Source organism: Leptospira kanakyensis (assembly GCF_004769235.1).
GTDB classification, from domain to species: Bacteria; Spirochaetota; Leptospiria; order Leptospirales; family Leptospiraceae; genus Leptospira_A; species Leptospira_A kanakyensis.
The window spans coordinates 1-115,343 of sequence record NZ_RQFG01000005.1 but is presented as its reverse complement, the minus strand read 5'-3'; the positions used below and the strand labels follow the sequence as shown (position 1 = coordinate 115,343).

The window sequence follows — 115,343 nt, the reverse complement described above, 5'->3', positions numbered from 1 at the left end:
GGATTGGTAAAAGTCGACTATAGATAGTTTGGCTCTCTTCATTGTTTTTTACGGAATTGAGGTGAGAGATTTCTGTGACTAGGTCTCCTAGCTCTGTTTGGATTCTTTGGTAGGGTTTGACAAAGTTTTGAAATGTTGGTTTTTCTATTTGTAATAGAGTTTTGATAAATTCTTTGTTGGACTCCATTTTTTCTAAAATGGCAGATTCTTTTTTAGGAAGATTTTCAGAATGAAATTCAGGAAACATAATGGCCTCTAATGATTTAGACTCGATTTCAATTGGTTCTTCACCAATATGGTGGTAGAGGGAAAGGATGCCACCGGAAAAAAGTAAAATTGTTTTCTTTGATGGGGTTTGTCATTTGTGTATGGGTTCCGTTCAGTTTCTTCTGAAAAGGAACCGAAAAGAAAATCTATATTTTTCGGCAATTGGTTCTGAGGTTTTTTGTTCTCTCATCCCCAAGGATATGGTTCCAAAACTTCCCGATAGCATTCTCTATTGGAAAGAAGGCAAATTGTATATGGAATCTGATGCCATTTTGCAATTGATTCGTGAGTTAAAGTTTCCCTGGTTTTTACTATTTGGATTGATTCTGATCCCTCGTTTTTTACGAAATTTCGTTTATCGATGGATCGCCAAACATCGATATTCCTGGTTTGGGAAAGCTGAGGTTTGTATGATGCCAACACCAAACCTCAGGAAACGTTTTTTAGATTAAGGTGTCCTTGCCTTGATTAGTCTTAGGTTTAAATATTTATTTCTGTCATAGGCATAAACAGACAACAAATCGCTGGCACTTTCCCAACCAAAACCCATTCCTTTCCAAATTTGAAAATCCGATTCGGAGATAAGAATATATCCTTCTGTTTTGGGGAGGTCTTCCCAAGTGATTTCTTTGATTGGTCTATGATAGTAAAAAGCAAAACTAGGAATCCCGTGAGCACCAAAGGAATGTAAGGTTACATTTTCTGGTACGATTGATTGAACCTGATTTGCAATTTTTTTTGTATCCATACGAATCTCTGAAAATTTTGGGAAAATAACAAAAGATAAAACGGCAATCATTAACAAAGCCACTGTGATGTAGATTCGATACATATAAATTTGATTATGTTTTCTTGATAGTTGGTCACCGAGAAGGATGGAAAGAATTGGATAAGCCGAAAGTGGATAGGAGGGAAGTTTACTTGCTAATCCTTCATAAAAGATCCAAGAAAAAAAAAGTCCGAGTAACAAAAAACGTTTTGAAGTAAAGGAATAATCTTCTTTCTTCCAATTCCATAGGAAAAGATGTTTTGAGATTCCTATGCCGCTTGTTTTGAGTAAGGCAATCAGTTTCCACCCATTTTCGTAAAGAAAGGAAAGATAAATTCGAGTCCACGGAAAAATGGTCACTACAAATAACATGAGATAGGTGCCTGGTGGGCCTGATTGTCCAAAAACTGGGTCAGTTGCCCTACGAAAAATATACCAGTCCAACATCCACCTGATGAGTTCCCCTTTGTCTTTTTGCCAAGATAAATAACCCCAAACAAAAAGTGGGAGTAATGCGACCGGTAACCATAAAAACGGATTCAGTTTCCAAACTTGTGATCTGATTTGGTTTATGCTAAGAAGTAATACGCAGGTGCCGCCAAGAAAGATTAGGATAGGTGGACCTTTGACAAGAACTCCTAAACTTACGGAAAACCAAAATAAAAATACAAAACGTTTTTTGTTAAATTTGATCCAATGGTAAAGAGAAACAAATCCACTCATTCCGAAAAAAACTAATAGGGAATCGACGAGGGCAATTTTTCCATTCAAAGGGAAATACAAAGAAAAACTTAAGATACTGAAAGCATAAAGTGCTGTCCTTGAGCCGTACATAACGTTTGTCAGATGGTATGTGAGTAAACTCGTTCCTAAAATACAAAGGGCTGGAAAAAGTCGAAGAACCCATTCGGAAACACCAATATTTTGAAAGAAAAAAGAAGTGATCCAAAAATGAAGAGGTGGTTTTCTATGGGGAGTGGAGTAAGGAAAATCCATACTTAAATAATCCCCTGTTTCCATCATAGAACGAGAAAACCCTGCATAAGCAGCTTCGTCCTGGTCTACAAGGGGAGAAGAATTCCCATAAAATAAAAATATAATCAATATTAAGACCAGGGTTAGAAAGGTGCGATGGACGGATAAGGATTTCACAGTCTCAAAGACAGAAAACCCCATCTAGTTTGTCAAAGCAGAAAAGAATCTTCTGTTTTGTATTCATTTTGTAACAAATCTGGAATCAAAATGGAAAAAAAGATCTATAAGGTTTACCTATGCTTTTTAACGTTCCTGGGCCCATTGTTGATGAGGACAAACAAACGGTTCTACGTCCTTCCTTATGGAAGTATCGTTATTTGTTTGTATTTCTGTCCTTACTGGGTATTCTTACAATTTACCAGCTATCAGTTGTTTTACTCCTTAGGAAATCGATCGATTTACCCACTTCCCCCTTCCAAGGTACGAAACTTACCAATCCCTATCAAAATTGGAAGGGAGAGGGACAAGAAAAGATCTCCTTACATGCACATTCCGATGAGGTTTGGTTCACTCCCGAAAGACATACTATCTCCGAAATCCAATCAGAATACAAAAGAGAAGGTTTTTCTAACGTAGCCATCACTGATTACGGACAAGTAACTGAGAAAGAAAACTCAGATTACATTCGTGGATTTGAATGGGGACAAAATATAAAAAAACGACACCTACTTTCGATTGGAATCAAAAAGTCATTTTATGATTATTTCCCGGTCTATGCATCTCGTGAAAATCTAAACTGGGTAATGGATCGAATGAAAAAGTTGGGTGGTTATGTAATCATCCCTCATCCAAAATTATTTGATTCATTTTCAAAAGAAGAAATGTCATCTATCGGTGGTTTTCAAGCAATCGAAGTATATTCTCCGTTTGGTGATGATACAAAAATTTTAGATACACTCTTAAGCCAAGGACGGAATGTCCACTGTATGGCAAGTGATGACTTACATTATTTTCCGGAAACCTCCATCAAAAGTTTTGACCAACCTACTTGGAAAAATATCATCCAAACTTTGGGAAACCAAAGAGGTCGCAAAGGAGAAAGTTTCCTAAGATATATCGTGACTGCGGAAGGAAAAAGGGATCAGACTTCCGTTTTGGATTCATTACAATCCGGATCATTCTATTGTGTTAAAAAATTCTTCCAAGGTGCTGAGGATCCAAAAGTTCCAAGGATCCAAGTAAATCAAAACAATACAGTAGAATTGAATTCGAAAGAAAGGTATTTAGAAATTCGTTTTATTGGCCAAATGGGTGAAGTTTTACAAGTAAACCCTGATACAAACCAAGCTAGTTATGAGTTCAAAGAAAAGGACTCTTATGTGCGGTTGGAGATGATTGCTTTGACAGGATCTGTTCTCTCCAACGCCATTTACAGAAATCAATAATCTAAAAGAAAACTCACTTTAAAAACCTAACCTTACTTAAAGGTTAGGTTTTGGTCAGAACCATCAAAGGCATCCAAAAAAGCTTTGGATGTAGTTTCATATTGTTTGACGGTTCCGAGTAAAGTTTGGCCGGAAATACTGGCACCAAAGGCTACATAGGTTCGATTGAAGGCCTCATCCACAGACATAAAATCAGACCCTCCGACAGTAGGACTTGGATAGTCCGCAGGAACTTCGGCAGCTGTTAATTGGTCTGTTACATATCCATTGATATTAAATATTCCGTAAGACAACTTCGCACCTGAAAAGGAAGAAGCAGGCAAATTACAAATTGTTTCTGGTCTTGCCGTACTCATGGTAAAGGTTGCTTTGGCAGTGGTTTGGAAAGGTAAATCAAACTTTTGCATATAAGCCAAAACATAATAAATTTGATCACTGGAGCCGGTTCCTTGGGCCGTGTTGCAGGCTGATTTCAAAGAATCAAGACCTGTCGCTCCAGCAGGGTTGATTTCTTTTAGTTTAGTAAAGGTCAAACGAACCACAGAACGAAAACAAAGTTGTCTTCCTGCATCTACTTCAGTCAGAACTACACGGCCATGTTTACTGATCCAAGAAGCGTTTTCAGGGCCGTTCCTCCAAGTGTAGGTTTGGAATTTGGTTCCATAGATGGAATCATTTCCTGTATAACTTTCTGTGATGACATCACCCACATTGGCAAATTGGGGATTTCCAAAATCGACAAGTTTGTAATAAACAAGTGCTCCATTATTTCCGAGGGTGGTATTGGGATCATCGAAAAACAATTGTAAGGAGGGAACTGAGGCACCAGTTTTTTTAATCTCCATAAAATGTTTGAATGATTTTGTTCCTGTATAAGCCGTAGAACTTATGTTTGTGGATGGTGTGTTGATTTTGATTGTGAGAGTGGAAGATCCGATCCCACTTAAGTTTACATTGGAGAGAACGTCCACTCGGGCAGAATCCGGATTATTGAAATAACCTGCATTTTTTAAAGCCAAAATGAGAGAGTCAATGATACCAGAATTTCCCCTGGCCCAGGTGGCCGATTGGCGCACAAATCCCCAATTGTCAGCGCTTGTAGCAGACCAAAGTTTTTCGGAGCCGATCCCTAAATGGATGGCTTCACCAAAAAGCTGTGATAGATGTTTGTCTCTATCCAAACGAGTGAGTTTGTTAAAATCAGTGACTGGAACACTCACACTTAAAAATAATAAACAGTATAATAACTTTTTCATGGATTACTCCGCGATTCCTTTGGGAATACAGATGGTGAATCCCGACTTAGGTCCTGAACAACCTGCCGCTTGGTTGTAAGCCCAGACAGAAAGTAAAAGGGCAGTGAGCATATCCTCTTTTTTGTTATCGTCTTTTTCAAAGAGCGAACAAGTAAGTAGGGTGCTGAGACTTACGAAGGCAAGGGTTTTAAGGATAAAAGTTCTCATACCTTAAATAACAAAAGGTATGAGGGGTTTTTGCAAGAATTTATCGAGAGAGGATTTGGTATTCCCACTCCATCACTGGACTTTGTTCGATGGGTGCTGTCAGAGAACTGGCAACGGCCATCATAGAGCGATGCGATGCCTTGGTTCCTGTAACAGCAGGTGGGAGGAGTCTATAAAATGAATCTTCTTTTTTCCCACGTAGTTGGAATTCCTTCCATTCTTCGCGAGATGCAAAGGCTCTGATTCTATCTTTGGATGGAGCGGAAGCCGCTTTGAAAGAAATTCGTTTGTCAGGAATGGTAACTTTGTCCCCTTTGCGAACAAAGTTGTCGTTTTGGATTTGGTTGGGGAAAAGTAACACTGGCTCCCCTTTTTGGTTTTCTGGAACCAGAACCACATAAACATAATTGTCTTCTGCTGACTCAATTTCAAACCGAATGGGTTCTCCCGCCACATAAGTGGGTTTCAGAGAATTGATTTTGAGAGGAGCATTGGACCCAGTGCCCGTTTCCGAAAGTGCTAGGTAAATATTCTTTTTGTCCAAAAATCCGAGGAAGTCAGAAACCAAAGTTTTGGAAAGACTGTCGGGAAGGGAATTGCGGTATTCCAATTTTTGGTGGAGGACATCGACAAAGGAAATGACTGCTTGTCCATCTTCTGTAGAAACAAGTAAAAGTTTATCTACATCGTTTAAGTTTCCCAAGCGAATTTGTGTTTTGGGAGAAGGGTTCCCTTCTTTGTCAAATTCCCAACCATTGTTCCCGACTCCTTTGAGAGGCAGGACCACGGTTCCCCTGGAAGTGGATTGGATTTCTTCTTTAATGAAATCGCGTAAGGCCAGACTTTCTTCGTTTGTGGAAATGACTTCTACGGCAATTTTATAAACAGGAACCTTTCCAATCCGATCTGAGGAAAAGAGGGAAAGGGAAATGATGGTAGAGAGAATTAGGAAATGTTTCATGATCAGTCTACCTTTCCTTGGCCTTTGTAATCGTTCATCAGTTGATCGTTCTTTTCGTATTGTTCTTTGATTCGTTGGTAGTTTTCTTCTTTGATGGCTTTGAACTCTTCGAAGATACGCATTTTATCTTTCACAAATTCATCTAAAATTTGTTTTTTTAATTCTTTTCCCGATACCACAACTTCTTCGTTCTCAGCCACAAGGGTTTGTTTTCCTTTTTTATCAGGGCTTACTGCTACAGTCCCTTCGTTGACATAAACTCCTGTTTCGACAGAACTTAGGTCTTCGTCTTTTCCCCCAACATCGGGAGCAGCCGCTAAGAATTCAGTCCCTCGAACTCCTGCCACAAAACTCGGATTGACCACACTCAGTTGGTTCTGGCTAGGGACTCCTGCCGCCGGTTTGTGAGCTTTCACGAAGAGTTTGCCACCAACTAGTTTTAAGGTAGTGGATTTTGATTTAGGATTGAGTAAATCTTCGATTTGGACGGAGGAGAATTTGGCAAGGCGCACTGTGGCTTGGGTTGCCAATTGGATTTCGCAAGTTCCATTTTCTGTAGTGATTGTATCTCCCTTCTTTAGGATACTACCTAACTTTACCGGTTCCTTTGCCTTTTTAAACCGTGATCCCGACAAATAATTTGTGCCCTGGATGAAACTAATGATCCCTACTTCATCAGCAGCGAGGGTTGTGGTTACAAAAAGAAACAAAATGGACACAAGAAATCGAATCATGCCACTTTTATAATATAACTCTCCACTCTTACAAGCCAAAATCTAAAAAAAAAATTTAAAAAAATCCCCTATAATTGGGTTCTCTGGAACCAAACTAAAAATTTACCACCTATCCATTGATATGTGGCATAAACTTTGGATTCTTTGTTTGTTCCTTGGATACCTTCCGACGAAGGTAGAAGCAGAGGGCAAATTGTTATGGGAAGATTGTGTTTGGATTGGGATGGAACGAAGTGGGAGTTTGGGTCTTGAACAAGTTCGGTCGGAAATTTTTCCGACTCTGACAAGAGATAAGTGGAAACAATACCTTCCGAAACTAGGTGTACATTACTTTGGAATCTTTTCGAAAAACCAGGAACAGATAGACCAAGAATATCGGGATGTCCGTTTGCAGATCCAACAACTACTCTATGATGGAGGAGAAACGGAACGAGAAAAACAAAAAATCAATTTACGAAAACTCATCCACTCAGAAGAAAAAAAACTTCTAAGGGAAAAAATCTTTAAAGCCATATCCTTGTCTTATCTAAATTTCAATAAACGACAGTTAGTTGACTTTGTTTATCAACTGCGTTCCGAAAGATACAAGGAGGAAACAAATAAACGACAAAAAGAAACAGATCTTGGCCTTTTTCCCCAAGCAGAACTTAGTTTTCTAAAAGTTTGGGAGGTAGAATTTCAGTCCAAAAAAATTCATTCGGAATCATCTCGGAAACTCGCCTATTTAGAACTCAGACAAACTATGTCTTTAGATCCAGAAATGGATTTAATTTTAGAAGGGGGACTCACCGAACGTATTCGTTTGTTTGATCCAACAGTTGTTCCATCCGTTCCGAATGAGAATCATCCATTACGAAAAAAATCAAGACTACAAATGGAACTTGCTGAGTTAGATCAGGAAAGTTTAGACAACGATTGGAAACCAAAACTAGTGCTTGGTGGTTATGTGGGAAAAAATGGAAATGCTGGGTTCCCATTACAAAACGAAATCTATGGACTGAGCCTCGGTGTCCAAGCGAATTTAGGAGGAACAAGTTTCCAATCCAATACACAAAACGGAATCCAATCGGAAGGAAATGGAATCCAAAGAATTCCTGGATACGGCCCACAACCCGTAGGCCCTGGCGAAAATGCATTTCAAAGTGGATCGATTGGACTATTTGATGATGCCGGTCGAAACAAAAAAGTTTTTGATGTTAAGATGTCTGTGTTGCAAGCGAAAACAGAGTGGAAACAATCGGAAATTCATTTTATAAACCAAATCCAATCAGCAGAGGTCAAACTCACCGAATTGTATAGAAAGTACGTTTTGTACTTGGAGAACACGAAGTCCAATCTGTTCCATCACCGAGTGAAAAGAGAGGAACGAAGAGAAGGGCTTATCTCTGAATTAGATTATTTAAAGTCGGAGGAAGAGGTGTTTATTGGAATGGAAACACTTCTCGATCATTATTTCCAATACATCGCCACTGCTTTAGATTTAGTTTTATTACTTGGTGAGGATCCGTTTGATAATCGTTATTACCGCTTAGAATCCAAATTAATTTCCAGTGATCTATCTGAGATTTTAAAAGTTTGGAAAGAAAATCCATCTAGGGAAAAATCCAAAATAAAGGAACCAAAACTGGGAAAACAATACCCATTCTTAATGGAGTGACCGTATGAATCCAGTTAAATGGAAAAGTTTATCTATAATTTTTGCTGTTTGGGTATTCACAAATTGTTCAAACAAGTTCGGATCTTTGGAAGATTGGTTAGGAGTTCTCGGTGCCAGTGATACACCGCGAGTATTAACTTTTACTCCCAATTCGGAATCTACAAAAGTGGATCCCAAAACAACAATTTCGGTTGTTTTTAGTCATCCGATGTCTATCCAATCTTGTGTTTCTGGATTTTCATTGGAACCACAAGTCAGAGGGAGTTTTGACACCACCGAAATTAGTCTTAAATTCACTCCGAAGACAGAACTTCCTTCTGGTGGTTACATTGCCCGACTTACCAAACAATGCGAAGATAAAGAGGGAAAGGATTTGGATCGTGTGTATACAGTTTCCTTTCGAGTGGGAGAAAAGGAAGTTCCTGAAAGTCCAATAGTTACTTCTATCATCGTTCCAACGGGAACAGAGGAAGAATGTTTAAATGGTGGTTCTCCCGCAGATATTTTGTTAGGTGAAGTTAATTCTGGTTGTGCGGGAATCCCAGGTCCTCCTCCTATCCAAGTCAGGTTTAGCAAACCGATGGAACAAACGGAAGTTGGGCTTGGTTTAAGGATGGAACCAAATCATTCTTTTCGCTTAGAATGGCTGAACTCTTCGGAACTAAGAATTTTACCCGATTCCGTTTTTTCATCAAATGTAAGGTATCATATCCTCTTACCTGCTGGGGTACACTCTCTTGATGGGAGTACACTAAGTGCAACGTTTCGTCGTGATTTTTTTGTGGGGAATGTATCGGATCCAGAAGTCATTGGATTTGGTTTGGAATCACAAAACTGCGGTTTGGGAATTCAAGAGTTTGGATCTCTAACGGGTGCTCGTTGGGATTCAGGATTTTGTTTTTGGAGCCTAGGATTACCAATTTTAAACCCACATTCTTATCAATTTCGTGGAGGTGATGACGGAACTGGCACGAACACTGCCTGTGCGGATGTAAATACTGACAACTTTCGAATCTTGTTTAATCAATATATGGATACCACTTCCGTGATTGGGGCTACAAGATTCTCAAAAATTTCTCCTCCTTCATCAAACATTCGTTTATCGACATGGGTTTGGTCTCATTGCCAAACAGTTTCTCCTTATGGTTGCCGGGAACTTACTTATTCCTATGCGGAAAGTGAAGCTAGTTGTAATGGATCTTTGTTTGGGAACATTACCACTGGAGGAGATTTTAATCTTTCTGCTTCCTCGTTTGCACCTAACTTTTATCCGTATTATGAATTTCGTTTGGAAGCAGAAGCAAAATCAATTTTAGGAAAACGTATGAAAAATGTTTTTGTCATTCAAGTGGAGGCCAAATGAAATTTTCCTTTTTGATTATCATTTTCTTTTTTATCTCTTGTTTCCAGGAAAGAAGGAATCTCGAAACCGTCACTTACTCCATTCCCAATGGGAGAAAGGTTTTATTCATTCATACAATTCCTTATAGTTTTTCCGATTCCTATTCGGAAGAAAAAGAATTGAGTCTACGAGTTTTAGAAGAACTGGAAGAATCTGGGTTTTTGGTTGTGTTAGGTGAATCGATCTGGGAGGAACCTGTGATAAATTTTGGATTTTCAGAGAGATTAGAAATCTTTCAAAATCGATTAAAAGATATTACAACAAATGAAACGCCAAGGATTCAAATTTGGAAAGACCGGGCCGAAAGGATGGGGGCTTCTGATGTTTTTTTGTTACGTCATAGTATGTATCCAGACTCCAAAACGAAATCACTACGAATGTTTTGGATCAACCTAACTAAAAAAGAAATGATTCGTTTTGATTGGAGTTGGGATTTTAAAGATCCTCTTCCTTTCCGCGAAAAACTTTTGGAGGTTTCAGGAGGGAAACCATGAATACAAAATGGTTTTATATTTTGCTGGTTTTTTCTGCCCTCAATTGTTCAAAAAATAACGAATCCGAAAAGAAAAACTTTAAGATTCTAAGAGACGCTTTTCATAACGGACAGTTAAGTTTTGTTCAAACAATATTGTTGGAAATCAAAGAAGAAAGAGAATTAACGGAGGAAGAGTCCCTTTTTTATTTTAAAACCTTGTTTTATTCGGGTAAATGGAAAGAACTTTTTTTGCATTGGACTCAGATCCATACCAAAACTCCCGAAATGGTTTTGTTGTATTTTAAAGCTGTCCTGATTTCAAAAGAATCAGTTTTGGTTTCTCCTGAAGATGAAAAAAAACTTTTAGAGTTACTACCGATATCACCTGAAGCTTGTTTGTTGTATTTAAAATTCCAAAAAAAAGGCACTTCCTCCAAACAGAAAAAACTTTTTTTGGCCCAAGGAAAACTTTTCCAAACTCATATCGATAGACTTGTTAATGAGTTGGGAGAATTAAAATGAAATGGTTAGCCTGGTTAAATTTGGATTTAGATCGTATAAAGTTTAAACTAAAAAGAGGGAAGGATTGGGTTTCGAATTTTCATAAGTCATACTACTTTTTCTTTTTTCTGTACGTTTTGTTCTATGGGATTCATTGTTTTTGGAATTGGGATGAATTTATGAGTTTGAATCGTTCCATCGAACTAAATGCTCTCAAATCTGGAAAAGAAGTTTCCCTTTGGAGTTTGTATCCTTTTCAAATCATGGCTGTGATTTTCTCCGCAGGTTTGTATTTTTTTCTTTGTTTAGGTATTAATTTTTTGTTTTCCTTCGGAGGTAAGGCAAGGGAGACATTAAGGGCCAATTTTGTTTTGTTCCTTCGAAATCTAATCCGTCAGTTTTTCCTTTTTGTTTGTATTTTGTTTTTGGGCAACCAAACCTTGGGTTATTTAGTTCATACCAGGTATTATGCCATACTCATGGTTATTTTTTGGACTGCTCTTTTTTTACTTTTTATCGTTCAAAATGGAAAATTATACAAGCGGTTGTTTGTGTCGGAAAATCGTTCTGTTTCATTCATTTCGCATAGTTTGGGTTATGTGAATCCTATTTTGTTTGTATTTTTTATATTGGTTTTGGTGAGTGTATGAAATTCCAATACTTATCCAAATCGAATGTAAAAAGTTGGGTTCAAAAAGTTTTTATTTTAGGTGTTCTCTACTTCTTTTTTTCAATTGTTTATACGTTTTTTTCTACAGAAGAACTCCGTGCCCGTTTTCCTTTGTTTGTGAAATTGTTTTACTTTCAGAACGAATGGGGAAATACAACAGACGTTTTTGCCATGGAAGCACCTAAACAAGGTTTTGTGTATTCTAGGCCTCGTTCCATAGAAGAAAATAAGGTGATTGAGTTCCCGGCAGTAGTAGAACCTACAAAAGAAATCCAGTTACACCAAAAACAATCAGGAAGGGTAAAAAAAATCTATGTGGATGAAGGTAATACTGTCAAGGAGGGACAAGTTCTTTTAGAAATCGATGATGAATTGTTTCGATTGGAAGGGGAGAGGTTACGCCTTTCTCTTGAAATTGCCGGCTCCCAAGTGGCCATCGCTTTGGAAAAATGGAAACATGCAGAGAAACAATTCGATGTTAAATTAAGAGAAATTGATAAAAAAACAGAATGGATCGCTTTAGCAGAGAAAGAATGGAGTTTGTCTCGGAATGTAACGGAGAAAAAAACAATCCTTTGGAAACAGGGTTTTGTTTCTCTCTCCGAGTTAGAAAAACTAAAACAAGAAGAAGAATCAAAAGAAACCCAGTATAAGAATTTATTACGAGATCGTGATAACCTTCTCAGTGGAGTGAATTTAGATTTAGGACAAGAAGGTCTTAGTTTTGAAGATAAACTAAAGAATTGGAGGGAAAAAAATACCTCCTTAGAAAGATCTGAATATGAATTGAGTTTATCCCAACAGAAAATCATTAAAAATCAAATAAAAACCAACGGGGAATTATTAGCAGAAACAAAATTGAGATCTCCGAAATCCGGGAAAATTTTAAAAATTCAAATCAAAGAAGGAGAAATGGTAAACCAAAACCCAGTGATGACTCTTATGGAAAAGGGAGAACTTTCTATTGGATTTCAAATTGGTGAGTCGGATCTAGTTCATTTTTCGCCTGGCAAATCCGTTTTGTTTCTATTTTCGGATGAGAGTATACCACCTATCAATGGAAAGGTGGATCGTGTTGGTGGTTTTTTGGATCCAAGATCACATAGTATTGGGATTAAGGTTCGTTTGGATCTGAATCAGTCCAAAGTTTTGCCAGGTATGTTTGGTCTTGTGCAGGTAAAACTTCCAGAAACAAAAGAAAAACTTCTGATTTCAAAATTATCTCTTAGAGGGGATGAATCGAGTGGTTTTTATGTCAATGTCAAACAGGGAGAAAGAATCGAAAAACGATTCATTCAATTCAAACCGTATCTGTTAGGTGAGATAGAGGTTTTGGCGGGACTTTCTTCTGAAGACCAAGTTGAATCCAGTATTTCCCTATGAGTGTTGAAAGATATGTTCATTTCTTGGTAAAACACAAAAGATTATGTTGGGTAATTTCTCTTTCCTTTTTGATCGCCGTGTTTTTTAGAATTCCTGAATTAGAAATTTGGTTGTTACCAAAACTAACTCCGATTAGGTATTTTGTTGTTACTGAATTTCCGAATCATTCTGCAGAAGATACGGATCTTATGGTGAGTCTTCCAATTTCAGAAATTTTATCATCAGTAAAGTCTGTAGAACGAATTCGTTCCTTATCTGAACATGGAAAGTCAATCGTAGAACTTGATTTGTTGTATGGTGCTTCTCTTCCAGAATTTAAAGAACAATTATACCAAACTATTTTTGAAATTAAGGATAAACTTCCGCCGGGTGTGGGTGATTCCCGTTTGTTTGAAGGAGATCGGGAAGAAAGACCATTTATGGAAATTTTAATTCCTAAACCTAAAACAAAAGATTTAGATGATTATGATTTTCATCTAAAACAACTGCAGTTTCAATTGGAAAGGATCCCTGGAATCACTGAAGTGAGAATGGTAGGAAAACCAAAAGAATCTTCTTTCATTTCCATTGATCCGAAGGTGTTGGATTTATTTCCTTTGACGATCAGAGATTTAGAATCTCAGATCCGAGCTGGGAAAGAAGGAGGTTCTCTCGGAAAGATAGATGGCTATACAAAAGATACGGAATTAAAATTTTCTTCTGAAATTAAATCTTATGAAGATCTAAATCAATTCCCCATCCATTTGGAAGGCGGAAAGTCTGTCCCTTTAGGCCAGCTAACAAAAATATTTGAATCGGAGTTACCCGAAGAAAAATTAACGAGGATCAATGGAAAAGACACCATATATCTTTTGATTTTTTCTGATTCAAAAACAAATCCCCTCCGTTTATCATCAGAAGTACAAAAGAAACTAAATAGTTTTAATCTGTTTGCCGCAAACATTTATTCTGATGTTTCAGTAGAGTTACGAACAGCTCTTAGGCAATTTGTGATTAGCCTCATCTGGGGATTATTATTTGCCTTTTTATTTTCTTATTTTTTATACAAAAGTTGGATCCCGGCTCTCCTTCTTTTTGTAGCAGTTTCTTTTTCATTTGTTTTGTTTTTTCATCTGATTTTACTTTTTTCAATATCAATCAACTTATTGAGTTTAGGAGGAATTTCAGTCGGAGCAGGCATGTTGTTTGATACAAGTAATTTGACTGTATTTTCCATTCGGAAACAAATCTCAATGGGGGATTCAGCTTCAAATGCCCTTATCAAGGGAATACAATCTGTTTTAGTTTCTCTTTTTTCTTCTTCTTTGACTACGATCGTTGTATTTATTCCTCTATTGGTATTTCCTATGGAATGGAAAGATTTTCTTTTCGACTCTGGAATCAATATCGCCTTATTAGTGTTTTGTTCTTTTGTTTCTTCTCTCTGGATGGTGCCACTACTTGCTGTTTCTATACAAAATTTTCCGAGAGACAATCAGAACATTTCAAAACAAGAAACTTTTGTTTCGCGGTGGTATGAAAAGACTTATCAGTTCGGAAAATATTTTAACTTAAGATGGTTTGTCATTGGGTTTATGTTTTTTTTCTGTTTTGGAGTTATAGAACTTGGATCTAAACTCGAAATTTTTCCCAAACAAAATGTGATTGGAATCCGATTACAAACTTTGCCGAAAAATGGACTTTCTTTGGCAGAGGAATTATCTTTTGTCAATGATTTGGAAACCAAAATCAAATCCTTTGATCCTAAAATTTCTGTCCTTGTTTTTCCGAACCCAAAATTGGAATCCACTCAGACTCACCCCAAAAAAGCAATTCCCATTCAATGGAAGTTATATGGACTGGAACGTTCCAAAGAATTTGAGGTTTTTTTATCCAACTATCTTTCTTCTGATTATTCTTCTCATTGGGATTGGAAATGGGATCCAATTGGATCAGAGGTTACTAAAGTATTGCCTTTTCTTCCTGATGATAAGATTGTTTTTTTTAACAAAAGTTGGGATTTACTGCAGAGTTTTTCATACGAATGGAAAAACAGGGCCGATAAACTGAAGTTAATGGGGGAATTCTCTTTTTCTCCGAAAAAGATTTTTTTGGAAGAATGGACTCGTCACCCCATCCCGATTCCAGAACTTCTCCCTGAAGAAAGTGACTTAAAAGATCGAATTTTATATGAATACAATCCTAAATATTTAGGAGAAATTGGAGAAGGAACCAAACGAGATTTGTATTTGGGTATTGGTGTTAGTGACTTTCGTTCGATTGATGGAATTGATTTGGGACGGATTGGATTTAAAACCAAGTTAAATGATCTCACCTATGTTGGTTCTCTTTTTTCATCGAAGAAAAAAACAAGTTATGATCAATTTCGCAGAGAGTCCGGCTTGTTTTATATGGAATGGAAAGGAGAGTCCTTACAATTTGATAAGAATGAAGTTCAAAAAACTGGAATTTCTTTTTTAGAATTTTCTGCCAAAAATGAGACTCATCATTTTTTTTACATACTGCTGCTATTATTTATCATTGCCTTTGCTTTTATTTATTTGGCTTTAGTTGGGATTTATGAATCTTTTTTTCTCCCTATATTTTATTTGGGGATTTCGATTTTTTACCTTTTGGTTACTTCTTCCATTGTTTTTATTTTGTTCGATTCTTTTCATTTAGGCCACTATATCGGACTTGTGGTTTTGCTTGGGCTTTCTATCGATAATATTTCTCTTTTTGGAGAAAGATGGATGGAACTCAATAAGGGAACTTCAGACGAAAAAAGTAGAGAAACTGTGTTTCGTTGGTTGGTCCGTCCTGTAACGTTAAATTCGGGAACAACGATGATGGGGTTTCTACCTGTTCTGTTTTTGGAATTTTCAGGATCAGAATTTTCTAGGTCGATCGCCTTGACAATGTTTGTTGGAATTCCGATTTCTGTTTGTTTTGTGTTTTACCTTTATCCCTTTCTGTTTTCAAAATTTTTGAGTAGGGTGAGATGAACCACTCTTGGATTCAGAGATTTCGCCATCGTATTTTGGCTTTGGTATTCTTTTTTGTTTTTCTATCGATCCTTTCTTGGAAGGGGATCTCTTTTGCAGAAACAGTGGTCACTGAGAATAGGGAATCGATCCAGATCACAACACGATTTCCTAATAAAACAGCACTACAAATTGAAGAATCCGTTACGAAACCTTGGGAACAAATTTTAAAATCCATTTCTGGTTATAAACAAATTGAATCTATCTCGGAAGAAGGAACTTCTTTCATCCATCTCACAATTGAACCAGGTGTTGGTACTGGCGAAACGATCCAAAACATTCGCAACGAATACTTACTCCAAAGACAAAGATTTCCTCAAGATTCTCTTTCACCAAGAATCCAATCTGGTAAATCAGAAGAAGAATACATAATAATTTTGCAAAGAATTAAGGAAAAACCAAATTCCACAAGAAAGGAATTAGAGCAAAAAATTAGAAACATAACGGGTGTTTTGTCCTTTTTACATCATTCTGATAAAGAACAGGAAATTGTTTTAGAAATTAAACCGGAAAGAATCCAGAGATCGGGACTTCCTTCTTTATCGATCATATTTTCTGCCTTAAGGAATCATCGTTTTGGATTTAGTTCAGACTTAAGGAACGGTTTTTGGTTTCAAAAAGACCAACCACTGGAACCAAAGGATTGGTCTGAGGTATCCATCCCTTCTCGTTTAGGAGAGGGTTTGAGGGTTTCTGCCATTTCATCGGTTTCTTTTGGAGAAAATGAACTTCGGCATGGAACAAGGATTAATGGGCAAAGTTCGGAAACAATCATCATCAAAGCGAAAAATAATACAGCCTTATATCATATCATAAATGAACTGAAATCGATTTTAGGCGAACATAAAGACTGGGTTCTGTTATATAGCAGTCATGAGGATTTTATCAATGATTTGGTTCGTTCTTTTTTTTTGTTTTTTATTATGGATTTTTTTTTAGTTGTTTTTTGTCGATTTTTTGGAAAATCAAAAATAGAATTACTGATTCATCTTTTCATTTATTATATTTCGCTCATTCTATTTTTAGGAATTTGTATTTGGTTGGCTTATCCTATCGGTCGAGTTTTTCTTTTTAGTTTTATTTTTTGGAAGTATTTTTTATTCGTACATCCGATACGAAGGTTTGGAGTTTGGATACGCCGAGTTTTCTATTCGTTTTTGATTTTTTCTTTATTGATCATTCTGAATTGGATCCCAAAATCATTTTTTATCTTCTCACTTTGTCATATCTATTTTATATTTTTTCATTTCTTTCTTACGATCCTTTTTAAACCGATAAAAACGGATTCGAATTTCAAAATCAATTTCGAATTTCTTAAATGGTTTTCTTTCTTAAAGAGAAGAGAAGTAGAAGGATCGAAAACTATAGGGAAAACGAACAAACTTATCTTTTTGGGTTTATTTTGGGTGGGTGTTTTTTCTTCCTTGGTTTCTAGTTTTCATTTTTATTCCCTAAATCCATCTCTTGGAAAAATTCAAATTGCGAAGTTGGAATTTCCGACCTCGATTCCTGAAGAAGAATCGATTCGAATCACCAAACAAGTTGAAGATTCTATTTTGAAACAAAATTTAACAGACTTACTTGTTTTAAAACAAAATCCATCAAGTTCGGATTTCTATTTTCGGTTGAATGATTTAGGTAAAAATCAGACATTCCAGGATTTACCAACGGAATCGGGATACTTTCATATCTTAGGCGGCAACAATACAAATGTAAGTCGTAAACTTCGTTTTTCAAATGCTAACACTGAATCTTTGGAAAAAACCATTCTTGGCCTAATCCCTTGGTTACAAAATAAACCGGGGGTGGAAGAGGTTGTACTTTGTTTCCAACCACAGGCCGAGGGAATCGAGTTACATTCAGAGAATCGGTATGGAAATTTATTGGATTTGGAAAGAGTGGACTTGTTTCGAGAAAGGTCTCTCTCATTGCAGTCGGCAATAGTCGGAAAGATGATTTGGAAAAACAAACTAACCGATGTGCGATTTTTAGTAAAACAAGATAAAGAAAAAGAAAGATATTTGGAAAAACCAATTCAAACGAATTCGGGAACTTCTGTTCATAGTCAGTCCTTTACAAAGTCGGAAAAAATCAAAGTCCCTGGTAGGATCTATCGTAAAAATGGTGAAACCAGTTTGGAAATTTTAGTGAAAGGAAAGGAAGTTGAATGGAAGGATTTAGAATCAAAAATACACAAAGTTTTAGAAAATGAATTGGTTCGTCTTTCTGAAATGACTGAGGAGAAAGGTTCGGAAAAAAAATACCAACCATTCTTTTTATTTCTGATCATTTTTATTTTTCTTTATAGAAAAAAAGAAAAATTCAGAAGTATGATTCCTGTTTTGTGTTTTATCCTCCTTTGGCGGATCAATCTTTCTGCTCTGAGCGATGATTATTTGTTATTTGGTTCTATCGCCACATTATTACTTTTTTTGATTCTATGTTTTCCCGCAAAATCACTCCGAGTCGACAAGCAGATTCCATTGGCTCTTTTATTGTTCGTATTTTATTTTTTTCCTGGTGATGGAGGTAAATTTTTTTTAGAAGGATTGGTTTTGGTTTTTAGTTTTTTTCTCCTTAATTCCAAGTTACAGGACCGATGGAATTTTTTTAGAACCAAACATTCTTTTTAATACCTAAGAGAACTGAGGTTCTCTATGTGTTTCAAACCCTCTTCTCATCGTATTTCTATTGTTTTAGTTAGTTCTTTATTTTTGTTTTTTGCCAGCCGGAGTTTTGGCCAATCCCTTTCTGAAACTTGGAATGTTCCGGTTTATCAGTCTTCCGATTATTCAGAATTTTATGGACAGATGTATTTTTCTAATTCGATGGAAGAATGGGATGCCCGTGTCGAACAAGTTTTGACTTTTTCCATCAACCAATGGTTGGAAAACGCAGACCGAATGGTAGGGTTACTTCTATCTGAAGAATCCGGAGAGGATGCCTTTGTTTCTAATGTTGGTTATTTGGATGAAAGGATGAGGTCTTTATATTCAGAGGTATCTGTATTGTATTCAGAATGGGAGAGAGAACTTCTCGCTGATTATTTTGATAACAGAAATGCTTTTTTATATAAATTAGAAACAGGCAAAGTTGATTCGATGTATTTTCAAAGGATTGGTCAGGAATCCTTGTATGAAGAATACACAGAAGAGGAACGTGCTCTCATCGAAAATCAAAATCGTATTTTGGAATCGGCAAAAGAGTGGGAGTTCGAATGGAATAGGACTAAACAAGAGGGATTGGATTCGTTTGCGACAGCTTTCTCCGATTTACAAACTGACTATGATGCATATATCCTTTCATTACATGAAACAGATCTTCGGTTTTCAGAAAATCTAAATGCGATCAATTCATATAAAGAAACCATCAAATCAGCATTGAGTGGTATGGTATCGCAGTTAAAAATGGGTTTGGATTCTTCCTGTGAGGTTCAGTCAGGTTGTCAGTACAAAAACTTTGATGGAAGTTATAATGAGGCAGGGAAAATCTTTTCAAAATTCATTAACGATCTTTCTGATGAACTGAGTGAATCTTCCATTGATCCAAATTCGCTTTTTACATCTATCTCCACAAAAATAAAGAATTTTTTGTCGGAGGAATCAAACAAAGCATATTCGGAACATACGATGTATCAGGGTCGCGTTTATACCTACCAAACCGGATTCCAAATCAATTTAAACCAATCCACCACTAACTTTGATTTGGGTGCAGCGGAGTGGAGGATTCGAAACCAATCATATTACGACATCACAAGTGATATGAAGTATGAAAATTGGCTGAGTGGGGGACTGGGGGAAATTGGAAATTTTTCAAAAATTCAAGATGAGGAAATGCGAGGGATATTTCAGTCGATCCATCATGGTGATTATGGTAGACTAACATCAATCATTAATAGTAAGTTAGGTGAAGGGAGGAGAGTCCAATCATTAGTCACTGCTAATTTATATACTGATGCCTATCACTTTATTAATAATGAAAAAATAGCCGGGTTTTATGTTCCTTTTGAAGAAGCCCATCATACCCAAGGGAATCTTATGTTGGATGGGCATAATAAATACGGTTATTGGATTGCGGATCGTTTCATTACGATACTCACTCCCGGCCGTCACTCTTTCCAAATGGGGGCAATTGGTTATTCGGTTCTTTATGAAATGTTTGACGAAACTTCGCTAAAAACTTCCCTCTATTGGAAAGAAAATTCGTCACAGTTAGGTGGTCAGTATCAGTATTTCCAAGATACCTTACTTCCTGCCGTTTCTCATTGGGAATCGAAGGTAAAAGAATATGCTGATACCTACGAGGATTGGAAAGGAAATCGAGAAAATCTGATTTCGGAAGCCACTGCTAAATTGGAATCCAATCGTCAAGAATTGGAACGTTCAAAGGAAGAATGGTTACATCGTTTAGAGGAGGAAAAAAGGGAAGGGATCAAATCTTGGGCCAATTTATATGAAACTGGCGAAAAAAAAGATATGGTATCTCCCAATATTACTTCGTGGACACCTAACAAAGAGATAGAAGGGATCAATCGAACCAAACTTGCCGAATACCAGACATTGGCTTCATCAAACGAAGTTACATCTGGGGTTCAGGTGGGTGGGGTAGGTTTATTGGAAGAATTTCAAAGAACCATTCTTGGTGTGGATCAATATGCTTCCGTGATTCAGATGAATTCTGAATTAGAGGCATTCCAACGTTCCGAACAACAAAAACTAATCAATCAATTGATTTATGGAATCAATGCGGATACGATTCGAGAAAGAAAACTAACTAAAGAAGAAAACATTCTAATTGGAAATTATGATGTGTCTTTACTTTCCAAAGAAGAATTAAGTCGATTTGGATCTTGTTATGAAAATCCCGATACTGCAAATTGTAAGTCACTATTAAAAAAAGAATTTGAGGCAAGTATCAATTCTGATACCGGTATCTTAACGTTAAAAAGAGAAATCCATAGCGGATTACTCGGAAATAAAGATAGGGAAGGTGAATATACTGCAGCGAAAACCGAAGAAGTAAGACATATCAAACTCAGTTCTATTACGAAGGTACATAGTCCAGATCAAAAAGGATTTTTTACTGTTTGGTCTGAAGAAGATTGGGATTCTCTTTACCAATCAAAATCAAAAATTGCTGAAAACTTTCGAACAAACTCTTTACAAAAAGATAAAAATGCGATTGGTTCCAATATTAAATCGATCATCGAAACGGACAATCGGAATCAGGAATTGTTTGTAGTTCGAAAAGTTGAAAAAGAGAAAACAGATTCCCTCATTCAAGAATTGGCCTTAGCTTATTTCACTGGTGGAGCCGCAGGTGTAAGAGCTTCTTTAAAAGGGAAAGTAGAAGATCACATCAACACCGAACTTGCTAAGGCTTGGATCACTGCCACTGGAGGAAGCCAACAAGACTTACAAAGGGTCAGTATGATTATGGACTTTATGAGAGGTAAAGTTGAGACAAAAAAAATTGAGTCTCGCAGTAACTTTGTCTCCCTCAGTAATCCCTTTCAAGGCATCGAAAACATCGTTAGAAACTCAGTCGGTGGATATGTGGATTTCTTTAATAACGCAACAGGAGGTCTTTCCGGTGCATTGCTAACAAATGCAATGTTACCAGTTGTTGCACTTGGGAACGCAGTTATAGGTTCGGATCAAATGGACGTTTTATTGGAACGCAAAAATGCCCAATCAAATCGTATCAAGGAAATCAAAGCCAACGAAGTCTCTTTAGCCAAGTCTGCTGCTTCCCTCGCGATTGCGGGTGCTACGGGATTACCAATTGAAATTGTAAGTGCAGGGGTCAGTGATTTTGCAAGTGCCCGTGATGCTAAAAATGCAAGAAGAGCTATTACTAAAAATCCAATCATCGATGGAACGAGTCAAGTTTTCGGAGTGGCTGGGGGGATTGTTAAAACAGCAGTGATTGCCACTGGAGTTACCCAAGGAGAATTCCAAAAGTCTGTTTCCCAAGCCAATCAATTAGCGAGTGGTGGTTCCCTTAGGCAATCAAGTGCTGCACTCGCTAGTTTGGGTTTATCAGAGCAAATGTATGGGATGAAGGCTACTGGAACCAGCTTTACTAGCGAACTCCTCAATATCAAAGATAAAGAAAGAGTCATTGAAGAACTTGGGAAAAGGGCTCTTGCCAATCAGATGGCTGCCAATCTTGGAATTGATCCAAAGATTGCCTTAGGTTTTATTAACAAAGGTTATGGTGATTACAAAACAAGAGAAAGTGACAAAAAAGCACAAGCAAACGCGATTGAACAAGTCGCTGTGATGATTGCGACAACTGCCATCACGATGGGTACCGGGGTTGCTTTAAACGCAATGGTTGCATCCGCGAATTCGACAATTTCTGCCATAGGATCAGCAATTGCTAATTTTGGAAACACGGTTGGGAATGCAGTGGGATCCATTTTAGGATCTACAGCACAGGCTATCACGACAATGGTAACAAATGTAACTACAGGTGCTTTGGAGGTTAGTAAAACTGCAATTAACGCAATCTCGGCTATGGCGAATGCTACTGTCCAGGGAGTCGTTGGTTCAAAGAACGGTATCGAAGGAGCTCTTGCTGGAATTGCCAACGGACTCTTGGGTGGCGTCACCCAAGCAATGGGTCCTATACAATCAGGTATACTTAAAGGCATCACCCCGGGCATTGGTGTAACCTATCACCCGAAAAATGGATGGGGCGGATCCATTGGTATTGGTAATACAACTTCTAATGCTAGTATCTCTTTCTCTCAAAGAGGAGATACAACCATCCAAGGATCTTATTCTCTCGGAAAAAGTGGGATCCAACTTGCGGGAGATGCCACAACAAATGGTGCAGCCAATCTCGGATTCAATTACAATCCTACCGGGAACGGACCAAGAAAGGATTGGAATTTCTCTCTAATGTATGACTTCGCTGGAACTGGCCTCTCTGGAAGTGTCGGTTACACCGATCCACGTTCGACGTTAGGTGTTACATCAACTTTCAATAGAGATGGGATGTCTACTTCCGCAGAATTTACTGGTGTTAGCATTGCAACGAACGGGCCCAACGGATTCCAAATGGATGAAATGAATTTCGCCGAGCTTAACATCAATGCAGCACAGGATAAAACTAGCAATGATCAAAATCCAAACCAACTATCCGACAATGCCGGTCCAGAGGATGATGCTGATTTGAATCGCGGTTTAGCGGATGCGGGCAAGGCACTTTCTGGTTTATTTTTCGGAGGGATGGCGATCGTACGTGGATTGTATGGTGGGGGGCAGGCAAGTGCAGCGGATGGATCGACAACGCCAACAGCAAATGCGGGTGAGACCGCGATCCTCGAGAGAAATCGTAGGAGAGAAGAAGAGGGCAGTGATGTTGCAGATAGTCAGGATTTGGATAGAACCAATGACAACCTAGATTCAGGCTTGGCTAATTCCCAGGATACGCTAACATTTGCAAAGTTAATTGATCCGATGAATCCAAACTCTACTGATCCAGTAGAAATTGGTGGAGTTGATATACCAGCTCGTGAGTTTACAATTGAGGGAAACTACAATCTTTCTCAACCAGTCAAGGATGGTATTCTAAATATACTAGATGGATTCATTCCTAATCTTTCTCTTCCAAACCTAGGGATTCCTGACAATATCATATCTGATATTGCTTCATTACTTTCTTGCGAAGGTCTAAGCACTCCGATGGCAGGACCAAAAGATATACCTGGTTGGTTAAGAGCTTTTGGGCCTATTATAGGTTTTCCATTCTCTTTTGCGGACAATGGAAATGGGAATAGTGTGAAAGAAACAAATAGAACAGATTCTGAAACGTCGAATGAGTATCATCATCGTGAAAAAATTGATAGTGTTGAAATGCAAAACTCTCCCAAAATGGAAGATTTATTAAAACTATATAATGAGAATCCAAAAACGTTGGCAGAAAAAACTCAAAATATTTTAGCTATAAGTTCAATACGTAATTATTTGAGTTTTGAAGATGATACGTCTTTAGATCCGGACTTAACAAGACTAAATAAATTAAAAGTTGAATTAATGGAAAACTATTTCAACGGAAAAATTCCATCTAAGTTGCTTTTTGCTAGCCTTAAGCCTAACTTAGACCCAAATACGGCCATGGATCTTCAAAAATTCGTTGATAGTTTATATAAAACTAAATCAGGAAGTGAATTTCAAGCACTAAGAAATTCATGGAACAAAGATAGAACTTATCCTCTGGGTACAAAACTAGCTTATCATGGCAGTGATATCCTTACTGGATCAGCGGAAGGCACAATTGACAAATCGGGAATTGTTGAAATAGTTAATCATAAACTGATCGAAAATTCCTGGCTGAATATGAATAAATTAAATGGCCCGCATAATAGAGATGTTAAGAGAGAATTACTTGGTATAACAATCATTGAAAAAGTAGACCAACCTTATCGGGCTGACATACCTATCAAAGGTGATTGGACTGGCCCTAATGAGCCTTTTAAAGTCATTCGAGCTGGAATCGAGCGTAGATACGGTGGCGCTGTAACTATTGAATTTAAAGATGGGAGGAGAATACTATTTGGTCATTTTGATCAACTGAGCAGCGAAGTTATGAATGCATATCGCACTGGAGAAGAGTTACCTGCAGGAACTTATTTAGGTCGAATAGAATCTCAAATAGGGAATTCTAGTGGCGCCCATTTACATATAGAAGATCCTCACCAAAAGGCAGATAGGGAAACGTTATTGAAATGGTTAAAAGGAGACAAAAATTGAAATTGAAATTTGTACTATTCATTTTGCTTTACTTAAGCTGTAAAAAAGATACATCTGATTTTGCTATTTATGAACAATTAACTCCAATCTCAAGAATTTTTGTTAATAAAATTATAGCAAAAGATGTAAGCTGGATCTCCAAAAGATTTTCTGATGATAAATCTGTTCAGTTTAGCGGTGGGGGAGGACATTTCTCAATGATCCGATCTGATCTTACTGTTGGTTCGAATTTATACAATATACTTTTCAAAGTTAGTAAAGATGAAGAGGTTTTTAGGGATAGTGTTTCGTTTCATACAGCCCTAATAAATGCACAGTCAGTTAAAGAATGCACTAATCAATGCATTAGTACAGATCTTCCAGATATTATTTCTCGAATCGTAACAGTAAAATTCAATGAATATGTCTATAAAATTTCCATTATTTGCTTACCCGGAATACTTGATCCAGAGACGTGTATTTTAGACTCTCTGGAAATAGATGTCGCTCCCTAAAATATGATGACAAAGATATCTGAAAGTTATGATCCTCATTGGCCGGCAACTCGTTGGATCAGCCATCCAGATTCTAGTTATCTAAAACGCAGTGAATTCTATAAAGTAAAGCCACAAGATCAATAAGAGATTTTATAATGAAGATACATCCAAAACGACTCATAAGATTTCTCATCATAGGCATTTTATTATGGACTTGTAAAGAAAACGTAGCTCAGCCTAAAACGGAGTTAGAAAAATTCAAAAGTGAATGCCCGAAAATCGGCCAAGGTGATTTTTATTGGGGGAAGCAATGTGTCAAAGAGAAAGAATTTCTCACTTGCGTAAAGTTACTTAATGAAATCAAAAACAATGGCGTAGGAACATTTTTTTGGGGGAGACGTTGGGAAAATTCCTACAAATATGAAATAGATAAGAAGGGTATAATTAAAATAAAATACTACGGACCTGATGGTTACATTAAGGTCTTTAAAGAGACAGGAAAAATTGAAAAGCGCGATGATTTATTTTTCTTTATGACTCCACCAGATTCTGATCTAAACAGGCCTTTAATGAATTTTCCAATTAAGAGAATAGACTGCGAGCTAGATAATTCTAACTTTGAAAGACAAGGCACCTTTGTCATGTTCACGTTAAGCGATGGTGAGAAATATCAATATGGAAACTCTCTAAAGGGACATCCATTAATAGGGTATAAAAATTCTGATAACTTATTTAAACCAGACGTGTTACCTAACCCAGAAGTTTGGCACAAGGTTTCCTTGATTCTTGCTGAGTAATTTTAAAATTCGATTTAGATTCATTTTTTCTATAAATAGAAATGGATTTTCTTCTCATCCAAGTTTCCCGTTTCCCACGGTGGCGAGGCCAAGGATGGCCGAAGCTCGCCAGTCGGAACAGGAGGTTCCGCTGGCAGGAGTGGGAAATCGGGAACTTATACCTTCCAAACATAAACAAAATCAGTGCGGTCAGCCCAGGGGAGAGGGAATGCAACTTTGTGAAGTTTGATGGATCCAGCTCGTAGGTATTCACGGATGTCGCGGTCGCGGAAGATGGTTTCACTAAAGGAAATTTCTCCAGAATTGGTTACAGATTGGAGTTTGGCTGTGTAGTTGACTGTGTTTCCGAAATAATCAATATTGCTGTTTAGGTTTACTGCGAGACAGTTTCCTGTATGGATTGAGATTCGTATCCTAACGGGTGTATGTTTGTTTTCTGGATGGAACCATTCTTGCATTTCTTTTGCGGCTTTTAATGCGTGTAAGGGGGTTGAAAAACTAGCCATCACAGCGTCGCCGATGGTTTTCACAACCACACCGCGAAAATTTTGAATGATTTGGTTCGTTTTGATAAAGTGTTCGCGCACTTGTAAAAAGGCACCGTGGTCACCTTCGGATTCATAGAACTTTGTGGAGCCAACAATGTCAGTGAATAAAATGGTTTTGAGACCAATGTCTAACTGTAAATTGGTGGCGATGGCTTCTTCGGAAAATAAATCCCTAAATTCTTGGTAATCGAAAATTTCGGATGGTCGAAGGCTCGTTTGGTCTTCGTTACGTTCTTCTAAGATGATGGTGACATCATCATCGGATTCGTTTTCGAAAACTAAGTTTGGTTTTGGGGAAACTTTGATTTCTTCTTCTCTGGTTTCTGGTAACCACAAAATATCTGTTTGGTTGTATGATGGTTTGATATCTACAAGCCGATATTTTTTTTCTCCTTTTTTTCGCAGACGAAACACTCCCGACCCAATTAACAAACTTGCCGAGTAGGATTTTTTAGCAGGGATTGTTTTTGTTAGGAGGATGTGGTTTTTGGTGGCGGGTTCTGCTGCACAATATAATTGTTTTTCGATGATGCGAATGCTTGGATGCAGATGGAAGGTGACTTCGATGGAGTTGACACCTGTAGTATCAAAATCAATTTCGCAAACTTCACATTCGTCTTTTTCGGGGATGTCGCTGAGTTTGGTGAGGCTTGTTCTCACACCACGGCAATGTGGGCAAACAATATCCCAACTGAGTGTGAATACTCCCAACCGACATCCATGTAAAAAAAGAAAAAGAGTTTCATCTGGATCTAAGTTTAACCTTCGACAAACTTCTTTAATGCGAATGCGATCGAGTTCGTTGTCACTTGCGGTTTTGATCCATTGGAAAACAGCAGTTACGGCTTCCTTGGAAACACCTTTATTGATTAGATTTTGGGTTTCTTTGTCCAGTTTTTCTGGATGAATCCACTGCGCTTCGGGGACAAAGGAAAATTCTTTTCCTGGGGCGGGAGTGACTTTTGGTTTTTTATGTTTAATCTCTTCTGCGATATCATTCAAAGCTTTGCGAAAAGAAATTTCCAACTTTGGCATTGCATATTGCAAAAGTTTTCTCATAAAGAAATTTCGAGGAATCCAACCAAAATACAAATAAACTTTACACCTAGATTCACCTAACGTTTCTAATATGATTCGGCTTCGAACATAATATCCAAATCCTTTACTGTAAATTCTTGCGTTCCCTATTTCTTTGAGATACTCCCATTCCCAAGGGACTTCTTCCCATTCTAATCGGAAACCAACTTGTTTGGTTTTCCCGATTAGTTTTCCGTTTCGTTCTTGGTAATCATATCTAGGCATACCAACCCTTTTGTTGAGGGAAGAAGTATCGATTAAATGTGGCCACATTTCTTCCCGAGTCACAGGAAGGTCAAATTCCCAAAGAGAATCAAGTGGGGTTGCGAGATTTTTCCAACGATCTTCCCAGGGATATTTTTGAAGTAAGGAATTTAAATCAATCATAGTGGTTTTAGAATGAGGGTTGCTTTCCCCCCATTTCCTTTGACTGTCAACTCGCCATCTGTTTCTGAAATTTTTTCTGCATTGGAAAGTACAATTTGTACACCATTGGGATAAACGAATCTTGGGACTTTGATTACGCAAGGTTCCCCAATTTTGGAATCAGAATTCCATTCGAAGTAAAACTCGCGGTTCTCTAGGTTGTATTTCATTTTGACCGGTGTTCCTTGGGTAAAAGCAGCATAAGGCCGACAAAAACCTTCAATGGCACGACCACCACCACCATAGACATCGGGGTCAGAACCAGGAATGATTTGGTCTTTCGAAAAAATACTTAAATCTTCTTGGTTCCATCCATCTCCCACCATCAAATCATTTTCATTCGAGGCAGTATAATTCCAAAGTGTATTGGATAAAAAAAGGTGATCCATTGCGTTGTACATGGAATCAAGAGCCATCACATGGCGTTTCCAAATTTTAGGCGAATGATTTCCTTTTTTCCATTCTTTGTATGCTTTCCCCCCTTGTAAGTCAAAAGGGATTCCAAATTCACCAATAAGACTTGGAATTTTTCCTGGTACAGAATCTGCTGTGTTTTTGATTCGAGTGAGTTGGCGCACATACATAGCTTCGATACCTGACTTGCCGAATACGGGTCGTTTGGTGAGAGTATCAATGGCTATCGGATAAAGAAATGTTTTGAAAAGAAGTGTAAGGATATCATACCAATGTGCTGCATTCACAGCAAGTTTCGGAGTTTCTCCGTTGAGATGAGGATGAGTGAATGCATCGGAGGCCTCTCTTTCAATAAAAACCATCCAATCCTTTCGGATTTCCTGAATGGTTTCACCAACAGTACGCATAAATGGAATTAGATAATCTGCATCAAAATCGATAGTGCGTCCATTTACCTTTTGGAAAAAATCATTTTTTTCAATAAATGGTGTTCCGTCTTTAGTGATGGTATAGGCACCTTCTAATTGGAAGGGATCACCGGGTGAATCCGGTAACCAGATAGACACTTCGTTTTTGTTTACGGTAACAGTTTTTGTGGGAACAAATCCACCTTTCCAAACTTTAAGAGTGAGGTAAGGCAAATCGATAGAATGTCCATGAGAAGAGAATAGTGCATCAATGGGTGACCAACCTAATCCTGGTTTGGCTGGGTCGGCATCGCCATTGTTTAAACAACGATCATTCATTGCCCTACCAATAAATCCCTTTCCTGGTTCATTCAACGAATCAAAACCCAAAACAAAGTCAAAGTCTTTGACTCGTTTTGCAATTTCTTTCATACAACCCAAATAGTGACCTTGTAAATAATCTTGAACATTTTTCCCGTCGATGAGGAAGTTTGGTGCAAAATCTTTTCCTCCAAAGAACAAAGTCCAAAGGATGCCATTCCCGGCATAACGATAGTTTTGTGACCAGCACATGGTCGGGTAATTATCTTCCTGACGGATACCAGGATTTGAATAGTCATAAGCTCTTTGCATGACAATTGCCGCATCTGCTTCGGAAAGTTTGCGGTAATCAATTCCTAGTTTTTCAAAAATCCAACCTGGGGCACCATCTCCACCCGTCATCCTCGACCAAACGTCTTGGTGAAAATCAATAAATACATAAAAACCATATTCACCAGCTAGACGAACAATCTCTGTAAAATAATCCAAATAAGCCTCATCGTATTCATTTGGACCTTTGTGTTCGACAGCTTCCCAAGTGGTTAATAAACGAAGAACGTTAAAGCCCCATCGTTTGAGCCTTGTTAGATGGATATCTGCTTCGGAAAGTGGAAATGGTCTTCCAATAAAACTTACTTCTTTGTGATCAGAAAAATCACTAGGAAACTGCGTTCCGCCATTCGGATATGGAACCTTTGTGTCTCCACCTAAATTGATTCCACGTAAAATTACCTTTCTTCCGCTAACATCTACAAACCATTCGCCTTGTGGTGTGAGTTTTTTTGGTGCCATCCAATAATCCTTTTATACTAACTCGTTTGTATTTTTTTCTAACTCAGCATAGAGATTGAGATAACCGAGTAAAAAATAAAATACAATCAAAACTTCATCATCTTGAAAATAACATTGCAAAAGTCCAGAAAAGAAAAATCCAACGAGCCCATAAGTCATAAATCGGATTTTTTTAGGTATCTTTCCATTGAGTAAAGTGTAAAGAATGATTCCAAATAACGAAAGATAAAGGATCCCTTGAGGGCCACCAAAGACTGCAGTTAAATGAAAATAATCATTATGTGCATGTCCTCTTTGAGTGACTTCATAGAAGAAACTGAGTTCTTTGTTCTCTTTTTCTTTTTGTTTCCTTGAGATTTCGATTTCTTTTTGATAATTTCCAGAACCAATTCCAAAGATTGGGTTTTTTTCGATTAATGGAAATGTTGAGTCCCAGATAAAAGTTCTTCCCGAGTCCGTATGTTTTTCTCCACCGAAGAGTGGATCCACAACTCGTTTGACTGCACTCGTAGTTTTATATCCTACAAAAACTAAAACTAAAATTAGAAGGATAAATATTCCAATTCGTTTTAACATTTTTTTGGAAATATCCTTATCGATAAAAACAAGAATATAGATCCCGAATAGTGTACTTACCAATGCACCGAGAAGGGAGGATCTTGCATTGTTAAATAAAAAAACAATAGATGCTAACAAAAGTAATATGGCATTGATTGAAATTTTAGACAATGATTCTTTTTTATACCAAGAATCATACAACCGAAATACAAATCCTGGGAAAATGAAGGCAAGTAATCCTCCAAAGGTAAGGTGGGTATTCATGAGACCAATGGGAAGATAGATATTAATATTCGTGATTTTGCCGTAATGGTGTTGGTAGGGCCATGATGCAGAAGTTTTGTAGAGATCAGAAATTAATCTTGATAGTCTTGTCATGGAAAATATAGAGATAAATCCCGTGATGACTATGACTAAAGCAAAAATAAAGAATGTTTTGTATAAATACTTTTTATCTTCCGGTTTTATCCCTTGGACAGAAACAAAGGCAGTGACAAGAAAGATGTCTTTCATTTCGTCGCGGAACGCCTGTTTGATGGATTCAAATTCAAAACCGGAAGCGGAGAAATGATACAAAACGGTTACAATTTGCCAAACGTAAAATAAAAATAGAATTTTGACCAGATTACTTGCGAGTTTTGGTTTTTCGGGAAGGAAGAGAAAAAAAACAAAAGATAGCAGTAAGAAAAGTTGGCTAAGGGAAACGGAGAGCGCACAGGAAATGATAGACAAGGTTAGAAACGAACGATAGATTCGGTAATACATAACTTTGGATGAGACTAATGCTTTTCTCCAATTTGTAAAGAGGTAACAGTTGCGAGTCTTATATTTTTCCGATACTTTTTTGCCAAAAACCGACGGAGTTGCTGTTTCCATTAAGAATTTTTCTGAACTTTTGGCCCTCCGTGGGCACGAGTTTTGTATTTGTGCTCCCAAATACGGAGACGGGGACTTTGACAGGATGACGGACAATATCCAAGTAGTTCGCTTCCGATCGGGGTATTTGCCAAGTTACCCTGATATCAAAGTGGTTTTGCCCTCGCCAGGAAAAATCAAACGTATCATTGAAGATTTCAAACCTGATCTCATCCATATCCATACCCCGGGGCTTCTCGGACTTTACGCTGTGAATGCTGCGGAACGATTTGGGGTTCCGACAATTGGGACGTACCACACTCTAATGGCAGAACAGGAAATGTATGTTTCCTTTTATCGTTTGTTTAAACTTGATAAACTTTTTTTTAAAGCCAATAAGTTTAAGAAAAAATTAAACATCGATGAATTAGATAAAATTGTAAAATTTGATAACTTTAATATTCGCAAAAAAATAATACTCAAAATCTGTAATGATATATATAACCGATGTGATGTGGTGATATCTCCAAGCCATCTCATCAAAGAACAACTCATCGAATATGGAATCACTCGACCAATTACTGTTGTTTCCAATGGAATGGATTTAAAAAGATTCCAAGGAACAGCAAAAACATATACAGGCGGAGACGCTCCCAAGTTTTTGCACGTGGGACGAATTTCGTATGAAAAAAATTGCGATGTGGTCATCAATGCATTTAAACTCATCCATGAACATTACCCTAAGGCAACTCTCACAGTGATTGGAGAGGGCCCGGCCATTCCTTCTTTAGAACGCCAAGCAGAACATTTAGGAATTCAGAACTCGGTTAGTTTTAAAGGATTTATCCCCAATGCCGTGTTACACGAAGAATATCCAAAGTATGATGTGTTTTTAACAGCATCAACTATGGAGACACAAGGACTTGTCGTTTTAGAAGCCATTGCTTGTGGATTACCAGCTGTGGGTGTGGATGCGTTTGCTTTGCCAGAACTTATCCGTCATGGTGAAAACGGATACATTGCAAAATCATTTGATGCCAGAGGAATTGCAGAGGGTGCACTTTCTATCATTCGGAATCCAGATGAGTATTCGACCTTTTCAAAAAATTCCATTCAGATTGCTTCGGGGCATGAAATGGAAAAATGTGTCGATGCTATGGAAGAGGTATATTCGAAAGTTGTAGAAGCAATGAAGGGTAAAGTTAAAAAATCAACTATCTTTGATTTGTTTTTTGATTTTATGCAATGAAAAGTTTTATACCTCTTGAATTGCGATCTCTGATTACCGGGATCGCTATATTTTTAACTTTTTACGCATACATTCCTTATATCAAAGGAATTTGGACGGGTACAATCCGTCCCCATGTATTTTCATGGGTCATTTGGGGAGCCACCACCTTTATTGTGTTCTTTGCACAAATTGCAGGGAATGGTGGGGTGGGGAGTCTGCCCATTGGTGTTTCGGGAATCATTACTATTTTAGTCGCGGGTATCGCTTATAGAAAAAGAGGTGATATCGAGATTACAAAACCTGATTGGTTTTTCTTTGGGTTGGCACTTTCCAGTTTGCCATTTTGGTTTTATTTTTCCGATCCTTTGGCGGCCGTGATTGTTTTGTCAATTGCTGATATTTTGGGTTTTATTCCTACCTTTCGTAAAGGATATATCCTTCCCAACTCCGAACCATTGGGATTTTATCTTATTTTTTTGTTTCGTAATTTTTTGGCTATGGCCGGACTTGCTGAGTGGAATACGGCAACGTTGTTATTTCCTGGATCTGCAGGAATTGCATGTGTGGTTTTTGTGGTAATGGTGAAGATCAGAAAAACAAAACTAGAGATGTTATCTTAATTCATTCTTTGTCCACAACTGGAAAAAAAATCACAGAACGTAACATACGGCCATCTTCTGTATCTTCATAAACAACTTCAGCTTGTTTGGCGCGGGCTGGCATATACAATTGGATCGCTTCTACAATTTCGTAAGCGCTGAGTGTATAATCTAAAACTTTGATTGCAAGTTCGGCACCGAGAAACCGTTCACGAGTCACTGTTTTTGTTTCGGTTTTTTTTGTAATGATTAACCACTTGTATAGTCTTGCCGAACGATTGGTATCCAAAAGATTTCCAATATCAAGTTTCATTTGTGGAAGGATAGCCGGAGTTTGTCTGAAACTCACCTCGATTCTTCTGGCATTTGTTTCACTTAACCTAAGCGATAATTGTTTGTCAAAGAGGGCGTCATCAATGTATTCAATTCGATCACAAGTGGAATAAACAGTATTACATAAATTACCAAAATTTTTATGAAAGAAAAATACCTGAAGCACTTTGCCTGTGGTAGGATGGTAAAGGACTTTTGCATTGTAATGGCCCATCCTTCCAAACTTCACAGCAGAACGAATTCGTTTGTATAAATTGTAACTAAGTCCAAAAAGATCTTTAACGATGGGAACGTCCATAACTCCCAAACCTCTTGAGGCTATATAAAATGGCTCTAAACTTACATGGCCGTCACGTTTGGCAATTTCTCGTAAGTATTCCGTAATATCGTCCATTTTGGATTCACTGAGAGAAAGTGGGTGGTCTAAAAAATCAACTACCACCTTACCACCGTTTTTACCTAGTTCTCTCCAAACTTCATCTAAATAGTTTCCGTCTTCTGTATAAGAAATCTTTTTACAATAGAATTCTTGGCATTTGATTTGTTCTTCGTAATCAGTTTGATTGGGAGAAGGGAGGATGACCGGTTGGAATTCAGAAGAAAACTCTTCTGCTTTGGTTTCAGAAGGGTAAACCAAAAGAGAAAAAATGAGAGATAAAAAAAGGAAGAGGATACTTTTTTTGATTCGAAATAACATGAAAGTCTCCTGATCTGCCAAATGAAAGATATACTAAATCACCAAAGTGTATTTACATTTTGGATGAGTCTAATTCGTCTAACAACGTCTAGTGGGTCAATGAGTTCCATACAAGCATGATCACCGCGCCAACATTTGGTGTTTCCGTAAATGGAACATGGACGGCAAGGTAAGTCCACTTGTAAAACTCCAGAGTCTTCTTGGGCAAAGGGACCAAATCCAGAAAGTGGGTGTGTGGTTCCATAAATTCCAATCACTGGTTTTTTGAGAAGGGCCGCAATATGAACGTTAGAACTATCCATCCCAATCATCACATCCAAACGATCCATAATCCCAAGTTCTCCACGGATCCCTAAATTTCCACCTTGCACAATATGAGCGCGAGTGTGGCCGTTTCGAAGGATTTCTAATTCTTTTGCTTCGTCCTTTCCACCAAAGAGGAATACATTACAGTCTGGAAATTCATCGAGTAAAACTTCCACGAGGCGTTTGCATTTTTCAAAACTCCATTCTTTGAGTGCATGTCCTGCAAACGGAGCAAATCCAAACCACTGTCCTTCTTTTTTATCTATGCCGATGGACTTAAAAAAATCTCTAGCATAAATCTTTGATTCTCCATCTACATTGAGCCAAGGGCCTTTTCGAATGGGAGCATCATATCCAGCTTTACGAAATACATTCAAATAACGTTCTACTGTGTGTGGGAGTGGATTTAGATTTTTATTATAACGTCTTGTTTGTTTTAATTTTTCTCGGCGTCCTTTGATGATTTTTGAATAAGGGACACCTTGGCTACGAAACAAAAATGCAATGAACCGAGAACGAACAGAACCGTGGAGGTCAATCACATGACCGAAAGGCCCTAGTTTGGCGATGTCACGATACATCCGAACTAAACCTAAAATTCCTTTATATTTTTTAAGATTGATTCCTAAAACATTGAGATTGGGGATATTATAGAAAAATGGTGCGAAGTTTCCTCTTGTAACAACTGTCAGCTGAGTGTTTGAATATTTAGCTGCAATGGCGATGAGAGCTGGTGTCATTAAAGCCACATCCCCCATCGCTGAAAATCTTAGTACTAAGAGGTTTGTCATTTTTGATTCTTATACAAAGACGGATTTAAATTTTGGTCATTGTACATCTTCATCTGACGATAAACTTTTACTCTTTTAATACCTTCCGAGTAGTCGGAAAAAAGTTCGTCCAAACATTTTTTGAGATCTTCTCTCTGGTCTAGGAGAATATCTAGTTTGGCTTGGCATTTTGCTATATGTTCTTTTGAGGCAGAAGCATCTTTTCTGGAAACTTGTTCTTCCATATGGTAGATTTTGAGTTCTAGGATACTCATACGATCCAGTAACCAAGCAGGTGATTCGGAGTTTAACCTTGCGTCTGGTTTTGGAGTCGCTGCACGAAACATATCAATCACAAAGTCGTCCAGTTTTTCCACCATATCGGTTCTGTCTTGGTTCAGTTTGTCGATCTTTCGTTTGAGTGCCACAACCTCTTCCAAAGCAATGTCTGGCCTTCGGATTTCATCTTCAATATGCCATTGGATGGTATCGATGTGGTTTTTTTGGTAGAGAGTTGACTCTAAACTTCCTTCTGGGTAAGGATTTGGATGAGGGGCTTCTTTTTTATGCCAATCCAGGACGGATTCCTGGAAAATAGAGACGGCTTTTATGGCTTCCAATGCTTTCATATCGTAATGCAATTCACGTTTTCAGATGGTTTTTGGGGTTCAATCCAAATATTTCCCTGGTTTTTCGCTTTCTTTTGTCACTTTTTTCAGGCATTTACAAGTTATGTGCCTAGTTGTGATTGCATATAAGGTTCATCCTGATTACCCACTTGTCATTGTTTCCAACAGGGATGAGTTCTTTGAAAGACCTACTGAGCCACTCCACGTATGGGAGACGAGCCCCGAAATCATTGGAGGAAAGGATTTAAAAGCTGGAGGAACTTGGCTTGGTGCGAGTTCTTTCGGTAAGGTTTCTTTTCTCACCAATGTAAGAAATTTACGAAAACCTTCTCACCCCCATCCCGTTTCACGAGGAAGTTTGGTTTTAGATTTTTTAAAATCAGACCCGGAAATTTCCTCAAAGGATTATCGTGAGAAGGTACAAAATCATGCAAACGAATATGAAGGATTCAATTTATTTGTATATGATGGAAAAGAAGCAAACTATGTAGGAGGGGATCCTTTACATGTTTTGACTTTGGAACCAGGGTTTCATGCAGTGAGTAATGCCAGTTGGAATACAATTTGGCCGAAAACCGCCAAATTAAAAGCAAACGTCGAACAGGTGTTTGATTCCATTCCTATGGATGAAAATTGGCGCACCCTTGTCACATCCGAATTCTTTCGGTTACTTGCAGATGCAGATTTAGTCAAAGAAGATTCTCTCCTGCCTGACACCGGAATTGGTCTTGAAAGGGAAAGATATCTATCATCGATTCGCATTCGTGTTCCCGGTTATGGAACCCGTGCTTCAACAATTTTATTTTGTGGTAAGGATGGGGTGGAAGTTTTGGAACGCACATTCTCCGATCCGCTTTCAAATGAATTTACGGAACGGAGAGATGTCTTAGCGTTTAGCGAGAGTTAGTTTTCTAAACGAAAGTTTGTCATTGGGAAAGCAGATGTGATTTCTTTCACCGCTGCTTTTACTTTCGATTCCCAGGAAGAATCACCAAAATGATCTAAATAGTCACAGATCAAATTTCCCACTGCTTCAATTTCTTTTTCTTTTAGGCCACGAGTTGTGAGAGCTGGTGTTCCTAGTCGGATTCCTGAAGCCACAGCCGGTGGATTTTTATCAAATGGGATGGCGTTTTTATTGACGGTCACTCCCACGTGATCGAGTCCATTGGCAGCATCATTTCCTGTGAGTCCTTTTACGGAAACATCGAGAAGAACAATATGGTTGTCAGTTCCACCAGAAACCACACGAAAACCCCGTTTTTGGAAAGTATCCGCGAGAACTTTTGCATTCTTTACCACTTGTTTGATATAAGTTTTGAAATCTGGTTGTAGGGCTTCTCCGAACGCAACTGCTTTTGCTGCAATTACGTGCATGAGTGGTCCGCCTTGGATTCCTGGAAACACTCTTGAGTTTAAAATCTTTTCATGTTCCGAAGAGGAAAGGATGAGTCCCCCTCTTGGCCCACGTAACGTTTTATGAGTGGTTGTGGTAACAAAATCACAAACGCCTATTGGACTTGGGTGTTCTCCGGCAACAACAAGACCGGAAATATGTGCAATGTCTGCCATGATTTTTGCACCAATTCCATCCGCAATTTCACGGAATTTATTAAAATCAATGGTTCTTGGGTAAGCGGATGCACCTACAACAATTAGTTTTGGTTTGTGTTCTTTTGCCAGTTTTGCCACTTCATCGTAATTGATGGTTTCTGTTTTTTCATCCACACCATAAGGGATTGGTTTAAAATATTTTCCACTAATATTAACAGCACTACCATGAGTTAGGTGGCCACCATGTGCCAAATTCATCCCAAGGAAACTATCTCCTGGTTCGAGTGTTGCAAGAAATACCGCCATATTCGCCTGTGCACCGCTATGTGGTTGTACGTTTGCATATTCGGCCCCAAACATTTTTTTGGCTCTTTCGATAGCAATTTGTTCTACCTTGTCTGCGTTTTCACAACCATTGTAGTAACGTTTTCCAGGATATCCTTCTGCATATTTGTTTGTAAGAGTGGAATGGTAAGCTTCCAATACCGGACGCGAAACAAAGTTCTCACTAGCAATCATCTCTAGGGAATGTTCTTGGCGTTCGTCTTCTTTTTTTAAAGCGGAGTAAACTTCTGGATCTTGTTTTTCTAAATAACTCATGTGGGAATTTCTCTGTGAAGTGTGTATTCTGGATTTTGGTATTTCTTCTTGCGAATAGATTCAGATTCTTGGAGGACGTGTTTCCGAAAAGTAGAAAAGTCGGGGCCAAAGAAGGAAATTTTTGAAAAATCTTCCGGAGTGTCCGGCTCTGATTCTCCTAAATAAGAAAAAACTTCTCGCACAAGATCGTTTGCCCAAAGTTTATCGGAAAAAAAATCAGGTAGAGAAGTGAGAAAGTCTTTGTGGCTTCTTTCTTTGCGGTAGTCCGGTTCTTCGGGCGGGTGGTGGAGGACTTCCGCCACACGTTCAATTAAGTGATCTTCTAAAATGAGTGTCCCATGTTGTACTATGCAACCTCGTTTGCGAAACTGGGCGTTCCCTGAGATTTTTTTTAAAATTCCATTTTTTTCTAAAACCAAATCGGATTTTCCCTTCGGAAAACATTGGATGTTTTGCTTCTTTAGAGACTTAGCAACAATTCCAAGAAGGATATCATAGGAATCTTTGACAGGAAAAAGTTCCCTCCTTTCATCTAAATTGAAATAGAGAGAATAATTAATATTTCCCGATATGGAATGAAAAACGGTTCCCCCGCCAGAAGCACGCCTGGCAATATAACAAAAATTAGGTTTTGGTTTTTTCTGGAAACCAACGCTCCGAGCGACGGTTTCATACCGAGTCACCACTTCTTCTTTGATGTTGCGAAAGGGATTTTCGGAAAGACCTAAAATGATGGAATCTGGATTTTTCCAAAGCCTCACTCCAGCCGTAATTCCTTCTGAAACCATTTTTACGGAAATGGCTTCTTCAATCGCCAAATTATAGTAAGGTGACCTAGACGGAATTTGTGGAAAATAAAATACTTTAGAATTCACTCGTTGAAGTATTTCTGTGAGGCTTCGTTTAAAAATTTTCTTTCGCTTCGGGAAAGGGAATCCATTCCATTTTTAGAAATTTTTTCCAACAGTTCATCCACTTTCGTTTTTGCATTTTCCCTTTTTGCCATTTCTTCTTGGTAACGCATAAACCTACGTTTTTGTAAATACCGAGAGAGAGACCAAGTGGGAAGGGAAGTGACTTTCTTTTTCCAGCCAGTGTAAACTTTCATTAAGAATAAACCTCCAATGGCTCCCCCTAAATGAGCAAAATGGGCCACTCGTTCCCCTTGGGCAAAAAGAACCATAAGCATGACGATCATTACAAAATATTTGGCCCGCATCGGAAAGATGAGAAATACTAGAAGTTCACGGTTTGGCCAAGTCATCGCATAGGCCACAAGGAGTCCATAGATACTGGCACTCGCACCAACAACTAGCCCCTGCGGAATGCCAAAAAAATGGGCAGCCACCGTGCCAATTCCACCGAGAAATGCGGTGAAAAGATAAAATTTTAAGAAAGCACGTTCTCCCCAAAGATCCGCAAGTTCTGAACCAAACATCCAAAGGCTCAGCATATTGAATAGAATGTGTAGAAAACTCCCATGAAGGAAGGCGTAACTGAGGAGTTGCCAGGCCCAACCATTCAAAACCAGCTCTGGGGTGAGGCCGAAATAGATTTCCATAATAGGAGAATGGAAAGCCAGTTTCGTTGCCATCTGCAGTAGGAATAAAACTGCGTTGATAATCATAAGAGTGCGTACAACGGGAACCATGGGTGGTCCAAATCGGAGTTCATATCCTGGGTAACGAGAGGCCATAAATTCAAGGTCGCAAATCTTGAGTGACAAGGAAAGTCGATTTCCTAGCATCGAGGAAGTGATTGTGCAACTCTACGGAGTCCGCGGCTCCATAGCGAGCCCCCTCCGCAACCAAGACTACCGCAAAAAAATTATCGATATCCTAGACCTCTATCGGCAATCGGGGGCTGGTGTGTCAGCGGACGAATTTTGGCAAGACCTTCCCTACCATTTGAAATTTGTCACAGGATCTGACACCACCTGCGTATCTGTCACTGATGATGAAGGGGAAATTTATGTTTTGGATATGGGAACCGGTCTCAGGAACTTAGGGGACGAACTTGTTTCCGACTATCTCACAAGTAAGTTAAAAAAGACAGTCTCCTTCTTTATCACGCACACCCATTGGGATCATATCCAAGGGCTTCCCTTTTTTAAACCCATTTATTTTCCCGATTTCCTTCTGAACTTTTATTCTCCTTATTCGGATTTGGAATCCAGACTCCAAAAACAACAAGAACCAGAATTTTTTCCGGTTCCTTTGGATGGAACCGGTTCTTCCAAAGACTTCAAACTTTTTTTTCCAGGAGATGTTTTGGAATTTGGTTCGGGGATGAAGGTGGAATGTTATCCTTTAAAACATCCAGGTGGATCCTTCGCGTATAAGTTCACAAACCGTGCTGGTAAAATTTTTATTTTTGCCACAGATGCTGAATTTACCGGAGCTGATATGGATTTAATCCATGAATGCCATCCTTTTTTTGCCGAGGCTGATTTACTCATCCTCGACACCCAATACACGTTAGACGAATCGTTTTCAAAATTTGATTGGGGTCATACAGCCTACACTATGTCTGTGAACTGTGCTTCCTCATGGCGAGTCAAGAACTTAGTACTCACCCACCATGAACCAAGTTACTCAGATGAAAAAATTTACGAAATTTATAATGATGCCAAACTCCATAAAGAGCAATTAGGCGAAAAAAAATTAAAAATTCATTTAGCAAGGGAAGGGTTACGCTTCCACCTATAAGACCATGAACAAAGAAAAAACACTTCGAATCACTATTACTACTTTTTTCACCATTGCACTCCTTGGAGGTTTCTTTTTTGGATATATCCTTTCTGAGGTAAACAAAGGAAAGGAGTTACAGAAGTTGGCTTCTTACCAGCCAACAACTCCAACTAAACTCTATGATTCAAATGGAGTGTTGTTTGCCGAACTATATCGCCACAAACAAGAATTATTAAAATACAGTGACATTCCACCTCATGTCATCCATGCTTTTCTCTCCGTAGAAGATGATAATTTTTTCAATCACTTCGGAATTGATTTTTTAGCCATTGTTCGTGCCGCCATTAAAAACGTTTTTGCCGGACGGATTGTCCAAGGTGGGTCAACTCTCACCCAACAGTTAGCAAAAACCATCTTACAACAAAGGAAAAAAACTTTTGGTCGTAAGTTTTTAGAAGCGTTACTTACTTTACAAATTGAACAAGAGTATACCAAAGAAGAAATTTTAGAAATCTATTTTAACTTAATTTATTTGGGACATGGAACCACGGGTCTTTCTTCTGCTGCTAATGTCTACTTCCAAAAAGATGTGAGAGATTTGAGCATTGCAGAAGCCGCCATGCTTGCAAGACTTCCCAAAGCTCCGGTGACTTATTCCCCATTTAAAAACCCAAAAGAAGCAAAACAAGCGCATATGGTGGTTTTGGGGCTCATGGCAAAAAATGGATTCATCCCCAAAGACCAAGTTCAAAAAATCCATGATGATTTTTGGGAAAGGTACTGGCCAGTTTTCATCACTCAATCTCCTTCCCGTTCCACATGGGGTGCAAAACTCAATCGAGCCCCTTATTTTACTGAGTGGGTACGTCAAATTTTAGAGAAAGAATTAGGGGAAGAGGCTTTATATACTGGTGGACTCAGAGTTTATACAACTCTGGATGTTCGAAAACAAGAGATTGCTGAAGAGGAACTTAGAAAAGGACTTATAGAACAAGATAAGTATGCATTTGGTGCAAACTTTCGTTATGTGGGAAGGGCGGATAGGGGACTCGTTTCTTTATACAATCTTCTTGGTTCTATTTTTCCTGTTGGAGTTCCTTACGTCACTAGTTTGGATGACAGGCAAGTTTTCCGCCTCCATTTAGAAAAAGAAATGGCCCCGGCCTTAGAACTTTTGACAGATTTTACCCCGTCAGAAAATGAAAGTTCTGCGGTCAAAGAATTCCAAAGATCCTCTCTTGTGTTTTCATCCAACTTACACGTAGAAGGTGCCATTGTCACCATCGACCACCAAACTGGTTATCTTCAAACTATGGTTGGGGGATCTAGGTTCTCTCCTAAAAATCAGTTCAATCGCGCCATGCAAGCCAGACGCCAAACTGGTTCTGCATTCAAACCATTTGTTTATGCTGCAGCGATCCAAAATAGAGCCGTGGGTTCCGGAACAGGGATTATGGATGCTCCTCTAACAACAATTACAGAAGAAGGGGAAGGTTATTCGCCTCAAGATATCTCTGGGGATTTTAGAGGGATGGTTCCGCTTTCTCGTGCGTTATCTTTATCTTTAAATATTGTTTCTGTTCAAGTTTTGATGCGAACTGGAACAGATGCAGTCATCGATTTTGCATCCAAAGTGACAAAAGCAAACAAATCTAGGTTTCCTACAGGGCCTGCTTTGGCTTTAGGTGTTGCTGAATTAACACCTTATGAAATGGCTCTTGGTTATTCCATTTTAGCAAACAAAGGAAAAGATGTAATTCCGTTCAGTGTGCGTTATGTGCTGAATCAAAGTGGTTCAGTTGTTTATAATAAAGAAAAAGAAGTCCAAGAAACTCTTGCTGAAGAAGCAAAAAATGGAACAATTCAAATCATTCCGGAAGCTACTGCTTATATCATTAAACAAATGTTAATTGGTGTTGCTATGGGTGGAACTCCGACACAAGCTCTTCGTGCGGCCGATAAAGGAAATTATAAGGGAGAGTCTGGTGGAAAAACGGGATCCACATCTTCTTATACGAATGTTTGGTATGCAGGTTTTGATCCCAAATACACCTCCGTTGTATGGATGGGATTTGATAAATCCTCTCTTTCTCTTGGAAAGGGCGTCACTGCAGCGGGAGTGGCGGCTCCGATTTGGGGAAAATTGTATTCCCGTTGGTACAACGAAGGCCCGTATCCTGTATTTTATCCAAACGGAAAAGCAGAAGAAATCCCTGCTGATGTAGTGAAGGGAGCGACTTGTGCTTTTAACGGACTTTCTCCTGGCCCCAATTGTCCTTTGACAGGGAATTTATTTCTAAAACCAATTACCATTGCTGGCCGTACCTTGGCCGTCCCAGGTGGAAGGCAATGTGATGGTGACCGTGACCACTACCGCTCGATGGATCTCACCGACTTTCTCCAGAGAGAATTAGAAATCTCAGACGACGAACTGAAGTAAACCCACTTACCAAAGAAAGTCACACGTGAAAGTAAGCGGCTTTCTTTTTTCCCGCTTTCACTTTCGAAATCCACATACCAAAGAAAGTCACACGCGAAAGTAAGCGGCTTTCCTTTATCCCGCGTTCACCTTCGAAATCCACTTACCAAAGAAAGTCACACGTGAAAGTAAGTGGCTTTCCTTTTTCCCGTCCTCACCTTCGAAATCCACTTACCCTTTCTTAGCCAACCTTGTCCTTGATCCTTCTCAATTTTAGGCAATTTATTTCTAAATCAACATTCTGCTTATTTTTTGAGCAAATTTAACAGATTCCCACTCAGAAATAAGCCTGGAACTGCCATTCTCTTGCAGTTTAAGCCAATTTTCGATCTGGCACGATAGTTGCATCCCTATAAGAGAACCGCTGGTTCGGAGGGAATATGAAAAAGGCAGTTTTAACCATTCTAGTTTTGGCACTTACCGCTTCCATTTCTGCTGGAGAATCTTCTTTGATGAATGAAGACCTTGATTCCCTCATAGGTCAATATGACAAAGAAACCTTAACTGTAATCTCTAATGAACTTGTGAAACTTGCAAGTGAAGAAGAAGGTTTGGGTGAGTTTGATTTAGCTTCCGGACATTATACTCGCGCCATAAAAATTAGAGAAGCCATTGGTATGAGTGAACACAAAAGTTTTGCATCGATCCAATACCTTGCAAGTCTAGCGCATTCCAAAGCTGGTAATTTTTGTGAAGCATCCGCACATGCTAAAAAAGCAAGTGATGCATTCCGTTTACATGGTATTTCTAAATTTGAACAAAAAGCAAGTGATGATCACAAAGAATATGCACGAGCTTGTGCGGTTGTGGCATTCAAATAACAATATGTAATGATTCTTTCTAGAGATGGTTACCCTTTTTTGATTCTTCTTCGAATCAATCCAACTTCACGTGGTTGTACACGTGGGGTTGGAATTCTTTTTTCCCATACTTCAACTTAGCTTTTTCAAACAAAATAGATTTAGTGTAGGGAAGGTCAGATTCCCAGGCGATTCCAAAATTAGCTTCCGTATATCCCGATTCGTATTGTAAGGGGAATAACGATTTCCCGTCATAAAAATATAATAAAGTATGATGTTTAGATTGAATGTTTGGCGATTTAGTTGCCGAACAAGGAAATGATTTTTTCCAATCTCTACCGCGAGGGATGGCATTTACTTTTTCCTTCGAGTTACATTCAAATTCTGTTATGGAGTTTGTTTTGAGTAAAACCCAATCTCCTGACTTTTCAAAACTACCAACCCCTTCTTTGAATTGGAATTCCGAATGGTCTTCATAAATCTTCCACTCACTCCAAGTTTTTACGAATTTAGAATTGGATTGTAAATGGATTTCTTCCTGCCAGTGCAGCTCGTATCCTTTGGATCCATAAGCAGATTTTTTTTCTGAGGGCCTTTGGTAAATTCCCAGTGTTATTTTTTGATCTCTTGGAAAATCGGAAGGGAGGGAACGAATCCACTCCAGTTTAGGTGTGCAATGAATTAAAGTGAGGAGTGAAAGAAAACCGGTAAGAATGAAACTAATTCTTACCGGTTGTTTCGTGTAGATCCTTCTTCTCGGAAGTAAGGATTTAGAATTGGAAGTAGATAAAATCTTGTCCACCATCTCCAAAGATTCCAAGTAGTAACAAAATGACTACGGCAAGGAAAGGAAGGAGGATATTTTGGTAAGGTTTTAGTTTTTCATAAACAAAGTTTGAATATTGGAACCAGTTAAACATCAAACCAAGAGCAATGAAAGTCGGTAGTTCATCCACTCGGCTAAGAGTTTCTCCGGTGTTACGAAACGTTAATACACCTTTAAAAATTTCATAGGCTACATTCATCGATTCATCGCCACGTGCGGCGGCTCGGAAAAAAACGCCAGAAAAAGTGAAGATGATAAACACAACGATGGTTCGAATGATTCCCACAAATGGAAGGGTATCAGGAAGGAATTTCTTTTTTCCTCGGTGTAAATACAAAGACCTTTCAATCCAAATCAGGGCTCCTAAATAAGCTCCCCAAAATACAAAGGCCCAGTTGGCTCCGTGCCACAGTCCACCAAGACACATTGTGATGAACGAGTTTACGTTGGAACGAAAGATCGAGCCTTTGCTACCGCCGAGTGGGATATAAATATAATCTCTGAGCCAAGAAGAAAGAGTGATATGCCATCTAGACCAAAGTTCTCGGAACGACTGGGAAAAAAATGGACCTTGGAAGTTTTCCGGAATTTCATATCCCAGTAAATTTGCCGATCCGCGTGCCATATCTGTATATCCTGAGAAGTCACAATACACTTGTATGGCGAAGGCAAGAACACTGAAAAATATCGAAAAACTATCGAATTTAGCAGGATCCATAAAGATAGGAGAAATGATCGGTGAAATATTTTCTGCGATGATTACCTTCTTAAAAAGACCACCAATGATGAGAAAAAGACCTTTTTTCATTCGGTCTGAATCAATCGTTGGGTTGTCTAGTTGCGGAAGAAAATCTTGGGAACGCATGATGGGGCCTGCGATCAATTGAGGGAAGAAAAGAATGAAGAGAAAGTAGTCCACTGCGGACATTCTTTTTTCTATGATTCCTCTATGGATGTCCACCTGCACGGCAATGATTTGGAAGGTATAAAAACTAATTGCTAGCGGTAAAAAGATACTCCAAGATCCAGAGATTTCTTTGAAGGCTGGATAACCTGTGAGCGAATACAACGATCCAGTAAAGAAGTAGAAATACTTAAAAAAACCTAAATTGACTAAGTTTAATGCTACGATGGCAAAAAGTAATCTGTTGTATTTTTCTCCTTTTTCTTTTCGATTAAAAATCCATTCACTAAATCCATAATTGACAAGAATTACAAGAAGGAAGTGAAACAAAAAAGGAAAACTGAAATACGCATAAAAAATTAAGGAAGAGAGAACCAATAATGGTTTTCTTCCTTTTTGTGGAATGTTCCAGTAAATTAAATATGTATACGCAAAAAGAAGTAAATAGGGAATAGAGTTAAATAACATTGATTAGTTGGCCTTGAAATTATAGATCCCAAAGATAAAGAAACTTAGCGTTGGTTCCTGTTCCGAGGATTTTATCAGCAATTCCTAAAGAAAAAGGGTTTTTGTTGGAATCAGTTGCTTGGTAGATATTATCTACACGACCTTTCCCTCTTTGGTAAGTGATGACACGTGGGTTCCCGTTTCGGTTCCCTTGGAATTTTGGATGTTGCATGGATTGATAAACAAAGTCATCAAAGTATCCAATGAAATCAATCATCCCTTCTTTTTTAGCTTGTTCTGCTGTGAAGATCCTTCCGTCACAAATTTCTTTGAGGCGAGCCTCAGAAACGTTTGATCTTCCTTTTTTAACAACTTCAAAAAAACGGCCATACAAACTATCAATGATGGATTGAAGGATTTTTCTTTGTTCTGCAGTCATCTCTGTAAGAGGGGAACCAAGTGCTTTGTTTGGGCCAGATGTAAAAGATTGATCCTTCACTCCAATTTTATCCAAACCTTCTTTTACATTGAAACCAGACATGATGACACCGACTGAACCTGTAACAGTTGTTGGGTGAGCGCCAATTGCATCCGTAGCCATTGCGATGTAGTAAGCTCCACTGGCTGCTGTATCCATAAATCCTGCAAATACTGGAATGGATTTTCTTGTTTTAAATTTTAAAACTTCTTGGTAAATGATATCGCTGGCAGTGACAGTTCCACCGGGAGAGTTGATTTTTAAAATCACAGCTTTTACATCTGGATCTCGCTCTGCATATTTGAGGGATTCTTTGACCCGAGCTACCATCGATTCAGTGGGTGGGCCAAAAAAAGATTCTTTGGAATCATCAGAAATCATTCCTTCGATAGAGATGATGACGATTTTTTCTTGATCCCTTCCAGCAATGAGTTTCTCTTCGAAATCAGCCTTGCCACTTTGCGGTAACAAGTTCATACTGTTCCCAATGACACAAGATTCGGTAAAAAGAACCGAAAGCAGAACGACAAAAACGAAAAGAAAAGGCTTTCTTGAAGGCATACAAACCTTTCTAAGATGGCAAACTATGACTTCAATCATTTTTGGGAGATAAATCTTGTACCAACTGAAAACAAAACAGTCCAGTTTTGAGACCCACCCAACAGGTGGCGGCCAATGGCTTGGTTTGCATCTTCTCTCACCTGTGGATGGAAAACCCGTTTCTGTGGTTTCTGGACATAGGGCCCCCGATCCTTTTTTTGCTTCTGGATCCTTTTTGATGTTTCCTTGGGTCAACCGCCTAGAGCCCAATCCTTGGGCCAGAGAACCGTTTTATCCGAGCACTCACTGGCTGACCGATGGAAATGGAATCCCTTTACACGGCCTTTATCACAACTTACCCAGGCATTTGGTTGCTGAAGAAATTGGTGATAAAGAGTCTTATGCTGAATTTGAAATGGAAATCCCCACAAGTTGGAAGGGTAGTTTACTCTCAAAAATTCAGATCAGAGAATGTTATTTGTTGTATCCATCAGAGTTAAAGATCCTTTACCGATTGAAAAACATGTCTGATACAGAATTTCCTTTTGCACTCGGTATCCATCCATACTTTCGTTGGAACGAAGATGAATCTATCGATGATTTATTTTTATTTGGTTCTGGATTTCATAAGGTTAAGTTAGGAGACTATTTGTTGCCAGAAAAAATTCAGAACGATGTGACTGTATTAAATTCTGAAGAGACACTTGTCGGAAAAAACTTAGATGATCTTTATGCATCCATTGATGGAGAAAATTCTTATATAGGTCTATTCTCTATGAATAAAAAAGAAAAACTCATCATCCAAGGTGGTGATTTTTATCAAGTGTATACACCACAAGATAGAAGGTCTATAGCGATAGAACCTATGACAGGAACTGGGAATTTTTTACATTTCCCTGGTGGTAATCCTAAAACGATTGCACCAAATTCCGAAAAACAGATAGAATTTTCCATTCGATTGGATCGTTTTTAAAAAAATAAAATCACTTCGGCGAACAATCTGTCTAACGTAAGAGAGGTTAGTCCAACAATGTCAGATGCACTAGTGAATACATGCAAACAAATCAGTAAAAATTTATTGGAGATCAAGTATTTCGCTGAAAAGAAAAACACTAGCAGAACCTCTGTTTATCGCGCTTTACAAGATAAAAAAATCAATGAGGTTGTTATCGGTAAAAACTCTCGTTTTATCATCTTAGATGATTCTGCGAAGAAGTGGAAACCTGGTAGACAGTCCTAAATTCTAATTCATTTCCCAAAAGATTTGGTTCCAACCATTGGGACTGAATCTGCGGATGAATCAAATCCCATATTTCATTCGGAATTTTGTCTCTAGTTGATTTTGGTAAGATAGGATTTAGTCCGAAATAGGATAACAGGTATTCGTCGGCTTTAGTTTCTAGTAAATACCCAAGAAAACTATAATATGTTTTTCCTAAACTTTGGTCAGAATGTTTGTCTCTTGTTAGAATGTACATTTCTGCAAACTTAGGGTAAGGGGCTTTAAATTCTTTTTTCGTCAACCGGTAGGTGATACTTTTTAAATATCCGGTGCGAAAGTAGAGTTTTTTTTCACCTTCGTAATGAAGAGGGTGTGCGTTCGGTAAAAATTTTGAATCTAAATCCAAATCCATCCGGAGCTTTGTAAATCCCAAATTCAACCAAACAATCGATATGGGTCGATTCCAAAAACCAATCCAAAGTTCTTTGAAACCTTTTGGCTTTTGTTTTGCCTCTTTAAATAAAATATAGTTCCGTATAATGTGGATTAGTTTGTATTTTTCTTTTTGGGAATACCAATTTGGAAAAAAATAGAAGAAGAGGCCATTCCAAAACCGTAAAGGAACCAACAATTCTAATTCCAATCGAGATCGTCCCACTGCTAAAGGTTCCGATTTCCAGCTGGTAACAATGGCCGGTCTTAGATTTTGAAATCTAGAATCATCCCATTCAATACAGAATTGTTTGAGTTCCGTCTCTGTCATAGGGAGATGTTCTAAAGAAATAGAGACAAGAAGTGTTTTTGGGAATTTCCGCATTTTTTATTCCAATCGGTCGATCTAAGATAACAAGATGACTGATTTAGCGTTTGAGAACCAAAATTTTTTATGGGGAAATGAAGCCGGTCCCGTTCGTATCCTTTCGGAATACCTGCACCCCAAATCAGAATTCCAATCCCAAGGAATCACTGATACCATTGTAGTGTTCGGATCGGCAAGGATTCCTGCACCGGAGTCTCCGAAGTCAAACCCTCCTTCAGCTTTGGATGCACTCAGCAATTATTATGAAGAAGCTACGGCTTTTGCGAAACTAATTTCGGAATGGGCTACCAGTATCAAAGCAGATCGGCCCGGTCGTAATCTTAATATTTGCACTGGCGGCGGGCCTGGGATTATGGAAGCAGGAAACCGGGGAGCCAGAGAAGCTGGGGCCAAGTCGGTGGCTCTCAATATCGTCCTTCCCCATGAACAACATGTGAATCCTTATGTAGATCCAGAACTTACCTTCGAATTTCATTATTTCTTTATGAGAAAACTTTGGTTTATGAAGGCTTGCCGGGGGATGGTTGCCTTTCCTGGTGGGTTTGGAACCTTCGATGAACTTTTTGAAACCTTAACCCTGGTGCAGACAGGAAAAAAATCGAAAATCCCCATCCTTCTCTATGGAAAGGAATTTTGGACCCAAGTGATCAATTTCAAAAAGCTCGCAGAGATGCGTCTGATTTCAGAAGAAGATTTGGATTTATTTGGGTTTGCAGACAGTCCAGAAGAGGCACTTCGATTCTTTCAGGAAAAGATTCGTTTCGAATTGACCCATTCCACGGGTACAAAAACATAGCGAAACAAGGTAATAATTATGGCTAGAACATGTGTAGTAACCGGAAAAGGAACAACGGCAGGGAACAACGTATCCCATTCTCATAAAAAGAATCGCCGTATCTGGAAGGTGAATGTGATCACAAAGAAAATCTTTTTGGAAGACGAGAACCGTTGGGTTCGCGTTAAGATTTCTACACGTGCTTTGCGAACTCTTCGTAAAAAAGGTTTGAAAGTGGCAATTAAAGACCACGGCGGCGATATCACTGCAATCACTCCTAAAAAATACGTAGGGATCACTCCAAAAGCACAACCAGCAGCTTAAATCTTTTAAGCGCTCTTTTGGATTGAAACAATCCAGAAAAACACCAAAAATCACCGAAGTCTACCGTCTCCTAGAGGCGGAGTTCGGTGCCGTAGAAACCCCCCTCACGTTTACAAAACCTTATGAATTGGCCATCGCTGTCATTTTAAGTGCACAGTGTACGGATGAACGTGTGAACCAAGTCACACCGGAACTTTTTCGTACCTTTCCCACTTTAGAATCCTTTGCGAGTGCACCTCTGCAAGCCATAGAGAAAAAAATCTTCTCCACAGGATTTTATAAAAACAAAGCCAAAAGCATCCAAGGTTTTGCGCGAATGGTTCTTTCCGAATTTGGTGGTGAAATTCCAAAAACAATGGAAGAGGCCATCAAACTCCCTGGGTTTGGAAGAAAAACGGCCAATGTGGTGCTTGCAGAAATTTATGGAGTGGTGGAAGGGTTTGTTGTGGATACCCACGTGAAACGTCTTACCAAACGATTGGGTTTTACCAAAAAAACAGATCCCGTACAAATTGAACGGGAGATGATGAAAATCACACCTAAGGAGATTTGCCGAAACCTATCTCTGTACCTAATATTTCTCGGTCGTAAGAATTGCCAAGCCCGCCGGACATTTTGTTCGACTTGTCCTCTTTCTTCCCTATGTCCTTCGTTTTCGGAGTAGGTTTCTCTAGGCCTTCTTCCGTTTCTGATTCCTTTCTTTGTTTCCAAGAACGGTTGCGATCTGTTAAGTTAATGGATTCTAGTTTATAATCCAAACGAATTAAGTTTCGTTTGCGAAAGAATAAGTTCAAAGTGCCAAGCCTTCCGTAGTCTTTGGGGCATTCAATTTGATGGACATTTGAAAGATAACGAAACCGGGCTTGCGGTTTTCCTTCTACAAGAAGGAAGAGGGGAAGTTCGGGATGGTTTTGCCAAGGAAGGAGAGGGATTTTGGTTTCATCATCACTACCTACATAAACAATCCAACCATCATAGTCCTCAATATTTTTGACATCGATGAGTTCTTGGATGGAACCTAAACCAAGTTTTACGGGGCCATGGTTCATTTCTCTCGGTTTCCCGAGAGTGAATCCATCAAAGGGAAATTCTAAGGGTTTGTCTTTTGGAGTAAAAGGGTACAACATGTAACCTTTCCCACGTTTTAAATCCAAATCCATTTTTTCTCTTTCGACAAAACCTAGGAGGGCACTGAGACCCCCGCGGCCTTCCTCATCCATTTTGGTGAAGAGTTCTTTCCCACAATGGAAAAAAATCCGAAGGGGGCGATCCTCAAGACTCGGATGAGAAAAATTTACAGTAGTGAGGAGAAAAATCCCGATTGTCACAGTGGATGCGGGGAATCGCCCAAGAAAAGAAAGACGGATATTCATAATTTGTGACCTTGGTTCTAAGAACGGAAGAAATCGAATCAGAATGAACCAAAAAACCTTCCGACTGTCTAAACTAAGGGCAGAAAGGATGCCATGAACTTCTTTAAAAACCTAATTCTCTACGCTAAAATGGTAAAATTTTCCCACACACTCTTTGCTTTGCCCTTCGCTGGGATTAGTTTCATCCTGGCCTACTTAGAATCCACCCTAGATACAGGGGATTTACTGCGGATTGGGGCCCTGATCCTTGTTTGTATGGTGAGTGCTCGCAGTGCCGCCATGGGATTCAACCGGTATGTGGATTCGGAGATTGATGAAAAAAACCCACGCACTCAAAATAGAGAAATCCCGTCTGGAAAAATTTCCAAACTCTCGGCTCTGCTTTTTATCGGTCTTTCTGCTTTTATTTTTATCTTTGCCAGTTTCTTCGTAAACAAACTGGCTTTCCTCCTTTCTTTCCCGGCTCTCTTTGTTTTATTTCTTTATTCGCTGACCAAAAGGTTTACTCTCTTTTGTCATTTGGTTTTGGGATTTGCCATCTCTCTTGCCCCACTCGGTGCTTGGATAGCCATCACAGAAACTGTGAGTTTAGTTCCTATTTTATTTTCTTTAGGATTACTCTTTCATATTGCCGCCTTTGATGTGTTATATGCCATCCAGGATATGGACTTTGACGCAAAAGAAAATCTTCATAGCATTCCGTCTCGTCTTGGAGAAACCAAATCTCGGGCCATTGCAGTGATTCTCCATATCCTTTCTTTTGTGTTTTTTATTTTTGCAGGGATCAGTGCAGGCCTTGGGGTCATGTATTTCCTTATCCTTTCTGTGATTGGAATTTTGGTTTTATATGAACATAAAATTTCTTACCAATATAAATCGAAAGACTTACCAATGGTTTTTTACCAAATCAATTCTTGGATCAGTGTGGTTTTATTCCTTGCGATTCTTTTTGATAAATGGAACGAATTTTTATTAAAGATTTCTTCTGGAATTAGTTTTCGATGAAACTAGTTGTCGGTCTTGCCGGTGCCAGCGGTAGTATTTATGCGGCCCGGTTCCTTCGTGCTCTTTACGAATTAGAAGGTGAGACTTATATTACGGTTAGTCCTGCGGCTTTACGTATCTTTTCCGAAGAGTATGAAACAAAGGTGGAGTCGGCAGAAGAGATTCTATCTTTTGTCGAAACTAAGTGGAAAACAAAATCCAAACACAAGTTTCATGTTCGTAATTTTTTTGATATAGGATCTGATATTGCCAGTGGATCGAACACTTGGGATGGGATGGTTGTGATTCCTTGTAGTATGAAAACTGTAGCTTCCATGTCGGCAGGTCTTACTGAAAATCTAATTGAAAGAGCCGCTGATGTCAGTTTGAAGGAAAGAAGAAGGCTCATTGTGGTTCCGAGAGAAACTCCCTACAACCGCATCCACCTTAAAAATCTTTTGGCTCTGGACGAAGCAGGGGCCATCATCCTTCCCGCATCCCCTGGATTCTACCAAATGCCAAAAACATTAGATGACTTGGGTGATTTTATTGCAGGAAGGATATTTAATTTACTTGGTGTGAACCAAACTCTTTTTCCTAAGTGGTTGGGTTAAAATTCCGAAAGTAAGCTGTAGGTTTTCCATTCTCACCTAAACAAACGTAGGTGATGTCACTTTCGATCACTGCCGACATTTTTCCCGTTTGTGGGTTGTTGGTGATGGCTAAAGTGCGAGAGGTGACAGAGGATTTTCCATATTTTACGAGTTTTCCATAAATTTGGATGATGTCTCCCGCCCGAGCGGGGGAACGAAATACCACATTGTCCATACTCATGGTGACAATATTGGTATAACGAATTTTATTCATCACATACATTGCCATCCCTTCATCGATCCAGGAGAGCATTTTTCCCCCAAAAAGATTGTTATGGTAGTTCAAATCGTCTGGTTGGACCAGGTGTTGGGTGACCAGTTCCATATCGCGGAGTTTGTTCTGGATAGTATCGACCATAAATACCAAAAAATATGTTTTCGATTTATTCGATACCAAAAACCCTAGAGAAAAGATTTCCGAACTATGTACTCTTACTCCCACAAAAACATCTTAGACACCCTCCAATTTTCCAAAGAAGACCTAAATTTCTTAATCGAAAAAACAAACCGTATGAGTGTCCTCCATGAATCGGGGGAAGCATTTGGAATTCTGAATGGAAAACTCCTTGCCTCTTTATTTTTTGAAGCAAGCACACGCACACGAATGTCCTTCGAAGCGGCCATGGAAAGGTTAGGTGGAAGGTTGATTTCCACAGTGGGATTTCAGTTCTCTTCGATCTCGAAGGGAGAAACTCTTTATGATACCATGAAGATGATTGAAGCCTATGTGGACATAGCAGTCATCCGCCATCCAGTAGAAGGTTCTTCTCGGATAGCAGCCGGGGCTGTCAACATTCCTGTGATCAATGCAGGTGATGGTGCAGGCCAACATCCTACCCAAGCCCTTCTGGATTTATACACGATCTTTTCAGAAAAAGGAAAGATTGATGGTCTGAACATCGCTTTTATCGGGGATCTGAAATACGGAAGGACCATCCATTCCCTAATCAATCTTTTAAGACATTATCCAGTTCACTTATATCTCATTAGTCCTGAAGAACTGAAACTTCCTGAAAAATACAAAAAAAACTTAGATGGTTTTCCTATGACTTGGGAAGAAACCACTGACATCAAAGCATTTTGGGATGCGGATGTTGCCTATGTCACAAGGATCCAAGAAGAAAGATTTCCCGATCACAGAGAATACGAAAAACTAAAAGATATTTATAAAGTGAATAAAGAACTGGTCCTTGCTTCCAAAAAGGACACAACCATTCTCCATCCACTCCCACGTGTGAATGAACTTTCCACAGATGTAGATGATCTTCCTAACGCAGCTTACTTTCGTCAGGCGAAGTATGGTGTGGTGGTAAGAATGGTTTTACTTTGCCTCAGTCTCGGAGTGAATTTTGACTAAAAAGATTTGGACACTAGCGGAAGCCCGAGACGTCCTTCCTTTAGTGCGAGACATCACAAGAGAATACTATTTAAGAGCTAGTGTTCTTGCTGATGATGTAAGGAACAAACTATTGCCAGAAAATGTTTTAGAAGCCAAGGAAGAAGAAATTGGTGAAATCGTAAAACATTGGACTAATGAAATTTTGGCAATGCAGATCGACGTGAAAGGTTTGTGGCTTGTTGATTTTGATAATGGCAACGGTTTTTACTGTTGGACTTGGGGCGAAGAAGACGTGTTATACGAACATGGTTATTTTGAAGGATTTAGATCGAGAAAACTCATAGAGGAAAATAAAGAAGAAAATGACTCAGATAAATGAAAACTATTTAAAATTGAAAGCAGGATACTTATTTCCTGAAATCGGAAGAAGGGTAAAAGTTTATTCCGATGCCAACCAAAGTGCTAAAATCATTCGTCTTGGAATTGGTGATGTCACTTTACCACTCGCACCTACAATTGTGAATGCGATGGTTGATGCTGCCAAAGAAATGGGAAGTGCTGGTGGGTTCCATGGATACGGCCCAGAACAAGGATATTCCTTTCTCATCCAAAAAATCATCGCACATGATTATACAGCGCGTGGTGTCCAAATTGCAGAAGATGAAGTCTTTGTTTCTGATGGATCCAAATGTGACTGCGGTAATATCCAAGAGATTTTTTCTTTAGATAGTAAAATCGCCGTAGTGGATCCAGTGTATCCGGTTTACGTGGATACAAACGTAATGGCAGGTCGCACCGGAGAAGTTGGGTCTGATGGAAGGTATGCAAATATCATTTATATGCCAGCCACAGAAGAAAACAATTTTGAACCAGACTTCCCAAAAGAAAAACCTGATATCATTTATCTTTGTTATCCGAATAACCCAACGGGAATGGTGGCAACGAAGGCTCGTCTCACGGAATGGGTGAACTTTGCAAAAAAAATCGGAAGTATCATCCTTTATGATTCTGCTTACGAATCCTTTATCCAAGATCCTGAAATTCCAAAATCCATTTATGAAATTCCTGGTGCTAAAGAAGTGGCTATGGAATTTAGATCCTTTTCCAAAACAGCTGGATTTACAGGAACTCGTTGTGCCTACCTTGTGATTCCGAAAGATCTAAAAGGAAAAACAAAAGCGGGTGAAGAAATCAGTTTTAATTCCCTTTGGAACCGTCGCCACACCACCAAGTTCAATGGAGTGTCTTACGTGACACAAAAAGGAGCTGAGGCAATTTTCTCCGCACAGGGCCAAGTGGAGATCAAAGAACAAATTTCCTACTATATGCAAAATGCAAAACTCATTCGCGAAGGTTTGGCAACTGCTGGATACACTGTTTTTGGCGGAACGAACGCTCCTTACATTTGGTTAAAAACTCCGAGAGGACTGAAATCCTGGGAATTTTTTGACGAACTTTTGGGGAAAGCACAAGTGGTCGGAACTCCCGGATCGGGATTTGGGCCTGCCGGAGAGGGATATTTCCGACTTTCTGCCTTTGGAAAGCGGGAAGATGTGATTTCTGCGATAGAACGAATCCAAAAAATGTAAAATTTAGTCCTGGTTTTTCCCGTAGCTCCGATATATAAAAACAAGGTAGAGCTATGGGAAAATGGAAATTCATCCTCTTTTTTGCAATGGTAGTGGGTCATATCTCACATATCAGTGCAGTATCACCAGAACAGACGAATCTGGGGATTTTAATCTTTGAAAACAAAGAAAACTTAAATTTTATCAATGTTGCTCTGAGTAATTTGGCTCCTTCGCAAGAAGAAACTCAAAGTTCTGCGCAACCTGGAGCTGAAACTCCCGCTGCGGATCCTTCCAAAAAGAATTTGGATTTTGATTATTTCAAACTTCTAAAAGCAGCCAACCAATCTGACTTTAGTGGAAACATGTGGTACTTGCAAAGTAACTATGTGTATGGATTTCGCCAACTCCGCCAAGCCCAAGGGGAACTAAAAAATATTTTTGAAATCGTTCTTCAAAAGTATATCGAAGATGCAAGAGCACTTCTAGAAGCGGCAGCACCTACCATCATTCGTTCCAATGACAATAATGCCAAAGCATTGTTACGTCTTGGTTTTCGTGACCTTCGTTCTTCGGAAGACCTTTACACAACAGGTCTTAATTCCAGCCCACACCAATACCGATACAAACTCACTCTTTATAAAGAGGGGATTCTGACTCTACGTCGTGCGAAACGTTTTGCCATCCTTGCGATGATTTATAGCAAAACTCCAGACGAGGACAAACCAGAATACCAATACCGATCCAACGAAGATCTAAAAGATGCTCGTAACGAAGAAAAACAACGTAACTACGAAAAGGTGAGAGATACCATCATCAACTTCGTAGAAAACAAACGTATGGAAAGAACGGTGGTCCCTCCAGGAAATCCTGATGCAAAACCTTTAGATCTTTTAGAACAACACGATGATAATTATGGTTTCATTACTTCTAAAAAGTTAGATTTACTTTTGGAAGCCAATGCACAAATCAAAGAGACGGAAGGTGCGAGACGTGAGTCAGTTCCTCCAACTCCTAAGTTTGATGAAAACGGAAAGGCCATCTATCCAGAAGAAAAGAAAAAATAATATGAAGTGGATTGTTAGTGTTATCATCTTAAGTTTTAGTTTAGCGCTTGTGGCAAAAACCACAATGTCCTATAGAGAACGTAAAAAACAATTAGATGGAAAAATAACATTAGTCCTCGACATCAAAGAACAATTGAAGTTGGAACCGGAAACGGGAAAAACTTCAGTTGAATCCATTCGCACCCAAGTAGAAGAAACTTACCGCGCAGGAAACCGCGTGGAAATCGAAAAAACTCTTTCCCTTGCCGAAGGGGATCTTCTTGTCACTCAAAGAAAACTTTGTTTTCCTATGGAAGAATCAGCAAATGGGCTCTACCAAAAAGCCATGGGACAATGGATCCTTCTCGAAGGGGAAGACAAGACAGGCACTCGCACATTGGAGTGGGATACAAAGGAAAAAATCCAAAGGTATCTAGTGATGGCAAAAAGTGAAAAAGACCATGCAAAAGAATACTTTTTGTCTGGGAACTACCAACTCTCTCTCCATACATACAAACGTTCGCTAGTTTACAGTCTTATGTCTTTACGATCGCAAAAAGCAGAGATCCCCGAAGAATTCCAAACTGCTGACAATGTTTGGGTGCAACCCATTTGGATGAGCCTCCACAAACAAAAGCAAACCTCGATTCAAGAAAACTAAAAATTTCGATTTTCACTGATAACAAATTCGAAAGAATGACTGCTTAGTGAAGTTTGAATCACTTTATCGTCATTTTTTGCTGACAAAGGCTACCCATCTTCCTGTGATTTCGGAAGAGGGTGAGTTACTGGGTCTACTTTCCAAAGATCGTGTCCACCGCGAGTTGTCTGATTTGGGAAGAGAAAGAGAAGACCTAGAACAAATTCCTCTGGAAATTTTAGAAACCGAACTTCACGAAAACCTATTATTATATTTTAAAGAATCCACCCAGATCCCTGTCATCGGACTCGACGGCGAAAAAAAAGACAATTGGGACAAACCTAGGTTCCTTGCTTCCTTCACTCGCCTTGACTCTTCGCAAGGACGTGATCCTAAACTCGAAGAAATCGAATCCAAATTAGAAAAGAAGAAAGAAAATGCGGACTCTGTGCAGTGGTTTATGGAACTCATCCTTTCTCATTTCCCGGATGGGCTTCTTGCGACAGATGTGAATGGCTCTACCATCTTTTATAATGAAAGCTTTGAAAATCATATTCTCACAAAACCATTGTTTCGTGACTCATTGCAGTTGGCCGAAAAATACCTTCACAATCTAAATCGCGAAGTACTCGCTACCTACTTAAAAGATCATGATTTGAGTTTGGGAAAGGATGCTGATACGAGTGTTCTGTATACCAACATTACGGAACTGAAAGTCACACTTCGCATTGTGACTTTGAAAAAAGAAAAAAAGGTATTTGGATTTTTATATCATTTTTCACCTTCCTCCTTTGCCCATCCTTCGGGGGATGGAGATTTGGAGTTTCCAAATTTAGGTGACGCTTTCCGTTCCAAACTCCCTTTGGAATCTGTCTTGGAAGAAATGGAAGCACATTACATCCATAAGTCGCTAAAAAGAAATTCCAATAATATTTCGCATACAGCTACTGAACTTGGTGTACCAAGAACCACCCTACAAAACCGGATTCGTTTTTTAAAACTCTCGGAACGTTTCCAAAACGAGGGTAAGGTCAAAACGGTAATTCCCCGAAAACGGTCTGAAAAACCAGAAGAGAAACCAAAAAAAGTCGCATCCAAAAAGAATTCATCGCCCTTAAAGAAGGCCAAAACTGTTCAGAAACCAGTGAAATCTTCGAAACCGACCACTAAAGGAAAGAAACAGAGTCCAAAACCAAGGCAAGCAGGGAAAAAGTCGAAAAAAAGACGTTGACGAAAACACTCAGAAAAACAATTTTTTCATTACCGTTTGAGAAAACACCTCCGCACTTCGCTGTTTCACTTGCATACTTAACTTGCACAAATGGTTTCCCAAATTTAATCAAATACTCTAACAAATCAATGTAGAACAATCTATGGCATCACGCAAACAAGAAGAAATCCAAGTTAATCCTCCCGAAGAACCAACTGAATATACAAACGGCATCATGGACCAAGAAGATGGTTCCGAACCCCCAAAACAGTTTAAGAAGAAAAAGAACCGATACGAAGGTCCCGTTCCTCCTCCACTCGATTTAGTAGAACTCAAGAAAAAAAACATCAACGAACTGGCTGACCTTGCGAAGGGTTTAGGGGTTGAAAACACTCACGGCCTCAAGAAACAAAACTTGATGTTTGCTCTCCTCCAAGCACAAACCGAAAAAGACGGACAAGTGCATGCAGCAGGAGTTATGGAAAGACTTCCTGATGGTTATGGTTTCCTTCGTTCACCTGACTACAATTATGTGCCAGGTCCAGATGATATTTATGTTTCTCCATCACAAATTAAATTGTTTGGGCTTCGTACAGGTGATACTGTAACCGGACTCATCAGACCACCGAAAGAAGCAGAAAGATTTTTTGCTATGTTACGTGTGGAATCCATCAACGGATTCCCAGTAGAAGTCGCTCAAAAAAGAAATTTATTTGATAACCTAACACCTCTCTATCCAGACGAAAGAATCAATATGGAATTTGATCCAAGCCATTTGGACACAAGGGTCATTGATCTTATGTGTCCTATTGGAAAGGGACAAAGAGCACTCATCGTTGCCCCTCCAAGAACTGGTAAAACAGTTCTTATGCAATCCATTGCCAACGCGATTACAAGAAACCACCCTGAAATTTTTCTTATCGTTTTACTCATCGATGAACGTCCGGAAGAAGTAACCGACATGGCTCGCCATGTAAAAGGAGAAGTGGTGAGTTCTACTTTTGATGAACCAGCACAACGTCACGTCCAAGTGGCAGAGATGGTGATCGAAAAAGCAAAACGACTTGTGGAACATGGAAAGGATGTGGTCATCCTTCTCGACTCCATCACAAGACTTGCCCGTGCTTATAACCAAGTGGTTCCCACTTCAGGAAAGATCCTTTCCGGTGGTGTGGATTCCAATGCCCTTCACAAACCAAAACGTTTCTTTGGTGCCGCAAGGAATATTGAAGAGGGTGGGTCACTCACCATCATCGCCACTGCCCTCATTGACACTGGTTCCCGAATGGACGAGGTGATTTTTGAGGAATTTAAGGGAACGGGAAATATGGAAATCCATTTGGATAGAAAACTCGCTGACAAACGAATTTTTCCTGCCATTGACATCAACCGTTCCGGAACAAGAAAAGAGGAACTCCTGCTACCGCAAGATACCCTCACTCGAGTCTTTATCCTCCGAAAAGTACTTTCTCCCATGAGTATCACCGAAAGTATGGAACTATTGATCGAAAAAATGCGTGGCGCAAAGACGAACGACCAGTTCCTCGCCAGCATGAATACAAATTAGAAGGGCCACCATGAAAACTGACATACATCCAAAATACGTTTCTGCAAAAATCAAATGCGCTTGTGGTACTGTGATCGAAACTAGATCCACTGCCGGGGACATCAGTGTGGAAATTTGTTCCAACTGCCACCCTTTCTTTACCGGAAAATCCAAACTAGTGGATACAACGGGCCGAGTAGACAAGTTCAAGAAAAAATACAAAATGAAGTAAGAGGCCAAGGCCTCAGATCCGTCTAACTTATAACGGGGGAAAAACTCATGGCAGTAATGGACTTTGCTCGCTACAAAGAAATCAACGACCAAAGGATGAATTACCGTGAGATGGACGATGCCACCGTCGTCTCCTATTACCGCAACACGGGTTGCGGGGACGGATATCGCATCTACTTAAAGTTAAACGACATGCAAGTTGTGGAAGACGCAAGTTATACCACAACAGGATGTGGGTTTGGAATTGTCGCTCTTGCTATGGCAACCGAGTATGCAAAAGGCAAATCTCTAAACGATTTGAGAAACCTCACACCCGAAACCTTAGAAACTCTTTTCGAATTTCCAGAAAGAAGAAAAAACTACCCGGAATCTGCGGTGGCTGCACTCAAAAAAGCAGTCGAAGATTATGAATCCGGACAAGGTGTTCCCAAAGAAAACCGAATCACAAAATCGCAAACCATGGAACTTCTTCACAACCAGGGCCACCTTCGGGAAGCTAAGTTATCCAGTGTTATGTTAGAAAAAGAAAAGTTGGATGGTGTAGATTTTTCTGGTGCCGACCTTCACAACGCCTTCCTTCAGAATTCTAGTTTTGTGGGAGCTAACTTCCAAGGTGCCAACCTCAAGGCATCATTTTTTAACGGTGCCGATCTTAGGAATGCAAATTTCCGAGGTGCTGACTTACGTTTTGCCAAACTGGCATCTGCCAAAATTGAAGGTGCCGACTTTACTGACGCCATTTATGACATTGGAACCCGAGTGGATCATAGCCAAATGTATATCTTCGATGTTATGAAAAAAGCAGGTAAGGATCTCTATCTGAAAAAAGAGGATGGGGAATGAAGCCAGGCGATAAGGCAAAACTCATTAAACCAACATTCTTAAACAAAGGTATTTTTATTTTTACTGGTTCTACAGTGGAAATCAAAGAAATCCAATCCGAGAAAGCCATTGTTGTTTATAATGATAAAGAAGGATACCCGCACGATTTAGAGATGAATCTAACGGATTTGGCCCCGCTTTCTTAAAGCCGATTTTCTTGACACAAATCTAGAGAATCGTAACGTATTGTTAATCCAACTATGTTGATTCTAAGCCACCGTCAGGAAAATCACCTGCTTCTATCGATCCAAAGAGATGTCCTGATGGAAAACTCGAGAGAATTTTACCAAGAATTCGAGAAGGCGATCGATAGTCAGAATTTCGGAAAATTGACGATGGATTTTCATTCTGTGAAGTTTTTGGACTCCAGCGGGATTGGAGCCGTCATCAAGGCTTCATCTGCCCTACACAATCGAGGGGTCGAAATCTTTGTCACCAACCTGAATAAAAACCTAAACTCCGTGTTTCGACTTTCTGGACTCAACCATATCCTTTCTATTTTGACTTTAGATGAATACCTTTCTAAATTTCCAGAGTTTCAAAAAACTCTAGAGGCATAAGCGTAATGAAACTCTACCGAATTCTCTCTCTTCTTATCTTATCTATCACTTTAAACTCATGCGCCACGGGTGTTAAGTCCAGGTCTTTACTCTTTCGTAGTAATGAGTTCGCAATTTATACTGTGAACCGTGACAAAATCAATCTGAAATCTGAATCGTCAGTTCCAAAGGTGTTTGCCCACCCGGTGGAAATTACAGAAGACAAAGTTTTGGATCTACTTGGTAACATTCGTTTCCGAGAAGAAAGTTCCTATGGTGATGTAAACCAATACGTATTCGAAGAAAAGGAAATTAAAGAATTTGCTTTAGATCTCGTGGATGGTTTACAAAAATTAAAATCTGATCAAATTTTACTCGTGATTTCAAAATACAATCCAGTTCGTTCAGTCGTTTCTCATTATGCGAGAACAGGATTTTATATTTGGTCTTCGGAAACTTCCATTGAGATTTTGTTTGGAGAACTCCAAAAAGAAGTCACTTATGATGAACAAGGGAACTATTATGACTGGTCAAATATTCCCGACATTCCTTTTGAACATTTCCCGCAGTCCACATACATTTTACAAAGCCCTGGATTTTCTTTTAAAAAGGTTTCTGGATTTCGTAACAAACATTGGTTAGTTTTTGATAAGGCTGACTTGGCAAAGTTGAAATTTGAAAAACGAAAGAAAACTACAATTCCTGAAGTTACCAATTCTGTAGATGCGGATCTCAAACCAGAAAAAAGAATTTCTCGTGATGATGAAGAGGGTATTATCAACGGAGATTGATTTATCAATCTTCGTTTAGTCTTCTTTTCTGATGACCGTTCGGTCGGTTTGGATGCTTCCGTCTGTCCCTAAATAAAAACGTGTTTTTCCCACGAGCGAATTGATTCCCATCCGGTAATTTTTCCCAGCTCCAAAACTCAAATCCACACCGGGGAATACTTCTCTTTCTATATCTACAAAGGCATCTGGGTTTGGTTCATAAGAACCAAGTGCGGTTTCAAACTGTTTGGATTCTGTTTCTAAAACTTTCGTAAACTTCTCGTTCGCATCTTTGAGTTTGGTGATCGTATCTTTTTCTTCTTGGGTGAGTTCTTTTTTTTGGCTTTTTTCTACTAGTTTCGTGAGTGCAAGTTGGACTTTGTGTAGGGTGATTTCTTTTTCTGCAATTTCCTTTTTCATTCGGTTGAGTTCATCGAGTAACTCAGGTGGTGTTCCGATCGCAACTTTGGTTTTGGTTTCTACCACGGCACCCAGTTTGGCACAGGTGAGAGAGTTTCCAGCAATGACAGTTCCTCCCATGACCTCTCCTCGCCCTCCCATCACACGGATAAAATCTTTTGCTGAGATTTCGGAATGCATCACTGCTTCTTCTACAAAGATACTTCCCTGGGCTGTGAGTTTTCCTTGCTCCACAAACTTGGCGTAGATATTTCCTTCGGATTCGATATATCCTTCCCCACGTCCCATAAACCCACCGGATAAAACAATGTCACCTTTGGCTTTGAGAAAGGCTTTCCCCACGGAATTGCGAATGATGATACTTCCATTTGTGGTAAGAGAAAACCCATCCCCAATTTTTTCTTCCACGATGATGGTTCCTGGAAAATCAATATTTCCTGTAGAATAATCAACTGCTTCTAATTGGATCACTTCATCGACTTTGATTTCCCAAGCAGCAGACAAAACAGGACGGCCCGCAATTTTGGCGTACAGTTTGTCCTCTTTTAGTTCTACATTGGGGCCAAGATGCCAATCCACGGATTTTTCTTCTTGGTAGGGGATGATGGTCCCATTCACAGTTTTTCCAAATTCGCCTTTTTTAGGGGGAATTCTTTCTGCGATGAGGTCGCCGGGTTTTACGGATTGGATGACTGCAATGTTTTTATAATCAATCCGGCCATGTTCATCTTCTTCCAGTTGTGGTTTGTTGTCCGAACGGAAGTAGATTTTGATTTGTCCATCTTTACCTGGGACAGGTGGAAATCCTTTCGCAATGGTGTAAGGAACAAAAAAGTTTGGATTTTTGATTTGGTTTTGGATGACCACATCAATGATCCCGACGGAAATTCCGACAGAAGCAATTTGTTCACGTAACTGGTATTCGGTGAGAAGATCTCCACCATGTTTGGGTGGGTGAAGAATCATTTTTGCTTCCATATGATCTTCAGAAATGGTGATGTCCGCATAAGAACTGATGGGATCACCCTTTGACCAAGTTCCAATTTCCACTGGTTTGTTTTCGGCTAGGGCCACGGCTTTTTTGATTTGGTCTTGGTTATAACCTTCGACTCCAAAAAGTTGCACCCTTGCCAGGACATCCTTGTAATCGACTTTTTTGCCTTTGGCCCCCGGTTTTGTGATTTTTAAGACAGCTTTGCCGCCAGAGTTTTCGATTTGGAAATAACCGTTTTCTGAGGCTTCTAAATCTTGAAGGATTCTATCGGTATAAGAGTCGGGGCCAGGCATTTAATTGTATTCTAATAAGTGAGAAACGACATCTTCCTCACCGTCAGTTTTTAGTTCTAACTTCGGAGTCATGGAGTCGATGGTATTAATTAGAGTCAGCACTTCTGCAAATTGACAAGAAATTATTCGAGAAAGGTCAATATAAGCAGAGCGAAAGTATAAATCGAGTGCACTTACCAAATGGATGTATTCGCTAAAATCGCCACGATCCGTATAAAGAATCGGAGTTTTAGCATAATAACATTCTGCTAGAATTCCGTATCCTGGTTTCGTGCATACATAATCGACTGCTGCCACTAGATCTGGATAATGACTGACTTCAGGAACTAAAATTCCTTCTCTTTGGATTCCTGGGACTCCATAGGCCACGAGTTGGATGGACTTGGGTAGATTTTCTGTTTGTAGTTTTGTCCCTTCCAGACCATAGGCTCCGAAGGATAAAAGGATATAAGTGGTATCGTCTTTCAAACCAAACTTTTGTCTGGCTTGTAGTTTCGAGAGAGTTGGTTTTCTTCCCACAAGACCAATGTTAGTTTGTTCTAGGAAGGGTGGCATAGGACAAGAAAAAGGTAAAACAAGGGCCTCTGTCGCAAATCCGTATTCTACTTCCAGTTGTTCGCTGAGAACACCAAAATAAGAATCATCTTTTGAATAATTTTTATAAATAAAATCCCAAGTAAAATTTCCAATAAACACACTGGGAATTCCTGTTTCTAATGCAATGGTAATGGGAAAAGAAGAACTATCGGTTAGGATTAAACCTATTTTGTTTTTTTTGCAATATTCTGTTTCTTCTTTTAAAAGTGTAGTTTTCTTTTTTTCAAAGTCGATGAGTTCTTCTTTGGTGGTTTGTAAATCAATGGAGAGTGAGTCTTTTTGTGAAACTCCTACATCCAGTTTTAGGTTCCGAGTTTTTAATTTAGGATGGGTGAAATCTAAAAATGAAATTCTCGGGCTGACTAAGTGGATTTCTTCAATGAACTCTTCTTTGAGGAGACGTTTTATGATATTTCCGGAACGGCTGATATGACCAAATCCATGGCCTGAAATATAAAAATATAACTTCATTTGTTTCTTTGTCTGATGGATTCATACAAAACGATTCCGCAAGACATGGCCAAGTTCAGTGAATCGGCCTCTCCGAGCATAGGCAAATGCAGTGTGTCATCAGAAAGTTGTTTGGCATCATCACTCAAACCATACTGTTCACTTCCAAAAAGAAATACGGACTTTTCTTTCATATTGATGGAAGTATACAGGGTTTTTCCTTCAGGAGTGACCGCATAACGTTTGTACCCTTTGGATTGGAATTTTGTAAGGACTTCTTTTAAGTCTCCGATATAAACAGGCAAAGTAAAAATAGTTCCAGTGCTTGCACGAACGACATTGGGATTAAAAAGATCAATTCTTGGATCGGTGACAATCACAAGGCCAACACCCGCACCTTCTGCGGTTCGGAGGATGGTTCCAAGATTTCCCGGTTTTTCCACTCCTTCAATGATGAGGATGGGATTGGTATCGATTGATTTGATTTTGTCCCAAGGAACATGGGCATCGGGAGTTTCTGCCACAGCGATAAGGCCATCAGGCCGATCCCTATACGAAATTTTTTCAAAAATTTTACGAGGAAGTTCAAAGATAGGACATTTAACTGAGTTTATGAGGGCCTCTTCATTTTCTCCTAAAAAACATTCTGGGGAAATGAAGAGACTTGTTATGTTTACAGGCAAACAAGGGATAGGTGAGTTCGAATTGCTTGTGATTGCTTTTTTAATTTCGCGGTAACCTTCGATGAAGAATTTTTTTTCTTCATCACGGTTTCTTTTTTCTTTGAGTCCAGCCACCCATTTGACCTTGGGATTGGAAAAACTGGTGATGTATTGTCTTCTATTTGGCATACCGCTCTTTTAAGTTTTGCCTAATTTATTTGGAGAAGAAAGTACAAAATCCAGCAGGATATTTTTTTCCTGATTTTTCCGGGATGAATAACTCGGAGGTTTGGTAGACACCTTTGGTTTTGATTCGTGAAGAAAGAATCCTTTCTAAGGTTAAAGGACTAAAACCTTGGCTATGGCAACTGAGGATGACAAATTCTGGTTTGGAATCAGAGAGTTCCATAAGAGCATCCATTAGCTCACTTAAGTTCTCTTCAATTTTCCAAACCTCTCCTTTGGAACCGCGGCCAAAACTTGGTGGATCCAGGATGAGGCCTTGGTATTTTTTTCCGCGTTTGATTTCTCGACGAATGAACTTCATGACATCATCCACAATCCATCGGACGGGTTTGGAATCGAGTCCTGATAGTTTTGCGTTTTCCCGAGCCCAGTCCACCATCCCTTTGGAGGCATCGACATGGCAAACACTCATCCCTGCGTCGAGACAGGCGAGGGTAGACCCTCCCGAATAAGCAAATAGGTTTAAAACTTCGAGGCCTTGTTTCTTTTTACCAATCTCTCGGATGCGATCCCAATTGGTTTCTTGTTCTGGGAAAAGACCAATATGACCAAAGGGTGTGAGTTTGATTTTGAATGTTAGATTTGAAAACTCGATGGTAAAACTTTCTGGCACTTTTTTTTGAAAATTCCAATGCCCCGCACCGGAATCATTTTTAACATACTGTGCATGAAGGTCGTTCCAAATTTCCGGAGTCGCCTTTCCGTAAGCAGAAGTAGGGGAAGAACGTAGGAGTTTGTAACCACCAACGATTTCTAATTTGGATAGGTCACCTGAATCCAGGAGTTCGTAACTTTTTGTCATACCAATTCCAGAAAAATAAAGGTTAGGTCGTCGTCCCAGTCTTTTATTTCTGTTTTAGAAAATGACTCTAAATCTTGGATGAGTTTGACTTTAAAAAGATGATTTGGTATTTCGCGGTTTGCTTTTAAAAATTCTAGAAGTCCTGCTTCTCCATACATTTCCCCTTCTGGATTAAAAGATTCCAAAACCCCGTCACTTAAGATGAGAATTCGATCCTTGGGTTCCACCTTGTAGGTAATTTCTTCAATTTGGATTTCTGGAAAAACTCCAATGATTTTCCCCTTGGGATGCACTTTGATGATCTCACCACCCACCCTTTGGAGGTAAGCACTCGGGTGGCCTGCCCTTCCAAATCGCCATACCTTTGTGGATGTATTCAGATATACATAAGAAGCGGTTACATATTGCGGATTGCAGTTCCCATATAACACGCGATTCATGCCTTCTAAAACTTGTTTGGGGGAGGAGATATTGTCTTTTTGGGTGGTAAAAGCAACCTTACCCATAGCAGAAATCAGTGAAGCCGGAATTCCATGTCCCGAAACATCACAAAGTACAATTCCTAACTCATAAGGGTTTGGTGAAAAGTATTCGTAGAAGTCTCCTCCGACATCCTTCATCGGTTGGATATAAATTTGCATTTGTAAGTTCTTTACATCAGGAATTGTTTTCGGAAGAGACTGCATGAGAATGTCCCGAGAAATTTTTCTTTCTTTGCGGAGACTTGTGACTTGGGCAAGGGCAATGTCTTTTTCTTGGCGGAGGAGTTGGATTCGATCTGCCAAGGCAAATGCAAATAGAGTGATGTCGGCAAGGGAAGCAATCGGAAATAACATCTCTTCTAAAAATGGATTGGAAGGAAGGATTGCAAATTTGAGTAATCCATAAACAATACAAGTTAAGAGTAATAAAACAAAAGCAAAACCAAAATAATAAAAGGATCGGATTCGTTTGTAAACTCCCCAAATCAAAACCCCAAGCAAACTGAGACAAATAAAAACGGACAACCAACTGACACCAATGGATGCTTTAGATATCCCACCAAACAAGGCAATCATGGCATTGAGCAGTGAGAAAAATCCTAACACTTGGTAGAACCGAGCAATTTTAGGGACTCGCACTTTTAGTTTTAAAAAATTAGAAGTAAAAAGAACAAAGAAAAAAAGGCAGAGACTAAAAAAAACAGGAATGCCGATCCGTTTCCAAAAATAAGACTCAGGAACAAAAAAATATCCCCAGAATCCAAGTAACGAAAGTTGGCCAAGGCCAAAAAACAAAACATATCCTATATAATAAAAATAGTTTCTATCTCTGACAAAGAATGCAATGGCGAGGTTGTATAAGATGATGATTCCAAGGCTTCCAAAAAATAGTCCATAAATCCACTGCGTGATATAATCTTCTCTTTGGAGGTTTCTTTGGTTGGTAAAAACTAAAGCAAACTGTAAGGAAATTTCAGACCGAATGGCAATGAGGATGGTTTCTCTTTCATGACCAATGCGAAATACAAAATTTCTATGGGGGATCTCTCTTTGAAATACGGGTTGGATATGGCCTGACTTAGATACGATGTAAGTATTTCCATCGTGTTTGTGGAATAATTCCACGGAATCAATGTTATGTGCCTGAATGAGAAGTAGGGGGTATTTTGCTGGGTCGGGAAAATCTTTTGGGTCTAGTTTCAACCAAAGAGTTCCTTCTAAAAATCCAAAGTTTACAAAGTCAGTTGTGATTTTTGAAAATTCTCCTGTTTTTAAAACGGAACCTAATGGTACAGAAGAGGTGGGATCAATCCAGTAAGTAAACTTATTGGTGTGGATGATCCTTTCCCCAATGTCGTTTTGTGTTTCAGATAGAAGTGGGTTTGTAAAAAGGAAGGCCGAGAGTAAAATGAAGAAGAGGATTTTGGTTGGGTTTGTCTTTTTCAATTGTAGTTTTGGACAGGGGAAAGTGCCCCTGTCCTTATTTCGTTTAAGAGCTTCTTAAGCTTGTTTTTTTGCTGCTTCGTAAGAGATCTCTTGTGGACCAGTGTAAATTTGGCGAGGTCGGCCAATTTTTAAACTAGGATCTTCAATCATCTCTTTCCACTGCGCAATCCAACCTGGAAGTCTTCCCATAGCAAACATCACTGTAAACATATTGGTAGGAATTCCAAGAGCACGGTAGATGATTCCTGAGTAGAAGTCTACGTTTGGATAGAGTTTTCTTTCTACAAAGTAAGGATCATTGAGTGCTGCTTCTTCCAATTCTTTCGCAATGTCAAGAAGTGGATCTTTGATCCCAAGTTTGTTTAGAACTTTATCACAAGCAACTTTGATGATTTTAGCACGAGGGTCAAAGTTTTTGTAAACTCGGTGACCAAATCCATTCAATCGGAAACTGGAGTTTTTGTCTTTGGCTTGTTCTACGATTTTTTTAACCGAGAGTCCGCTTTTTTTAATTCCTTCCAACATTTCCAATACTTCTTGGTTGGCACCACCGTGACGAGGTCCCCAAAGAGCAAGGATTCCCGCTGAAATCGCACCATACAAGTTTGCAAGGGAAGATCCCACCAAACGCACAGTAGATGTAGAACAGTTTTGTTCATGGTCTGCGTGAAGGATGAGAAGTAAGTTTAATGCAGAAACAATTTCTGGATCGATATGATAGTCTTCTGCAGGAACCGCAAACATCATATTCATAAAATTGGATGCATAGTCCAATTCGTTGAGTGGATGAATGATCGGTTGTCCGATTGATTTTTTATAAGCATAAGCTGCAATTGTTGGGAACTTTGCAAGCAAACGAATGATGGAGATTTCTCTGTGTTCCTCATTCATTGGATCATAACTATCTTGGTAGTATGTAGACAAACATCCCATCATACAAGACATGATCGCCATCGGGTGTCCGTCTTTTGGAAAACCGTTGAACAATCGTTTGAGATCCTCATGGATCATTGTGTGATTGGTGATGGATGTATTCCACTCTTTGAGTTGTGCGTCGTTTGGAAGTTTGCCGTAGATGAGTAAATAAGCTACTTCAGTGAAGGTAGACTTAGCGGCCAAATCATCAATAGGAATTCCGCGGTAACGGAGGATTCCTTTTTCTCCATCGAGAAAGGTAATATCACTGGTGCAAGCACCTGTATTTAAATAACCGGAATCAATCGTAACATAACCGGACAATTGGCGGAGTTTAGTAATATCAATTGCCTTCTCGTCTTCACTTCCCACTAAAATCGGAAGTTCGAACTCTTTTCCATCCACTTTCAGAATTGCCTTTTCGGACATATCTTCTCCTGTATATCTCTGTCTATTTCAAAGGATAGACAGAGGAAAGGGTGGGGAAAAGTCATTTTTTACAACTTATGGTATTTTTTCATGATGTCATATGCGTAGAAATTCGAAACCACGATGCGACAGTAATCTCTCGACTCTTTGTAAGGAAGGTCTTCCAAAAAATGGTTAAAATCGCCCGTGTAAACGGACTTCTTCCACTTTCGCAAATTTCCGGGGCCTCCGTTGTAAGCGATGGATGCCCATTTCAATTCGTTTCCATTGGATTTCAAAAGATAGGCCAAAAATTTTGTACCCAAACGGATGGAGGTTTCTGGTTCGTAAAGTGAATAGGAAGTGATTCCCAACCTAGAGGCCAGTTCCTTACCTGTGGCTGGCATAATTTGCATGAGACCCCGGGCATTCGACCTTGAGGTTGCCGTTTCCTTAAAGAAGGATTCCTGGCGCATTAAAGCATAAACTTTATCTTCAGAGATATCGTTTTCTTGGGCATAACGAGAGACAATGTTTTGGTGGGGTCTCGGATACATTCGTACCGAGAGCGAAGTTGGCAAAAGGATGGGGTCATCGGGAATGAGATGCCTTTTTAAGAGGGATCTTGTATGGAATGCCGTGTAATACGTATTATATGTTAAGTCACCAATCCCTACGAGAATTTCATCCTTTTCTTCCTCCGAAAGATTTTCCCGTTTTACGTGAAAACTAACAAGTCCCAGTCCCAAACTATCTTCGCCAAGTCGGAAGTATTCTTTGGCTAAATTCAGAAGTTTGTGTCCTTGGATTCTTGAGCTCATCCCTCCCAGTTTATTTCCCAGTTCATAGGAATCTTTCGGATACACAAATCCTAAGTTTCGACCAAGGATGGCATAAGATTCTTCGGGGATCCCTGCCGTATAAGATAAATATTCAAATAGATATTCTTTGTTATAAGTGGGATTGTCAGGTTTATTTCCTTCTTTGATGAGGGATAAAAATTCCTCGCGGATGACCCGAGTGTAATACGAACCAGGACAAAGGGCATAGTATCTTTTGAGTTCTTTTTTTAATTTGTCAGTTTCACCATTTTCTTTTAGGGCACGTAAATACCAATACACAAGTCGGCCTTTGACAGGAAGGTTTGGGATTTCTGCGAGTGCTCTTTCAAATTTTGCAAGCGGCGCATAATTTGATTTTTCTCCTTTTCGATCCACTAGGTATTCAATGAGACGATCTTGGTAAAAAAGATTAAACGGATACTTTCCTAAATACAAAATTAGGTTTTCAAAATACATTTCACGGTCCCCCAATCTGTCATAGGTGGCAGCAAGGACTCGGTAATAACCCGCATCTTTTCCTGGAAATGTTTTTAAAAGTTCAATGGCATTTTGGAATTTGTTTTGTTGGTATAAAATATCAGCTAAGCTAACAATATAAGCGGAATCCATATCTACAAAGGTTTTATTGGCTCGTAAAACACGGAAAAGTTCGTTTATTTTTCCTGTTTTTGTTAAAATCGATGCGAGGTGTTTGAATCCTTCATAATAGGCAAGTCTTGTGGAAAAGAGTTCGGGTCTTGTGCGAAACAAGGCTTCTTTATCGTTATTACTAATGGCAGGAAGTAATAAGGTTAGTTCGGATGGAGCCAGTTGTAATATACTTCCAGAACCTTTGTATTTTGACCAGTCTGCGGCAACCAAATGAACCGTAGAATCGGAAAGTCCATCTCTTTGTAATAAACTCAACCATTCTTCGACCGCTGCCTTTTCATCACCTAAGATAAGTTTTGCTTTCCCATATCTGTATTGAGTGTCCCCGGTCAAAAGGTATCTTCTGTGAGATTCTTGGACGGAATTAATTTTATCTAATATGTCTTTCCATTGGTTGTTTGCTGCGAGGAGACGAACCAGTTCATCGAGTAACCTACGACAAATGGGATCTTCTTCTAAATTCAATCGGTTTAAGTATTGGATTCTTTCGGCTGGGGTGAGGTAGTTCCTTTGTGTGATTTCTGTATACAACTTCCAATAACTAAGTTTAAAAATTGTGGTTTGGAAGGGCATGGTTTGTGTCAGGATTTTTCTTACTTCTTCTTCTGAGGATTCTGTGACAAACACACCACGAACGAGGGAAATCAAATACCGAAATCGTTTCTCCTTGTCCCCGTTAGGTGATTTTTCATGGAATTCGATCAGGCTATAAACTTCACTTTCCCGGGAAGGATTTGTATTTCGAAAGTGGTTTTCGATTTGTCCCCACTGATGAGATTTGATTAAATATTGAAGGTCAGTTTCCGCAAATAGGGATGTTGTGAAAAAGAGAAGAATTCTACTTGCTAACCAAAAATGCCTCATGCATACTTCCTATGATTACGAATTTAGAGAGGGAAGGTTCCTCTCCTTATGAGCTTACAAACAGAATACAAACTGCAATGGCCGGAATATCGGATTGAATTCCATCCAAGGCCTAATATTCCAAAAACGGCCACGCTGCCGGAGCTTTGGCCTGACTTACGTGCCTTCTTTTCAGGCAGTCAGTCTCGTTTTGCAAACTATCTATATTATCTATCGACCGATTTTTCTGGGGGGTTCAGCCTTTGTTCCATTTTGGGCGAAAATGAGGCAAACATTCGGTTTTCAGATCCGAGACTCATCAGTCCGAGTCCTTTTCCGAAAGATTCTTTGGCCCAGATTTGGAAACTCTGCCAAAATCGCGAGTTTGAAGAAATGGAAAGGGAAGATTGGGAGTTAATCGGATTTAGTTTTTTGTATTTGGGAAATGTCCGCGAGTTTCGCAATTGGGTTTTAAAAACCAAAGAATTTTTTGGCCAAACCGATGACAATCGCAGGTTTTTGTTTTTGCTCGGTTGGGAATCCTCTGAGGTTCCATTTGAAAATTCCGTATTGCATATGTTAGTTGAATATGTAAAAGGGAATCAAGACGTTGTAGATTTCAAAACACTTACCGATGCAGTCATAACCAGTTCTCACTGGCAAATTTCAGGAGTTCTCTTTCATGCAATCGAAACCGGATGGTTTACGGGGAATGATACCTTTCCGTTCTGGAAGTTTCTCATTGGATTTTACGAGGAATGGGAAGATTGGGAAAAACAAAAATTCCGTTCGGTTTCTCTTGGAAAAATCCCTGCTTTCCCCGCACTACGATATGCCAAAAGATATTTTCCTTTAGATACATTTCATTCTTACCAAGTAGAATTGGAAACGAACTTACGTGGAGACTGGACTTATGGTGATGGATTTGGTTATGAACTGACTCACCAAATGGATCCTTTTGTGGAAACAGTTGTGAGGTTTCGAACGGATAAAGAAAAGTTTGAAGAAGAACTAAAAAACGAACTGATTAAGAGACCTTATTCTTATTTTATCAATTTACAATTGGCTTGTATTAGTTTTGTGAAAAAAGAAAACCAAAACTTTTTGGATTTTTATAAAAAAGCCGGACGACTCAAATATTTACCTCTAGCTCTTAATTTGTATTGGAGGGTTTTGAAATCAAACGGTGAAGAAGTTCTTTCGAAATCCATTGAACGAACACTTACAGCTACTGGGGAATCTACAAACATTCCAGAGGGTTGGGAATAAAATGCCACTTTCGCAAGAACAGATTATGGAACTCTCCAAATTGCAGAAAATGCTAAGGAATTTGGAGAAAATTGAACGAAACGCTAAAAATGATCTGCAAAAGGAACGAGTAGCTTTTGACATAGAACGTTATAGGCGCCGTATGCAAGAGGTATCTCCCGAAGGAATTCCGGATAACCTAGAGCAGACGATGCGGAATGCAAAAACCAGAGAAGAAAATCCGGAAAACCTCAAACACAAAATTATCTCTCAGTATCCAGTGATGAAAGTATCACCCAATTCGAATGATAGCGAAATCAATCAGATTGGAACCCTTGTGAATATTATGGATTTGGAATACATTCCTATCCTTGGGGATGCTCATATCAAGTTTGATTATTCTCATGCAACGGAAAGAGACTCGGTTCTTAAGTATATGGAAAACTTACGTCGGAACATGAAGATCCTTGTGGAAACTGTTGAGGAGTATGCCGCTGCCGACAAACAAGAGTTTCGTGAACAGCTTTCCCGGATGAAAAATAAACAGTCCCGGATTTTCATAGCAGAGTCCTTTGAAACCTTAGGTAAATTTAGGGACTTCCTCACTGCGGTGAATAAGGACATCAAAGAGGGAAATAATGTCATTATGAACATGGAAGAACCGCTCAAATTCAATCCAAGGTTTGAAAAGGCCACGGTTTTGGAAGGTAGATCCATCATGGAAGGGCTTCGCGAATTTCAAGAATTTGCAGAAGAGGCTTGCGATTTGATTCGACTCCCGTCTTTTCGAGGGTAAAAAAACCTTTTCATTCCCGGGGGGAACGAGGACACTGTGAAAAATCACATTCACGGACTCGTAACAGCATGGCATTAGTCAAAAATCAGACCGAAGTTACCAATTCAACGATTGGTGAGAATTCTTACTTCAACGGTAAATTCTTCATCAATGGATCCTTAAAAATTGACGGTAAATTCGAGGGAAAATCCCTCCAAGCAGAACACCTCTACATCGGTGTTACCGGAAAGGTCAAAACCAACATCACTGCTGCCAGTGTCATTGTAGAGGGAATTGTCGCAGGAAACGTGACTGCGAGAAACCGCGTGATGCTCCTTCCTACTTCCAAAATTCTTGGAGATATCAAAACTCCAGAGCTTATCATCCAAAATGGGGTGATTCTAGAAGGACGTTGTATGATTTCCAACGACCTCAAACACAGCGCGAAAGACTTAATTGAATTGGAATACTCAAAAGATTCTTTAAGTGTTGAGAAGATTTTTGGGAAACAACCAAACGCAAAAGAATAATTGAAAACCATTCTGATTTCGGAAGGCGATCCAACAAGTATCAACTACGAACTTGTGGTTTCAGCCTTCCCTCATTTGTTAGCCTTAGGGAAACACCACCGCATCTATCTGGTGCGCGGGCCCCATAACCAAAACATTCCTTCTCTCCCCAATTTAACAAAACCCAGTAATGAACCTGGATTTTATTCACTCACTTGGACAGATTCTAAAAAAACTCGTTCCTTTGTCCTGGGAAAACCTTCCAAAACATCCGGTCAGATGGCCTATGATTCGCTCCTTGCGGCTATGGATTTACAAAAGGAATTGGGAGCCGATCTCATCACTTTGCCCCTTTCCAAAGAGTGGGTTCAGAAAGCAGGGATCAAAGGATTTCGAGGCCATACAGAAACCTTGGCAGAGTATTACAAACGACCTACGTTTATGATGATGTCCGGGGAAAAATTAAACGTCATTCCCTTAACCACCCATGTCCCTTTGAAGGATGTGGTGAAAGAATTAAAAAAGTTTTCCTGGAAGGAACTAACCAAAGCTCTCTCTCGTTCTCAGTTTTTAAAAAACCCTAAGATTGCCTATTTGGGTCTCAATCCTCATGCAGGAGAAGGGGGAAAGATTGGAGAGGAAGAAAAGACCATCCTTGCAGGCGGTGCCCAAATCTTAAGAAAGGCAAAGTTCTCTGTTGAAGGTCCTCTTTCTGCAGATTCTGCTTTTTTGCCAGGAGCTCGCGCGTACGATTTGTATTTAGCAGGTTATCACGACCAAGGCCTCATTCCATTTAAATTGCTTGAAGGGAAGAAGGGAGTTAATATAACCTTAGGACTGGATTTTACCCGAGTGTCCCCTGACCATGGTACTGCCTTTGACATTGCGGGAAAAGGGATCGCGGATCCAACGGGACTGATTTCCTGTTTAGAACGACTCACGGAGAATACAAAAACAAATTCATGACACTATTGGAAGTTGTTGCCTTTCCGGTTCTTTTCATTTGGTTTGTGGGCCTCCTTCTCACTCTTTTCCGGAGAGATTTGGAATCCCATTGGAAGTTTTTTTTCTTTCTCGTGTTTTGTTTTTATTTGGTTCAGTTCTTTCCTGAATTTTGGGAAGGGGTCGCACGTTGGAAGGAAAATCCTAAAGCAGAGATTCTCCTTTGGATTTCCGCTATGGGAAATTCAATCTACGTATTTTTATTTTTTTTATGGCCTCTCGTTCTCATTCGAATTTATTATTCCGCATCCAATAACTTAAGTAAAACCTTGATCCCTGCACTTGCTTATGGGACGGTTCTGTATTGGGCATTATTTTTTCTTTGGACTATGTATTCCAAAGAGTTCAATGGTTGGCTTCATCAAATTTTCACAATAAGTAAATAAAAAGGGCATACAATGGCAGTTCCATTTATAGATATCAAACGATTTGAACCAGGATTTTTGGACACCTGGAATGAAAAAGTAAAGTCCATGTCCGTAAACGCACAGTTTATCGGTGGAAACGAAGTGACCGATTTAGAAGCGGGTCTTGCTTCCTTTGCAGAAACAAAGTATGCCATTGGTTGTGCCAATGGAACTGATGCTTTACAACTCGCTCTTCGTGCGGTCGGAGTTGGTCGTGGTGATAAAGTTTTGTTACCAGATTCTACTTTCTGGGCTACCTTTGAAGCCGTTGTGAATGTGGGTGGTGATCCTTATACCATTGATACCAATCCTGTTGACTTACAAATGGACTTCCAAGTGTTTCAGGAAGCAGTTGAAAAAGTAAAACCAAAGGCTGCTCTTGTGGTTCATTTGTATGGCTGGGGAACGGCAAAAATTGAAGAACTTCGTAAGTTCTGCAAAGAAAAAAACGTGGCTCTCATTGAAGACGGGGCACAATGTTTTGGAGTGAGATACAACGGAAAGTCGATCTACAAAGACGCCCTTATCTCCACGACTTCCTTTTATCCTGCGAAGGTGTTAGGCGCTGCTGGTGATGGTGGTGCTGTATTTACAAACGATGAAGAATTATCGATTGTGACACGCCGCCTTGTGAACCACGGAAGAACTTCTCATTATGAACATGGACTTGTGGGTTGGAACTCAAGACTTGATTCCCTGCAAGCTGCTTTTTTAAATTTATCTTTAAAACATCTGCAAACAAGAATTGATTCTCGTAAAAAATCACAAAACGTATACTACAAAGAACTTCCAGGTCTTGGAATTGGTGTCATCCAACCACCTAAAGGGTATGAGGAAAACGGATACTGTAACGTGACTTTGGTGGATCCAGAAGTTCGTCCGAAAATCGAAGCTGTTCTTAAAGACAAAGGAATTGGATTTGGAAATATCTATCCAGGGGCTATGTCTGACCAACCAGGTGCAAAACCATATTTAATCGAAAGATTTGGAAAGGATGGAAATGCAGCTAGAATCTCTAAATCTGTTCTGAACTTCCCTCTGTTTGCTTATATGACAGATTCAGAGCTTGATGAAGTGTTTAGCGCGATAAGAGCCTATAACGCGACCAAATGATGGAAAAGTTTAGAGTCGGAGTATTTCTATTTTTTTTACTCATCCTTGCGGTGCTTACTTTTAGTTTATCTAAAAGTTGGCGCCTCTATGACGATGGGTATGAAGTTACAGTAGAAACTCCCGAGTCTAAAGAAAAAGATAACACTCCCGAACCATCGGATACTTTGGATTTAGAAGATGGGAATGGAAAGATCTATTGGAAACAATACTTTATCTATCCCCATGGTCTTGTGACTGAGTCTGGTGGGTTTGGTCCTGATGGGATTTTATCTCACGCTAGAAATTTATATTCTATCAATTTAAAAGATGGAAAGGTGCAAAAACTTTTCCCACATGATGTTTACATTTGGGATTTTTTTGTGGGAGACTTTGCCAAAAAAACAGTTTCGAACACAATCGATGATCCTAAAGAAGATGTTCTTTCTTTGGAGAAAAAAATCATCATCCTTGCCGTGACAGAAGATAGTAATTTGGATGGGGTTTTGAATTATAAGGATCATAAATTGGTTTATCTTTTTGATCCTGAAACCAGTGGTTTACAAACTGTCCTCCCTCTTGGATTTCATTTTCGAAAGTTGATCTATAACTCCTCGAAAAATCACCTAACTTTAATTCTGGGAAAAAATCCTGATAAACAAATGAACAAACGGAAAAAACTCCCCGAACCAGAACCTAAAATTCATATTTTTGATTATGATGTCACTTCAGCCAAAGGGGTTTTGAGCGGATCATTAGAAGCTCTAACCACACCAGCAAATCCTAATCCTTAAAATAAAAAACCTTGAGATTTCTCTCAAGGTTTCTCATTCAAAACAATTGATCTGTCCTTAGATTCGGATGTTTTATCTTTTAAGATAAAGCATCCTTTACTAAATCTTCTTGTTCTTTTAAGTGAGTGACCACGTGACCACAAGCAGGGCTTGGGAACTCAGAACGACCTGCGTAATGGAGGCGTTTGTTTTCCGGCATCACCGCTTCAATTCGATCTCGAACAAAGAACCAAGCACCTTGGTTTTTTGGTTCTTCTTGTACCCATACAAACTTTTTCAGTTTTCCGTAACTGGTGATCATTTGTTTGATATGGTTTTCTGGGAACGGGTAAAGTTGTTCGATACGAACCACCGCCACGTTTTCCAGTTTTTGGGCATCGATCGCCTTACGTATGTCGTAGTATACTTTTCCCGAACAGAAAAGTAACTTCTCCACTTTTTCAGGTTTTGCCACTGGATCAGGAAGGATTTTTCTAAATGCACCCGTTGTGATGTCTTCCAAACTAGAAGCCGCATCTTTCAAACGAAGGAGTGACTTCGGTGTCATGATGATGAGCGGTTTTCTAAAACTTTGTAAGATTTGGCGGCGAAGGATATGAAAATACTGAGCCGGTGTTGTTAGGTTTGCCACTTGGATATTGTCGAGAGCACAAAGTTGTAAGAACCTTTCAAGCCTTGCAGAAGAGTGTTCTGGACCTTGGCCTTCATACCCGTGTGGGAGTAAACAAACAAGACCTGACATCCTTTGCCATTTGATTTCTGAACTCGAAATGAACTGGTCAAAAATCACCTGTGCGTTGTTTGCAAAGTCACCAAACTGAGCTTCCCACATCACAAGGCTATTCGGATCGGCAAGGGAATAACCATACTCAAATCCGAGGCAGGAATATTCAGAAAGAGAGGAGTTTACAATTTCTATCTTGGCTTGTTTGTCGCTGATATGATTGAGAAGGGTGAGTTTTTTCCCATTGGCAATATCGGAAAGAGTCGCATGTCTATGAGAAAAAGTTCCCCTTTGTGCATCTTGTCCCCCGAGGCGAATCGGAAATCCGTTTTCCAAAATGGATCCAAAGGAGAGTGATTCTGCAAAACCCCAATCAATTGGTAATTCCCCAGCTCCCATCTTTTTACGGTCTTCCAAAACTTTAATGTGTTTTGGATTGGCTGTATAACCTTCAGGAAGTGTGGTGACTGCTTTGACAATTCCACCTAATTGTTGTTGGAGGAGTTGGGTATGGACATCGGAATCCAAAGGTTCTTTTGTGTATCTAGACCAAACCCCACCCAGTGTATCGACTGTGATCCGAGTGTCTTTTTCTTTGGCTTGTTGGAAAGAATCTTCGAGGCCTTGGGCAATCCCATCTTTAATGAACTGGATTTCATCTTGAGTGATGTCCCCACGTTGCAATAATTTCTCTTCATAAAGTTTGATGGTTTTGGGATGTTTTTTGATGATATCATACATCTGTGGTTGTGTGAAGGTTGGTTCATCTGTTTCGTTATGTCCAAGCCTTCTGTAACAGATAAGATCGATGATCACATCTTTTTTGAATTTTTGACGGTATTCTAACGCAAGTTTTGTGACTCGGTAAGTGGCTTCCGGATCATCTCCGTTCACATGGAAAATAGGGACTTGGAAACCTTTGGCAAGGTCTGTTGCATACAAGGTAGATCTGGATTCGCTAGGAAGAGTGGTAAATCCAATTTGGTTATTGATCACAATATGGAAAGTTCCCCCCACCGTATAACCATCTAGGTTCATCATGTTGAGAGTTTCTGCCACCACACCTTGTCCGGCAAAGGCAGCATCCCCGTGGATGGCCACAGGCATAAACTTAGAACGGTCTACGTCTTTTGCCATTTCTTGGCGGGCACGAACCGATCCAAAGATCACAGGGTCTACGGCTTCTAAGTGAGAAGGGTTGAAGGCAAGAGAGAGTTTGACTTCTTTTCCGTAATGGGTCATGACATTGTTCGAATACCCAAGATGGTATTTAACATCTGCATAACCAAGTTGCCCTGGGTTTAGTTTTTCTTCGAACTCAGCAAAGATAAGGCCCGCTGGTTTACGAATGATATTCACAAGAACATTCAAACGTCCCCTATGTGCCATACCAATCACAAGGGCATCCATTTTATGACCACCTGCTTCTTCCACAAGGGTATCAAGCATAGGGATCATGGTTTCCCCACCTTCGAGGGAAAATCGCTTTTTCCCTACGAATTTTTTGGCGAGGAAGTTTTCAAAACTATCAGCTTGGTAAAGTTTTTCAAACAAACGTAAGGCAGTTTTTTTGCTAATAGGTTCGTTGTTGGCAAGAGGTTCCATACGATTTTGTAACCACTCACGTTCCTCATCGTTCACAAGGTAGTAGTGTTCACAACCGATGGATCCGCAGTAGGTTTTTTCAAACCAATCGATGACGTCTTTTAGTTTTGCTTTCCCAAGATTGGCAATTCCAGAATCCACTTCTGTTTCTAAGTCACTTTGTTTGAGTGCGCCAATTTTGAGATCGATGAATTCGCGGTTTGGTTTGTTGATTCCGAGTGGGTCGAGGTTTGCCGCTAAGTGACCTTGTCTTCTGTAAGCATTGAGAAGGTTGATGATCCCGAAGTCGCTGAGTGAAGAACCTTTTCGGTGTTCGGTGGATGCATAGTTGACATATCCATTTCCGTTAAATCCGTTCCCGTTACTTGTTCCATTACTAGACAGGGAAGTCCTTTCAAGTTCCCCAAAAAAGTCGATCCAGTCTTTTGAGAGACTTTGCGGATCTTCTTTGAATTGTTTGTAATACTCTTCCAATAATACGACGTTATCGCCGTATAAACTCATCATCTGGTCGGTTGTCATATACTCTCCCTAAAACAACAAAACAACAGTTAAATTACGAATGGATGGACCATTTCGCATCAGCATCCATCGCCGCTTCCCGAAGTACTTCAGAAAGAGTGGGGTGGGCATGTGTAGAACGAGCAATGTCTTCCGCACTGGCACCAAATTCAAAAGCAATCGCAGCTTCGGCAATCATATCAGACGCTCTTGGACCTACGATATAAACCCCGAGGAGTTTATCCGTTTTTTTGTCGGCAATGACTTTCACTTGTCCATCGGTTTCGTTCATGGCTTTGGCACGAGCATTGGGTTTGAACATGTACTTACCCACTTTGTATTCGATGCCTTTGGCTTTGAGTTCTTCTTCACCAAGCCCTACCCAAGCCACTTCTGGCCAAGTGTAAACGATCCAAGGAATGGCTTTGTAATTTACATGGCCATACTTTCCACAAATGAGTTCGGCAACGGCAATCCCTTCGTCTTCTGCTTTGTGAGCAAGCATGGGGCCATCCACCACATCTCCAATGGCATAAATATTAGGAATGTTGGTTTTGAATTGATTCTGTTCAACTTTGACACGACCACGGTCTGTCATCTCGACACCAATTTCTTTGGCACCGAGTCCATCTGTGTTCGGACGGCGACCAATGGAAACAAGAACCTTGTCTCCTTCGAGAATGGTTTTTTTGCCGTCTTTGCCTTCGATTTCCACTTCTACTTTTTTGCCTTTGACCTTAGCACCGTGCACTTTGGTTTCAAAGAGAAAGTTGATCCCCTGTTGGGTTAACAATCGTTCTGCTAGACTGGCAATGGCTTGGTCAGCAGTTCCGAAAAGTCGTGGCATGAGTTCCACCACAGTGACTTTCGCACCAAGTCGTAACCATACCGATCCGAGTTCGAGACCAATCACTCCGGCACCCACAATGATGAGGTGTTCGGGAACGGAATCCAAACCAATGGCGTGGTCAGAGGTAACAATATTTTTTCCATCCACAGGAAGGGGAGGGATTTCAATCGGAGTCGATCCGGTAGCAATGATGATATTTGTTCCAGAGATGGATTCTTTTTTTCCATCTTCTGCCGTGATAGAAACTTCTGTTTTAGAAACAAAAGTTGCGTGACCCAAGTAACGAGTGATTTTGTTTTTTTTCATCAGGTAATCAACACCAGATGTCACTTCACTTACTACTTTGTCTTTACGAGCCATCATCTTAGCGATGTCGATTTTGACATCTTTCACGGAGATTCCGTGATCCGCTAATTTGTGTTTGGTTTTGTGATATTCTTCAGAAGAGTCGAGAAGGGCTTTGGAAGGGATACAACCTACGTTGAGACATGTCCCCCCGAGAGTTTTTCTTTTTTCAATGATGGCTACTTTTTTGCCGAGTTGGGCCGCGCGAACCGCAGCCACATACCCACCAGGACCTGCACCAATGACAATGATATCATATTGTTCCATAAATTCCTTATACCTCAAAGAGGAGTCTAGTTGGATCCTCTACCATTTCTTTGATTTTCACAAGGAACTGAACCGCTTCTTTTCCATCCACGATTCTGTGGTCGTAAGAAAGAGCGAGATACATCATAGGACGAATGACAATTTGATCATTCACAACTACCGCGCGTTTGACGATATTGTGCATTCCGAGAATTCCTGATTGTGGAGGATTGAGGATGGGAGTCGACATCATCGATCCATAAACACCACCGTTGGAGATGGAGAAAGTTCCCCCTTCCATATCTTCGAGAGAGATTTTGCCGTCTTTCACTTTGCCAGCAAGTCTTGCGATCTCTTGTTCCACACCTGCAAAACTGAGTAAGTCGGCGTTACGAACAATGGGAACCACAAGTCCTTTCGGTCCACCCACAGCCACTCCGATATCATAGAAGTTTTTGTAGACGATGTCTGTTCCGCGGATTTCTGCATTGATGGCTGGATAAGCTTTGAGAGCAGCAACTACTGCTTTGGTAAAAAGAGACATGAATCCAAGACCCACACCGTGAGTTTCTTTGAACTTGTCTTTGTATTTATTGCGAAGTTCCATAATCGGAGACATATCCACTTCGTTGAACGTAGTGAGGATGGCTGCCGTGTGTTGCGCACTCACGAGTCTATTCGCAATTGTTTGGCGAAGTTTCGTCATCGGAACCACAGTTTCTCTAGGACCTGCATTTGCAGAAACGACAACCGCTTTTGGAATCTCAGGACTTGCAGCCTTAGGTGCAGAGGCACTAGCGCCACCTTTTTCCATAAAGAGGATGACATCTTCTTTTGTGATTTGTCCGTTGCGGCCAGTCCCTGTAATTTTGGAGGCGTCTAACTTATTTTCTTCGATGAGTTTGCGGGCCGCAGGAGGAAGTTCTTCGTTCACTTTTCCTGTGTTAGGTTGGGCACTTGGTGTTTCTGCTTTCGGAGCGGGAGCGCTGGAACTAGCAGGAGCCGAAGCCACAGCACCTTCTTCAATGGTGCCCATGATATCACGCACATGAACCACATCTCCCACCTTTTTGGTGATGGATTTCAAAACCCCGGAAGTGGGAGCAGGAATCTCTAATGAGACTTTGTCTGTTTCTAAAATAGCGAGCACTTCGTCTACTTTTACGGCATCGCCTTCTTTTTTGGTCCAAGCACTGATGGTTGCTTCGGTTACGGATTCCCCCATCTCGGGGACTTTGATATCTATTGGCATGAAATATTCCTTGGCAGGTTTTTAGAGAAAAATAGCGTTTTTGAGGAGAGAGATCCCATTTGAATCTAAGACTACGGTAACTTGCGCGAAGGTAAAAACGCAAGCGGAAAAACGAAAAGACCTTGAGTTTCAGTTCGTTCCCCGATGTTTAGCAAGTATGATCCGTTCTTTCCAAGGCCACACACCTTCCCTCCACCCTACGGCCTGGGTGGCACCCTCAGCTGATGTACTTGGAAAAGTCACGATTGGCGAAGAGTCCTCCATTTGGTTCCAATGCGTGCTTCGTGGTGACGTAAATACCATCACTATTGGCAAACATGTGAACATCCAAGACATGACTCTCGTACATGTGGCAAGAGATTTGTATCCTGTCACGATTGGGGATTATGTATCCATTGGCCACCATGCAACCATCCACGGTTGTGTTTTGAAAGACCATAGTTTTGTGGGGATGGGGGCTATGCTTATGGATGATGTGGAAATTGGGGAATGGTCTTTTGTGGGTGCAGGCTCCCTCGTTCCCCCTGGAAAAAAAATTCCCCCGGGAGTTCTCATTATGGGTAGCCCGGCCAAAATCATCCGAGACATCACAGACAAAGATAGGGAGATCATCACCCGCACGGCAAACAACTATGCGAAGTATAAAGAAAACTATCGGGCGGAAGGAATTGGGGGCACATCCCTTTCCTAAAGGAAAGGGACCGGGCTATTCGCTCCAATCTTATCGCATTCTGCGATAAGGATTTCCGCTTCTATCCCTTGTGCAGCCATTGGTTGGTGTCAATTCTTACCTTATCTTTGAAATCAGCTTGCACTAGGTTATGCGTAGTTGCAAAACATAGGGAACCATGAAATTATTTTTAAATGTAAATCTAGTTTTTATTTTCACTTTCATTCTCTCTTGTAATTTACACTATTTTTCATTAGCGAAAAAAAACTCTCCGAGTGTTCATACAAACGATACTTCGATGAAAGGAAAGATCAGATTCAATCTGATTCGTTCCGAGGAAGGTGGGAAAACAAATTTATACAATTCATCGGTTGTAGAGTATGAATTGGCAAAATCAAAATTATTTGTTTTAAGCAAAACATCCAAATTAGATTTAACATACACAACAACAACAGGATACAATCACGCCGGAATCTCTGTAGTTCTATTCCTTATCACATTCGGTGTATTTCCCTCTTTTGAAGAATCCCATTCCAGTGTCACCTTTACCATCTATGACAAAGAAAATAGAACAATTATCCGAGATTATACCTACCCAATCCGAGGAAGAAGGATTATTTCCTGGTTAACGATTCCTTTTTACATTGTATTGCCGATTGTTTCCAAATCATTTGATGGAGGAGGTAATGACGCTATCTCTAACGCCTCCATACGCCTGTTAGTGGAAGCGTTTGAAACGGATTTCGTAAACGATTGTAAAGAAAACCCTCTTTTCTTAGAAAAGATGTTATCCCTCAGTCGTGATATGATTGAATTGTAGAGTTAACAGATACATTCTATTGTATTTTAGAGAGTTCATCCGCCAGTAGGATGAGGTTGGGGTTGGGGTTGGGGTTCTGGTCGCTCCGCCACCATACAAACCGTTGGTTTCTTCCTTCGAGATCTATAGTCTGAAGTTTGTCCTCGAATGAAACCACAGGAGTTATCACCACATCCATAACCAATGGCATGCGTTTCTGCATAGTGGGCTGTTGTGAGTCCCACACTTTTTTCTTCTTTGAAGTAGATTCTTACATAATCAAAACCGGTAGGTAAAATCAAAAGAGGGATGGGTATGATCCAAATCATGGCGCCGATGATATTCCACTCGAACCCGTCCCTGTAAGCGATATAATCGCAAACTGCTTCTTTCCCTGAAGTAGATGGTTCCCCCCATTTGGCAATGATATCTGCTTTGGAATAAACGGGTGGGTTACGAAAGTCAGAAGCATGTTTAAAAATTTTTCGTTCTTCGGTAATTTCGAAGGACTCGTCTACCCATTCCGTAGATCCGAATCTTGCAACCCCATAAAAACAGTTAACAAATGTTAACGAAAATAGTGTAAACATGAACAGCAAACGAGTCTTCATTATATATTTCCTTGGTTTGTTACGAAAACATTCACCTAACGATTAATTTGATATTTGTATTGGCAAAAAGTCAATACAAACTTGATACCTTAGCCCTTAATCCATAAAACTATTTTTGTAAATTGCAATAGAGAGAATGTTAAGTTTGCTTGGGCGATCCTGTTTGTATATTAATCATAATGTGGAACATCTCAATATTTTCTCCGTGAATAGATTTTCCAATTTTAATATTTACCGCATCTTCAAATTCCTTATCCAAATCGGTAATCCCTATTATCGGATTAATGGCAAAATTATTAGGGTAAGTGATTGAAGAAACATCCGTTTTGTATTGGTTCCATTTGCCCCCAAGAGCAGTAGGTTCGCCTAAAAAATAAACTAAAATATAATATCTCTTTATATTGGAAATGTATTTTGGGCACTTTAAAATATGCGTTTTCGTGTAGTTTTTGTCTCTTAAAATAAAGGCTTCAATCAAAGCGAAATTCTCGCCACCGCCAGATTGGATAACTAAATCAGCATTTCCTGCATCTGCACCATCGCTAGATGTGCCGAGTCTTGACTGGTCAGTAATTGTCCATCCCCAAAAAGGAAAGCGAAATCTTAAGATCGCTTGTAGAAAGTCATTGAATCTGTTCTCATGAGTGATTTGTCTTAAGGCCTCTTTTTTTTCCTGAACTATTTTTAAACACTGGATAATTTCATTTAGGATAAAGTCGCTTAAGTTTTTTTTGTTGTTTATAATGTCTGGTGAAATGTTCGGAATTTTTGATGGAGAGAGGTTTCTAATTCTTTCAAGGCTAATTTTAAACTTTTTAAATAATTGATCATTTTCAGAGTTTGAAAACAAATCTTTGATGTTAGATTCTATCTCCATTCCGTTTTTCAAAAGAAATTCGTTTGCATCTTGAATATAATCAAAAGCAAGTTCATGCAATTCCCTCTGAATAAAAAAATAATATACAGTGGGTATAATTTCTAATTCATATAAGAATTTTTTTGAGAGCGTATTCATCGTCTGGTCGAAGGCTCTCGTATTTTTAGTAGCGGCCAAATAGTGCAGGCTATTGAGCGCTACTAATTCAGATAATTCAGATAGTCCATTTTTTTCATTATCGGAAAGAAGGTTAGTGAAATTTTCCCAATTTTGATTTGCTTCAATTAAAAATTCGGTATTCATGGCACTTATTGCCTTGAGGGTCTCTGCTCTATATAAATGATAGGCTAAATTGGTATTCTTTGTATCTTTTGATAGAAGTGATTTGAATAATTTGATTGCCTCGTCATAGTTTTTATCATTGTATAATATAAATAAAGCCGTATAGTATTGCTTTATCTTATCCCTTTTTTTGAAAGTTTCCTTATTGATGTTTTGTTTTTGGGAAATTTCGATGCTGTTAAGTTTGTTAAAATCCCTCTCTTTAAAAGCTAATAATAAGTTGATTTCGAATAGGATGAGGTCTCTATTTTCGTCAGTGTAATTAACCCTTTTATAATGGTTTTGGATTCTCTCTATCATTGGTTTCGCTAGTTCCCAATGATTTTCGGAATTAGCAGCTTCAATTGAAACGTATTGAAGTTCAGTTGTCGTAAACACTTCTTCCAAAAAAATATCCAAGTTTATCGAAGAAATTCTTTGAGATATTATTTTTTGTTGTTCTTTTGAGTCGAGTATATTGATGGCAGCCAGCATTCTTCCGATGTCGTTACTTGAAGCAAAAAATTCAATAATGAACTCATTTGAATTTTCAATTGTGAAATAATTGATACTTTTATAAAGAAGAATGGTTAAACGTTGAAAATAAATATCATATCCAAAGCCAGTATTTATTTCTTTAAAAACATCTACCTTTTTATTAGGCAAATCATCTAATGAATATTGTAGGGATAATTCTTTTATCCATTTTTCAATCTGAATAAGAGTATTGCTTGTCGGTAGTTCTTCCGTTTCATATATAGTTTTCTTTTGGCAGATTGAAATAAAGCCCACCATCATTGCTTTTAAATAGAGTTTAATTTTTTCTGATTGCTCTTTGTTTTGTTCGCTATATTTATTGGTAATGATATCAAAATTTATACTTTTTACGAAGTTACTATGAAATGCCTCTAAAAGGTTCAATTTGGCAAAATGGGAAAATAAATATCCCCAATCTATGATTTCTATACCAAACTCAAATAGATTTGTTCTGTATTTTCTTTTATTTATATTTCCTTCGTTACCACTTGTATTGATTTCGTTTTGAAAATGAAACTCCGCTATATGGTCTTTTAGTGAAAATACTAATTCTGTTTTGGCTTTTGTAAGTATTTGTTTATTTTTTTCATTCAATTCACCTTCTTCGAATCGCGAGTTGAGGAGTCGTAAAACTTCTATTGATAAATGGAGTATGGAGGAGTTTAGATTAATGAATCTAATTTGCGGCTGAAATGTTAATCCTAATTCAAGTTTAATGTAATCCGATAGAGAGGGTAATGTAGAACTAATTATTTTGGGACTAATCGTAGGGTTTAGATAAATGTTCGATTGTTGAATCCTTTTATTACTTAGTATTTTTAACGCTTCGTCATAACGTCTTTTTAATGCATTATGAGAAATAATGTAATGTCGATTACCTGCATTAGGTTTAAATACTTTCTGAACCAGTGGTATTAATATTTTCGCAATCGCTTCGCCTTTAATTTGGTCTTCCGTATGAATGGAAGAAAAAAGTTCTAAGATGAAATCAAACAATTCAAGCCAAAGTTGATTTATAATATCCTGACGTTCTTCCTCTCTTTTTTTTGAGTCCGATTGTTCTATAAAAAAACTCGTATTAACGCTTATTTCATCAATTAAATTAAATGCTACAGGAATTAAATCTGTATCATCCAAAAGATATGGGATTGCAAAAGGAAAAATTCTAGGAATATCTTCATACAATGTCCATACTATGAAAGGTCTCGTTATGTCTTTTATTAATTTTTGGAAGATTTGTAGTTTCTTGGAATTACTGTTTATTATAATTCGTAATATTAAATAATAAAATTCACGTGCATTTTGGTGTCCAAAGAACTCTTGAAAAATTATGTTTTGAGTCTTTATGCTTTTTATGAATTCAAAAGTATTGTCATAGTTAATTTCAATATTGGGAATCGTACCTTCGAAATTACCATTATGGGAAAATGTATCTAAATATATTTTTTTGAATTCTTGGCCAGAGTTTAATAAATCAACCTCGGAATATAAATAGTTTTCAGCTAATTCTGCAATTTTGTCGATGTTTTTTCTGTCCAAATGAGATTCAAAGCTATCAATCCAAATTTCAGTTACTCGGATTAAATTTGCATATATTGAAAATTCTTTACTCGTCGCATTTTCTCCGCCAATTAACAGCCAAAGTGTGGAGGCAATCTCATAGTTTAAACTTTTAGAGTATTCATTTTTGACTTGCCAATAATATGAATTATCTTTCTTGTCAATTGCGATTATTCCTCTTTCCTCTAACATTGCTATCGTGACATCGTTTGGCGAGTATCTATTCAAGATAAAGTCCAGATCTGACTTCGGAATAATAAATCTTTCTTCTTCTAAGTTGGCTTTGTAATAAATTCGTAAGCAATTAACTAAATCTGTCTTTTCTATTGGGAAATTAATTGACTCATCTCGTTTTGATGAATTGTCAATTCTCCAGATGAGGCTGTTAATTGATTGAGGGATTACTACCTCCCCATAAATAATCCTTATCCAGCCAACTTTTTCAAAATCTTCAAGGGTTAAACTTTTGTCCTCAGATTCATTATATTCTGTTATAATTTTTTTAAAGACATCAACGCTTTTGTTTGGAATATTGAGTTTGATTATTATGTGAGAAATAATCATTGACAGGTTGTATTTAAGATTTTCGGATTTTATCCTTTGGTCAACATAGCCGGTAGAAGTGAAGTGCGGATTATGTGCCAAGTAGCTAAATCTTTCGCTTAGAGATTTTAATTTTTCTTGTGCTATGTATGAAAGTGGTAGTTTCATTTGATTAATGAAAATGTAGTTATTAATAAAAAAATCAGATAAGGCCTACTTGAAGTATTTTCCTTGTCTCTATTTATAGAAATATTCGACTTCCCCACCTAATAAAGTAAACGATTATATTCGTTTTTTTGATTTATTATAAGTTGTTCCAGTCGTTTCGATTTGGATGAATTGTGAATTTTTTATTTGTAATGGTTCTTATCGATTTAAATATGATTCTTGTAACGCAAGAGGGCAAAATTTGTATACACTCATTCGTTTTGAAAATGTAGAACTAGCACATATCCAAGTAGAGAAGGGTGGATTGAAGTCTTTCCCTTGTGGATTTGATCCTTCCAAACATACGATGGAAAAATCATCATTACGATTGGATCTAAAAAAAATTAGAGTGGCTGTGGCAAAATCTGCTAATGCCGATTCTGATATTTGTGGAACCTGCGTGGGCGCTTTGTATTCAAATTAACCAATAGATTTGCTATTTTCTACGTCTTTTGATTTCTGTGATATCATTGAGACTCATTGGCATAGATAAAGACAATATTGATAATGAACATATTTGTTGTGCAATTGGAAACGATCTAAAAAATAAAACCAGGGCAGAATCCAAAAAACAATGGATGCAGGATCGTTTTGATGAGGGTCTTATCTTCAAACGTTTGGATGAAAGGGGGAAGGTATTCATAGAATATATGCCCATTGAGAAAGTCTGGAAACCAATTGTTGGCAAGAATTTTATGGTGATCCATTGTCTTTGGGTTTCGGGTCAATTTAAAGGAAAAGGTCTTTCTACTTTACTACTGAATGAGTGTATGAGTGATGCGAAACAGAAAAAAATGGATGGGATTGCTGTGGTTACTAGCAATCAAGTAAAACCATATTTGACTGATAAAAAATTCTATTTAAAACACGGGTTTGAGCTTGTGGATACGGCACCGCCTTATTTCGAATTACTTGTGTTAAAGCTAAACCAAAAAGCGAAACTTCCTTCCTTTTCGGGACATACAAAATCAAAACTTAATTCCCATAAGAAGGGATTTGCATTTATCTATTCAAACCAATGTCCATTTATGGAAGAATACATTGTCTCACTTGCTAATCTAGCTAAGAAAAATAAATTCCCCGTTGAGATTAAAAAATTAAAAAGTTATAAAGATGCGCAGTCCATAGGAAGCCCGTTTGGAACTTCTGGGGTTTATTATAATGGAGTATTTTTAACTCATGAATTGATGACCGAAAAAAAATTCGAAACCCTCCTTGCCGATTTAGATTTTTAAACTATTTTTCTAAAACACAAAATGAGTTCTTATGAATCAATAATAGATTCGTAGAATCCCCTAGACCTTATTGACAAATATCAAGGTCAATCGGGGATAAAAAAATGACAACCTTCTTGCTACAAAATCGTCTACTCCTGCTATATAGTACGTTAGTTGATATTAGTTGAATGATACTAAGTTTAGGGATTGTATCGGCCCAGTTAGTATTTGATCCAATATCATGATTGGAGATAAAAATTTGAAAAATGTAAAAGTGAATTTGATCGAGAATGTCCTTACCGATTCGGATGTGATCATTAGTCGCACTGATGCAAAAGGCCTAATCACCTATGTATCTCCCGATTTTGCTAGAATATCAGAATATTCTGCAGAAGAAATGATAGGGAAACCGCATAACATAGTTAGGCATCCTGATATGCCTAAGGTAGTATTTGAAGAACTTTGGAATTATATAAAAGCCGGCCTTCCTTGGACGGGTGCTGTCAAAAACAGAGCCAAATCAGGAAATTTCTATTGGGTCGATGCAACGATCACACCAATTTTGAATGAAGAACGGAAAGTTGTAGGTTATGTTTCTGTTAGAAAAAAACTAGCAGATGATAAAAAAGAATTTTATAATAACTTATACCAAAAAATGGGGGAAAAACCATTTTTATTGAACAAAAAAGGGAAAGTGATTAAAAATGGAAGAACCATTAAACCGGTAGATGTTTTTTTTGTAATTTTAAGTTCTTTGCCTTTTTTGGTTTTGTTTCTCTTCCATTTACCAAAAACTCCTTTGTTTTGTGGTAATTTATTTTTATTACAAACAGTGATTTCCTCTGCTTTTGTATTTGTTCTCTCTAAAAAAAATAGAAAGTTACAAAAAGCTACAGAATCCGTAATTTCCGTTTCTTCGGGAAGATTCCAATACCCTGATCATTTTCAGAACGATAGCCGAGACGAAGTAAAAATTATGTTACTTTCCATGAAGAGTATGAGTATCAATCTTTGGGGAATCATATCTCAAATTCAAAAAGCAACTCATGTTTCTCTTCGGATTTCCGAAGAGTTGACAAATCTAACGAATCATTTTTTTACATCCACACATTCAATGGCATCAGGAAGTGAAGAAGCCGCTGCCTGTATGGAAGAATTGACTTCTGCTCTTGCGAATATCAAACAAATTACAACAAACCATTCCATCATCATGTCAGATATGAAAGATTATATGAATGCGGTGAACCAAAACTTAAATGGAACACAAAATGCATTAAAGGGCCTTGGCGATTTGTCTCTTCGATCTACGGAAAAAGCTGATTTGGGTAAAAGAAAAATTTCAGATTCTTTGGAAGGGATTGATGCCATCAAACAAGTTTCAAATAAAATTTTGAATATTGTTTCTATTATTACAGAAATTGCAGATAGAACCAACTTGCTTTCGTTAAATGCTTCTATTGAAGCTGCCAGGGCAGGTCATGTGGGTGCCGGGTTTGCCATTGTGGCAAAAGAAATGATGAATTTGAATGAACAAATTGGGGTTTCCGCAGAAGAAATAAAAACCTATGTAGACGAAACGATGGCAGTAATCAAAGATACATCTGCAAAAGTGAAAGATGCATCTTTGGAAATCTTTTCTCTCTCCGATTTATTTCACGAAATGAAATCAATCACCAATAAGGTTTCGGCTTCATTGTATCATGACCTTCAAGAATCCACTAGAGTTAAGTTTAAATTAGAGTCAGTGGAAGAACAGGTGAGACAAATTGATCAGTCTGTTTTAGAGGCAAATCTTGCTTCCAAACAAATTTCAAATATCCTACTTGGATTGTCAGAACAAGCACAAGTGATTGCCTATAAATCGGAAACTCTCCATGAAAAGAGCTCGCTCGTAGTTTCTGAGCCCAAAAAAATTATGGATTTGGTAGAACATTATCACACCGGAAATCCAGAGGTTATGGAAATCACGTCATGATTTTGTTTTTAAATATGATCGACTAACAAAACGGTGACGTCATCAGCAAAATCATGTGTTCCCACATACTCTCTCGCTTCTCTGATGAGTTCGTTGGCTGAGTCTTGGGTCTTCGATGTTTTTGATTTTTGAATTGCCTTTTGAAACAATTCTTCATCATAACGTTTGTTATGGTCTTTGGACATATGTTCGGTGATTCCGTCTGTGTACATAACAAGGCGGTTCCCGGGAACAAAAGGAAAAGTTTTTTCTTCGTAGAATAAATCAGGGATAAGGCCTAAAATTTTTCCTTTAACATCTAACTGGATCATTGGTGAGTCTTTTTTATCCAATAAAAATGGGGCGTGGTGGCCTGCATTGGCACAAAGGATGGTATTTGTTTTTAAATCAATGATCCCGTAGAAGGCAGTGAGAAAATTTCCCGCTAACTTCCCATACAACATATGATTGAGTGTGGTTAAAAACAAAGAAGGGCTAAGTTTGATATCCTGTTCAAAGTTTTTTAATACCATATGAGCCATAGCCGCAAGTACGGCTGCAGAAAGTCCGTGGCCGGAAATGTCAGCAATCAAAATGGAAAACTTTGAATCTTCTAGTTGGGTGACATCGTAAAAATCTCCACCAACTTGTTCTAAAGGAATATGCGCCACACCATACGAGAGTTTGTCTGAGTTCGGTAGGATGGATGGCATGATTTTTTTCATGATATTTTTGGCACGGTTCAACTCTTTACCCGTATCCACAATCTGATGGAAGAGTTGTGCATTTTTAATCGTACTACTGAGTCTTGCGGCAATATTTGTGAGTAAGTCTAAATCCGAATGTTGGAAAGCATATCCTGAAGTTTTGTTATTGATGCTAATGACACCAAGAAGTTCGTTTTGAAAAATTAATGGCGCTGAAATCAGTGACTTGGATTCAAACTTATAAGGAGATAGTTTATTGTAACGTGGATCTAAATCTAAGTTGTGGATGAGAAGACTTTCTCTTTTTTCAGCCACCCAACCAGAAACGCCAGTTCCATAAGGAACTTTGATTTGTTCATAAGCATCTTCCGGAATTCCTTTTGCTGATAAAATGCTTAATTCTTGTTTGTCGGAGTTGGCAAGATAAATGGTTCCGGAAGAAGCACCTAAGTATTCTAAAACTCGATTGAGAATCCACTTACCTAATTCATTTAAACTTTTTTCGGAAACGGACAATCTTTCAAATTCATATAATAATGATAGTTCAAGAATTCGTTTGTCCAAACTATCTTTGGTATTTGCATTTTGGATAGCTGTTGCAGCTACTTCGGAAAGGGAAATTAAATATTCTAGGTCAGAGTGATCAAAAATTCTGTTGTTTGTTTTGTTAATGACCTCAAGTGTTCCAATCAGTCTATCTTCCACAAACAGAGGGACACAGATTAGCGATTTTGTTTTAAATCCCGTACGTTTGTCCATACTGTCATTAAATCTTGGATCTTTGTAAGCATCTTCCAATGCGATAGGTTTTTTCTCTTGGGCAACTTTTCCAACAATTCCTTCACCTAACTCTAACCTGGCGTATTCTTGGATGATTTCTCCTTTTTCACCTAAAGCCACTTCACAGTATAAAAAATCTTCTTCTTCCAAAAGAAAAAGAGAACTGGCTTCTGCTTCTAATAAATCTTTAGAATACAACATGATGAGAGGTAGGAGCTGGTGCAAATCTAGGTTTGCGTTCAGAATGGAAGAGATATGGAGTAGGCTACGAAACTTACTTAGACTTTCTTGGAGATCTAAAGACATGGTGGTACCAAACCCATATTTATCCTAGATTCCTATCCGTCGATTTAGAATTTCACTTTAGTTTTTTAAGAAATGCGAAAATGACATAAAAATTGCTTCACGATTCTTACTTTTTATGCATTTTGTATCGTTTGTCACAGGATCCCTTGATTTGTATCAATGAGAGTCTGGCGCAAAGTATTTAGAATGATACCAAAGGATAGGGAAATGTATATGAAACTTCCGAAATTCAAAACCTTAAAAATTTATCTCTTTCTGGTAACCTCTTTAGTTTTTTTCGCCTTTTGTTCTGGGCCAAAAACCGAAGAGGCCAAACTCACCTATGCCCCCGAAGTCCCTCCTCATATCGACAGGTCGAGTGAAGCCAAAGTCATAGTCAATATGGAAACAGTAGAAGTTGTGGGTAGGCTTGCTGACGGCGTGGAATACACATTTTGGACTTTTGGTGGTTCTGTTCCGGGGCCTATGATTCGTGTCAGGGAAGGTGATGAAGTTGAATTCCATTTAAAAAACCATCCTACTAGTAAAATGCCACATAACATTGATTTGCATGCTGTAACTGGCCAGGGTGGGGGAGCTGCAGCTTCGCTTACCATTCCTGGTCACGCTTCTAAATTTTCATTTAAGGCAATCAACCCAGGGTTGTATATTTACCACTGCGCAACCTCTCCCGTGGGAATGCACATAGCCAACGGGATGTATGGTTTGATTTTTGTCCAACCCAAAGAAGACCTTCCGAAAGTGGATAAAGAATACTATGTGGTTCAAAGTGAATTTTATACCAAAGGAAAAAATGGGGAACCAGGACTGCAACCGTTTAGCATGGAAAAGGCGATCACTGAAATTCCCGATTATGTAGTTTTTAATGGATCGGTGGGTTCGCTTGTGGAAGACCGGGCCATCACTGCTAAGGTGGGGGAAACGGTTCGTCTCTTTGTCGGCAATGGAGGCCCAAATTTAGTTTCTTCTTTCCATGTAATTGGAGAAATTTTTGATCATGTTTATACAGAAGGCGGAATCCTTCCCAATCAAAAAAATGTGCAAACCACTCTCATCCCAGCCGGTGGTTCGGCCATTGTTGATTTTAAAGTAGAAGTTCCGGGTACACTGATTTTGGTTGATCATTCTATCTTTAGAACATTTAACAAAGGTTCGCTTGGAATGTTAAAAGTAGAAGGAGAGGCAAATGCCACTGTATATTCCGGAAAACAGGATGACACAGTTTACCTTCCTGAAGGGCCAGCCATCCAAAGAATGGTGACCGAAGTCAAACCTAAAACCTCAGCAAAAACTCCGAAAGAAATTTTAGCAAATGGGGAAAGAGTATATAAATCGGTTTGTGCTGCTTGTCATATGAAGGAAGGACAAGGTGTGGCGGGAGTGTTTCCACCACTAGCAAAATCTGATTATCTCAATGCAGACAAATCTCGTGCCATCCAAGTATTACAAAAAGGACTTAGTGGTCCAATCACAGTGAATGGACAAAAGTATAATAATGTAATGCCACATTTGGAACTTACAAAAGAAGAGATCGCCAGTGTCCTTAGTTATGTTTATAACAATTGGGGAAATAAAGGCATGATGGTAAATGAGATGGAAGTTAAATAGTCAGTTCAATTTATAAAATGATGAGTCGTTTGATTTTTTTATTCTGTTTTTTAACGGTTTCCGTTTTTGGTGAGATGGTAAAAATTCCCGCTGGTAAATGGAAACCATTTTTAAAAGAATCAGAATCAAAGTTAGGTGCTACTATTCCTATCAAAAGTTTTTATTTGGATGAGTATCCAGTCACAAATAAGGAATATTCTGAATTCATAGAAACAAATCCGCAATGGAAAAAAGGAAAAGTTTCTGCTCTATTTGCCGATGGTGGTTACTTGGGTGATTGGAAGGGAAAAAATTATGAAGAGAGCCAAACAAATTCTCCGGTAACTTATGTTTCTTGGTTTTCTGCCAATGCATACTGTCAGTGGAAAGGGAAGAGGTTACCCAAAGAATCCGAGTGGGAGTATGCTGCGAGTATCCCACCTTCTGGTAAAAACAAAAAGGCAGTAGAAACAGTGATCCTTAACTGGTATGGAGAGGTTCGACCACAATTCCTTCCTAATGTTGGTCAGTATAAAAATGGTTTTGGTGTGTATGACCAACATGGAATGATTTGGGAATGGGTCTTTGACTTTAACAACACTTCTGTGACAGGAGATTCCAGACAGGATACGGATATCGAAAGTAGTTTGTTTTGTGGTGGTGGTTCCCTGAAAGCCAACGATTTTTCCAACTATGCATCTTACATGCGTTATGGATATCGTGCAGGTTTAAAGGGTTGGTATACTGCTAAATATTTAGGATTTCGATGTGCAAAGGATTAGAATTTAAGGAGAGTCCGTTATGAAAAATACATTGATTGTAAGAACTTTGGTTTTATTTTTTTGTTTTTCGTTTTATTCTTTTTGCGATGACCACCATTCGCATGCAGACCACCAACATGGAGAGGGGTCTATTTTGGCAGCCAGTGAGGGAGCCAAGGGAAGTCTCTTTGATTTGCCAATCAGTTGGAAAATGGAGTCAGGCCAAACATTTTTACTCAATCAAATCCAAGGATCTCCTTTTGTGATTAGTATGTTTTATGCTTCTTGTCAGTCAGTTTGTCCTAGGCTTGTCGCCGATATGGAAGAGTTGGCTAAAAAAATAAAAGAAAAAACCGGAAAGGTTCCTCGGATGGTACTGGTTAGTTTTGATTCCGAAAAAGACAATCCGACAGTTTTAAACGCTTATAAAAAGAAGATGAAACTTGGAGAAAACTGGAGTTTTCTTTCTGGCAAAGAAGAAGATGTCCGTATGTTGTCTGTGGTTCTTGGAATCAATTATAAAAAAATTTCCAATGGGGAGTTCAACCATTCTGCCGTATACAGTTTGGTTTCAAAAGAAGGATGGGTAGTCTCTCGTGTGGAAGGAGTGGGTTCCAATACCGATTCACTCATAAACATGTATCAGAAATTATAGATTTAGATTTACGAATCAGTTTTATATCGTTCCTTTAAGTTTTATTTCTCTTCATCTTGGTTATTCTTTCAGCAGATAAGAAAAGACGAGGGAATCATTTCTAATTTAGAATTGATTGCATTTGTAATCATTCTTTTTTATTTTAACCAATAATTTCATTTTTTAAGGAAACTTTTTTGGATTCTTTTGTATATAGTCGCCTTCTTCGTAGTTTCGTCATTTTATCCCTTCTTGGTTCATTTCACCTTTCCTGTAAAAAAGAATCTGATGAGAAAGAAGATTTAGTTCTTCTTCTTGGACTTGGTTTGTATGCGAGATCTTGTGCCGGGCAAAATAGTTTTCCCTCAAACGGTTCCGTCGGTGCTTTAACCCGATTACAAATCCAACCTTCACAAACCTCTAGTTCCATTACATCATACAATAACCCTCATCATGTTTACCCTCCACAATCAACTGTGAGTCGAAAAAATATTCTTTCTGTATTTTATCCGGGGACAGGCTCTAGTCCTTGTGATGTTGGTGCTATTTTACAACAGGGTGCATCGCGTGGTTACCATGTCATTGGTCTGAGTTATCCTAATAATGATGCTGTGAATAGTATCTGTAACCAAGGGGATGCCAGATCCGATGTTAGTTGTTTTGAAAATTTTCGGAACGAAGTAGTGACAGGGGCCGATGTATCATCTTATGTTTCTGTGGATCTATCCAACTCGATTGAAGGAAGGTTACTTGCTCTCCTTCAGTATTTAATTTCAACAAGACCCGGTGAAGGTTGGGACCAGTATATTACAGGAAACAATATCAATTGGTCTTTGGTTTATGTGGGTGGGCATTCCCAAGGTAGTGGGCATGCTGCCTACCATGGCAAAAGAAGGGCCGTCGCCCGAGTTTCCATTTATAGCGGTGTTTCCGATTATAGTTTGCAATATTCCTCACTTCCATCATGGCTCGGAGCAGCACAAACGGCACCTGCAGGATCATATTATGGACTCATCCATGAAAATGACACCATTGCCAATTTTAGCGGAAACGCAAACCAAGTAACAGACGCATGGTTAAACCAATTGGGTATGACAGGAACTCTTACCAATACGAGTGTCGGTGCCCCTTATGCCAATAGCAAGCGTTTGGTGACGAGTGCTTGTAATGGAATGGGAACGGCCGCATTACATAGTTGCCCCATGGTCAACGGATTCCAAACTGTCTGGAACTATATTAGTTTTCCTTAATCTTTTGCCGGAAGAATCAAAAGGGAGGAAGACGTTTGAAAATCCATTCGGGGATCATTCGGATCATTCCCATAATGAAACGCCATGGCCAACGAATATAAACAATATCCTTTTTGTTTAGGCCTGCTTTTACAATTAGGTTGGCAGCCGTCTCTGGTTGTAAGGTGAGCCAAGGCATTAGGTTATGACCAAAAGACATTTTTGTATACACCGGGCCTAGTTGGATGGTACAAACATGGACTCCCTTTTTAAAGAGTAAAGACCTAAGGCCTGAGAGGTAAGTGGTGAGACCTGCTTTGGCACTTCCATAAATATAATTCATCTGTCTTCCACGTTCCCCTGCCACAGAACTGACTGCAACGATGGTTCCGTTTTGTTTTTTTTCCATATCCAATGAGATGATGTTTATGAGAGAAACGATACCCGAATAATTAGTTTGGATCGTTGTAAGAAGTTCTGATTGGTTTTCTCTTGCTTCTGTTTGGTTTTGGTAGTATCCAGCAAGAAAAAATACTATTTCTGGTTTCGGATTGAGTGAGTCATAAAATTTTGAATGTGAAGAAAAATCCGTAACATCCAATTCATAAGTTTTTAAAGAGATCTGATATTTGGTTTGGAGACTCGATTTAATATCATTTAACTTTTGTTTGTCTCTGCCGGTTAAGTAAAGAGAAAACCCTTGTTTGGCAAGAGTTTCTGCTATATGAATTCCAATATCGGAAGTGGCTCCAATCACAAGTGCATTTTTCATTGGGGTAAACCTAAATTCTTAGGTTTTAAAAAACTAGGTTCTTTGTCACTGAAAATTCCACCAACCATCCACACTCCCCGATCCAGTAAAAGAAAAGTTTTCTCCGATTTTTGGAACTTGTAAATTGAGTTTTAATTCTTTCGAAGCAACAAGCACTCGTTTGATGGGATCGTTCCAGGGATGCATAGAGAGGATAAATTTTCCCCAATGTACAGGGACAAAAGATTTAGCTCCAATGGTTTTGGCCGCCAAAGCTGTTTCTTCCGGGCGCATATGAATGAAAGGCCAATCATCACCATACTGTCCACATTCTAAAAATGCCAAATCAAAGGGGCCGTATTTTTTACCAATGGATTCAAATACAGAACCATAACCGGAATCACCACCAACAAAAACCTTATATCCACCAATTTTCAAAACATAAGAACACCATAAACTTTTGTTCCTTTGGATCCCTCGTCCCGAAAAATGTCTGGTCGGAGTGGCTGTTACATCTAGGTCTTTCATAACCTCTTTGGATTCAAACCAATCCAGTTCTATGATTTTTGACAAAGGCACTCCCCAGGAGAGTAGGTGGGCAGAAACACCTAACGGAACAATGATGGTTTTTGTTTTTGGATGTAACTTAATGACTGTTTCGTAATCCAAGTGATCATAATGATCATGTGTGATGAGCAAAATGTCTAAGTCCGGCATATCTTCTGGTAAATAAACGTCCGTACCTTCAAAGGATTGAACCGCAAAAGGAACAGGAGATGCATAACCAGAAAACACAGGATCTACTAAAATCTTTTTTCCAGAAGTTAGTAGTAAGTATGAAGAGTGTCCAAACCAAATGTATTGAGGAACATTTGCATCTAACGAATTTAAGTCGATTTTTGCCGAAGGAATCGGTGAAGAAGGCCGAATCGAATTTGGTTTTTGCCAATATTTGATGGCCATTTTAAAATAAGAACTATCCGGTGCTAACATCTCGGTATGTTCTAAATTTTTAAAACTACCTGATTGAAAATGTTCTGACCTGGAAATACGTTGGAGGATTTCGCCGTGAGGGAGTTTGCCGAAAGTTGAAGCCAAAATGAATGTCCTTATTTATTTGACGGTACCAAATCCTTTTTCGCCCATTTTCGGATCATGAAATCCAAATCCCGCATGAGGAGTGGTTTTGTCATAAAATCATCCATACCGGCAGATAAACATCTTTGTTTTTCTTCTTCCAGGACATTGGCGGTAAGGGCAATGATGACAGGTTGTTTGGTGATGGTTTTGGATTGGCGGATACATTTTGTAACCGTAATCCCATCCATATCGGGCATTTGGACATCCATAAACAATAAATCTGGACTTTCGGAACGAACCATATCTAAAGTTTTTTCTCCGTTATCTGTTTGTAAGTTGGAGTATCCCAGTTTTTTTAAGAACAAACTTGAAACTTTTTGACTGATGGGGTCATCATCGGCGACTAAAATCTTCAGTGGATATTTTTCTGCTAGGAGAGACCCCTGTGTGATTTTTGGAATGGGCTCTGGTTTCTCTTGTTCCTCGTCAGTGACAATTGCTTCGGATTGGAATTGAGAGGCGAATTGAAATGAAAAATTGGATCCCCTTCCATAAACACTTTGAACGGTAATGGAACCACCCATCTCCTCGATTAACTTTTTAGTAATGGCGAGACCAAGACCAGTTCCTATGGTTTTTTCAGTAAGGTGAGAATGCACTTGTGAAAATGGTTGAAAGAGGTTTATGATTCTGTCTTCTGGAATTCCTATCCCCGTGTCTTTTACTGAAACTTTTAATCGAACAGAATTTCCATTTAAAGGAATGGTTTCGACAATAACTGTGACAGCCCCTTTCTCTGTAAACTTAACCGCATTACTCAGTAGATTCGTTAAAATTTGTGCCAACCTTCTTTGGTCTGTTTTCAAATAAGCTGGTGGTGGATTTAGAAATTCTAATTCGATTTTGAGTTTGTTTGGATCTGCTTGTGATTTAAAAAGATTGATACAATCGTTCATAAATTTTTGCAGTGGAACCGGTTCTAAATGTAATTCGAACTGTCCTGATTCCAATTTGGATAAATCCAAAATATCATTGATGAGTAATAGAAGGTTATCTCCACTAAACTGAATTAGGTTTAAATATTCTTTTTGTTCCTCTGATAAATTGGTTTGTTGTAGTAACTGAGCCATTCCTAAAACTCCATTCATTGGAGTTCTGATTTCATGACTCATTGTAGAAAGAAAGGTTGTTTTAAAATCTACTTTTGCTTCTGCACTTTCTTTTTCTTGTTTGAGTCTTTCTTTGTTTTTGAAATTTTCTATCATCCTATCCGCAATGAATAGGGCCTGTGAAAGACCAAAAACTAAAAATCCGTATTGTGCAAGATAGGCAGTTCCTTTTTTTGCAAATTCAGTGAGTATATCTAAAGAAAATAAAGACATCGTCGCAATCACTGAAAACAAAAACAAACGAGCACCTGGTTTTTTTAAAATCACACCATGAATGATCGGGTATAATAATCCAAAAATGGCAAACAAAGAAAAAACTAAGTGGAATGCTAAAAATTTAGAAAAGGTAAGTAAATCTAATGGCAGAGCTAAAAAAAGTAAAGAGGCCACAAAGAAGTTTACACGATAAATGAGTTTATATTTTTCATCGTTATAAATTTCTCTTACATATAATACAAAAGAAAGATACAATAATACAAAACTAATTCCATTAACTCGCACCATGATTTCATAAACACCAAGTGGTAGATAATTATATATAAATCTAGTTTCGCCAATGCTTAACAAACGAGCTGCTGCTAAAAAACAAACAGAGGCAAATAAAATATGTGTTTTTTCGTCTCTCCAAAAAATATATAAAACAAAATGAAAAAACGCGAGTGTGAGTAGGGATGTTAAAACGAAAATATCTCTACTAGTTGCTTCTAAAAAGGATTTGTTGATTCCGGCATGGTTCCCTAGGGAATAAGGAGTTGCCACACCGCAGATATGATAATGAAAACAAGATATTTTTAATGAGAGTTTAATTTCTCTGTCTTTTGTCTCAGGGATTGCCACCGTTTGTACATTGAGATGCGGAGTTTCTGTGGAAAAACTTTCTCCGATGATTCCTGATTTGTATATACTTTCATCTCCAACAAGAATTTCGAAAGCATTCCGAGTGATTCCGTTTTGAAGATATAGAGTTTTTGTATTTTCTGGTATTAAAATTTTGAGTGAGAGTTTTGCAAACCCAGTCGGATATTTTTCAGACAAAGAGTTTGTCCAATGTCCTGGCACTATTGTAAATTCTGAGTGGTTGGAATCTTCTGTTTGATTCCAATTTTTCCAATCGATTTTCCATTCCCCATTCAGCGAGACATTCCCCATGGTTTCAAAGTCCCACCCACGGAGATCGATGACTCCCTTTTTAGCTAGAGGTACATTCTCTAGATTGTTGGATTCACAGCCAGAAAGGCTAAAAACCAACAAAACAAAAAGGAAGATGGGTCTTAGTATCTTCATCGTCTCACTATATAAGACGAAATAAATGGGAGAAATCTCTACCCCGTAAAATCAGGAAATCCACCGCCTTACAAAGAGAAGAGCCCACTCCCATAATTTGGGTTTTCGTAGATATCCTAATTTCAAAAGGTTTTCTTTGTTTTGAAAGGCTTTTAGTTTATCAGGATTTACTAAATTAAATATAATATCGATTTTGTTTTCTCTGGTAGTAAAAATTTGGACAATGATTGGTTCGTCCTCAGAATATCCAATGAGCGCAGGGGAACCATTGGCGTAACCAAAATAGATTTCTGTGGATTTTGTTGCTTTTTGTGTTGTTCTGATGAGTAAAGATAAAACTCTTCGGACTCCAGGGACAGGAATTCTCGCAGCATGAACTTTGCCTCCTCCATCAGAATAAGCAATCACATCTTCTTTTAGTAATTTCGTCAGAGCTTTTGTGTCTTGATTATAACAAGCAAAACTGAACTCGAGTAATAATTGGGAATGGAGTTTGGGATCTGGCTCGAACTTTTTTTTCCGGGATTGGATAGCAATACGAGCACGACTTAAAATTTGCCTACAATTTTCAGAATTTTTTCCAACAATATTAGAAATGAATTCATAATCAAAATCGAATAACTCTCGTAATATGAATACTGCTCTTTCTGTTGGATTTAAAGTTTCTAAAATGACTAGAAAAGCAAAATTAACTTTTTCATGATCCAAATCTTCTCTTATTTCTGGAATTGGTTCTGGTAAGTATGGTCCAATGTACGTTTCTTTTTTCCTGGATGCTTTTTTTAAAAGATCAAAAGCAAGCCTCGCGGTTATACTTCCTAGGTATGATTTATGGTTTTGAATATTAGTCTTTTCTATGGAGAGCCATCTAAGATAACTCTCCTGGACAATGTCTTCGGCATCCACATAACTACCAGTAATGCGATATGCTATGGAGAAAAGATAATGTTTCCATTTTAGAAAAAATTCTAGATCATTCATGTGACCAAGTTTCCTACAGGAATTGATTCTGGAATTAATTTGTTTTTCCCTTTGATTGGATTTCCTTTAGGCCAAAAATAAAATCTAAATGGAAGTTTTTTCTCCAAAACCAGCGAAAGAATTGTGAATTTACAAACCATTTCCTTTACGATGGCTCCCCATTTTCCTTTGATGATTTGTTCTTTTGGTTTATCATTTCCTTCTGTCAATTGAATCATCCCGACTTTTCTACCAAGAGAAACACATCTTCCAAAAAACTGAAATGAAAAAGGAGATAAGTTTTTCCCACTAATTAAATTGGCTAGGTGATCGGCCACATAGGCTCCCATCGGCAATGCGGTCACACAACCCATACGTAAAATAGAGTTTTCTAAATAAGCGGAATCACCGGCAACAAAAACTTCAGGAAATTCAAAAGAACGTAAAAAAGCATCTACATAGATTTGATTTTGTGAATTGGTTTTGAATCCGGATTCTTTAAGTAAATTTGGACTTTGAAATCCGGTACAATTTACAATACAATCAAAGGAGAGTTTTGTTTTGTTTTCAAAACGAATTTCATTTTCCTCGATTCCTTTTATATTCATTTGGTCCAAAATTTGGATGTTATTTTCTACAAAAAAGTTTTTTATATAGTCTCTTCCTTGTTTAGAAAAGGATGAAGCAAATGGATTTTTATCTACAATTGTCACTTTCGATTTTGGATAAAAGTGTTTCCATTCGGTAGCCATTTCTATGCCAGTGAGTCCACTACCAACAATACATAGGTTCTGAATTTTTGAATGATCTTTCTTTTTTAGAAATTCAGAAACAGCCCCATTCGATTGGATTGAATTTTCGTTTGGATTCATCTGACGAATCCCTGAACTCCCTAAGGTAATGACCAAGTAGTCGTAATTGATTTTTTGGTTACTTCCTTCCACCTGTATCCTTTTTTCTTTTGGAAAAATTCCAGTAACCTTTGTTTGTAAGAAGCTAACGTTTGTTCGTAAAAGATCCCGTATGTTTCTTTCTTTTTTTTGCCCAGCAGAGGCAATTTCATGGAAACGAATTCTTTCTTGAAATCCTGAAGATTCCGAAATTAAAATGATTTCGACATCTTTCACTTGTTTGTCTAAACGATTTGCAGCGATAATTCCTGCATACCCTGCGCCGAGAATGAGTATTTTTGGTTTCATTTTCTACCTCGTGATAAGGACGAGATTGCCCTTATGGTTTGTGACATGATTCGAAAAAAATTTAGGCTTGATTTAACACCTGATACTTTTCAAAATCACTCATGCAGAAAATGAATTGGAAATTTTTTCTTATTTTGTCCGGATTTTTACTTCATTCCAGTTTTTCCTTCCTTTATAGCCAAGGTTTTGACCGCGGAAAATTGATTCTATATGGGAACGGGGGTGGAGGGATTGGTGCAAATTCTGGAACCATGGAGAAAAAAGTAGAAGAAAATAATTTTCCTACTAATTTGGTCGTCAATTCCCCCTACACAACTCTCACATCTAATTTCGCAAATCATTATATTTTGCAAACTCTTGTCAAAAACCAAACTCAACTTTCTAGTAATGTAGGTGAGTTAGGATTTGAATATGGGCTCTTTCGATATGTTGGGATCGGACTTTCTGCATCCTACCAGTCAATTACTGCATCAAAATTTAGAACTGTAGACCAAAGGGACATTGCACTTTTTGCTCTAGCATCACCTGAATATGGAACATTGCTTAGGCGATTAAATGAAGGTGAAATTTACGGTTTGGCACTGCAAAGGAAAAGGGAAATATTTTCTGCGCCTTCGGCAGATTTAAGTTTGTTTTTTCACTTCCAACCCAATAATCCAACAGATCCTTATTTTCGAGTAGGTGGTGGATCGGGATACGAATACAAACATGGGGGAGCCACCAATCGTGTATTTGGTGCGTTAGGGATTAGATACCATGTAAACCATCGATTTTTCTTAAACGCTGAAGTGGAACATTCGAATGTATATATGGTTCGATATGAAGCACCTAATTCTGGTTTTAGAAACAAAGGAAATTTCGAAGAAACTTTTGTAAAATTTGGTATGGGGGTATCCTTCTCCCTTTTGGGTTCAAATACTCCAGAACCTGAAATCAAAACAACGAAGGTTGTCGATTCAGTTAGTCCAGAAATTCCAATCCAAACAAAAGAACCAGTAGTGGAGAACAAACTAGATCGTTTTGTATTCCTTGCGAGTGAGATCTTTGATTTGCCAACAAGTCGGATCCATTTAGAAGGTCGAGCAAGATTAGATGCAATTGCCCGAAGTTTAGAAAATGAATACAAAGATTTTGATGTGCAGGTGATTACTTATACAACTCCGTTTAGGGAAGATGTTCCTGGAAATTATGAAAATTATGATTTAGGATTTGAACGTTCCCAAGCCATATCGCGAGTGCTTCGTGAAAAGGGTGTGAATTCCAAAAGGATTATCGATTCCACACAAGGTTCCGCCATGTATAATGTGGACTCTAAAGAAAAAGTAGTTATTGAGCTTAGAAAAAAGAACTAGTTTTTTAAAAGCTCAATAAGATATTATTTTCGATCTTCGATTGTGACCTTAGACCCGGGAGCTAACACCTGCTCCTTGGTTTAATTCCAAAATTTCTTCCGTTTTTTTCCTGCTGGATATACAAACTTCAGGATCTTCTTTCATTGATTCCCCGAAACTGGGGATCATTGTTTTTAATTTAGATTTCCATTCATCGGATTGCATTTCTTTAGGGAAACAATCGGCCAACACTTCTAACATAATCGAAACAGAGGTGGAAGCACCTGGACTTGCTCCCAGAAGGGCTGCGAGAGATCCATCTTTTGCCGAAACCACTTCTGTTCCGAATTCCAAAACCCCACCTTCTTCTTCATCTTTTTTGATGACTTGAACTCTTTGTCCTGCCACTACCAATTCCCAATCTTCCGATTTTACCTCAGGAAAGTATTCTCTAAGAGCGTCGATACGGTCTTCATGGGACTGCATGGCTTGGCTGATTAAATATTTTGTTAAAGGTAAGTTGTGCATTCCTGCAGATAACATTGGAAAAATATTATCAAACTCTAATGACTTTACCAAATCTAAGTACGATCCTTTTTTTAAGAATTTTGTCGTAAAACCAGCGTAAGGCCCAAAAAGTAATTCTTTTTTCCCTTCAATGATTCTTGTATCCAAATGAGGAACAGACATAGGAGGAGATCCCACATTGGCCTTCCCGTAAACTTTTGCAAAATGTTGTTTGATCACATCACGATTGCGACAACGTAACCATTGCCCACTCACAGGAAATCCTCCGAACCCAGCGGCCTCTGGGATATCCGATTTTTCTAGGAGGGGAAGACTTCCCCCACCAGCACCAATAAATACAAATTTTGCTTCATGATGTTCTTTTTCATGTGTTTGAATATTATTCGAAGTTAGGTGCCAGAATCCATTTTCCCCACGTTCCAAATCTTTTACATCTTCAAAGTAATGTACATGGACATCGGGAAAACTTTCTAAATACCGAAACATAGCCCTTGTCAATGTTCCAAAGTTCACATCGGTTCCCAGTTCCATCTTGGTTGCCGCTAATGGTTCTGAATTTTCTCGGCCTTTCATCACGAGTGGAAGCCATTCAGTTAAGGTATCCTTATCTTCTGTGTAAACTAGGTCTTTAAAAAGCTCATATTTGGTTAGGGCTTCAAAACGTTTTTTAAGGAAAGATACATTTTCTTCCCCCCAAACAAAACTATAATGAGGGACGGAATGGATGAATTCATCGGCATCTAAAATTCGTTTGGTACCAGCAAGGTAAGCCCAAAATTCTTTTGAAATTTCAAACCATTCCGCAATTTGCAGGGCTTTTTTTGTTTGGATGGATCCATCTTCGTTTTCGATTGTATAGTTCAATTCGCAAAATGCAGAATGTCCGGTACCCGCATTGTTCCAAGCGTTGGAACTTTCCCTTGCTGCTGCATCCAATCTTTCTAGTACGGTAATTGTTAGGTGGGGAGCAAGTTCTTTCAAAAGAACTCCTAGTGTGGCACTCATAATTCCTGCACCGATGAGTATCACATCGGACTTCGTTCGAACTGTATCTTTTTCTTTCATCCTAAACCTTCTATAAAAATAACTGCAACTTTCCTGAATTCCGCCCTGTCCAAAGGTTAGGGTAATTTGATTGAAAGCATTCTTCCTATTTTTGTCCGTTCTGACATCCTTACTCGGATTTATCTATTATTATTCTACCTTTCGTTTAATCTCAGGACTTTCACTGAATGGACCCGTAGTTACGTTGATTTTATTTGGAATTGGGGCACTGGTTCTCCTCGTTCCGCTGACTTATGTAATGAGCCGGATCTCCAAACGAGAAAAAACCCAAACTTTTTTTGCCTATGTCACCTTCACCAACTTTGGATTTTTTTCCATTCTGTTCACTTTGGTCCTCCTCATGGATTTACTTCGTCTGGTGGACTTAGGAATCATCACCCAGTATTCTCAATTTTTGTTTTCCAGTTTGCTCCGGTTTGGATTTCCCATCGATGGCGTGACTGAAGTAAAAAACTTTAGTTTGGCTTTCTCTACCATTGCCCTGGCAACGGCTCTCAGTTCTCTTGGTTTTTATAATGCCCATGTTCGTTTGCGATACAAACGAGTTAAAATTCCTGTAAAGGATTTACATCCTGATTTGCGTGAGTTTAAAATTGTGCAAATCTCGGATGTTCACATTGGATCCACCATTAAAGAAAAGTTTCTCCGCCGTGTTGTCAGTAAAATCAATTCACAAACTCCAGATGTGGTTGTGATAACTGGAGATTTGGTGGATGGGCCCGCAGCCACTCTCAAACACCATCTAAAGCCGCTCGCTGATATCAAATCCAAATATGGAACGTTTTATGTGACTGGGAATCATGAATACTATTCGGGAGTTCTTTCTTGGTTACCAGAAATTGAAAAATTAGGAATCCATATTTTACTCAACGCGAACCAAACCTTGGCTGTGGGCAATGCTAAGTTGCTTATGGCTGGAGTGACCGATCTAACTGCTGGATCTATGATTAAATCCCACCAAACAGACCCTAAGCGAGCCATGGAAGGTGGTGAATCTTGTGATTATAAGATTCTACTCGCCCACCAACCCAATAGCATCTATGAAGCTAATAAAGTTGGATTCGATTTACAAATTTCCGGACATACCCATGGCGGACAATTTTTCCCGGGAAATATTTTGATTTATTTTGCTCAAAAATTTGTTTCAGGACTCCATCGTTACAAAAACACACAAATTTATGTGAGTCGAGGTACTGGGTATTGGGGACCTCCTTTCCGATTGGGTGCACCATCCGAAATTTCTGTTTTAGAACTCCAACCTACTGAATGATTTACTCTTTCGGTTGAGATACAAAACGAATCCTGAACGATAGCTTAGTTTTGTTTTCATAAGAAAAAATATGAAAATAGGTGAAGCCTCTTGGGATTTCCTAAAATATTGACAAATCAGAAGGCGGGTGTGCGGCAAATGACAGAGAATCGATTGATTAGAAAATTGACAGTTGCCATTGAAGCTCCCTTATACTTATTAATTTTTCCTTACTTCATCAACTTCTGTTTATTTGCATCAAGTTTTGATTCAGAAACTCTCATCCATCTTGCGATCATCGGAACTCTTTTATCCCTTGTTCCTTTGGTTGTGGGGATAACCCTTCGAAACAAAAGACTCAAACGATTGTTGGACTATTCCAAAGAAAATGACTATAATACTTTAGTTGGTTTAAAAAAAGGATTACTCGAACATCCTCATTGGGAAGGAAAGGTCATCCTCATTCGTTGGACCGTTTCCATCTTTGGATTTTCTTTTTTTGCTGTGACAGTTTTGGATCTCCCATGGAAAGAAATCATGGCATTGCCCTATGCTTGTATGATGCTTATGCCAATCATCTACCATGCATTTTATTTCCAAACAGAAGTGTATTTGAGTCCTGTATTAAAGGCAAAAGTTTTGGCTGAAATCCTTTTGGACGAATCTAAATTTCGAATTTTCGGCGTTTTTCAAAGAAATCTTTTTACCATGATTGCTGTCGCTTTATTGCCAATGTTGACTTTTGGTTATTATTTGTTTCTCATCCTTCTCGCAGATTTCAGGTCTCCCTATTGGTTCTATCAAATGCCCATAGTGTTTGGAATGATGGTTGTGATTATGATTTATGCAGCTTATGTTGGTAGTAAATCTTTAAAAGATGATATTGGAAATTTAAACCATTCGATTGAAAAACTATCAAAAGGGGAACTAGCAGAAACCATTCCCCAACTCTCGGCAACAAACCTAAGCCATACCATTACCAAATTAAACTTATTTATGGATTCGTTACGGAAGTACTTTCAAACCGCAAAACAGGAAGCAGTTTCACTTTCCGAAACTTCAAAAATCATTTTGGATAAAGGTGGATTGATTGATTCACAAGTTGTATCAGAAAAAAACAAACTTGATTCTACTTTTGAGTCAGTAGGTCAGATCCAAAGTTTATCCAAGGCAACGTATGAACGTGTACTTTCCCAAAAAGACAAAACTAATTTTTTAGCGACAGAACTCACTCGAGTTACAGAAGAGATGACCAATCTTTCTAAAAAAGCAGATGAGTTGGCTCAAAACACAGTGCATTCGATTGGAACGGTAAAGGTGGCAAAAGCCGCCATCCAGTCCGCCTATGAAAAAGTTGAAATGATGAACCAGATGAGCGAAAATATCAAAGCCGCTATCTCTATCGTAGAAGATATATCGGATCGGGTGAACTTACTTTCTTTAAATGCATCCATTGAGGCTGCACGTGCAGGTTCCATGGGACGAGGATTTGCTGTAGTTGCGGGAGAAGTCTCTCGCCTTGCAGATGAAACAGCTAAAAATATAGAGGAAATCAAACGTGTTGTAAAATTATCCCAAGCTGCCTCTAAAGAAAGTTTGGAATCTATGAAAGAAATCATCTCCACCAATGAAGATGTGAAATCTAAATTTGAAGAGATTTCTAGGGTAGTTCAAATGTTCGGTCGAACCAGTGGAACGAGTTCTGACAATGTGAAATCTCTCAAAGACCTTGTTGGAGAATTTCAATTCGATGCGGAAAAAATCACGGGAGAGATGGAGTTACAAACCATTTACACGGAAACATCCAATACCAATTTGCAAGAGTTATGGGAAAATCATTCTCAAATCTCAACGACTTTCGGTGAAATTTCGGAGGAAGCAAACCGTTTGCAAAAGGTTTCTGATTCTATGGAAAAAATTGTTTCCAGGTTTCGGTTTTGAAATTACCTTTTGAAATTTTTTTTAAACGAATGTAAAAGTAATTATTTTCCCTCGTAAATTTTGAGAGATCGTTATTTGAAAGCTGGTCAATGACTCGAATCTATGTCTCTTACTCAGGGAAAGTAGGAATGTTAGTAAATCTATTATTTACAAATATTGCAGGGAAGTATCATATTCTTCTTGGTATTTAAACGAAATTGCCTTTGGGCTTTCTTTGTGGATTAATAAAAGCAAAGATCTTAAAAAAATACTTTCATTTCATAGGAAGAAATTGTTTTCTCATAAATCAAACGATAACCTTTAAAGTATGTTAAAACAAATTCTTCATAAACTCTATTCTCTTAGCATCCGCACTCAGTTGATGATCTTCATTTTTTTTGTTCTCAATTTAGTACTTGGCCCAATTTTTTATCTCGTCTATCAGTCTGCAAAAAGCCAAATCGTAAATCTTGGTGGAGAGCTGTTTAAAACCTTGGCAACTGATTCCGTGGCAGTGATCGATTTATTGAATGAAGATGTAAAAGCCGGAAAAATAAGTTTACCAGATGCCCAGGAAAAGGCTAGGATCTATATTTTGGGACCGAAAGGTTCCGATGGGGTCCGCGACTTGTCCAAAGGAAAAATGTCTGCCAAATTGGACATGAGGGTTTGGGCCTCTCAACCGAATGGTGTTTTTACGATGAACCCCTTTAACATTGAAGGTGTTAATCTCTGGGATTACCAAGTCGACGGAAAATATACAGTTCGAGACACTTGGTCCAATAAGGAAAGAACCGGAAAACTAGTTTATGAATTATGGCAAGAGGGAAAAGAACCAACTCATTCTTGGATTGCCTATCAGATCTATTATCAACCTTGGGATTGGATTGTTGGCTCTGGGGGGAGAGAGGCCATTTTTTATGAAGAGCGCCTTAAGTCATTATCCTACTTATTCTTTTTCGGTGCCATATTTGCTTCCGTCATTTCGTTAGTTTTTTCTTATTTTTTTGCGGCTATTTTTGCGCGTAAGATTGATCATGTGAAGTCACTCATCGGAAAAGCAAGAGAAGGTGATTTAACATCAAAGTCAAATCATCTATATAAAGATGAAATTGGATTACTTCTTACTGATTTTGATCAGATGACAAATAGTTTGCGAACAATGATTCAGGTTGTTTCTCAATCTTCAAATGAAGTTCTGCAATCGGCAGATCAGTTGATCGAAAGTGCAGAAGGTTCTGCAAGTGTTGCTGCTACTATATCAGAATCAATGACTACAGTGCGCAGTAAGTCAAATACCCAATTGGAAGCATTTTCTGAAAACAAATCTGCGGTAGAAGAAAATACTCTTGCGATCGCGAAAATTGCTGAAGCAACTTATGTGGTTTCGGAATTATCAAATGGTGTTTTGGAAAAAGTCGAGGAAGGTCAAGACATCGTAAAAAAAACAATTCATCAAATGGAGATTATTAATTCCTCAGTCAATGGAATCTCTTCGAGTATTAATACTCTTGGTGCAAACTCTAAAGCAATTGGACAAATTGTGGAAACGATCAATCAGATCGCAAGCCAAACGAACCTATTAGCTCTCAATGCAGCAATAGAGGCGGCTCGTGCAGGAGAGGAAGGAAAAGGTTTTGCTGTCGTTGCCGATGAAGTTAGAAAGTTAGCAGAAAGGTCAGAAAGAGCCACTAGACAAATTTCCGTGATCATTGATGAAATCCAAAAGAACACACTTGAATCCATTCAGATGATGGAAAAAGGAAATCAGGATGTCGGCGTTGGCGTAGAAATGGTGAATGTTGTAGGGAATACATTCCAATTGATTATTTCTGCCATTAAGAAAGTGAATGATGAAATTCACGGCGTTTCCTCAACCACAGAAGAAATATCCGCGAGCACAGAAGAACTCAATGCTAACACGGTTCAATTGATTGAGTTAACTAACATTATCAACGAAAGTACAAAAGAAGTTTCTGTTTCCTCGGATTCTCAGTTATCAGAAGTATCTGCTGTAAAAGAAGCCGCAAATCGATTGAGTGAACTAGCAAAAACTTTAAATCAGGAAATTAAGAAGTTTAAAATATAAAAGCTACTTTTGGAAATAAAAATTATCTTTTGATTTCCTTGAAAAGTGAATGTTATTGATGGAAAATTTTAACGGTAGAATTTTAATGTCATACCATTTGCATTGATTTCAGTCACAGACTTTAGTTCCTTTTCTGACCCTAATAAGTCGAGCAATTTGTTAGTTCTTTTGCCATCTTGAGTTTCCCAACCAATCCCACAAATTTCACCATCTGTTGTCTTTAGATATAATCTAGTACTAGAATAGGGGGCGCTGTTTCCCCAATTGATTTGGTAATAAGTAGTGCAATCTGCTTTTATGATAGGAACACCTGTTACTTCCACTTGAGAAATACGATTTCCCGAATCGTAAAGTTCTACCTGGCGAAGGTTTGCTGGGTATTGACTGATAACCGTTGTGCAAGCAATGCCAGGTATGTTTCCTGTACACTGGTTGATTCGATCCTGCTCTTCGGATTCTTTTGCTATAACGATGGATGCCAAGGAGAGGGGGATTACTCCCGATTCTTTGGTTTCCTCTTTGCAGAAAAATAATCCGAATGAATTGATTAGTAAAAACGTGAGTAAGATCGTTTTTAATCTACCGCTTTGATTCTTTCTAAATAACAATTCTCTGGTTTGGTTCTGATTATTTTCTCGCATGGCTATTTAACCATTAGTATAACAATAGTTTGAGTCAACTGTTTTGCGATAGAAATTTAAAACCAAGCATGAGTTTTGCGAACTATGGACAGGTGTTTGTTGTTTGGGAAGAATGAGAATCTTTGGTTTGGTTTGGTTTGTCTCCCAAACTTTACGATATGTTCGTAAATGTATTAGTATATCATGCTTATTTAATTTAATTAGACATAACGATTGTTCAATTTATCTTTCGCATCCTCGCCAAATCCGATGCGACATAATCCATTTGAGACATTTCTGGTCTTTTTTCCTTGCTGAAGGCTTGGTCTTTTCTCATAAAAAAAATGCAAAATGTCTCATAATCCGGGACAATTTTTACAATAGTTGGTTGACGTGGAGTGTACATTCCCAATGATGGTGAAACGGTGATTGAGTGA

The 115,343-nt window shown here is 38.8% G+C and carries 98 protein-coding genes (1 of these 98 running past the window's edge); 57 read left to right on the top strand and 41 right to left on the bottom strand.

Annotated elements, in window-relative coordinates; all coding sequences use genetic code 11:
- Positions 1-247: the start of a M3 family metallopeptidase gene (locus EHQ16_RS01135; RefSeq protein WP_135637121.1), read on the bottom strand. The gene continues 1,700 nt to the left of window position 1, outside the view; 247 of the gene's 1,947 nt are visible here — the first part of the coding sequence; the start codon lies at positions 245-247; its stop codon lies off the left edge, out of view.
- Between the two features lie 67 nt (positions 248-314).
- Between EHQ16_RS01135 and EHQ16_RS01130 the strand changes: the two genes are divergently transcribed.
- On the top strand, positions 315-719 hold the full coding sequence (locus EHQ16_RS01130; protein ID WP_135637123.1) for a thiol-disulfide oxidoreductase DCC family protein: 405 nt from the start codon (positions 315-317) through the stop codon (positions 717-719).
- Here EHQ16_RS01130 and EHQ16_RS01125 read toward each other — a convergent pair.
- On the bottom strand, positions 716-2,188 hold the full coding sequence (locus tag EHQ16_RS01125; RefSeq protein ID WP_244241866.1) for an ArnT family glycosyltransferase: 1,473 nt from the start codon (positions 2,186-2,188) through the stop codon (positions 716-718). The genes EHQ16_RS01130 and EHQ16_RS01125 overlap by 4 nt on opposite strands.
- Positions 2,189-2,307: 119 nt before the next feature.
- Here EHQ16_RS01125 and EHQ16_RS01120 point away from each other — a divergent pair, with 119 nt between their 5' ends.
- The gene (locus tag EHQ16_RS01120; protein ID WP_135637127.1) at positions 2,308-3,456 is read left to right on the top strand and encodes a phosphoesterase; all 1,149 of its coding nucleotides are present in this window, start codon (positions 2,308-2,310) and stop codon (positions 3,454-3,456) included.
- Positions 3,457-3,488: 32 nt separating this feature from the next.
- Here the strand turns inward: EHQ16_RS01120 and EHQ16_RS01115 are convergent, their stop codons facing one another.
- The 4 genes from EHQ16_RS01115 to EHQ16_RS01100 are packed head-to-tail and all read right to left on the bottom strand — an operon-like array spanning position 3,489 to position 6,614.
- Positions 3,489-4,712, bottom strand: coding sequence for an LIC_12337 family protein (locus EHQ16_RS01115; RefSeq protein WP_135637129.1), 1,224 nt, complete (start codon positions 4,710-4,712; stop codon positions 3,489-3,491).
- A gap of 3 nt (positions 4,713-4,715) precedes the next feature.
- Positions 4,716-4,919: a hypothetical protein gene (locus tag EHQ16_RS01110; RefSeq protein ID WP_135637131.1), complete on the bottom strand. Its 204-nt coding sequence runs from the start codon at positions 4,917-4,919 to the stop codon at positions 4,716-4,718.
- A 40-nt stretch (positions 4,920-4,959) separates the two neighbouring features.
- Complete coding sequence (locus EHQ16_RS01105) at positions 4,960-5,880, bottom strand: DUF4384 domain-containing protein (RefSeq protein ID WP_135637133.1); 921 nt, start codon at positions 5,878-5,880, stop codon at positions 4,960-4,962.
- A gap of 2 nt (positions 5,881-5,882) precedes the next feature.
- Positions 5,883-6,614, bottom strand: coding sequence for a FecR domain-containing protein (locus EHQ16_RS01100; RefSeq protein WP_208742217.1), 732 nt, complete (start codon positions 6,612-6,614; stop codon positions 5,883-5,885).
- 121 nt (positions 6,615-6,735) lie between these two features.
- Here EHQ16_RS01100 and EHQ16_RS01095 point away from each other — a divergent pair, with 121 nt between their 5' ends.
- From EHQ16_RS01095 to EHQ16_RS01045, 11 genes are all read left to right on the top strand, one after another.
- A complete protein-coding gene (locus EHQ16_RS01095; protein WP_135637135.1) occupies positions 6,736-8,271 on the top strand; it encodes a TolC family protein in 1,536 nt (511 codons plus the stop codon).
- Between the two features lie 4 nt (positions 8,272-8,275).
- Positions 8,276-9,634: an Ig-like domain-containing domain gene (locus EHQ16_RS01090; protein ID WP_135637137.1), complete on the top strand. Its 1,359-nt coding sequence runs from the start codon at positions 8,276-8,278 to the stop codon at positions 9,632-9,634.
- Positions 9,631-10,167, top strand: a complete 537-nt coding sequence (locus EHQ16_RS01085; RefSeq protein ID WP_135637138.1) for a hypothetical protein — start codon at positions 9,631-9,633, stop codon at positions 10,165-10,167. The genes EHQ16_RS01090 and EHQ16_RS01085 overlap by 4 nt, the downstream gene beginning before the upstream one ends.
- Positions 10,164-10,670 carry a hypothetical protein gene (locus EHQ16_RS01080; RefSeq protein WP_135637140.1) on the top strand — a complete coding sequence of 169 codons (507 nt, stop codon included), beginning with the start codon at positions 10,164-10,166 and terminating at the stop codon, positions 10,668-10,670. Before EHQ16_RS01085 ends, EHQ16_RS01080 begins: the two co-directional genes overlap by 4 nt.
- Complete coding sequence (locus EHQ16_RS01075; RefSeq protein WP_135637142.1) at positions 10,667-11,299, top strand: hypothetical protein; 633 nt, start codon at positions 10,667-10,669, stop codon at positions 11,297-11,299. Before EHQ16_RS01080 ends, EHQ16_RS01075 begins: the two co-directional genes overlap by 4 nt.
- Positions 11,296-12,702, top strand: coding sequence for an efflux RND transporter periplasmic adaptor subunit (locus tag EHQ16_RS01070; RefSeq protein ID WP_135637144.1), 1,407 nt, complete (start codon positions 11,296-11,298; stop codon positions 12,700-12,702). Before EHQ16_RS01075 ends, EHQ16_RS01070 begins: the two co-directional genes overlap by 4 nt.
- Positions 12,699-15,686 (top strand): efflux RND transporter permease subunit, encoded by a 2,988-nt coding sequence (locus EHQ16_RS01065; RefSeq protein WP_135637146.1) that lies wholly within the window; start codon positions 12,699-12,701, stop codon positions 15,684-15,686. The genes EHQ16_RS01070 and EHQ16_RS01065 overlap by 4 nt, the downstream gene beginning before the upstream one ends.
- Entirely contained in the window at positions 15,683-18,358 is a 2,676-nt protein-coding gene (locus EHQ16_RS01060; RefSeq protein ID WP_135637148.1) for an efflux RND transporter permease subunit, read from the top strand. The genes EHQ16_RS01065 and EHQ16_RS01060 overlap by 4 nt, the downstream gene beginning before the upstream one ends.
- A gap of 24 nt (positions 18,359-18,382) precedes the next feature.
- Positions 18,383-24,487: a TIGR04388 family protein gene (locus EHQ16_RS01055; RefSeq protein ID WP_135637150.1), complete on the top strand. Its 6,105-nt coding sequence runs from the start codon at positions 18,383-18,385 to the stop codon at positions 24,485-24,487.
- Between the two features lie 2 nt (positions 24,488-24,489).
- The gene (locus EHQ16_RS01050) at positions 24,490-24,981 is read left to right on the top strand and encodes a hypothetical protein (RefSeq protein ID WP_135637152.1); all 492 of its coding nucleotides are present in this window, start codon (positions 24,490-24,492) and stop codon (positions 24,979-24,981) included.
- A 137-nt stretch (positions 24,982-25,118) separates the two neighbouring features.
- The gene (locus EHQ16_RS01045; RefSeq protein WP_135637154.1) at positions 25,119-25,760 is read left to right on the top strand and encodes a hypothetical protein; all 642 of its coding nucleotides are present in this window, start codon (positions 25,119-25,121) and stop codon (positions 25,758-25,760) included.
- Between the two features lie 155 nt (positions 25,761-25,915).
- Here the strand turns inward: EHQ16_RS01045 and EHQ16_RS01040 are convergent, their stop codons facing one another.
- From EHQ16_RS01040 to EHQ16_RS01030, 3 genes are read right to left on the bottom strand one after another with little or no spacing between them, the layout of a single operon-like run.
- Entirely contained in the window at positions 25,916-27,772 is a 1,857-nt protein-coding gene (locus tag EHQ16_RS01040; protein WP_135637157.1) for an adenylate/guanylate cyclase domain-containing protein, read from the bottom strand.
- Positions 27,769-29,745 carry a glycoside hydrolase family 5 protein gene (locus tag EHQ16_RS01035; protein WP_135637159.1) on the bottom strand — a complete coding sequence of 659 codons (1,977 nt, stop codon included), beginning with the start codon at positions 29,743-29,745 and terminating at the stop codon, positions 27,769-27,771. The genes EHQ16_RS01040 and EHQ16_RS01035 overlap by 4 nt, the downstream gene beginning before the upstream one ends.
- A gap of 12 nt (positions 29,746-29,757) precedes the next feature.
- Entirely contained in the window at positions 29,758-31,068 is a 1,311-nt protein-coding gene (locus EHQ16_RS01030) for an O-antigen ligase family protein (RefSeq protein ID WP_135637161.1), read from the bottom strand.
- A gap of 49 nt (positions 31,069-31,117) precedes the next feature.
- Between EHQ16_RS01030 and EHQ16_RS01025 the strand changes: the two genes are divergently transcribed.
- Together EHQ16_RS01025 and EHQ16_RS01020 are read left to right on the top strand one after the other, a co-directional pair.
- Complete coding sequence (locus EHQ16_RS01025) at positions 31,118-32,407, top strand: glycosyltransferase (RefSeq protein WP_135637163.1); 1,290 nt, start codon at positions 31,118-31,120, stop codon at positions 32,405-32,407.
- Positions 32,404-33,009, top strand: a complete 606-nt coding sequence (locus EHQ16_RS01020) for a hypothetical protein (protein WP_135637165.1) — start codon at positions 32,404-32,406, stop codon at positions 33,007-33,009. The genes EHQ16_RS01025 and EHQ16_RS01020 overlap by 4 nt, the downstream gene beginning before the upstream one ends.
- 1 nt (position 33,010) lies before the next feature.
- Here EHQ16_RS01020 and EHQ16_RS01015 read toward each other — a convergent pair whose 3' ends face one another.
- Genes EHQ16_RS01015 through EHQ16_RS01005 form a run of 3 tightly spaced genes read right to left on the bottom strand, consistent with a single transcriptional unit; the run spans position 33,011 to position 35,723 of the window.
- Positions 33,011-34,018 carry a hypothetical protein gene (locus EHQ16_RS01015; RefSeq protein WP_135637167.1) on the bottom strand — a complete coding sequence of 336 codons (1,008 nt, stop codon included), beginning with the start codon at positions 34,016-34,018 and terminating at the stop codon, positions 33,011-33,013.
- A gap of 38 nt (positions 34,019-34,056) precedes the next feature.
- Complete coding sequence (locus EHQ16_RS01010; protein ID WP_135637168.1) at positions 34,057-35,115, bottom strand: glycosyltransferase family 9 protein; 1,059 nt, start codon at positions 35,113-35,115, stop codon at positions 34,057-34,059.
- On the bottom strand, positions 35,112-35,723 hold the full coding sequence (locus EHQ16_RS01005; RefSeq protein WP_135637170.1) for a DUF4254 domain-containing protein: 612 nt from the start codon (positions 35,721-35,723) through the stop codon (positions 35,112-35,114). The genes EHQ16_RS01010 and EHQ16_RS01005 overlap by 4 nt, the downstream gene beginning before the upstream one ends.
- A 103-nt stretch (positions 35,724-35,826) precedes the next feature.
- On the opposite strand from EHQ16_RS01005, the gene EHQ16_RS01000 reads away from it, so the two are divergent.
- Positions 35,827-36,630, top strand: a complete 804-nt coding sequence (locus EHQ16_RS01000) for an NRDE family protein (protein WP_208742216.1) — start codon at positions 35,827-35,829, stop codon at positions 36,628-36,630.
- On the opposite strand, the gene glyA is transcribed toward EHQ16_RS01000, so the two are convergent.
- Genes glyA through EHQ16_RS00985 form a run of 3 tightly spaced genes read right to left on the bottom strand, consistent with a single transcriptional unit; the run spans position 36,627 to position 39,573 of the window.
- On the bottom strand, positions 36,627-37,877 hold the full coding sequence (gene glyA, locus EHQ16_RS00995) for a serine hydroxymethyltransferase (RefSeq protein WP_135637172.1): 1,251 nt from the start codon (positions 37,875-37,877) through the stop codon (positions 36,627-36,629). The two genes, EHQ16_RS01000 and glyA, sit on opposite strands and share 4 nt — an antisense overlap.
- Positions 37,874-38,752, bottom strand: a complete 879-nt coding sequence (locus tag EHQ16_RS00990) for a lipoate--protein ligase family protein (RefSeq protein WP_135637174.1) — start codon at positions 38,750-38,752, stop codon at positions 37,874-37,876. Before EHQ16_RS00990 ends, glyA begins: the two co-directional genes overlap by 4 nt.
- A complete protein-coding gene (locus EHQ16_RS00985) occupies positions 38,749-39,573 on the bottom strand; it encodes a rhomboid family intramembrane serine protease (protein WP_135637376.1) in 825 nt (274 codons plus the stop codon). Before EHQ16_RS00985 ends, EHQ16_RS00990 begins: the two co-directional genes overlap by 4 nt.
- A gap of 58 nt (positions 39,574-39,631) precedes the next feature.
- On the opposite strand from EHQ16_RS00985, the gene EHQ16_RS00980 reads away from it, so the two are divergent.
- The 3 genes from EHQ16_RS00980 (at position 39,632) to EHQ16_RS00970 (ending at position 43,867) form a co-directional block, all read left to right on the top strand.
- The gene (locus EHQ16_RS00980; RefSeq protein WP_208742248.1) at positions 39,632-40,585 is read left to right on the top strand and encodes an MBL fold metallo-hydrolase; all 954 of its coding nucleotides are present in this window, start codon (positions 39,632-39,634) and stop codon (positions 40,583-40,585) included.
- Between the two features lie 4 nt (positions 40,586-40,589).
- Entirely contained in the window at positions 40,590-43,007 is a 2,418-nt protein-coding gene (locus EHQ16_RS00975) for a penicillin-binding protein 1A (protein WP_135637178.1), read from the top strand.
- Between the two features lie 419 nt (positions 43,008-43,426).
- Entirely contained in the window at positions 43,427-43,867 is a 441-nt protein-coding gene (locus EHQ16_RS00970) for a tetratricopeptide repeat protein (protein WP_135637180.1), read from the top strand.
- A gap of 55 nt (positions 43,868-43,922) precedes the next feature.
- On the opposite strand, the gene EHQ16_RS00965 is transcribed toward EHQ16_RS00970, so the two are convergent.
- The 3 genes from EHQ16_RS00965 to sppA are packed head-to-tail and all read right to left on the bottom strand — an operon-like array spanning position 43,923 to position 47,062.
- Entirely contained in the window at positions 43,923-44,651 is a 729-nt protein-coding gene (locus EHQ16_RS00965; protein WP_208742215.1) for a hypothetical protein, read from the bottom strand.
- Complete coding sequence (locus EHQ16_RS00960) at positions 44,617-46,044, bottom strand: MBOAT family O-acyltransferase (RefSeq protein WP_135637182.1); 1,428 nt, start codon at positions 46,042-46,044, stop codon at positions 44,617-44,619. The genes EHQ16_RS00965 and EHQ16_RS00960 overlap by 35 nt, the downstream gene beginning before the upstream one ends.
- A 19-nt stretch (positions 46,045-46,063) precedes the next feature.
- Positions 46,064-47,062: a signal peptide peptidase SppA gene (gene sppA / locus EHQ16_RS00955; protein WP_167482620.1), complete on the bottom strand. Its 999-nt coding sequence runs from the start codon at positions 47,060-47,062 to the stop codon at positions 46,064-46,066.
- Positions 47,063-47,117: 55 nt separating this feature from the next.
- Between sppA and EHQ16_RS00950 the strand changes: the two genes are divergently transcribed.
- The gene (locus EHQ16_RS00950) at positions 47,118-48,014 is read left to right on the top strand and encodes an aldose 1-epimerase (protein WP_135637187.1); all 897 of its coding nucleotides are present in this window, start codon (positions 47,118-47,120) and stop codon (positions 48,012-48,014) included.
- A gap of 217 nt (positions 48,015-48,231) precedes the next feature.
- Here the strand turns inward: EHQ16_RS00950 and EHQ16_RS00940 are convergent, their stop codons facing one another.
- Positions 48,232-49,080, bottom strand: a complete 849-nt coding sequence (locus EHQ16_RS00940) for a hypothetical protein (protein ID WP_135637188.1) — start codon at positions 49,078-49,080, stop codon at positions 48,232-48,234.
- Positions 49,081-49,114: 34 nt separating this feature from the next.
- Between EHQ16_RS00940 and EHQ16_RS00935 the strand changes: the two genes are divergently transcribed.
- The 5 genes from EHQ16_RS00935 to EHQ16_RS00915 all read left to right on the top strand — a co-directional run bounded on the left by EHQ16_RS00935 (position 49,115) and on the right by EHQ16_RS00915 (position 53,153).
- Entirely contained in the window at positions 49,115-49,879 is a 765-nt protein-coding gene (locus EHQ16_RS00935) for an LOG family protein (RefSeq protein WP_135637190.1), read from the top strand.
- 18 nt (positions 49,880-49,897) lie between these two features.
- Positions 49,898-50,182 carry a 50S ribosomal protein L28 gene (rpmB, locus tag EHQ16_RS00930; protein ID WP_100742302.1) on the top strand — a complete coding sequence of 95 codons (285 nt, stop codon included), beginning with the start codon at positions 49,898-49,900 and terminating at the stop codon, positions 50,180-50,182.
- Positions 50,183-50,204: 22 nt separating this feature from the next.
- Positions 50,205-50,846, top strand: a complete 642-nt coding sequence (gene nth, locus EHQ16_RS00925; RefSeq protein ID WP_135637193.1) for an endonuclease III — start codon at positions 50,205-50,207, stop codon at positions 50,844-50,846.
- Between the two features lie 802 nt (positions 50,847-51,648).
- Entirely contained in the window at positions 51,649-52,560 is a 912-nt protein-coding gene (locus tag EHQ16_RS00920) for a UbiA-like polyprenyltransferase (RefSeq protein WP_135637195.1), read from the top strand.
- Positions 52,557-53,153: a UbiX family flavin prenyltransferase gene (locus EHQ16_RS00915; RefSeq protein ID WP_135637197.1), complete on the top strand. Its 597-nt coding sequence runs from the start codon at positions 52,557-52,559 to the stop codon at positions 53,151-53,153. The genes EHQ16_RS00920 and EHQ16_RS00915 overlap by 4 nt, the downstream gene beginning before the upstream one ends.
- Here the strand turns inward: EHQ16_RS00915 and EHQ16_RS00910 are convergent.
- Entirely contained in the window at positions 53,137-53,550 is a 414-nt protein-coding gene (locus EHQ16_RS00910; protein WP_135637199.1) for an acyl-CoA thioesterase, read from the bottom strand. The two genes, EHQ16_RS00915 and EHQ16_RS00910, sit on opposite strands and share 17 nt — an antisense overlap.
- 66 nt (positions 53,551-53,616) lie before the next feature.
- Here EHQ16_RS00910 and pyrB point away from each other — a divergent pair, with 66 nt between their 5' ends.
- From pyrB to EHQ16_RS00850, 12 genes are all read left to right on the top strand, one after another.
- A complete protein-coding gene (pyrB, locus tag EHQ16_RS00905; RefSeq protein ID WP_135637201.1) occupies positions 53,617-54,549 on the top strand; it encodes an aspartate carbamoyltransferase in 933 nt (310 codons plus the stop codon).
- Positions 54,542-54,910: a DUF2203 domain-containing protein gene (locus EHQ16_RS00900; protein ID WP_135637203.1), complete on the top strand. Its 369-nt coding sequence runs from the start codon at positions 54,542-54,544 to the stop codon at positions 54,908-54,910. The genes pyrB and EHQ16_RS00900 overlap by 8 nt, the downstream gene beginning before the upstream one ends.
- Positions 54,894-56,120 (top strand): LL-diaminopimelate aminotransferase, encoded by a 1,227-nt coding sequence (locus EHQ16_RS00895; protein ID WP_135637205.1) that lies wholly within the window; start codon positions 54,894-54,896, stop codon positions 56,118-56,120. The genes EHQ16_RS00900 and EHQ16_RS00895 overlap by 17 nt, the downstream gene beginning before the upstream one ends.
- Before the next feature lie 53 nt (positions 56,121-56,173).
- Positions 56,174-57,166 carry an adhesin OmpL37 family surface protein gene (locus tag EHQ16_RS00890; protein WP_135637208.1) on the top strand — a complete coding sequence of 331 codons (993 nt, stop codon included), beginning with the start codon at positions 56,174-56,176 and terminating at the stop codon, positions 57,164-57,166.
- A gap of 1 nt (position 57,167) precedes the next feature.
- Positions 57,168-57,806 carry a hypothetical protein gene (locus EHQ16_RS00885; protein WP_135637209.1) on the top strand — a complete coding sequence of 213 codons (639 nt, stop codon included), beginning with the start codon at positions 57,168-57,170 and terminating at the stop codon, positions 57,804-57,806.
- A gap of 46 nt (positions 57,807-57,852) precedes the next feature.
- Positions 57,853-59,016: a helix-turn-helix domain-containing protein gene (locus tag EHQ16_RS00880; RefSeq protein WP_135637211.1), complete on the top strand. Its 1,164-nt coding sequence runs from the start codon at positions 57,853-57,855 to the stop codon at positions 59,014-59,016.
- A gap of 142 nt (positions 59,017-59,158) precedes the next feature.
- On the top strand, positions 59,159-60,562 hold the full coding sequence (rho, locus tag EHQ16_RS00875) for a transcription termination factor Rho (protein WP_135587090.1): 1,404 nt from the start codon (positions 59,159-59,161) through the stop codon (positions 60,560-60,562).
- A 10-nt stretch (positions 60,563-60,572) separates the two neighbouring features.
- Positions 60,573-60,773 carry a 50S ribosomal protein L31 gene (rpmE, locus tag EHQ16_RS00870; RefSeq protein ID WP_004787613.1) on the top strand — a complete coding sequence of 67 codons (201 nt, stop codon included), beginning with the start codon at positions 60,573-60,575 and terminating at the stop codon, positions 60,771-60,773.
- A gap of 47 nt (positions 60,774-60,820) precedes the next feature.
- The gene (locus tag EHQ16_RS00865; RefSeq protein ID WP_135637213.1) at positions 60,821-61,615 is read left to right on the top strand and encodes a pentapeptide repeat-containing protein; all 795 of its coding nucleotides are present in this window, start codon (positions 60,821-60,823) and stop codon (positions 61,613-61,615) included.
- Positions 61,612-61,800: a hypothetical protein gene (locus EHQ16_RS00860; RefSeq protein ID WP_004785346.1), complete on the top strand. Its 189-nt coding sequence runs from the start codon at positions 61,612-61,614 to the stop codon at positions 61,798-61,800. Before EHQ16_RS00865 ends, EHQ16_RS00860 begins: the two co-directional genes overlap by 4 nt.
- Positions 61,801-61,917: 117 nt before the next feature.
- Positions 61,918-62,214, top strand: a complete 297-nt coding sequence (locus EHQ16_RS00855) for an STAS domain-containing protein (RefSeq protein ID WP_004785957.1) — start codon at positions 61,918-61,920, stop codon at positions 62,212-62,214.
- 5 nt (positions 62,215-62,219) lie between these two features.
- The gene (locus tag EHQ16_RS00850) at positions 62,220-62,984 is read left to right on the top strand and encodes an LA_1326/LA_4305 family lipoprotein (protein WP_135637215.1); all 765 of its coding nucleotides are present in this window, start codon (positions 62,220-62,222) and stop codon (positions 62,982-62,984) included.
- Between the two features lie 15 nt (positions 62,985-62,999).
- Here the strand turns inward: EHQ16_RS00850 and EHQ16_RS00845 are convergent, their stop codons facing one another.
- From EHQ16_RS00845 to EHQ16_RS00815, 7 genes are all read right to left on the bottom strand, one after another.
- Positions 63,000-64,670, bottom strand: coding sequence for a DUF342 domain-containing protein (locus EHQ16_RS00845; protein WP_135637217.1), 1,671 nt, complete (start codon positions 64,668-64,670; stop codon positions 63,000-63,002).
- On the bottom strand, positions 64,671-65,738 hold the full coding sequence (locus EHQ16_RS00840) for a glycosyl transferase (RefSeq protein ID WP_135637219.1): 1,068 nt from the start codon (positions 65,736-65,738) through the stop codon (positions 64,671-64,673).
- On the bottom strand, positions 65,735-66,568 hold the full coding sequence (locus tag EHQ16_RS00835) for a TrmH family RNA methyltransferase (RefSeq protein WP_135637221.1): 834 nt from the start codon (positions 66,566-66,568) through the stop codon (positions 65,735-65,737). Before EHQ16_RS00835 ends, EHQ16_RS00840 begins: the two co-directional genes overlap by 4 nt.
- Positions 66,569-66,593: 25 nt before the next feature.
- On the bottom strand, positions 66,594-67,427 hold the full coding sequence (locus tag EHQ16_RS00830; protein WP_135637223.1) for a class I SAM-dependent methyltransferase: 834 nt from the start codon (positions 67,425-67,427) through the stop codon (positions 66,594-66,596).
- Complete coding sequence (locus EHQ16_RS00825) at positions 67,424-69,355, bottom strand: SpoIIE family protein phosphatase (RefSeq protein WP_135637225.1); 1,932 nt, start codon at positions 69,353-69,355, stop codon at positions 67,424-67,426. The genes EHQ16_RS00830 and EHQ16_RS00825 overlap by 4 nt, the downstream gene beginning before the upstream one ends.
- Before the next feature lie 54 nt (positions 69,356-69,409).
- On the bottom strand, positions 69,410-70,699 hold the full coding sequence (locus tag EHQ16_RS00820) for a citrate synthase (protein WP_135637227.1): 1,290 nt from the start codon (positions 70,697-70,699) through the stop codon (positions 69,410-69,412).
- Between the two features lie 68 nt (positions 70,700-70,767).
- Positions 70,768-73,035, bottom strand: a complete 2,268-nt coding sequence (locus tag EHQ16_RS00815) for a lytic transglycosylase domain-containing protein (RefSeq protein WP_135637229.1) — start codon at positions 73,033-73,035, stop codon at positions 70,768-70,770.
- A 48-nt stretch (positions 73,036-73,083) separates the two neighbouring features.
- On the opposite strand from EHQ16_RS00815, the gene EHQ16_RS00810 reads away from it, so the two are divergent.
- The 7 genes from EHQ16_RS00810 (at position 73,084) to EHQ16_RS00780 (ending at position 78,838) form a co-directional block, all read left to right on the top strand.
- On the top strand, positions 73,084-74,283 hold the full coding sequence (locus EHQ16_RS00810) for an LBF_1011 family protein (protein ID WP_135637231.1): 1,200 nt from the start codon (positions 73,084-73,086) through the stop codon (positions 74,281-74,283).
- A 1-nt stretch (position 74,284) separates the two neighbouring features.
- Positions 74,285-75,058: a hypothetical protein gene (locus EHQ16_RS00805; protein ID WP_135637233.1), complete on the top strand. Its 774-nt coding sequence runs from the start codon at positions 74,285-74,287 to the stop codon at positions 75,056-75,058.
- Between the two features lie 68 nt (positions 75,059-75,126).
- On the top strand, positions 75,127-75,567 hold the full coding sequence (locus EHQ16_RS00800; protein WP_002989231.1) for a bactofilin family protein: 441 nt from the start codon (positions 75,127-75,129) through the stop codon (positions 75,565-75,567).
- Positions 75,568-76,512 (top strand): PdxA family dehydrogenase, encoded by a 945-nt coding sequence (locus tag EHQ16_RS00795; RefSeq protein ID WP_135637235.1) that lies wholly within the window; start codon positions 75,568-75,570, stop codon positions 76,510-76,512.
- A complete protein-coding gene (locus tag EHQ16_RS00790; RefSeq protein WP_135637237.1) occupies positions 76,509-76,934 on the top strand; it encodes a hypothetical protein in 426 nt (141 codons plus the stop codon). The genes EHQ16_RS00795 and EHQ16_RS00790 overlap by 4 nt, the downstream gene beginning before the upstream one ends.
- Before the next feature lie 12 nt (positions 76,935-76,946).
- Positions 76,947-78,068, top strand: a complete 1,122-nt coding sequence (locus EHQ16_RS00785; protein ID WP_135637239.1) for a DegT/DnrJ/EryC1/StrS family aminotransferase — start codon at positions 76,947-76,949, stop codon at positions 78,066-78,068.
- Positions 78,068-78,838 (top strand): hypothetical protein, encoded by a 771-nt coding sequence (locus tag EHQ16_RS00780; RefSeq protein ID WP_208742247.1) that lies wholly within the window; start codon positions 78,068-78,070, stop codon positions 78,836-78,838. Before EHQ16_RS00785 ends, EHQ16_RS00780 begins: the two co-directional genes overlap by 1 nt.
- Before the next feature lie 79 nt (positions 78,839-78,917).
- Here the strand turns inward: EHQ16_RS00780 and EHQ16_RS00775 are convergent, their stop codons facing one another.
- Genes EHQ16_RS00775 through odhB form a run of 3 tightly spaced genes read right to left on the bottom strand, consistent with a single transcriptional unit; the run spans position 78,918 to position 84,361 of the window.
- A complete protein-coding gene (locus EHQ16_RS00775) occupies positions 78,918-81,689 on the bottom strand; it encodes a 2-oxoglutarate dehydrogenase E1 component (protein WP_135637243.1) in 2,772 nt (923 codons plus the stop codon).
- Positions 81,690-81,723: 34 nt separating this feature from the next.
- Positions 81,724-83,130 carry a dihydrolipoyl dehydrogenase gene (gene lpdA / locus EHQ16_RS00770; protein ID WP_135637245.1) on the bottom strand — a complete coding sequence of 469 codons (1,407 nt, stop codon included), beginning with the start codon at positions 83,128-83,130 and terminating at the stop codon, positions 81,724-81,726.
- Between the two features lie 7 nt (positions 83,131-83,137).
- Positions 83,138-84,361 carry a 2-oxoglutarate dehydrogenase complex dihydrolipoyllysine-residue succinyltransferase gene (gene odhB / locus EHQ16_RS00765; protein WP_135637247.1) on the bottom strand — a complete coding sequence of 408 codons (1,224 nt, stop codon included), beginning with the start codon at positions 84,359-84,361 and terminating at the stop codon, positions 83,138-83,140.
- A 157-nt stretch (positions 84,362-84,518) separates the two neighbouring features.
- On the opposite strand from odhB, the gene EHQ16_RS00760 reads away from it, so the two are divergent.
- Positions 84,519-85,052 carry a gamma carbonic anhydrase family protein gene (locus EHQ16_RS00760; RefSeq protein ID WP_135637380.1) on the top strand — a complete coding sequence of 178 codons (534 nt, stop codon included), beginning with the start codon at positions 84,519-84,521 and terminating at the stop codon, positions 85,050-85,052.
- A gap of 157 nt (positions 85,053-85,209) precedes the next feature.
- A complete protein-coding gene (locus tag EHQ16_RS00755) occupies positions 85,210-85,851 on the top strand; it encodes a hypothetical protein (protein WP_135637249.1) in 642 nt (213 codons plus the stop codon).
- 35 nt (positions 85,852-85,886) lie between these two features.
- Here the strand turns inward: EHQ16_RS00755 and EHQ16_RS00750 are convergent, their stop codons facing one another.
- Positions 85,887-86,420 carry a hypothetical protein gene (locus EHQ16_RS00750; RefSeq protein WP_244241865.1) on the bottom strand — a complete coding sequence of 178 codons (534 nt, stop codon included), beginning with the start codon at positions 86,418-86,420 and terminating at the stop codon, positions 85,887-85,889.
- A gap of 160 nt (positions 86,421-86,580) precedes the next feature.
- Positions 86,581-90,447: a hypothetical protein gene (locus EHQ16_RS00745; protein WP_135637252.1), complete on the bottom strand. Its 3,867-nt coding sequence runs from the start codon at positions 90,445-90,447 to the stop codon at positions 86,581-86,583.
- 166 nt (positions 90,448-90,613) lie between these two features.
- Here EHQ16_RS00745 and EHQ16_RS00740 point away from each other — a divergent pair, with 166 nt between their 5' ends.
- The 3 genes from EHQ16_RS00740 (at position 90,614) to EHQ16_RS00730 (ending at position 93,678) form a co-directional block, all read left to right on the top strand.
- Complete coding sequence (locus EHQ16_RS00740) at positions 90,614-90,910, top strand: hypothetical protein (protein ID WP_244241864.1); 297 nt, start codon at positions 90,614-90,616, stop codon at positions 90,908-90,910.
- A 46-nt stretch (positions 90,911-90,956) separates the two neighbouring features.
- Positions 90,957-91,721, top strand: coding sequence for a GNAT family N-acetyltransferase (locus EHQ16_RS00735; RefSeq protein WP_135681208.1), 765 nt, complete (start codon positions 90,957-90,959; stop codon positions 91,719-91,721).
- A gap of 241 nt (positions 91,722-91,962) precedes the next feature.
- Positions 91,963-93,678: a methyl-accepting chemotaxis protein gene (locus EHQ16_RS00730; RefSeq protein WP_244241863.1), complete on the top strand. Its 1,716-nt coding sequence runs from the start codon at positions 91,963-91,965 to the stop codon at positions 93,676-93,678.
- Positions 93,679-93,686: 8 nt separating this feature from the next.
- Here the strand turns inward: EHQ16_RS00730 and EHQ16_RS00725 are convergent, their stop codons facing one another.
- Positions 93,687-95,450 carry a GAF domain-containing SpoIIE family protein phosphatase gene (locus EHQ16_RS00725; RefSeq protein WP_135637259.1) on the bottom strand — a complete coding sequence of 588 codons (1,764 nt, stop codon included), beginning with the start codon at positions 95,448-95,450 and terminating at the stop codon, positions 93,687-93,689.
- A 207-nt stretch (positions 95,451-95,657) separates the two neighbouring features.
- Here EHQ16_RS00725 and nirK point away from each other — a divergent pair, with 207 nt between their 5' ends.
- The 4 genes from nirK to EHQ16_RS00705 all read left to right on the top strand — a co-directional run bounded on the left by nirK (position 95,658) and on the right by EHQ16_RS00705 (position 99,682).
- Positions 95,658-97,058: a copper-containing nitrite reductase gene (gene nirK, locus EHQ16_RS00720; RefSeq protein ID WP_425269922.1), complete on the top strand. Its 1,401-nt coding sequence runs from the start codon at positions 95,658-95,660 to the stop codon at positions 97,056-97,058.
- A 74-nt stretch (positions 97,059-97,132) separates the two neighbouring features.
- The gene (locus EHQ16_RS00715) at positions 97,133-97,819 is read left to right on the top strand and encodes a formylglycine-generating enzyme family protein (RefSeq protein WP_425269921.1); all 687 of its coding nucleotides are present in this window, start codon (positions 97,133-97,135) and stop codon (positions 97,817-97,819) included.
- Between the two features lie 19 nt (positions 97,820-97,838).
- Positions 97,839-98,453, top strand: a complete 615-nt coding sequence (locus EHQ16_RS00710) for an SCO family protein (RefSeq protein WP_135637265.1) — start codon at positions 97,839-97,841, stop codon at positions 98,451-98,453.
- 176 nt (positions 98,454-98,629) lie between these two features.
- The gene (locus EHQ16_RS00705; protein ID WP_135637267.1) at positions 98,630-99,682 is read left to right on the top strand and encodes a BPSS1187 family protein; all 1,053 of its coding nucleotides are present in this window, start codon (positions 98,630-98,632) and stop codon (positions 99,680-99,682) included.
- A 16-nt stretch (positions 99,683-99,698) separates the two neighbouring features.
- Here the strand turns inward: EHQ16_RS00705 and EHQ16_RS00700 are convergent, their stop codons facing one another.
- The 5 genes from EHQ16_RS00700 to EHQ16_RS00680 are packed head-to-tail and all read right to left on the bottom strand — an operon-like array spanning position 99,699 to position 106,104.
- Positions 99,699-100,433, bottom strand: a complete 735-nt coding sequence (locus tag EHQ16_RS00700; RefSeq protein ID WP_135637269.1) for an SDR family oxidoreductase — start codon at positions 100,431-100,433, stop codon at positions 99,699-99,701.
- Positions 100,434-100,478: 45 nt separating this feature from the next.
- Positions 100,479-101,510: an MBL fold metallo-hydrolase gene (locus EHQ16_RS00695; RefSeq protein WP_135637271.1), complete on the bottom strand. Its 1,032-nt coding sequence runs from the start codon at positions 101,508-101,510 to the stop codon at positions 100,479-100,481.
- Positions 101,511-101,521: 11 nt separating this feature from the next.
- Complete coding sequence (locus EHQ16_RS00690; protein WP_208742214.1) at positions 101,522-103,945, bottom strand: ATP-binding protein; 2,424 nt, start codon at positions 103,943-103,945, stop codon at positions 101,522-101,524.
- Between the two features lie 51 nt (positions 103,946-103,996).
- On the bottom strand, positions 103,997-104,926 hold the full coding sequence (locus EHQ16_RS00685) for a sigma-70 family RNA polymerase sigma factor (RefSeq protein ID WP_135637273.1): 930 nt from the start codon (positions 104,924-104,926) through the stop codon (positions 103,997-103,999).
- On the bottom strand, positions 104,923-106,104 hold the full coding sequence (locus EHQ16_RS00680) for an NAD(P)/FAD-dependent oxidoreductase (RefSeq protein WP_135637275.1): 1,182 nt from the start codon (positions 106,102-106,104) through the stop codon (positions 104,923-104,925). The genes EHQ16_RS00685 and EHQ16_RS00680 overlap by 4 nt, the downstream gene beginning before the upstream one ends.
- 101 nt (positions 106,105-106,205) lie before the next feature.
- Between EHQ16_RS00680 and EHQ16_RS00675 the strand changes: the two genes are divergently transcribed.
- The gene (locus EHQ16_RS00675; RefSeq protein ID WP_135637277.1) at positions 106,206-107,456 is read left to right on the top strand and encodes an OmpA family protein; all 1,251 of its coding nucleotides are present in this window, start codon (positions 106,206-106,208) and stop codon (positions 107,454-107,456) included.
- A 48-nt stretch (positions 107,457-107,504) separates the two neighbouring features.
- On the opposite strand, the gene EHQ16_RS00670 is transcribed toward EHQ16_RS00675, so the two are convergent.
- Positions 107,505-109,028: a malate:quinone oxidoreductase gene (locus tag EHQ16_RS00670; protein ID WP_135637279.1), complete on the bottom strand. Its 1,524-nt coding sequence runs from the start codon at positions 109,026-109,028 to the stop codon at positions 107,505-107,507.
- 70 nt (positions 109,029-109,098) lie between these two features.
- On the opposite strand from EHQ16_RS00670, the gene EHQ16_RS00665 reads away from it, so the two are divergent.
- From EHQ16_RS00665 to EHQ16_RS00655, 3 genes are all read left to right on the top strand, one after another.
- Positions 109,099-110,298, top strand: coding sequence for a metallophosphoesterase (locus tag EHQ16_RS00665; RefSeq protein WP_135637281.1), 1,200 nt, complete (start codon positions 109,099-109,101; stop codon positions 110,296-110,298).
- A 138-nt stretch (positions 110,299-110,436) separates the two neighbouring features.
- Entirely contained in the window at positions 110,437-112,218 is a 1,782-nt protein-coding gene (locus EHQ16_RS00660) for a methyl-accepting chemotaxis protein (RefSeq protein WP_135637283.1), read from the top strand.
- Positions 112,219-112,525: 307 nt separating this feature from the next.
- Entirely contained in the window at positions 112,526-114,286 is a 1,761-nt protein-coding gene (locus tag EHQ16_RS00655; RefSeq protein WP_244241862.1) for a methyl-accepting chemotaxis protein, read from the top strand.
- A 68-nt stretch (positions 114,287-114,354) separates the two neighbouring features.
- Here EHQ16_RS00655 and EHQ16_RS00650 read toward each other — a convergent pair whose 3' ends face one another.
- Positions 114,355-114,927, bottom strand: a complete 573-nt coding sequence (locus EHQ16_RS00650; protein ID WP_135637285.1) for a hypothetical protein — start codon at positions 114,925-114,927, stop codon at positions 114,355-114,357.
- Positions 114,928-115,144: 217 nt separating this feature from the next.
- Positions 115,145-115,343, bottom strand: a 199-nt coding sequence (locus tag EHQ16_RS19535; protein WP_208742213.1) for a hypothetical protein, incomplete at its 5' end; no start/stop codon positions are given.

Coding starts and splice junctions, on each gene's coding strand:
- EHQ16_RS01015 (WP_135637167.1), bottom strand. CDS start 34,018: ATGTTATTTCGAATCAAAAAAAGTATCCTCTTCCTTTTTTTATCTCTC.
- EHQ16_RS00850 (WP_135637215.1), top strand. CDS start 62,220: ATGAAACTCTACCGAATTCTCTCTCTTCTTATCTTATCTATCACTTTA.
- EHQ16_RS00685 (WP_135637273.1), bottom strand. CDS start 104,926: ATGAATGATCTAGAATTTTTTCTAAAATGGAAACATTATCTTTTCTCC.
- EHQ16_RS00885 (WP_135637209.1), top strand. CDS start 57,168: ATGAAGTGGATTGTTAGTGTTATCATCTTAAGTTTTAGTTTAGCGCTT.
- EHQ16_RS00670 (WP_135637279.1), bottom strand. CDS start 109,028: ATGAAAGAAAAAGATACAGTTCGAACGAAGTCCGATGTGATACTCATC.
- EHQ16_RS00650 (WP_135637285.1), bottom strand. CDS start 114,927: ATGCGAGAAAATAATCAGAACCAAACCAGAGAATTGTTATTTAGAAAG.
- EHQ16_RS01130 (WP_135637123.1), top strand. CDS start 315: ATGCCACCGGAAAAAAGTAAAATTGTTTTCTTTGATGGGGTTTGTCAT.
- EHQ16_RS00935 (WP_135637190.1), top strand. CDS start 49,115: ATGACTGATTTAGCGTTTGAGAACCAAAATTTTTTATGGGGAAATGAA.
- EHQ16_RS01040 (WP_135637157.1), bottom strand. CDS start 27,772: ATGATTGATTTAAATTCCTTACTTCAAAAATATCCCTGGGAAGATCGT.
- EHQ16_RS00760 (WP_135637380.1), top strand. CDS start 84,519: ATGATCCGTTCTTTCCAAGGCCACACACCTTCCCTCCACCCTACGGCC.
- rho (WP_135587090.1), top strand. CDS start 59,159: ATGGCATCACGCAAACAAGAAGAAATCCAAGTTAATCCTCCCGAAGAA.
- EHQ16_RS01000 (WP_208742216.1), top strand. CDS start 35,827: ATGTGCCTAGTTGTGATTGCATATAAGGTTCATCCTGATTACCCACTT.
- EHQ16_RS01120 (WP_135637127.1), top strand. CDS start 2,308: ATGCTTTTTAACGTTCCTGGGCCCATTGTTGATGAGGACAAACAAACG.
- sppA (WP_167482620.1), bottom strand. CDS start 47,062: ATGCCTTCAAGAAAGCCTTTTCTTTTCGTTTTTGTCGTTCTGCTTTCG.
- EHQ16_RS00910 (WP_135637199.1), bottom strand. CDS start 53,550: ATGGTCGATACTATCCAGAACAAACTCCGCGATATGGAACTGGTCACC.
- EHQ16_RS00780 (WP_208742247.1), top strand. CDS start 78,068: ATGGAAAAGTTTAGAGTCGGAGTATTTCTATTTTTTTTACTCATCCTT.
- EHQ16_RS00690 (WP_208742214.1), bottom strand. CDS start 103,945: ATGAAGATACTAAGACCCATCTTCCTTTTTGTTTTGTTGGTTTTTAGC.
- EHQ16_RS00960 (WP_135637182.1), bottom strand. CDS start 46,044: ATGTTATTTAACTCTATTCCCTATTTACTTCTTTTTGCGTATACATAT.
- EHQ16_RS00810 (WP_135637231.1), top strand. CDS start 73,084: ATGAGCTTACAAACAGAATACAAACTGCAATGGCCGGAATATCGGATT.
- EHQ16_RS00840 (WP_135637219.1), bottom strand. CDS start 65,738: ATGAAGTTATATTTTTATATTTCAGGCCATGGATTTGGTCATATCAGC.
- EHQ16_RS00915 (WP_135637197.1), top strand. CDS start 52,557: ATGAAACTAGTTGTCGGTCTTGCCGGTGCCAGCGGTAGTATTTATGCG.
- EHQ16_RS00750 (WP_244241865.1), bottom strand. CDS start 86,420: ATGTTTACACTATTTTCGTTAACATTTGTTAACTGTTTTTATGGGGTT.
- EHQ16_RS01090 (WP_135637137.1), top strand. CDS start 8,276: ATGAATCCAGTTAAATGGAAAAGTTTATCTATAATTTTTGCTGTTTGG.
- EHQ16_RS01085 (WP_135637138.1), top strand. CDS start 9,631: ATGAAATTTTCCTTTTTGATTATCATTTTCTTTTTTATCTCTTGTTTC.
- glyA (WP_135637172.1), bottom strand. CDS start 37,877: ATGAGTTATTTAGAAAAACAAGATCCAGAAGTTTACTCCGCTTTAAAA.
- EHQ16_RS00835 (WP_135637221.1), bottom strand. CDS start 66,568: ATGCCAAATAGAAGACAATACATCACCAGTTTTTCCAATCCCAAGGTC.
- odhB (WP_135637247.1), bottom strand. CDS start 84,361: ATGCCAATAGATATCAAAGTCCCCGAGATGGGGGAATCCGTAACCGAA.
- EHQ16_RS01080 (WP_135637140.1), top strand. CDS start 10,164: ATGAATACAAAATGGTTTTATATTTTGCTGGTTTTTTCTGCCCTCAAT.
- EHQ16_RS00725 (WP_135637259.1), bottom strand. CDS start 95,450: ATGTCTTTAGATCTCCAAGAAAGTCTAAGTAAGTTTCGTAGCCTACTC.
- EHQ16_RS00920 (WP_135637195.1), top strand. CDS start 51,649: ATGAACTTCTTTAAAAACCTAATTCTCTACGCTAAAATGGTAAAATTT.
- EHQ16_RS00895 (WP_135637205.1), top strand. CDS start 54,894: ATGACTCAGATAAATGAAAACTATTTAAAATTGAAAGCAGGATACTTA.
- EHQ16_RS00965 (WP_208742215.1), bottom strand. CDS start 44,651: ATGGTGGACAAGATTTTATCTACTTCCAATTCTAAATCCTTACTTCCG.
- EHQ16_RS01110 (WP_135637131.1), bottom strand. CDS start 4,919: ATGAGAACTTTTATCCTTAAAACCCTTGCCTTCGTAAGTCTCAGCACC.
- EHQ16_RS01060 (WP_135637148.1), top strand. CDS start 15,683: ATGAACCACTCTTGGATTCAGAGATTTCGCCATCGTATTTTGGCTTTG.
- EHQ16_RS00820 (WP_135637227.1), bottom strand. CDS start 70,699: ATGTCCGAAAAGGCAATTCTGAAAGTGGATGGAAAAGAGTTCGAACTT.
- nirK (WP_425269922.1), top strand. CDS start 95,658: ATGTATATGAAACTTCCGAAATTCAAAACCTTAAAAATTTATCTCTTT.
- EHQ16_RS01035 (WP_135637159.1), bottom strand. CDS start 29,745: ATGGCACCAAAAAAACTCACACCACAAGGCGAATGGTTTGTAGATGTT.
- EHQ16_RS00660 (WP_135637283.1), top strand. CDS start 110,437: ATGACAGAGAATCGATTGATTAGAAAATTGACAGTTGCCATTGAAGCT.
- EHQ16_RS00985 (WP_135637376.1), bottom strand. CDS start 39,573: ATGGCCTCTCGTTACCCAGGATATGAACTCCGATTTGGACCACCCATG.
- EHQ16_RS00675 (WP_135637277.1), top strand. CDS start 106,206: ATGCAGAAAATGAATTGGAAATTTTTTCTTATTTTGTCCGGATTTTTA.
- EHQ16_RS00775 (WP_135637243.1), bottom strand. CDS start 81,689: ATGACAACCGACCAGATGATGAGTTTATACGGCGATAACGTCGTATTA.
- EHQ16_RS00740 (WP_244241864.1), top strand. CDS start 90,614: ATGAATTGTGAATTTTTTATTTGTAATGGTTCTTATCGATTTAAATAT.
- EHQ16_RS00715 (WP_425269921.1), top strand. CDS start 97,133: ATGGTAAAAATTCCCGCTGGTAAATGGAAACCATTTTTAAAAGAATCA.
- pyrB (WP_135637201.1), top strand. CDS start 53,617: ATGTACTCTTACTCCCACAAAAACATCTTAGACACCCTCCAATTTTCC.
- EHQ16_RS00865 (WP_135637213.1), top strand. CDS start 60,821: ATGGCAGTAATGGACTTTGCTCGCTACAAAGAAATCAACGACCAAAGG.
- EHQ16_RS00700 (WP_135637269.1), bottom strand. CDS start 100,433: ATGAAAAATGCACTTGTGATTGGAGCCACTTCCGATATTGGAATTCAT.
- EHQ16_RS00845 (WP_135637217.1), bottom strand. CDS start 64,670: ATGCCTGGCCCCGACTCTTATACCGATAGAATCCTTCAAGATTTAGAA.
- EHQ16_RS00755 (WP_135637249.1), top strand. CDS start 85,210: ATGAAATTATTTTTAAATGTAAATCTAGTTTTTATTTTCACTTTCATT.
- EHQ16_RS00680 (WP_135637275.1), bottom strand. CDS start 106,104: ATGAAACCAAAAATACTCATTCTCGGCGCAGGGTATGCAGGAATTATC.
- EHQ16_RS01075 (WP_135637142.1), top strand. CDS start 10,667: ATGAAATGGTTAGCCTGGTTAAATTTGGATTTAGATCGTATAAAGTTT.
- EHQ16_RS01010 (WP_135637168.1), bottom strand. CDS start 35,115: ATGACAAACCTCTTAGTACTAAGATTTTCAGCGATGGGGGATGTGGCT.
- EHQ16_RS00860 (WP_004785346.1), top strand. CDS start 61,612: ATGAAGCCAGGCGATAAGGCAAAACTCATTAAACCAACATTCTTAAAC.
- EHQ16_RS01095 (WP_135637135.1), top strand. CDS start 6,736: ATGTGGCATAAACTTTGGATTCTTTGTTTGTTCCTTGGATACCTTCCG.
- EHQ16_RS00745 (WP_135637252.1), bottom strand. CDS start 90,447: ATGAAACTACCACTTTCATACATAGCACAAGAAAAATTAAAATCTCTA.
- EHQ16_RS01070 (WP_135637144.1), top strand. CDS start 11,296: ATGAAATTCCAATACTTATCCAAATCGAATGTAAAAAGTTGGGTTCAA.
- EHQ16_RS00655 (WP_244241862.1), top strand. CDS start 112,526: ATGTTAAAACAAATTCTTCATAAACTCTATTCTCTTAGCATCCGCACT.
- EHQ16_RS00790 (WP_135637237.1), top strand. CDS start 76,509: ATGACACTATTGGAAGTTGTTGCCTTTCCGGTTCTTTTCATTTGGTTT.
- EHQ16_RS00890 (WP_135637208.1), top strand. CDS start 56,174: ATGGGAAAATGGAAATTCATCCTCTTTTTTGCAATGGTAGTGGGTCAT.
- EHQ16_RS00970 (WP_135637180.1), top strand. CDS start 43,427: ATGAAAAAGGCAGTTTTAACCATTCTAGTTTTGGCACTTACCGCTTCC.
- EHQ16_RS00830 (WP_135637223.1), bottom strand. CDS start 67,427: ATGACAAAAAGTTACGAACTCCTGGATTCAGGTGACCTATCCAAATTA.
- EHQ16_RS01105 (WP_135637133.1), bottom strand. CDS start 5,880: ATGAAACATTTCCTAATTCTCTCTACCATCATTTCCCTTTCCCTCTTT.
- EHQ16_RS01030 (WP_135637161.1), bottom strand. CDS start 31,068: ATGTATTACCGAATCTATCGTTCGTTTCTAACCTTGTCTATCATTTCC.
- EHQ16_RS00975 (WP_135637178.1), top strand. CDS start 40,590: ATGAACAAAGAAAAAACACTTCGAATCACTATTACTACTTTTTTCACC.
- lpdA (WP_135637245.1), bottom strand. CDS start 83,130: ATGGAACAATATGATATCATTGTCATTGGTGCAGGTCCTGGTGGGTAT.
- EHQ16_RS01005 (WP_135637170.1), bottom strand. CDS start 35,723: ATGAAAGCATTGGAAGCCATAAAAGCCGTCTCTATTTTCCAGGAATCC.
- EHQ16_RS01065 (WP_135637146.1), top strand. CDS start 12,699: ATGAGTGTTGAAAGATATGTTCATTTCTTGGTAAAACACAAAAGATTA.
- EHQ16_RS00805 (WP_135637233.1), top strand. CDS start 74,285: ATGCCACTTTCGCAAGAACAGATTATGGAACTCTCCAAATTGCAGAAA.
- rpmE (WP_004787613.1), top strand. CDS start 60,573: ATGAAAACTGACATACATCCAAAATACGTTTCTGCAAAAATCAAATGC.
- EHQ16_RS01055 (WP_135637150.1), top strand. CDS start 18,383: ATGTGTTTCAAACCCTCTTCTCATCGTATTTCTATTGTTTTAGTTAGT.
- EHQ16_RS01100 (WP_208742217.1), bottom strand. CDS start 6,614: ATGATTCGATTTCTTGTGTCCATTTTGTTTCTTTTTGTAACCACAACC.
- EHQ16_RS00940 (WP_135637188.1), bottom strand. CDS start 49,080: ATGCGGAAATTCCCAAAAACACTTCTTGTCTCTATTTCTTTAGAACAT.
- rpmB (WP_100742302.1), top strand. CDS start 49,898: ATGGCTAGAACATGTGTAGTAACCGGAAAAGGAACAACGGCAGGGAAC.
- EHQ16_RS00785 (WP_135637239.1), top strand. CDS start 76,947: ATGGCAGTTCCATTTATAGATATCAAACGATTTGAACCAGGATTTTTG.
- EHQ16_RS01045 (WP_135637154.1), top strand. CDS start 25,119: ATGAAGATACATCCAAAACGACTCATAAGATTTCTCATCATAGGCATT.
- EHQ16_RS00710 (WP_135637265.1), top strand. CDS start 97,839: ATGAAAAATACATTGATTGTAAGAACTTTGGTTTTATTTTTTTGTTTT.
- EHQ16_RS01115 (WP_135637129.1), bottom strand. CDS start 4,712: ATGAAAAAGTTATTATACTGTTTATTATTTTTAAGTGTGAGTGTTCCA.
- EHQ16_RS00800 (WP_002989231.1), top strand. CDS start 75,127: ATGGCATTAGTCAAAAATCAGACCGAAGTTACCAATTCAACGATTGGT.
- EHQ16_RS01020 (WP_135637165.1), top strand. CDS start 32,404: ATGAAAAGTTTTATACCTCTTGAATTGCGATCTCTGATTACCGGGATC.
- EHQ16_RS00815 (WP_135637229.1), bottom strand. CDS start 73,035: ATGAGGCATTTTTGGTTAGCAAGTAGAATTCTTCTCTTTTTCACAACA.
- EHQ16_RS00855 (WP_004785957.1), top strand. CDS start 61,918: ATGGAAAACTCGAGAGAATTTTACCAAGAATTCGAGAAGGCGATCGAT.